Annotated in this window: 112 protein-coding genes, 1 tRNA gene and 2 pseudogenes (2 of these 115 running past the window's edge); 41 read left to right on the forward strand and 74 right to left on the reverse strand. The window is 66.0% G+C overall.

The window, feature by feature from the left end:
• Positions 1-112, reverse strand: partial view of a glucokinase gene (locus tag ACZ5PP_RS02615; protein WP_012585326.1) — the start only. Its footprint begins 908 nt before the window's first position; the window shows 112 of its 1,020 coding nt (coding positions 1-112); the start codon lies at positions 110-112; its stop codon lies off the left edge, out of view.
• A gap of 491 nt (positions 113-603) precedes the next feature.
• Between ACZ5PP_RS02615 and ACZ5PP_RS02620 the strand changes: the two genes are divergently transcribed.
• Entirely contained in the window at positions 604-2,217 is a 1,614-nt protein-coding gene (locus ACZ5PP_RS02620; RefSeq protein WP_004310853.1) for a glycoside hydrolase family 13 protein, read from the forward strand.
• A 127-nt stretch (positions 2,218-2,344) separates the two neighbouring features.
• On the opposite strand, the gene ACZ5PP_RS02625 is transcribed toward ACZ5PP_RS02620, so the two are convergent.
• Positions 2,345-3,175, reverse strand: coding sequence for an SIR2 family NAD-dependent protein deacylase (locus ACZ5PP_RS02625; protein ID WP_464826708.1), 831 nt, complete (start codon positions 3,173-3,175; stop codon positions 2,345-2,347).
• A 28-nt stretch (positions 3,176-3,203) separates the two neighbouring features.
• Complete coding sequence (gene torT / locus ACZ5PP_RS02630) at positions 3,204-4,277, reverse strand: TMAO reductase system periplasmic protein TorT (RefSeq protein ID WP_043743399.1); 1,074 nt, start codon at positions 4,275-4,277, stop codon at positions 3,204-3,206.
• A gap of 105 nt (positions 4,278-4,382) precedes the next feature.
• On the opposite strand from torT, the gene ACZ5PP_RS02635 reads away from it, so the two are divergent.
• Positions 4,383-7,388, forward strand: a complete 3,006-nt coding sequence (locus ACZ5PP_RS02635; protein WP_464826709.1) for an ATP-binding protein — start codon at positions 4,383-4,385, stop codon at positions 7,386-7,388.
• Here ACZ5PP_RS02635 and ACZ5PP_RS02640 read toward each other — a convergent pair.
• A pseudogene (locus tag ACZ5PP_RS02640) lies at positions 7,349-7,870 on the reverse strand (winged helix-turn-helix domain-containing protein); the annotation flags it as partial. The gene ACZ5PP_RS02635 and the pseudogene ACZ5PP_RS02640 overlap by 40 nt on opposite strands.
• A 246-nt stretch (positions 7,871-8,116) precedes the next feature.
• On the opposite strand from ACZ5PP_RS02640, the pseudogene ACZ5PP_RS02645 reads away from it, so the two are divergent.
• Positions 8,117-8,260, forward strand: a pseudogene (locus ACZ5PP_RS02645) (hypothetical protein); the annotation flags it as partial.
• Here ACZ5PP_RS02645 and ACZ5PP_RS02650 read toward each other — a convergent pair.
• The 5 genes from ACZ5PP_RS02650 to merR all read right to left on the reverse strand — a co-directional run bounded on the left by ACZ5PP_RS02650 (position 8,195) and on the right by merR (position 12,482).
• Positions 8,195-8,437, reverse strand: coding sequence for a hypothetical protein (locus ACZ5PP_RS02650; protein ID WP_464826710.1), 243 nt, complete (start codon positions 8,435-8,437; stop codon positions 8,195-8,197). The pseudogene ACZ5PP_RS02645 and the gene ACZ5PP_RS02650 overlap by 66 nt on opposite strands.
• Before the next feature lie 222 nt (positions 8,438-8,659).
• Positions 8,660-10,405: an IS66 family transposase gene (tnpC, locus tag ACZ5PP_RS02655; protein WP_012584783.1), complete on the reverse strand. Its 1,746-nt coding sequence runs from the start codon at positions 10,403-10,405 to the stop codon at positions 8,660-8,662.
• Positions 10,406-10,427: 22 nt separating this feature from the next.
• Complete coding sequence (gene tnpB, locus ACZ5PP_RS02660; protein WP_012584784.1) at positions 10,428-10,787, reverse strand: IS66 family insertion sequence element accessory protein TnpB; 360 nt, start codon at positions 10,785-10,787, stop codon at positions 10,428-10,430.
• The gene (tnpA, locus tag ACZ5PP_RS02665) at positions 10,787-11,104 is read right to left on the reverse strand and encodes an IS66 family insertion sequence element accessory protein TnpA (RefSeq protein WP_012584785.1); all 318 of its coding nucleotides are present in this window, start codon (positions 11,102-11,104) and stop codon (positions 10,787-10,789) included. Before tnpA (ACZ5PP_RS02665) ends, tnpB (ACZ5PP_RS02660) begins: the two co-directional genes overlap by 1 nt.
• Before the next feature lie 928 nt (positions 11,105-12,032).
• On the reverse strand, positions 12,033-12,482 hold the full coding sequence (gene merR / locus ACZ5PP_RS02670; RefSeq protein WP_324541848.1) for an Hg(II)-responsive transcriptional regulator: 450 nt from the start codon (positions 12,480-12,482) through the stop codon (positions 12,033-12,035).
• A gap of 72 nt (positions 12,483-12,554) precedes the next feature.
• Here merR and merT point away from each other — a divergent pair, with 72 nt between their 5' ends.
• From merT to ACZ5PP_RS02740, 14 genes are all read left to right on the forward strand, one after another.
• Positions 12,555-12,905 (forward strand): mercuric ion transporter MerT, encoded by a 351-nt coding sequence (merT, locus tag ACZ5PP_RS02675; protein ID WP_276660329.1) that lies wholly within the window; start codon positions 12,555-12,557, stop codon positions 12,903-12,905.
• 13 nt (positions 12,906-12,918) lie between these two features.
• A complete protein-coding gene (gene merP, locus ACZ5PP_RS02680; RefSeq protein ID WP_153167269.1) occupies positions 12,919-13,194 on the forward strand; it encodes a mercury resistance system periplasmic binding protein MerP in 276 nt (91 codons plus the stop codon).
• A gap of 3 nt (positions 13,195-13,197) precedes the next feature.
• Complete coding sequence (gene merF, locus ACZ5PP_RS02685) at positions 13,198-13,449, forward strand: mercury resistance system transport protein MerF (RefSeq protein ID WP_276660333.1); 252 nt, start codon at positions 13,198-13,200, stop codon at positions 13,447-13,449.
• Position 13,450: 1 nt separating this feature from the next.
• Positions 13,451-15,142, forward strand: coding sequence for a mercury(II) reductase (gene merA, locus ACZ5PP_RS02690; RefSeq protein ID WP_323030436.1), 1,692 nt, complete (start codon positions 13,451-13,453; stop codon positions 15,140-15,142).
• 17 nt (positions 15,143-15,159) lie between these two features.
• Positions 15,160-15,516, forward strand: a complete 357-nt coding sequence (gene merD / locus ACZ5PP_RS02695; protein ID WP_276660339.1) for a mercury resistance co-regulator MerD — start codon at positions 15,160-15,162, stop codon at positions 15,514-15,516.
• A complete protein-coding gene (gene merE, locus ACZ5PP_RS02700; RefSeq protein WP_153167266.1) occupies positions 15,513-15,749 on the forward strand; it encodes a broad-spectrum mercury transporter MerE in 237 nt (78 codons plus the stop codon). The genes merD and merE overlap by 4 nt, the downstream gene beginning before the upstream one ends.
• Positions 15,746-16,735: a DUF3330 domain-containing protein gene (locus ACZ5PP_RS02705; protein WP_346765748.1), complete on the forward strand. Its 990-nt coding sequence runs from the start codon at positions 15,746-15,748 to the stop codon at positions 16,733-16,735. Before merE ends, ACZ5PP_RS02705 begins: the two co-directional genes overlap by 4 nt.
• 130 nt (positions 16,736-16,865) lie before the next feature.
• On the forward strand, positions 16,866-17,426 hold the full coding sequence (locus ACZ5PP_RS02710; protein ID WP_323030435.1) for a recombinase family protein: 561 nt from the start codon (positions 16,866-16,868) through the stop codon (positions 17,424-17,426).
• Between the two features lie 2 nt (positions 17,427-17,428).
• Positions 17,429-20,416, forward strand: a complete 2,988-nt coding sequence (locus tag ACZ5PP_RS02715) for a Tn3 family transposase (RefSeq protein WP_323030434.1) — start codon at positions 17,429-17,431, stop codon at positions 20,414-20,416.
• Between the two features lie 12 nt (positions 20,417-20,428).
• Positions 20,429-20,776 (forward strand): YnfA family protein, encoded by a 348-nt coding sequence (locus tag ACZ5PP_RS02720; RefSeq protein ID WP_410171228.1) that lies wholly within the window; start codon positions 20,429-20,431, stop codon positions 20,774-20,776.
• A 281-nt stretch (positions 20,777-21,057) separates the two neighbouring features.
• Complete coding sequence (locus ACZ5PP_RS02725; RefSeq protein WP_320368114.1) at positions 21,058-21,837, forward strand: SDR family oxidoreductase; 780 nt, start codon at positions 21,058-21,060, stop codon at positions 21,835-21,837.
• Positions 21,838-21,906: 69 nt separating this feature from the next.
• On the forward strand, positions 21,907-22,317 hold the full coding sequence (locus tag ACZ5PP_RS02730) for a VOC family protein (protein ID WP_153169484.1): 411 nt from the start codon (positions 21,907-21,909) through the stop codon (positions 22,315-22,317).
• Positions 22,318-22,541: 224 nt separating this feature from the next.
• Positions 22,542-24,242, forward strand: coding sequence for an IS1634 family transposase (locus ACZ5PP_RS02735; protein WP_464826711.1), 1,701 nt, complete (start codon positions 22,542-22,544; stop codon positions 24,240-24,242).
• An 881-nt stretch (positions 24,243-25,123) separates the two neighbouring features.
• The gene (locus tag ACZ5PP_RS02740) at positions 25,124-25,369 is read left to right on the forward strand and encodes an RtcB family protein (protein WP_464826712.1); all 246 of its coding nucleotides are present in this window, start codon (positions 25,124-25,126) and stop codon (positions 25,367-25,369) included.
• A 132-nt stretch (positions 25,370-25,501) separates the two neighbouring features.
• Here ACZ5PP_RS02740 and tnpC (ACZ5PP_RS02745) read toward each other — a convergent pair whose 3' ends face one another.
• The 5 genes from tnpC (ACZ5PP_RS02745) to istA form a co-directional block, all read right to left on the reverse strand.
• Positions 25,502-27,247, reverse strand: coding sequence for an IS66 family transposase (gene tnpC / locus ACZ5PP_RS02745; RefSeq protein WP_012584783.1), 1,746 nt, complete (start codon positions 27,245-27,247; stop codon positions 25,502-25,504).
• 22 nt (positions 27,248-27,269) lie between these two features.
• Positions 27,270-27,629 (reverse strand): IS66 family insertion sequence element accessory protein TnpB, encoded by a 360-nt coding sequence (gene tnpB / locus ACZ5PP_RS02750; protein WP_012584784.1) that lies wholly within the window; start codon positions 27,627-27,629, stop codon positions 27,270-27,272.
• The gene (gene tnpA / locus ACZ5PP_RS02755) at positions 27,629-27,946 is read right to left on the reverse strand and encodes an IS66 family insertion sequence element accessory protein TnpA (protein ID WP_012584785.1); all 318 of its coding nucleotides are present in this window, start codon (positions 27,944-27,946) and stop codon (positions 27,629-27,631) included. Before tnpA (ACZ5PP_RS02755) ends, tnpB (ACZ5PP_RS02750) begins: the two co-directional genes overlap by 1 nt.
• A 78-nt stretch (positions 27,947-28,024) precedes the next feature.
• A complete protein-coding gene (istB, locus tag ACZ5PP_RS02760; protein WP_464826713.1) occupies positions 28,025-28,804 on the reverse strand; it encodes an IS21-like element helper ATPase IstB in 780 nt (259 codons plus the stop codon).
• A 42-nt stretch (positions 28,805-28,846) separates the two neighbouring features.
• Positions 28,847-30,373: an IS21 family transposase gene (gene istA, locus ACZ5PP_RS02765; protein WP_464827075.1), complete on the reverse strand. Its 1,527-nt coding sequence runs from the start codon at positions 30,371-30,373 to the stop codon at positions 28,847-28,849.
• Between the two features lie 159 nt (positions 30,374-30,532).
• Between istA and ACZ5PP_RS02770 the strand changes: the two genes are divergently transcribed.
• The 3 genes from ACZ5PP_RS02770 to ACZ5PP_RS02780 all read left to right on the forward strand — a co-directional run bounded on the left by ACZ5PP_RS02770 (position 30,533) and on the right by ACZ5PP_RS02780 (position 33,041).
• Positions 30,533-31,588 (forward strand): RtcB family protein, encoded by a 1,056-nt coding sequence (locus tag ACZ5PP_RS02770; RefSeq protein ID WP_464826714.1) that lies wholly within the window; start codon positions 30,533-30,535, stop codon positions 31,586-31,588.
• Positions 31,589-31,672: 84 nt separating this feature from the next.
• Positions 31,673-32,263: an HNH endonuclease gene (locus ACZ5PP_RS02775; RefSeq protein WP_153168980.1), complete on the forward strand. Its 591-nt coding sequence runs from the start codon at positions 31,673-31,675 to the stop codon at positions 32,261-32,263.
• A gap of 55 nt (positions 32,264-32,318) precedes the next feature.
• Positions 32,319-33,041, forward strand: coding sequence for an HD domain-containing protein (locus ACZ5PP_RS02780; protein WP_464826715.1), 723 nt, complete (start codon positions 32,319-32,321; stop codon positions 33,039-33,041).
• Here ACZ5PP_RS02780 and ACZ5PP_RS02785 read toward each other — a convergent pair.
• Positions 33,000-33,350: a DUF2726 domain-containing protein gene (locus ACZ5PP_RS02785; RefSeq protein WP_464826716.1), complete on the reverse strand. Its 351-nt coding sequence runs from the start codon at positions 33,348-33,350 to the stop codon at positions 33,000-33,002. The two genes, ACZ5PP_RS02780 and ACZ5PP_RS02785, sit on opposite strands and share 42 nt — an antisense overlap.
• Positions 33,351-33,442: 92 nt before the next feature.
• Between ACZ5PP_RS02785 and tnpA (ACZ5PP_RS02790) the strand changes: the two genes are divergently transcribed.
• The 3 genes from tnpA (ACZ5PP_RS02790) to tnpC (ACZ5PP_RS02800) are packed head-to-tail and all read left to right on the forward strand — an operon-like array spanning position 33,443 to position 35,887.
• Positions 33,443-33,760, forward strand: a complete 318-nt coding sequence (gene tnpA / locus ACZ5PP_RS02790) for an IS66 family insertion sequence element accessory protein TnpA (protein ID WP_012584785.1) — start codon at positions 33,443-33,445, stop codon at positions 33,758-33,760.
• Complete coding sequence (gene tnpB, locus ACZ5PP_RS02795; protein WP_012584784.1) at positions 33,760-34,119, forward strand: IS66 family insertion sequence element accessory protein TnpB; 360 nt, start codon at positions 33,760-33,762, stop codon at positions 34,117-34,119. The genes tnpA (ACZ5PP_RS02790) and tnpB (ACZ5PP_RS02795) overlap by 1 nt, the downstream gene beginning before the upstream one ends.
• Before the next feature lie 22 nt (positions 34,120-34,141).
• The gene (gene tnpC / locus ACZ5PP_RS02800) at positions 34,142-35,887 is read left to right on the forward strand and encodes an IS66 family transposase (protein ID WP_012584783.1); all 1,746 of its coding nucleotides are present in this window, start codon (positions 34,142-34,144) and stop codon (positions 35,885-35,887) included.
• Here the strand turns inward: tnpC (ACZ5PP_RS02800) and ACZ5PP_RS02805 are convergent.
• Entirely contained in the window at positions 35,877-36,368 is a 492-nt protein-coding gene (locus tag ACZ5PP_RS02805) for a hypothetical protein (protein WP_464826717.1), read from the reverse strand. The two genes, tnpC (ACZ5PP_RS02800) and ACZ5PP_RS02805, sit on opposite strands and share 11 nt — an antisense overlap.
• Positions 36,369-36,628: 260 nt before the next feature.
• Between ACZ5PP_RS02805 and ACZ5PP_RS02810 the strand changes: the two genes are divergently transcribed.
• Positions 36,629-36,886, forward strand: a complete 258-nt coding sequence (locus tag ACZ5PP_RS02810) for a helix-turn-helix domain-containing protein (RefSeq protein WP_096447404.1) — start codon at positions 36,629-36,631, stop codon at positions 36,884-36,886.
• Between the two features lie 28 nt (positions 36,887-36,914).
• Here the strand turns inward: ACZ5PP_RS02810 and ACZ5PP_RS02815 are convergent, their stop codons facing one another.
• A complete protein-coding gene (locus ACZ5PP_RS02815; protein WP_194270425.1) occupies positions 36,915-38,090 on the reverse strand; it encodes a tyrosine-type recombinase/integrase in 1,176 nt (391 codons plus the stop codon).
• A gap of 187 nt (positions 38,091-38,277) precedes the next feature.
• Between ACZ5PP_RS02815 and ACZ5PP_RS02820 the strand changes: the two genes are divergently transcribed.
• The gene (locus tag ACZ5PP_RS02820; RefSeq protein ID WP_157748507.1) at positions 38,278-39,369 is read left to right on the forward strand and encodes a DNA-binding protein; all 1,092 of its coding nucleotides are present in this window, start codon (positions 38,278-38,280) and stop codon (positions 39,367-39,369) included.
• Between the two features lie 74 nt (positions 39,370-39,443).
• Here ACZ5PP_RS02820 and ACZ5PP_RS02825 read toward each other — a convergent pair whose 3' ends face one another.
• A complete protein-coding gene (locus tag ACZ5PP_RS02825) occupies positions 39,444-39,665 on the reverse strand; it encodes a response regulator (RefSeq protein ID WP_464826718.1) in 222 nt (73 codons plus the stop codon).
• 558 nt (positions 39,666-40,223) lie between these two features.
• Between ACZ5PP_RS02825 and ACZ5PP_RS02830 the strand changes: the two genes are divergently transcribed.
• A complete protein-coding gene (locus ACZ5PP_RS02830) occupies positions 40,224-40,853 on the forward strand; it encodes a YbjQ family protein (RefSeq protein ID WP_464826719.1) in 630 nt (209 codons plus the stop codon).
• A gap of 132 nt (positions 40,854-40,985) precedes the next feature.
• Positions 40,986-41,744 carry a hypothetical protein gene (locus tag ACZ5PP_RS02835; RefSeq protein WP_464826720.1) on the forward strand — a complete coding sequence of 253 codons (759 nt, stop codon included), beginning with the start codon at positions 40,986-40,988 and terminating at the stop codon, positions 41,742-41,744.
• Between the two features lie 6 nt (positions 41,745-41,750).
• Here the strand turns inward: ACZ5PP_RS02835 and ACZ5PP_RS02840 are convergent, their stop codons facing one another.
• From ACZ5PP_RS02840 to ACZ5PP_RS02955, 24 genes are all read right to left on the reverse strand, one after another.
• A complete protein-coding gene (locus ACZ5PP_RS02840) occupies positions 41,751-42,095 on the reverse strand; it encodes a phage tail protein (RefSeq protein WP_464826721.1) in 345 nt (114 codons plus the stop codon).
• 3 nt (positions 42,096-42,098) lie between these two features.
• A complete protein-coding gene (locus ACZ5PP_RS02845; protein ID WP_464826722.1) occupies positions 42,099-42,461 on the reverse strand; it encodes a hypothetical protein in 363 nt (120 codons plus the stop codon).
• Positions 42,458-44,515, reverse strand: coding sequence for a phage tail tape measure C-terminal domain-containing protein (locus ACZ5PP_RS02850; protein WP_464826723.1), 2,058 nt, complete (start codon positions 44,513-44,515; stop codon positions 42,458-42,460). The genes ACZ5PP_RS02845 and ACZ5PP_RS02850 overlap by 4 nt, the downstream gene beginning before the upstream one ends.
• A gap of 23 nt (positions 44,516-44,538) precedes the next feature.
• Positions 44,539-44,760, reverse strand: a complete 222-nt coding sequence (locus ACZ5PP_RS02855) for a hypothetical protein (RefSeq protein WP_464826724.1) — start codon at positions 44,758-44,760, stop codon at positions 44,539-44,541.
• A 77-nt stretch (positions 44,761-44,837) separates the two neighbouring features.
• Positions 44,838-45,140 (reverse strand): phage tail assembly chaperone family protein, TAC, encoded by a 303-nt coding sequence (locus ACZ5PP_RS02860; RefSeq protein WP_464826725.1) that lies wholly within the window; start codon positions 45,138-45,140, stop codon positions 44,838-44,840.
• Between the two features lie 2 nt (positions 45,141-45,142).
• Positions 45,143-45,598, reverse strand: a complete 456-nt coding sequence (locus ACZ5PP_RS02865) for a phage tail tube protein (protein ID WP_464826726.1) — start codon at positions 45,596-45,598, stop codon at positions 45,143-45,145.
• 6 nt (positions 45,599-45,604) lie between these two features.
• Positions 45,605-45,964 (reverse strand): DUF3168 domain-containing protein, encoded by a 360-nt coding sequence (locus ACZ5PP_RS02870; RefSeq protein WP_464826727.1) that lies wholly within the window; start codon positions 45,962-45,964, stop codon positions 45,605-45,607.
• The gene (locus ACZ5PP_RS02875) at positions 45,961-46,374 is read right to left on the reverse strand and encodes an HK97-gp10 family putative phage morphogenesis protein (RefSeq protein ID WP_464827076.1); all 414 of its coding nucleotides are present in this window, start codon (positions 46,372-46,374) and stop codon (positions 45,961-45,963) included. The genes ACZ5PP_RS02870 and ACZ5PP_RS02875 overlap by 4 nt, the downstream gene beginning before the upstream one ends.
• A complete protein-coding gene (locus tag ACZ5PP_RS02880; protein WP_464826728.1) occupies positions 46,374-46,709 on the reverse strand; it encodes a phage head closure protein in 336 nt (111 codons plus the stop codon). The genes ACZ5PP_RS02875 and ACZ5PP_RS02880 overlap by 1 nt, the downstream gene beginning before the upstream one ends.
• Complete coding sequence (locus ACZ5PP_RS02885; RefSeq protein ID WP_464826729.1) at positions 46,706-46,972, reverse strand: head-tail connector protein; 267 nt, start codon at positions 46,970-46,972, stop codon at positions 46,706-46,708. Before ACZ5PP_RS02885 ends, ACZ5PP_RS02880 begins: the two co-directional genes overlap by 4 nt.
• Positions 46,969-48,204, reverse strand: coding sequence for a phage portal protein (locus ACZ5PP_RS02890; protein ID WP_464826730.1), 1,236 nt, complete (start codon positions 48,202-48,204; stop codon positions 46,969-46,971). The genes ACZ5PP_RS02885 and ACZ5PP_RS02890 overlap by 4 nt, the downstream gene beginning before the upstream one ends.
• 42 nt (positions 48,205-48,246) lie before the next feature.
• Complete coding sequence (locus tag ACZ5PP_RS02895) at positions 48,247-50,028, reverse strand: phage major capsid protein (protein ID WP_464826731.1); 1,782 nt, start codon at positions 50,026-50,028, stop codon at positions 48,247-48,249.
• 81 nt (positions 50,029-50,109) lie between these two features.
• A complete protein-coding gene (locus tag ACZ5PP_RS02900) occupies positions 50,110-51,414 on the reverse strand; it encodes a terminase TerL endonuclease subunit (RefSeq protein ID WP_464826732.1) in 1,305 nt (434 codons plus the stop codon).
• Positions 51,415-51,688: 274 nt separating this feature from the next.
• On the reverse strand, positions 51,689-53,050 hold the full coding sequence (locus ACZ5PP_RS02905) for an IS1380 family transposase (protein ID WP_004300513.1): 1,362 nt from the start codon (positions 53,048-53,050) through the stop codon (positions 51,689-51,691).
• Positions 53,051-53,318: 268 nt separating this feature from the next.
• Positions 53,319-53,828: a P27 family phage terminase small subunit gene (locus ACZ5PP_RS02910; protein WP_464826733.1), complete on the reverse strand. Its 510-nt coding sequence runs from the start codon at positions 53,826-53,828 to the stop codon at positions 53,319-53,321.
• Between the two features lie 286 nt (positions 53,829-54,114).
• Positions 54,115-54,291 (reverse strand): hypothetical protein, encoded by a 177-nt coding sequence (locus ACZ5PP_RS02915; RefSeq protein WP_464826734.1) that lies wholly within the window; start codon positions 54,289-54,291, stop codon positions 54,115-54,117.
• A complete protein-coding gene (locus ACZ5PP_RS02920; protein WP_464826735.1) occupies positions 54,288-54,761 on the reverse strand; it encodes a hypothetical protein in 474 nt (157 codons plus the stop codon). The genes ACZ5PP_RS02915 and ACZ5PP_RS02920 overlap by 4 nt, the downstream gene beginning before the upstream one ends.
• Positions 54,758-55,048, reverse strand: coding sequence for a phage holin family protein (locus ACZ5PP_RS02925; protein ID WP_464826736.1), 291 nt, complete (start codon positions 55,046-55,048; stop codon positions 54,758-54,760). Before ACZ5PP_RS02925 ends, ACZ5PP_RS02920 begins: the two co-directional genes overlap by 4 nt.
• Positions 55,049-55,261 (reverse strand): hypothetical protein, encoded by a 213-nt coding sequence (locus tag ACZ5PP_RS02930; RefSeq protein ID WP_464826737.1) that lies wholly within the window; start codon positions 55,259-55,261, stop codon positions 55,049-55,051.
• On the reverse strand, positions 55,258-55,668 hold the full coding sequence (locus ACZ5PP_RS02935; RefSeq protein WP_464826738.1) for an HNH endonuclease: 411 nt from the start codon (positions 55,666-55,668) through the stop codon (positions 55,258-55,260). The genes ACZ5PP_RS02930 and ACZ5PP_RS02935 overlap by 4 nt, the downstream gene beginning before the upstream one ends.
• Before the next feature lie 30 nt (positions 55,669-55,698).
• The gene (locus ACZ5PP_RS02940) at positions 55,699-56,064 is read right to left on the reverse strand and encodes a hypothetical protein (protein ID WP_464826739.1); all 366 of its coding nucleotides are present in this window, start codon (positions 56,062-56,064) and stop codon (positions 55,699-55,701) included.
• A complete protein-coding gene (locus ACZ5PP_RS02945; protein ID WP_464826740.1) occupies positions 56,061-56,261 on the reverse strand; it encodes a helix-turn-helix transcriptional regulator in 201 nt (66 codons plus the stop codon). Before ACZ5PP_RS02945 ends, ACZ5PP_RS02940 begins: the two co-directional genes overlap by 4 nt.
• 1,052 nt (positions 56,262-57,313) lie before the next feature.
• Entirely contained in the window at positions 57,314-58,570 is a 1,257-nt protein-coding gene (ltrA, locus tag ACZ5PP_RS02950; RefSeq protein WP_464826108.1) for a group II intron reverse transcriptase/maturase, read from the reverse strand.
• A 611-nt stretch (positions 58,571-59,181) separates the two neighbouring features.
• Positions 59,182-59,970: a hypothetical protein gene (locus ACZ5PP_RS02955; protein WP_464826741.1), complete on the reverse strand. Its 789-nt coding sequence runs from the start codon at positions 59,968-59,970 to the stop codon at positions 59,182-59,184.
• Between the two features lie 188 nt (positions 59,971-60,158).
• Here ACZ5PP_RS02955 and ACZ5PP_RS02960 point away from each other — a divergent pair, with 188 nt between their 5' ends.
• On the forward strand, positions 60,159-60,491 hold the full coding sequence (locus tag ACZ5PP_RS02960; protein ID WP_464826742.1) for a hypothetical protein: 333 nt from the start codon (positions 60,159-60,161) through the stop codon (positions 60,489-60,491).
• 96 nt (positions 60,492-60,587) lie between these two features.
• On the opposite strand, the gene ACZ5PP_RS02965 is transcribed toward ACZ5PP_RS02960, so the two are convergent.
• The 6 genes from ACZ5PP_RS02965 to ACZ5PP_RS02990 form a co-directional block, all read right to left on the reverse strand.
• Positions 60,588-62,057 carry a DUF6538 domain-containing protein gene (locus ACZ5PP_RS02965; protein WP_464826743.1) on the reverse strand — a complete coding sequence of 490 codons (1,470 nt, stop codon included), beginning with the start codon at positions 62,055-62,057 and terminating at the stop codon, positions 60,588-60,590.
• Between the two features lie 94 nt (positions 62,058-62,151).
• Positions 62,152-62,236: transfer RNA gene (locus ACZ5PP_RS02970), tRNA-Leu, on the reverse strand.
• Positions 62,237-62,314: 78 nt separating this feature from the next.
• Positions 62,315-63,763 (reverse strand): mannose-1-phosphate guanylyltransferase/mannose-6-phosphate isomerase, encoded by a 1,449-nt coding sequence (locus ACZ5PP_RS02975; protein ID WP_004310859.1) that lies wholly within the window; start codon positions 63,761-63,763, stop codon positions 62,315-62,317.
• A gap of 41 nt (positions 63,764-63,804) precedes the next feature.
• Positions 63,805-64,695, reverse strand: a complete 891-nt coding sequence (gene rfbD / locus ACZ5PP_RS02980; RefSeq protein WP_004310862.1) for a dTDP-4-dehydrorhamnose reductase — start codon at positions 64,693-64,695, stop codon at positions 63,805-63,807.
• On the reverse strand, positions 64,692-65,762 hold the full coding sequence (gene rfbB, locus ACZ5PP_RS02985; protein WP_004310864.1) for a dTDP-glucose 4,6-dehydratase: 1,071 nt from the start codon (positions 65,760-65,762) through the stop codon (positions 64,692-64,694). The genes rfbD and rfbB overlap by 4 nt, the downstream gene beginning before the upstream one ends.
• Positions 65,763-65,886: 124 nt before the next feature.
• A complete protein-coding gene (locus ACZ5PP_RS02990) occupies positions 65,887-66,615 on the reverse strand; it encodes a hypothetical protein (protein WP_004310865.1) in 729 nt (242 codons plus the stop codon).
• Here ACZ5PP_RS02990 and ACZ5PP_RS02995 point away from each other — a divergent pair.
• Both ACZ5PP_RS02995 and ACZ5PP_RS03000 read left to right on the forward strand, forming a co-directional pair.
• The gene (locus ACZ5PP_RS02995; protein ID WP_004310867.1) at positions 66,607-67,719 is read left to right on the forward strand and encodes a hypothetical protein; all 1,113 of its coding nucleotides are present in this window, start codon (positions 66,607-66,609) and stop codon (positions 67,717-67,719) included. The two genes, ACZ5PP_RS02990 and ACZ5PP_RS02995, sit on opposite strands and share 9 nt — an antisense overlap.
• Before the next feature lie 33 nt (positions 67,720-67,752).
• Positions 67,753-68,337, forward strand: coding sequence for a hypothetical protein (locus tag ACZ5PP_RS03000; RefSeq protein ID WP_004310869.1), 585 nt, complete (start codon positions 67,753-67,755; stop codon positions 68,335-68,337).
• Positions 68,338-68,502: 165 nt separating this feature from the next.
• On the opposite strand, the gene ACZ5PP_RS03005 is transcribed toward ACZ5PP_RS03000, so the two are convergent.
• From ACZ5PP_RS03005 to ACZ5PP_RS03015, 3 genes are all read right to left on the reverse strand, one after another.
• A complete protein-coding gene (locus tag ACZ5PP_RS03005; protein ID WP_041589846.1) occupies positions 68,503-69,594 on the reverse strand; it encodes a carotenoid 1,2-hydratase in 1,092 nt (363 codons plus the stop codon).
• Positions 69,595-69,700: 106 nt separating this feature from the next.
• Positions 69,701-72,253: an ABC transporter permease gene (locus ACZ5PP_RS03010; protein ID WP_464826744.1), complete on the reverse strand. Its 2,553-nt coding sequence runs from the start codon at positions 72,251-72,253 to the stop codon at positions 69,701-69,703.
• Complete coding sequence (locus tag ACZ5PP_RS03015) at positions 72,250-72,927, reverse strand: ABC transporter ATP-binding protein (RefSeq protein WP_012585402.1); 678 nt, start codon at positions 72,925-72,927, stop codon at positions 72,250-72,252. Before ACZ5PP_RS03015 ends, ACZ5PP_RS03010 begins: the two co-directional genes overlap by 4 nt.
• 267 nt (positions 72,928-73,194) lie before the next feature.
• Between ACZ5PP_RS03015 and hpnC the strand changes: the two genes are divergently transcribed.
• From hpnC to hpnE, 3 genes are all read left to right on the forward strand, one after another.
• Positions 73,195-74,043 carry a squalene synthase HpnC gene (gene hpnC, locus ACZ5PP_RS03020; RefSeq protein WP_004301452.1) on the forward strand — a complete coding sequence of 283 codons (849 nt, stop codon included), beginning with the start codon at positions 73,195-73,197 and terminating at the stop codon, positions 74,041-74,043.
• Positions 74,040-74,873 (forward strand): presqualene diphosphate synthase HpnD, encoded by an 834-nt coding sequence (gene hpnD, locus ACZ5PP_RS03025; protein ID WP_043743411.1) that lies wholly within the window; start codon positions 74,040-74,042, stop codon positions 74,871-74,873. The genes hpnC and hpnD overlap by 4 nt, the downstream gene beginning before the upstream one ends.
• A gap of 67 nt (positions 74,874-74,940) precedes the next feature.
• Positions 74,941-76,266, forward strand: a complete 1,326-nt coding sequence (gene hpnE / locus ACZ5PP_RS03030; RefSeq protein ID WP_012585404.1) for a hydroxysqualene dehydroxylase HpnE — start codon at positions 74,941-74,943, stop codon at positions 76,264-76,266.
• Positions 76,267-76,362: 96 nt separating this feature from the next.
• Here the strand turns inward: hpnE and ACZ5PP_RS03035 are convergent, their stop codons facing one another.
• From ACZ5PP_RS03035 to rpsB, 19 genes are all read right to left on the reverse strand, one after another.
• Complete coding sequence (locus tag ACZ5PP_RS03035) at positions 76,363-77,499, reverse strand: M14 family metallopeptidase (RefSeq protein WP_464827077.1); 1,137 nt, start codon at positions 77,497-77,499, stop codon at positions 76,363-76,365.
• A gap of 5 nt (positions 77,500-77,504) precedes the next feature.
• Positions 77,505-78,290 (reverse strand): peroxide stress protein YaaA, encoded by a 786-nt coding sequence (gene yaaA / locus ACZ5PP_RS03040; RefSeq protein ID WP_043743412.1) that lies wholly within the window; start codon positions 78,288-78,290, stop codon positions 77,505-77,507.
• Positions 78,291-78,362: 72 nt separating this feature from the next.
• Positions 78,363-78,878, reverse strand: a complete 516-nt coding sequence (locus ACZ5PP_RS03045) for a hypothetical protein (RefSeq protein ID WP_187283000.1) — start codon at positions 78,876-78,878, stop codon at positions 78,363-78,365.
• Between the two features lie 108 nt (positions 78,879-78,986).
• Complete coding sequence (locus ACZ5PP_RS03050; RefSeq protein ID WP_276661907.1) at positions 78,987-79,820, reverse strand: TrmH family RNA methyltransferase; 834 nt, start codon at positions 79,818-79,820, stop codon at positions 78,987-78,989.
• Positions 79,813-80,424 (reverse strand): ribonuclease HII, encoded by a 612-nt coding sequence (gene rnhB, locus ACZ5PP_RS03055; protein WP_276661910.1) that lies wholly within the window; start codon positions 80,422-80,424, stop codon positions 79,813-79,815. Before rnhB ends, ACZ5PP_RS03050 begins: the two co-directional genes overlap by 8 nt.
• Positions 80,421-81,578, reverse strand: coding sequence for a lipid-A-disaccharide synthase (lpxB, locus tag ACZ5PP_RS03060; RefSeq protein ID WP_464826745.1), 1,158 nt, complete (start codon positions 81,576-81,578; stop codon positions 80,421-80,423). The genes rnhB and lpxB overlap by 4 nt, the downstream gene beginning before the upstream one ends.
• Positions 81,579-81,618: 40 nt before the next feature.
• Positions 81,619-82,389 (reverse strand): acyl-ACP--UDP-N-acetylglucosamine O-acyltransferase, encoded by a 771-nt coding sequence (lpxA, locus tag ACZ5PP_RS03065; protein WP_004301435.1) that lies wholly within the window; start codon positions 82,387-82,389, stop codon positions 81,619-81,621.
• Entirely contained in the window at positions 82,386-82,820 is a 435-nt protein-coding gene (gene fabZ, locus ACZ5PP_RS03070; protein ID WP_004301433.1) for a 3-hydroxyacyl-ACP dehydratase FabZ, read from the reverse strand. The genes lpxA and fabZ overlap by 4 nt, the downstream gene beginning before the upstream one ends.
• Positions 82,821-82,826: 6 nt before the next feature.
• Positions 82,827-83,861, reverse strand: a complete 1,035-nt coding sequence (lpxD, locus tag ACZ5PP_RS03075; RefSeq protein WP_276661914.1) for a UDP-3-O-(3-hydroxymyristoyl)glucosamine N-acyltransferase — start codon at positions 83,859-83,861, stop codon at positions 82,827-82,829.
• Positions 83,862-83,874: 13 nt separating this feature from the next.
• The gene (locus tag ACZ5PP_RS03080) at positions 83,875-84,375 is read right to left on the reverse strand and encodes an OmpH/Skp family outer membrane protein (RefSeq protein WP_004301429.1); all 501 of its coding nucleotides are present in this window, start codon (positions 84,373-84,375) and stop codon (positions 83,875-83,877) included.
• A 34-nt stretch (positions 84,376-84,409) separates the two neighbouring features.
• Positions 84,410-86,764: an outer membrane protein assembly factor BamA gene (bamA, locus tag ACZ5PP_RS03085; protein WP_004301427.1), complete on the reverse strand. Its 2,355-nt coding sequence runs from the start codon at positions 86,762-86,764 to the stop codon at positions 84,410-84,412.
• An 8-nt stretch (positions 86,765-86,772) separates the two neighbouring features.
• Positions 86,773-88,137 (reverse strand): RIP metalloprotease RseP, encoded by a 1,365-nt coding sequence (rseP, locus tag ACZ5PP_RS03090; RefSeq protein WP_004301425.1) that lies wholly within the window; start codon positions 88,135-88,137, stop codon positions 86,773-86,775.
• Positions 88,134-89,336 carry a 1-deoxy-D-xylulose-5-phosphate reductoisomerase gene (ispC, locus tag ACZ5PP_RS03095; protein ID WP_004301423.1) on the reverse strand — a complete coding sequence of 401 codons (1,203 nt, stop codon included), beginning with the start codon at positions 89,334-89,336 and terminating at the stop codon, positions 88,134-88,136. Before ispC ends, rseP begins: the two co-directional genes overlap by 4 nt.
• 45 nt (positions 89,337-89,381) lie before the next feature.
• Positions 89,382-90,203 (reverse strand): phosphatidate cytidylyltransferase, encoded by an 822-nt coding sequence (locus tag ACZ5PP_RS03100; protein ID WP_004301420.1) that lies wholly within the window; start codon positions 90,201-90,203, stop codon positions 89,382-89,384.
• A gap of 7 nt (positions 90,204-90,210) precedes the next feature.
• Positions 90,211-90,978 (reverse strand): polyprenyl diphosphate synthase, encoded by a 768-nt coding sequence (uppS, locus tag ACZ5PP_RS03105; protein ID WP_004301418.1) that lies wholly within the window; start codon positions 90,976-90,978, stop codon positions 90,211-90,213.
• A 52-nt stretch (positions 90,979-91,030) separates the two neighbouring features.
• Positions 91,031-91,588, reverse strand: a complete 558-nt coding sequence (gene frr, locus ACZ5PP_RS03110) for a ribosome recycling factor (protein ID WP_004301417.1) — start codon at positions 91,586-91,588, stop codon at positions 91,031-91,033.
• An 18-nt stretch (positions 91,589-91,606) separates the two neighbouring features.
• Positions 91,607-92,320 (reverse strand): UMP kinase, encoded by a 714-nt coding sequence (gene pyrH, locus ACZ5PP_RS03115; protein ID WP_004301415.1) that lies wholly within the window; start codon positions 92,318-92,320, stop codon positions 91,607-91,609.
• A gap of 10 nt (positions 92,321-92,330) precedes the next feature.
• Complete coding sequence (tsf, locus tag ACZ5PP_RS03120) at positions 92,331-93,227, reverse strand: translation elongation factor Ts (protein WP_012585409.1); 897 nt, start codon at positions 93,225-93,227, stop codon at positions 92,331-92,333.
• A 165-nt stretch (positions 93,228-93,392) separates the two neighbouring features.
• Positions 93,393-94,148, reverse strand: a complete 756-nt coding sequence (gene rpsB / locus ACZ5PP_RS03125; protein WP_004301412.1) for a 30S ribosomal protein S2 — start codon at positions 94,146-94,148, stop codon at positions 93,393-93,395.
• A 394-nt stretch (positions 94,149-94,542) separates the two neighbouring features.
• Here rpsB and map point away from each other — a divergent pair, with 394 nt between their 5' ends.
• Both map and ACZ5PP_RS03135 read left to right on the forward strand, forming a co-directional pair.
• Positions 94,543-95,373, forward strand: coding sequence for a type I methionyl aminopeptidase (gene map, locus ACZ5PP_RS03130; protein WP_004301410.1), 831 nt, complete (start codon positions 94,543-94,545; stop codon positions 95,371-95,373).
• A 22-nt stretch (positions 95,374-95,395) separates the two neighbouring features.
• Complete coding sequence (locus ACZ5PP_RS03135) at positions 95,396-97,972, forward strand: [protein-PII] uridylyltransferase (protein WP_287470952.1); 2,577 nt, start codon at positions 95,396-95,398, stop codon at positions 97,970-97,972.
• A gap of 39 nt (positions 97,973-98,011) precedes the next feature.
• Here the strand turns inward: ACZ5PP_RS03135 and ACZ5PP_RS03140 are convergent, their stop codons facing one another.
• Both ACZ5PP_RS03140 and ACZ5PP_RS03145 read right to left on the reverse strand, forming a co-directional pair.
• Entirely contained in the window at positions 98,012-98,518 is a 507-nt protein-coding gene (locus tag ACZ5PP_RS03140; protein WP_004301404.1) for a TIGR00645 family protein, read from the reverse strand.
• A gap of 25 nt (positions 98,519-98,543) precedes the next feature.
• The gene (locus tag ACZ5PP_RS03145; RefSeq protein ID WP_004301402.1) at positions 98,544-99,281 is read right to left on the reverse strand and encodes an S-methyl-5'-thioinosine phosphorylase; all 738 of its coding nucleotides are present in this window, start codon (positions 99,279-99,281) and stop codon (positions 98,544-98,546) included.
• A 121-nt stretch (positions 99,282-99,402) separates the two neighbouring features.
• On the opposite strand from ACZ5PP_RS03145, the gene typA reads away from it, so the two are divergent.
• The 6 genes from typA to ACZ5PP_RS03175 all read left to right on the forward strand — a co-directional run bounded on the left by typA (position 99,403) and on the right by ACZ5PP_RS03175 (position 110,374).
• Entirely contained in the window at positions 99,403-101,220 is a 1,818-nt protein-coding gene (gene typA, locus ACZ5PP_RS03150) for a translational GTPase TypA (RefSeq protein WP_004301400.1), read from the forward strand.
• Positions 101,221-101,705: 485 nt separating this feature from the next.
• Positions 101,706-104,096, forward strand: a complete 2,391-nt coding sequence (locus ACZ5PP_RS03155; RefSeq protein WP_144312159.1) for a cytochrome c — start codon at positions 101,706-101,708, stop codon at positions 104,094-104,096.
• 17 nt (positions 104,097-104,113) lie between these two features.
• Complete coding sequence (locus tag ACZ5PP_RS03160) at positions 104,114-105,037, forward strand: hypothetical protein (RefSeq protein ID WP_012585412.1); 924 nt, start codon at positions 104,114-104,116, stop codon at positions 105,035-105,037.
• A gap of 71 nt (positions 105,038-105,108) precedes the next feature.
• The gene (locus tag ACZ5PP_RS03165; RefSeq protein WP_273422620.1) at positions 105,109-107,250 is read left to right on the forward strand and encodes a hypothetical protein; all 2,142 of its coding nucleotides are present in this window, start codon (positions 105,109-105,111) and stop codon (positions 107,248-107,250) included.
• A gap of 48 nt (positions 107,251-107,298) precedes the next feature.
• On the forward strand, positions 107,299-108,846 hold the full coding sequence (locus ACZ5PP_RS03170) for a c-type cytochrome (protein ID WP_273422617.1): 1,548 nt from the start codon (positions 107,299-107,301) through the stop codon (positions 108,844-108,846).
• 16 nt (positions 108,847-108,862) lie between these two features.
• Positions 108,863-110,374, forward strand: a complete 1,512-nt coding sequence (locus ACZ5PP_RS03175; protein WP_273422614.1) for a c-type cytochrome — start codon at positions 108,863-108,865, stop codon at positions 110,372-110,374.
• A gap of 56 nt (positions 110,375-110,430) precedes the next feature.
• Here ACZ5PP_RS03175 and galU read toward each other — a convergent pair whose 3' ends face one another.
• Together galU and ligA are read right to left on the reverse strand one after the other, a co-directional pair.
• Positions 110,431-111,336, reverse strand: a complete 906-nt coding sequence (galU, locus tag ACZ5PP_RS03180; RefSeq protein WP_004301387.1) for a UTP--glucose-1-phosphate uridylyltransferase GalU — start codon at positions 111,334-111,336, stop codon at positions 110,431-110,433.
• A 79-nt stretch (positions 111,337-111,415) separates the two neighbouring features.
• A protein-coding gene (gene ligA, locus ACZ5PP_RS03185; RefSeq protein WP_012585415.1) for an NAD-dependent DNA ligase LigA crosses the window boundary here: on the reverse strand, positions 111,416-111,737 show its final stretch. 1,760 nt of this gene lie beyond the right edge of the window; the window shows 322 of its 2,082 coding nt (coding positions 1,761-2,082); the start codon falls outside the window, past its right edge; it ends in the stop codon at positions 111,416-111,418.

Genomic DNA, 111,737 nt, shown 5'->3' on the forward strand with positions numbered 1-111,737 from the left:
GCGCTCGCAGATGCGTCGGTGCCGCTCCGGGCGCCTCGACGAGGGCGAAGCGCGCGTTGGTGCCGCCGATGTCGGCGACCAGGCGGGGATAGGGAGCAGGGGTGGCGTTCATGTCCCCCGATTCTGCCACGTGCAAAGGCGCTTGCCCGGCCCGGGTGTCCGTAGCTGCCACAAGGCACCTGCCTGTAATCGCCGTCCCCCGATTCCGTTCCCCCGCGCCGTGGTGGGGCCGAATCACCCTGATCAGGACCCCCGTCGCGCCCACGGGGGCTACCCGCCGCCAGCCGGCCTTGTCCGCAGGAGCGACGCAAGTCGCGATTCTCCGCCTGCGTCGCCCGGTGCTCCAGCCGGGGGGGCGGGGGCGCAGCAATTCAAGGTTCCGTCGCGCCTGCGATGGCAACAGGCGCAAGGGTTCGTCCGGCCTGCGTTCGTCATCCCGCGGGCGCGGGCCTACAATCGAACGCGGCCTCCCGAACAACCCGCCTGCTCGGTGCAATCATGCCCCCCTCTGCAGCCCCCTCCGTCGGCCCGCAGCCGGTTTCGAGCCCCGCTGCCCCCTGGTGGAAATCCGCCGTCGCCTACCAGCTCTACCCGCGCAGCTTCATGGACAGCGACGGCGACGGCATCGGCGACCTGCGCGGGATCCTCGCGCGGCTCGACTACCTGCAATGGCTGGGCGTCGATGTGATCTGGATTTGCCCGATCTTCGACTCCCCGAACGACGACAACGGCTACGATATCCGCGACTACCGCAAGATCCTGTCGACCTTCGGCACCATGGAGGATTTCGACCGCCTGCTCGCCGAAGTCCACCGCCGCGGCATGAGGCTGATCCTCGACCTGGTGCTCAACCACACCAGCGACGAGCACCCCTGGTTCCTCGAGTCGCGCGCCTCGCCCGACAACCCCAAGCGCGACTGGTACATCTGGCGCGAGGGCCGCGACGGGCATCCGCCCAACAACTGGGAGAGCATCTTCCGCGGCCCCGCGTGGACCCGGGACCCGGCCACCGGGCAGTACTACCTGCACCTGTTCACCCGCCGCCAGCCCGACCTCGACTGGACCAATCCGGAGATGCGCGCGGCCTTCCACGACATCGTGCGCTGGTGGCTGGACAAGGGCATCGACGGCTTCCGCCTCGATGCGGTGAGCCACATCCGCAAGATGCCGGGCCTGCCCGACCTGCCCAATCCGCGCGGCCTGCCCTGGGTGCCGTCCTTCGCCATGCACATGAACGTCGACGGCGTGCTCGACACCATCGGCGAGCTCTGCCGCGAGACCTTCCGCCGCTACGACGTGATGACCGTGGGCGAGGCCAACGGCGTCGGCCCGCGCGAGGCGGTGGAGTGGGTGGGCAGCGACCGTGGCCGGCTCGACATGATCTTCCAGTTCGAGCACCTGGCGCTGTGGTCGCGCGCGCCCGGCGCGCCGCTCGACGTGGTCGCGCTCAAGAAGGTGCTGTCGCGCTGGCAGCATGCGCTGCACGGCAAGGGCTGGAACGCGCTCTTCCTGGAGAACCACGACATCCCGCGCGTCGTCTCCAAGTGGGGCGACACCGGCGCGCTGTGGCGCGAGAGCGCGACCGCGCTGGCGACGATGTACTTCCTGATGGAGGGCACGCCCTTCATCTACCAGGGCCAGGAGATCGGCATGACCAACGGCGTCTTCGAGCGCATCGAGGACTTCGACGACGTGCTGGCGAAGAACGACTACGCGCAGCGCCGCCTGGCCGGCGAGGAGGAGGGCGCGATCGTCGCCGACCTCGTGCTCACCGGCCGCGACCCGGCGCGCACGCCGATGCAGTGGGACGACGGCCCTCAGGCGGGCTTCACGCGCGGACGGCCGTGGCTGGCGGTCAATCCCAACCATCGCCGCATCAACGTCGCCCAGCAGCGCCACGACCCGGCTTCGGTGCTCAACCACTACCGCCGCCTGATCGCGCTGCGCAAGGCCGAGCCGGCGCTGGTGCTCGGCGACTATCGCCTGCTGATGAAGGACGACGCGCAGATCTACGCCTACCAGCGCCGGCTGGACGGCGAGCGCATTGCGGTGATCGTCAACCTGAGCCCTCGCCCGGCGCGCTTCGATCATCCCGGCGTGGTGCTCCGCCACGAACGCCTGCTGCTCGCCAACCGCGCCGTCGAAGCGCACCCTGCCGCCCACGCGCTCGAGCTCGCACCCTACGAGGCCCGCGTATACCGCGTGGGAAAAATGTAGGCGCGCCGCAAGGCGCGAAACGGGCGCTCCGGAGATCGACGCACGTCGACAGCTGATCGCCGGTTACGCCCGCAGCCGTGCCGGTTCATGTAGAAGGAGCGCCGCAAGGCGCGAATCGGGCGTCGGGTCAGCGGTGCCGGACCAGGGCCGCATGGACGGTGGCAATGCCTTCGAGTGCACCGCAGCGCAGGTGGATCGCGCCCGCCGGGAGCATCGGCTCCGCCTGCGGGTTGATGCGCACCAGCCGTCCGCCGATCGACTCGGCGAAGCGGCGCACCGTGGGCACGTTCTCGCCCGCGCCGAGCTCGATCACCACGGGCCTGCGCACGTCCTCCAGCCAGGCGACCAGCCCCGCCTCCTGCGCCTCGGTGCGGCGTGGAATCCAGGCCCAGTCGCCGAACATCAGGATGTTGGGCCGCGCGACGCCGCCGCAATGCGGGCAGCGCGGCGGCTCGCCGAGCAGTCTGCAGGCTTCCTCGTCCACCTGCGGCTCGAAGCCCTCCGCGCACCACACCGCGCCCCGGCAGCCGCGCTGGCACTGCAGGTGATGAATCGAGCCGTGCACCTCCATGATCCGCGCATCGGCAAAGCCGGCCTTCTGAAACTGCCCATCCACATTCGAGGTAAAGACGAAGGCGCCGCCGCGCAATCCCGCGGCGATCTCCTGCAGCAGCGCGAAGCCCCGGTGCGGCACGGTGCGCCGGTAGAGCGCCAGGCGGTGCCCGTAGAACCCCCAGGCGAGCGCCGGATCGCGCTCGAACGCGGCCGGATTGGCGATCTCCTCGAAGCGCACGTGGGCGCGGCCGAGCGCCGGATAGGCCCGCCAGAAGCCCTCGGGGCCGCGGAAATCCGGCAGCCCGGAATCCACCCCCATGCCCGCGCCCGCGGCGACGATCAGCCCGTCGGTCTCGCGCAGCCATCGGGCGATGCGGGCAAGGGGATCGGCAGGTGGATTCATCGGCTTTCGGAGGCGGAGAAGGGATTTCTCAGGGCAGTGCCGGTGCGATCTGATACACCGGTACGAAACCCGCCGGCGGCAACATCCACTGCACCGGGAAACGTCCCAGCGAGCTCTTGTCCACGAGTTCGACCGCCGGGCCGAGGTAGGGCTCGATCGGCCGCCCCTCCAGCGCCCGCAAGGCCTGACGCACCGCCAGCCGCCCCTGCAGCACCGGGAAATCCGTCACCGCCGCGAGGATGCGGCCGCGCAGGATGCCACCATGGACGGCCGGAGTCAGGTAGGACGACACGATCGCCGTCGCCCCCTCGCGTCCGCGCCGGCGCAGCTCGGCGATCGCGGCCTCGGCCATGGGCGCGTTGCCGACCAGGTAATCGAGCTGCGGCTGCTCGTCGAGCACAGCCTCCACCAGCCGGCGCTGGATCGCGCGCCCCGTGTCACCGTGGCGCTCGGCGACGACGTTCACCGCGCTGCCTGCGATGCCCGTGCGGAAACCGCGGTCGATGAAGCCCACCCAGTCCGCGTCCGCCGGTCCGGGAATCCACGCGATCCGCGCGGGGGGACCGCCCGCGGGATGGCGTGCGGCCAGCCAGCGGCCGATCGTCCAGCCGAGCTGGTACCAGGGCACGGCGATGCGCGCGCGCACCACCTGCGGGTCGATGTCGTTCACCACCCCGAGCACGAGCCGATGGTCGAGTTGCGGCGCGAGCAGGTCGTTGAGCCCGCCGCGGCTGACGGTGCCGATCAGCAGCGCATCGACCGCCTCATCCTCCAGGCACTCCGCCACGCGTTCACGCTGGCGGGCGAGCTGCCCGTAGCCGCCGGCCTCGCGTACGCCCAGGCCGAGGCCGAGCGCGCGCGCCTCCTCGGTCATGCCGAAATTCACCGCCAGCCAGTAGCTGTCCTTCAGGTGCGGGTAGATCGCGCACAGGCGCCAGCCACGCGTGGGGGAGGGCGGAACGATGTCCGGCCCGGTCTCGGCCGCGCCGTTTGCCGCGCGATGATCGCCTGCCCAGCGTTGCAGCGGCCACTCGGCTGCCGGCTGCGCACCGGCCAGCGCCGCGGCGCAGCTCGGCAGCGCGCCCAGCGCAAGCCCGAGCAACCCGTGGCGGACGCTGCGCCGGTAAGATGAAACCCATCGACTCGTCGCCTTCGACCACTGCGCAAGCACACCCGCTCCCCACCGACCGTGACCGCCCCATCTTACGTGAAACCCCGCCACGAACGCCGCTTCGGCCTGCGCGAACGCCTGCTACTGGGGCTGCTCGTCGCCGCGCTCGGCACCGTACTGGTGGCGGTGGTGGGCTGGGTCAGCTTCCAGCGCGTGGTGAGCAGCCAGCAGGCGATCGTGCGCGACACCCTGCCGGCCGCCGACGCGCTGCACGAGGCGGTGCGCGCCAACGCCCGCCTCGCGGCGCTTGCGCCGCGGCTGCTGCGGGCGGATTCGGCGGCCGAGCTCGATCAGTTGCGCGCCGCGCTCGGTGTCGACGTGCCGTTGGTGCGCGACCGCCTGGCGGCGCTGCGCTCGCCGCACGTCGAGACGGAGCTGCGCGAGCGCCTGCTGGCGACCGGCGACCGCCTCGCCGCCGGCCTCGAAGGCATGAGCGCGGCGATCGACCAACGCCTGCGCCTGCGTGCAGCCCGCCTCGAGCGCATCGACACGCTGCGCGCGGCGATCGACGGACTCGACGAGCTTGCCCGCATCCACGCGGATAACGCCACCGCTCAGCTCGTGTCCACCCTCACGACCCTGCTGCAGCCCGACCCCGGGCAGGGCGCGCCGAGCTTGGCCGAGCGCGAGGCTGCGCGCGAGCGTGTGCTCGATCTCGACATCGATAGCCTCGAACGCATGCACGAACTCAACCTCACCGTGCATGCGCTCGGCTTTCTCATCGGCCGCCTCGACGAGCTCGACTCGGGCGCACGGCTGCAGGCGGCACGCGTCGAGTTCGCCGCGCACCTCGCACTGCTGGCGCGCCGGCTCGCGGATATCGCCGACCCGGGTGGGCGGGAGCAGGGCGAGCGGGTGCTCCGATTGCTCGCCTCGGCGCTGGACGAGGAGGGTACCTTCGCACTGCGCGCACGCGAGATCGCCCTGCGCGCGCAGGTGGAGACCTTGCAGGGCGTGGTCGGCGAACTCACCACCGAGCTCGACGCCCTCGCCGGCGAGCTGATCCACCGCGGCGGCCGCATCCTCGCCGCCGCCGGATCGGCCGCCGAACGCAGCGCGACCTCGGGTCTGATCGCCTTCGGCGTGATCGCCGCGGCGCTGCTGCTGGTGACCCTGGGCGTCACCGTCCATGCGCTGCGGCGTCACACGCTCGGGCGCCTGCGCGCGCTGGAAGAGGCCACCCTCGCACTCGCGTCCGGCCGACGCGAGGTGGCGATCGACACCGCGGGCGACGACGAGCTGGCCTCGCTCGCGGTCGCGCTCGAACGCTTCCGCGCCAACGCGATCGAGCGCGACCGCTTCGCAGAAGAGCTTCGGCAGCAGCAGCAGGAGCTCGAGAACCAGGTGCTGGCGCGCACCGCGCAGCTGCGCGAGGCCAACGCCGCGCTCGCGCGCGAGACCGCCGACCACGCTCGCGCCCGTCACGCCGCCGAGCAGGCCGACCGCGCCAAGACCGCCTTCCTCGGCACCGTCAGCCACGAGCTGCGCACCCCGCTCGCGGGTATCCTCGGTCTGCTCGAACTCGTCGAGGACGCCAGCTCGACCACCGAGCGCAAGCAGTACCAGGCGCAGATGCGCGCCGCGGCCGTGCTGCTGCTCGAGCTGCTCGAGGACATGCTCGACTTCGCCCGCATCGAAGCGGGCGGCGTGCAGGTCGACAAGGCGAGCTTCAGCCTGCGCGACACGGTGAACGATGTCTTCGCGGTGCAGGGCACGCGCGCCGCGGTACGCGGGCTCGCGCTGATCGCCGAGGTCGATCCCGCGCTGCCCGACGCGGTGCAGGGCGACCGCCGCAAGCTCAGCCAGATCCTGCTCAACCTGGTCGGCAACGCGATCAAATTCAGCGACGCGGGCGCGGTGACGGTGCGCGTGCGCGCCGGTACGCAACCCGACCAGCTACACTTCGCCGTCGAGGACCACGGCATCGGCATCGAGCCCGCGCGCCAGCAGGAGGTCTTCGAGCCCTTCGTGCAGGTGCGCGACAGCGGCCGCCACCACGCCGGCACCGGCCTCGGGCTGGCGGTGTGCCGCCGCCTGGTCGAGGCCATGGGCGGCGCGATCGAGCTGAAGAGCGCGCCGGGGCAGGGCACCACGGTGAGTTTCGAGATCCCCCTCCCGGCGACCGCAGCGGCGGCCGTCGAGGCCTTGCCTGCCGCGACGGAGCCGAAGCGGACCGCGCTGCCCCCCGGCCACCGCGTGCTGGTGGTCGAGGACGACGAGGTCAATCGCATGGTGGTCGAGCGCTTCCTCGACGCCCTCGGTCAGCAGGCGGTGTGTGCGCCCGACATCCAGAACGCACTGCGCCTGCTGCAGGCGCGCCCGATCGACCTCGCCCTGATCGACATGAACCTGCCCGACGGCGACGGCCGCGAGCTGCTCGCCCGCCTGCGCGCGCTGCCGGCGCACGCGCACACTCCAGCCGTGCTGATGTCGGCCCACATCCCGCGCCGAGAGGTCGATGCGCTGCTCGAAGCGGGCTTCGCCGCCTTCCTGTCCAAGCCCTTCGCGCGCGAGCGCCTGCGCGCGCTGCTCGCCGATCTCCTTGCCGAGCCAGCGGCCGCAGTGCCCACGCGAGGCACGGCGGGTGTCGCGGAGGTACTGCAGGCGACAGACTGGATCGACGCCGATTTCCTGCGTGCGGAGCGGGAGGCGCTGGGCGAGGAGACCGTGGCCGACATCGTCGGCGTCTTTCGCACGCAGGGCCAGCCGCTGATCGACGCGCTGCTCGCCGCCGCCCGCGCCGGCGAGCACGAAGCCTGCGCACGCCTCGCGCACAAGCTGCGCGGCGCCGCGGGCAACGTGGGGGCAGGGCGGCTGGCGGAATGCGCGGGCGCGCTGGAGGAGGCGCTGAAACCGGACCCGACGGGGGACGCGCCGCGCGCGGGCGCGATCGGCGACCTGGCCGCGCGCGCGGGCGAGCTGGGCGAGGCCTGGTCGTACACGCTGCAGGCGCTCGACGCCTTGCGTTCTGCGGCGGACGACGCCGAAGCGCAAAGGCCGGATCAGACCCCGCCAGGCTCGACGTCGGCAGCCAGCCGATAGCCCTCGCCGCGGATCGTTGCGATCAGCGAGTCCGTACGTGCCGGATCGTCGAGCTTCGCGCGCAGGCGGCGCACCAGCACATCCACCGAACGGTCCTGCGGCGACCAGTCGTGCCCGCTCACCGCGCGGCTGAGGCGATCGCGGTCGAGGATCTCGCCGGGGTGGCGCACCAGCAGCGCGAGCACTTCGAATTCGCCGCGCGTCAGCGCCACGTCCTGCCCCGCGCGGTCGCGCAGCCTGCGCCGCGAAAGTTCCAGCACCCAGCCCGCGAAGCGCAGGCTGTCCGCCGTCTCCGCCGGACGCGTCGCGCTGCGCCGCAGCAGGCTCTTGACGCGGGCGAGCAGCTCGCGCGGGTTGAAGGGCTTGGTCACGTAGTCGTCGGCGCCCACCTCGAGCCCGACGATCTTGTCGACGTCGTCGTTGCGGCTGGTGACGAGGATGATGCCGATCGAGGCGTCGCGCGCGCGCAGCTCGCGCGCCAACCGTTCATTCCACTAACGCTGTAACTGGACGCATCATTTCTAATCAAGCCCTTAGCGACAGGTGGTCACAGATTTAGTGGAGGCTATTTATCGTAATCATGTAACTCTCGCGACGTTTTACGTAAGAATGTAGATCCGATCCCCAGAACGGCTTTAAGTAGGCGCCGGCCCCGTGCCGTCTTACCTCCAGCTTGGCCGTCGCTGACTATCAGCCCCTCGGAGTGAGCACCCACCTTTGTGCCCACAATGAATTGCACGGGCACAAGAGTGGACCAACGCCCGCGTCGCGGTACCCGTTGGCCGTACCGCCGCCACACCATTGAGCTAAAACGCGCCGTCGTCGAGCAGTCGCGGCAGCCAGGTGCCTCCGTGTCGCGGCTTGCGCACCCCCACGACATCAACGCCAAGCAGATATTCGCGTGGCGCAAGGGCCAGCACGAAGGTCGCTTGGGCGTGGCTGCGTTCGTGCCGATCATCCACACCGACACCGATGCGTTGGACGCGCCCGAGATGCTCGATGCCCCAGCGGCCGCGCTCGGTCGGCTGACGATCGAGGCAAGGGCGCACGGCTCACCGTCGAAGGAGGTCTCGACGGCACGTCCCAGCGCGGCTTCATGCTGTGCTACTGCTGCGACGAGCGTCCCGCATTACGGCAAGCGAATCTGTACCGCGGCCGGCATTATCGACATGCGGCGCGGCTTCGATGGGCTCGCTGCGCTCGCTCAGACACCATTCGAGACCGATCCCTTTAGCGTAAGCGCTCCACGAACCCCATCCTTCCCGGGCTCTTTACGCCGTGATCAACTGCTCAGCCTTGAGATTCCAGGGCAGGAGGGCCTCGAAATGTTCGACGTTGGTCGCGGTGGGCAAGGCGCGCAGCACGTGGCGCAGCCACAGATACGGCTCGAAGCCGTTGGCCTTGGCGGTTTCGACCAGCGAGTAGAGGAGTGCGCTGGCACGCGCACCGGCCTGAGTGTCCGAGAAGAGCCATGCCTTTCTCCCGACCACGAAGGGACGGATGGCGTTTTCGGCGGGGTTGTTGTCGATCGGCAGATCGCCGCGCTCGAGGTAGCGCGTCAGACGCGGCCACTGCCGATGCAGGTAGCCCAGGGCACCCCCGAGCACCGAGGTGGGCGGCACGGTGGGGAGCACTTGGTCGAGCCAACGGCGCAGTTCGTCGATGACGGCGCGGCTTCTGCTCTGGCGTAGCGCCAGGCGCTGGGCGTCGTTCAGTTCGCGCGCGTCCTTCTCGATGGCGTAGAGCTTGCCGATCAGGGCCAGCGCTTCGTGGGCGCGGCCGCGCTTGCCGGCAGGCAGCACCTTGCTGGCATCGACGAAACGACGTCGCGCGTGCACCCAGCAACCGAGCCGGGTCACCCCTTCGGTGAAGGCAATTGCGCCGTAGCTCTCGAGCCCGTCGGCCATCAGATGCCCCTTCCAGCCTTCGAGCAGGCGTAAGGGCACCGCCTGCGCGCGGCTCGGATCGTACTCGAAGAGGACCACCGGCTTGCCCGGCGGTCCGCCGCGCTGCACCCACATCTGGCTCTTGCTCGTGGCTGCCCGGCCAGGCTCCTTGAGCACCTGCACCGGGGTTTCGTCCATGTGGATGACGTCGTGCCCGAGCAGCACGTCGCGCATCAGGTTGGCGAGCGGCTGCAGCGCCTGGGCGGTACCGATCACCCAGCGCGCCAGGGTCTGGCGCGGCACAAGCACGCCTGCGCGAGCGAGCACGTACTCGAAACGCGCCAGCGGCAGCCCATCGACGTACTTGATGACGATCAGCAAGGCCAGCAGGTCGTTGCTGGCGTTGCTCTTGGGCAGCACCTGCGCCGGGGCGCGGGCGGTGACCGGCGCCTGGTCGCCCTCGGGGCAGCCGTAGCGCTTGCGGATATGGCGCAGCACACGCACCTGCATCGGGACGATGTCGAGCTGTTCGCTGACGTCCTGGCCGATCTCGACCATGGGCGTGCCGCAGGCGCAGGTGCGCTCGGCCTCGGGGACGTCATGGACGACGTCGATGCGCGGCAGCTCGATGGGCAAGGGCTTGCGCTTACCACGCGCCTTCTTCTTGCCGGTGTCGGCGGACGCCTCACCCGTCGTCTCGGTGGCCGGCGGCGGCAAGGTTGCGGTGTCGAGCGCCTCGGGTGCGGACTCGGCCAGCGCCTCGGCCTCGTCGAAGAGCCAGGCCTGGCCCGCGTGCGATTCGCTGCTGGGCCCGAACATGCGCCGACGCGCCAGGCGAAGCTGCTCGTAGAGCTCGAGGATGCGTGCCTCGAAGGCCTTTTGCAGTTCAGCCTCCCGCGCATCGAAGGCTCTTTGGCGTTCAGCCTCCCGCGCATCGAAGACTTTCTGGAGTGCGGCCTCACGGGCCTCGAAGGCTGCCTGCCGTTCGGCTTCACGCGTCTCGAAGGCACGCTGCTGTGCCAGCAACAAGGCTTTGAGCGTTGCTGGATCGTCGGGCAACAGCTCGGCCAGGACGGATGCGCACACGCCAACGGAAGGGTTCGAGCGAGGGGCGGCGGTACGTTGCGGCATGCCGGAATTATACCCGATCACGCTACGTAACTGATTGGTATTGCAGCGTTTTATGCGGCCTTGCCGCCCACAGATCGAAGCCCTCAAGCAGCCATTCGAGCTCCTTCATCGTCAGTACGCAGGTGGGCTCGCCCGCCTCGGCCGCCGGCCAGGCGAAGCGCTCGGCTTCGAGCCGCTTGTACCAGAGGCAAAAGCCGTTGCGGTGCCAGTACAGCGCCTTGAGCTTGTCGCGGCGACGGTTGATGAACAGGTACAGTGCGTCGCCGAACGGGTTCAGCCCCAGCTCCTGCTCGACCAGTGCCGACAGTCCGCCGATGGATTTGCGAAAGTCGATCGCCGGCCGGTACAGATACACCGCACCGATCGAATGCCCCGGGTGCATCAGCGCCCCCGCTCGGCAAGGGCCACCGACAGCGCGGCCAGCCAGTCGACGCCGGGCAGCATCGCGCATTCGAGCCGCAACTGCGCGTCGATCACCACCGTGCAGCCCGCGCGGGGCGTCATCGAGGGTTCGATCTGGATCGGGACGAATCCGCCAAGCTTGGCGCGGCTACGACGGCCACCGGCCACCAGGCGCTTGCGCCACTGGTAGAGCGCCTGCGGCGACAGCCCCTCGCGCTCGGCGTACGCCTTCGTGGTGATGCCCTCGGCTTCGATTGCCGACAGGTGCGACAACCAGAACGTACTGCGCTCCGACATGCTCGTGCTCCCCGAAAAACGGAAGCCGAAGCATGAGGGCTCAACGGGGGCTACGTAAGGATGGGGTTCGTGGAGCGCTTACCCTTTAGCGGCCACATCGTCGCGTTCAATCGTGTTTCGGGGCCTAGCGCGGAAACCGGATCAGGGTGTTGCGGTGGAATGGCGACGGATTCACGCGGGATGCGACCGTGCACCGGCGATCTGTAACTTGATCGGCGGGGCCAACCTCAACGAGGCTGACTCCGAGGCCTGCCTCCGGCATGTGATCGGCTGCAAGCCGATCGGGCTCCAGGGCGCAAACCTGATCTTCCAGGTGATATCAGCCGCCGGTATGAGCGCGGACCGATGATCCTGACCACTAACCAGAGCTCCGGTGCCTATAGCGAGGTGTTCGGCTACCGAGTCATCTAGACCGCCATCCTCGACCGGATACTGCATCACGCTGTCACGCTACAGATTCGTGGCAACTCGTACTGACTGGAAGAAAGAAAGCCGGCCTCGCGTGCTCACACGAGACTCAGTCCTGAACCGGGTGGGAAGTTCTCGATTCCCTTGAGCCGGGAAAACTCGCCTATCCAGTTCGATTTGCTGACCGGCATGCACGCCTAGGGAACCCCAGATCAATTGGCCTTTTGGGTGCGCTCACCCAAGCCAGCCGATTGAACCGACTACGATGATCGACTTTTCCGCTTCTACCGCTATTTTTCGAGGCCTTTCCGGCCCCGAGCGCCCTTTCCTGGGCGCAGCGGGCGGATTTCGCCCATCAGTTCATCAAGGCGCGCCTCGCAAGATAGAGATTGGTCAAACCGATCAGCGAGAACACCTGTACGGCGTTCTTGGGGTCAGCTCACGAAACGGGAAAAATCGTACGCTAAGGTCCGAAGGTGCCCTTTAAGGGGTCGTCTCAGAAAACGGAAAAAAACGTACGTTAAAGGGTAGCCGCCTCTCGGCTACCAACATTGCAAGGTTCTTTCTCCCCTTGCAGCGACGCAATCAGCGGGCAAGACACGTTCCCCTTCCGTGCATGGCAGGCACACACAAGCTCGGACAAGACGATTTCCATGCGAGCCAGGTCGGCCAGCTTGGCGCGCACGTCCTGGAGCTTGTGCTCGGCCAGGCGGCTGGCTTCGTCGCAGTGGGTGCCATCCTCCAGCCGCAGCAGCTCGGCGATCTCATCCAGGCTGAACCCCAACCGCTGGGCTGATTTCACGAACTTCACCCGTGCTACATCGGCCCTGCCATAGCGGCGGATGCTGCCATAGGGCCGCGCCGGCTCGGGCAGCAAGCCCTTGTGCTGATAGAACCGGATCGTCTCCACATTGACCCCGGCCGCCTTGCCGAAGGCGCCGATGGTCAGATTCTCCAGATCGTTCTCCATACCGCTTGACTCCGTAGTTGACTACGGCAGTAACGTTACAACATCAAGCAAAGACCCGGAAGGAGAAGCTTTATGTCGGAACCCAAGACCGGTCGTGGCGCGCTGGCCACCAGCGGTGTCGCGGCCATCCTCGCCTCGACCTGCTGCCTCGGCCCCCTCGTGTTGGTCGCGCTCGGCTTTTCCGGCGCCTGGATCGGCAACCTGACTGTGCTGGAGCCGTACCGCCCGATCTTCATCGGCGCGGCGCTGGTGGCGCTGTTCTTTGCTTACCGGCGCATCTTCCGCCCGGTGCAAGCCTGCAAGCGGGGGGAGGTGTGCGCGATTCCACAGGTGCGGGGCAGCTACAAGCTCATGTTCTGGATCGTGGTCGCGCTGGTTCTGGTCGCGCTCGCCTTTCCCTTCGTCGTGCCATTTTTCTACTGATCAGGAGTTCGCCATGAAAAAGCTGTTTGCCTCCCTCGTCCTCGTCGCCGTTGCTGCCCCGGTGTGGGCCGCCACGCAGACTGTCACGCTGTCGGTGCCCGGCATGACTTGCGCCGCCTGCCCGATCACGGTCAAGAAAGCGCTCTCCAAGGTCGAAGGCGTGAGCAAGACCGCGGTGAGCTTCGAGAAGCTCGAGGCCGTCGTCACCTTCGACGATACGAAGACCAACGTCCAAGCTCTCACCAAGGCCACCGCCGACGCCGGCTATCCCTCCGGCCTCAAGAAGTAAGTCATGGATAACCGGACCTTGCTCAAGACCGGTATCGCCGGTTCGGTGATCGCCGCAGTGTGCTGCGCGACGCCCGTTCTCGTGATTTTGCTCGGCGTCCTGGGTCTGTCCGCCTGGGTTGGGTGGCTTGATTACGTGCTGATCCCGGCCCTCGTCATTTTTGTTGGTATCACGATCTACGCCTGGCGTCGCCGGCGGGCGGAAGCGGTCTGCTGCGAAGTTGAAATCGGACTGAACCAGAAGAAGGGGGTATGAAATGAATGGCCGTGTTCTGCACGTCACCGGGATGACTTGCGATTCCTGCGCAAACCACGTCGAGAAGGTGCTTCTCACCGTGCCCGGTGTTCATAAGGCGGAGGTGTCGTACCCTGACGCCTTGGCCCGTGTGAGCGGGGAGCCGGCGCTTGATCCGACGATGCTCGTCTCGGCAGTCGCAGCAGCTGGCTACCGGGCCGCGCTCGCCGATGCGCCGCCCGCCGCGATGGGCAGCGGGTTGCTCGGCAAGATGCGCGAGTGGCTGGGCAGTGGCGACAAGGCGGGGGGCGATGGGGGTGGTTTACATATCGCTGTCATCGGCAGCGGCGGTGCCGCGATGGCGGCGGCGCTGAAGGCCATCGAGCAAGGCGCGCGGGTCACGTTGATCGAGCGCGGCACCATCGGCGGCACCTGCGTCAATGTCGGCTGCGTGCCGTCCAAGATCATGATCCGCGCCGCCCACATCGCCCATTTGCGCCGGGAAAGCCCGTTCGATGGCGGCATCAAAGCCGCCCCGCCGGCGATCCTGCGCGAGCGATTGTTGGCCCAGCAGCAGGCGCGCGTCGATGAACTGCGCCACGCCAAGTACGAGAGCATCCTGGACGGCAATCCGTCCATCACCGTGCTGCGCGGAGAGGCCAGTTTCAAGAACGAACACACCCTGACCGTGCGCCTGGTCGAAGGTGGCGAGCGCGTGGTGGCGTTCGACCGCTGCCTGGTCGCCACCGGCGCCAGTGCGGCCGTGCCGCCGATCCCCGGGCTGAAGGACACGCCGTACTGGACATCAACGGAGGCACTGGTGAGCGACAGCATCCCCGAGCGGCTCGCCGTGATCGGCTCGTCGGTGGTGGCCGTCGAACTGGCACAGGCCTTCGCCCGGCTGGGCAGCCAGGTCACGATCCTGGCGCGCAACACGCTGTTCTTCCGCGAAGACCCGGCCATCGGCGAGGCCGTCACCGCCGCCTTCCGTGCCGAGGGCATCGAGGTGCTGGAGCATACCCAGGCGAGCCACGTCGCTTATGCGGACAGGGAATTCGTACTGACCACCGGGCACGGCATCATTGCCGCCGACAAGCTGCTGGTCGCCACCGGCCGCGCACCGAACACACGCGGCCTGAACCTCGAAGCGGCAGGCGTCACCTTCAATGCGCAGGGCGCCATCGTCATCGACAAGGGCATGCGCACGAGTAACCCGCACATTTACGCCGCCGGCGACTGCACCGACCAGCCGCAGTTCGTCTATGTGGCGGCCGCGGCGGGCACCCGTGCCGCGATCAACATGACTGGCGGTGACGCGGCCCTCGACCTGACCGCGATGCCAGCCGTGGTGTTCACCGACCCGCAAGTGGCGACGGTGGGCTACAGCGAGGCGGAGGCGCACCACGACGGCATCGAGACCGACAGCCGCCTGCTCACCCTCGACAACGTGCCGCGCGCGCTCGCCAACTTCGACACGCGCGGCTTCATCAAGCTGGTCATCGAGGAAGGTAGCGGACGGCTCATCGGTGTACAGGCGGTGGCGCCGGAAGCGGGCGAACTGATCCAGACCGCAGTGCTCGCCATCCGCAATCGCATGACGGTACAGGAACTGGCCGAGCAGTTGTTCCCGTACCTGACGATGGTTGAAGGGTTGAAGCTCGCGGCGCAGACGTTCAACAAGGACGTGAAGCAGCTGTCCTGCTGCGCCGGGTGAGGAACAGGAGGTGTTCGATGAACGCCTACACGGTGTCCCGACTGGCTGATGACGCAGGGGTGAGCGTGCATGTCGTGCGGGATTACATGGTGCGTGGATTGTTGCGGCCGGTGGCGCGCACCGCCGGCGGCTATGGCTTGTTCGATGCGGAGGCCTTGCAGCGGTTGTGCTTCGTGCGGGCCGCCCTGGAGGCAGGCATCGGCCTCGACCTGCTGACGCGGTTGTGCCGGGCGCTGGACGCCGCTGACGGCGATGAGGCGTCGGCGCGTCTGGCCGACCTGTGCCAGCAGGTCGAGCGCCGACGCCAGGCGCTGGCGAAGCTCGACGCGCAGTTGACCGAACTGGCGCACAGCACGTCGGAGATTTCGGCATGAACAGTTCGGAGCGAGTTTCCCTCGAGACACGCAAGCCGCTTACCGGCTACCTGTGGGGTGCGCTTGCCGTGCTCACCTGTCCCTGCCATTTGCCGATTCTCGCCGTTGTGCTCGCCGGCACCACCGCCGGGGCGTTCCTCGGCGAGCATTGGGGCATTGCGGCGCTCGGCTTGACCGGCTTGTTTGTCCTGTCCCTGGCGCGGGCGATGCGGGCGTTCAAGGGAAGATCATGAGCGCTTACGAGCCGGATGGCTGGACGGCGGCGCAACTGGCCCAGGCGGCCGAGCACCGGCAACTTGAGCTGCACTACCAGCCCATCGTCGAACTGCGCCGCGGCCGAATTGCCGGCGCGGAAGCGCTGTTGCGCTGGCGGCACCCGAGCCTTGGCCTGCTGCCGCCGGGCGCGTTCCTGCCACTGGCCGAATCGTCCGGGCTGATGTCCGAAATCGGCGCGTGGGTGCTGGGTGAAGCCTGCCGTCAGATGCAGCGCTGGCTGGCGTTGAATTGGCGGCCGTTCCGATTGGCCGTCAATGTATCCGCAAGCCAGGTCGGGCCGGCATTCGGCGAGCAGGTGAGACAAGCACTGACCGATGCCGGTCTGCCCGCCGAGTACCTGGAAATCGAGTTGACCGAATCGGTCGCGTTCGGCGATCCGGCCACCTTTCCGGTCTTCGACTCGCTGCGCGCCATCGGCGTGCGCTTTGCCGCCGACGATTTCGGCACGGGCTATTCCTGCCTGCGCCACCTGAAATGCTGCCCGATCACCACGCTCAAGATCGACCAATCGTTCGTTGCGGGCCTCGCGGATGACACCCGCGACCGGACCATCGTCGGCAGCGTGATCCAACTCGCGCACGGTCTCGGCATGGACGTCGTGGCCGAGGGGGTGGAAACGCACGCCACTTTCGTGCAGTTACGGAAACTGGGCTGCGACGCGGTACAGGGCTTTCTGTTCGCCAGGCCGATGCCGGCGGATGAGTTCACCTGCTTCGTCAGCCAAAGGAGCAGCGCCATCATGAACGCCAACCAACCGTCCACCGCTACCTGCTGCGTGTGCTGCAAGGAGATTCCGCTCGATGCCGCCTTCACCCCGGAAGGCGCGGAATACGTCGAGCACTTCTGCGGGCTGGATTGCTATGAACGCTTCCGGGCACGCGCCAAGGCCGAGACCGAACCCGACGCTGCTCACGTCGCCGGCGGTCCGCATTTGTCAGATTGAGGCATACCGTAACCTGGCGTCAGACCGTTCGGCGAGAAAGCGTCAGAATAGAGTCGCATTCCGAATTGATTGACACGCACCGTCAAGGGTCATAGATTTCTTCCTGACACATTACCCTCAGGAGGACACCTTGCACGGTCAGCGCATCGGCTACGTCCGCGTCAGCAGCTTCGATCAGAACCCGGAACGCCAGCTTGAGCATGTTTCGGTGGACAGGCTGTTCACCGACAAGGCGTCGGGCAAGGACACCCAGCGCCCCGAGCTGGAACGGCTGCTCGCCTTCGTGCGCGAGGGCGACACGGTGGTGGTGCACAGCATGGACCGTTTGGCGCGCAACCTCGACGACCTGCGCCGCCTGGTGCAGAAGCTCACCCAGCGCGGCGTGCGCATCGAATTCGTCAAGGAAAGCCTGACCTTCACCGGAGAGGACTCGCCGATGGCGAACCTGATGCTGTCGGTGATGGGCGCGTTCGCCGAGTTCGAGCGCGCCCTGATCCGCGAGCGGCAGCGCGAAGGCATCGCGCTCGCCAAGCAGCGCGGGGCCTACCGGGGCCGCAAGAAGGCGCTGTCGCCGGAGCGGGTGGCCGAGCTGCGCCGGCGGGCCGCCGCCGGCGAGCAGAAAGCCAAGCTCGCCCGCGAATTCGGCATCAGCCGCGAAACCCTGTACCAATACCTGAGAACGGATGACTGACCATGCCGCGCCGCAGCTTGCTGACGCCCGCCGAGCGCACCGGCCTGCTTGCCTTTCCGACCACTGACGACGACCTCATCCGGCATTACACCTTCTCCGAACCCGACCTGTCAGTGATCCGCCAACGGCGCGGCAACCACAACCGGCTCGGTTTCGCGGTGCAGTTGTGCTACCTGCGCTATCCCGGCTTTGCCCTGCCGACCGACGCGGAACCGCCCGCATCCCTGCTGAATATCGTCGGCCGCCAGTTGCGCATCGCGCCGGACATCTGGCCGCAGTACGCGCAGCGGCCGGAAACCCGGCGCGAGCACCTGCTGGAATTGCAGGCGTGGCTGAAGCTGACGCCGTTCGCGGCCGCCGACTACCGGCGCTTCGTCCACCAGCTCGCCGAGCTGGCCCAGCAGACCGACCGGGGTATCGTGCTGGCCGAGGCGCTGGTCGAGCTGCTGCGGCAGCAACGTATCATCCTGCCGGCCATCGATGTCATCGAGCGTGTATGTAGCGAGGGGCTCACGCGCGGCACGCGCCAGGTGTACGCGGCGCTGACCGCGCCGCTGGCCGATCACCATCGCCGTGCGCTCGACGGTCTGCTGGCGATCCGCGAGGGCACCAAGGGCAGCGGGCTAATCTGGCTGCGCCAGCCGCCCGGCCCGCCCAAGCCCAAGCATGTGCTGGCCCACCTGGAGCGGCTGAAGACCCTCCGTGACCTGGCGTTGCCGGATGGGCTGGAGCACACCGTCCACCAAAACCGCCTGCTGAAGCTCGCCCGCGAAGGAGGACAGATGACGGCCCAGCACCTGCGCGACCTGGAGCCGAGCCGCCGCTATGCGACACTGTCCGCGGTGATTCTCGATACCCGCGCCACCCTGATCGACGAGATCATCGACCTGCACGACCGTTTTATGGGCGCGCTGTTCAGCAAGGCCAAGCGCAACCACGCCGACCGCTTCCAGCAGTCCGGCAAGGCGATCAACGACAAGGTGCGGCTCTACTCGCGCATCGGCCGCGCCCTGCTGGAAGCCAAGCAGTCGGGCGGCGATCCGTTCGCCGCCATCGAGGCCATCATCCCGTGGGAGGTGTTCACCGAGAGCATCACCGAGGCCGAGCTGCTGGCCCAGCCGGAAGGCTTCGACTTCCTCGCGCTGGTCGGCGACGGCTTCAACCAGCTCCGGCGCTACACGCCGGCCCTGCTGGAAGCGCTGACCATGAAGGCCGCGCCGGCGGCACGCGAGCTGCTCGCGGCCGTCGATGTGCTCAAAGGGATGAACGAGCGCCAGGCGCGCAAGGTGCCGGACGATGCGCCCACGTCGTTCGTGCGCAAGCGCTGGGAAAGCCTGGTGCGCAACGAAGACGGGTTGGATCGGCGCTTCTACGAGCTGTGCGTGCTGTCCGAGCTGAAAAACTCGCTGCGCTCCGGCGACATCTGGGTGCAGGGCTCGCGCCAGTTCAAGGACTTCGAGGACTACCTGCTGCCGCCGCCGCGTTTCGCGGCGCAGCGCGACCAACGGGAATTGGATCTGGCCGTAGAGACCGACTGCGAGCGCTTTCTGGAGGCGCGGCTCGCGGTGCTGCAAGAGCAACTAGCAACCGTCGAGCGGCTAGCCGCCGCCAACGAGCTGCCCGACGCCGCCATCACCAGCACCGGCCGGCTCAAGATTTCGCCGCTGGACAACGGCGTGCCCGACGAGGCCGAGGCGCTGATGCAGCAGGCGTACAGCCTGCTGCCGCACCTGAAGATCACCGAGCTGTTGCTGGAGGTCGATGGCTGGACCGGCTTCAGTCGCCACTTCAAGCACCTCAAGAGCGACGCGGCGGCCGACGATCAACACCTGCTGCTGACGACCATCCTGGCCGACGCCATCAACCTGGGGCTCTCCAAGATGGCCGAATCCTGCCCGGGCGTGACCTATGCCAAGCTGACCTGGTTGCAGGCGTGGCACATCCGCGACGAGACCTATTCGGCCGGGCTGGCCGAGCTGGTCAACGCGCAGTTCCGTCAGCCGTTCGCCGCCTATTGGGGCGATGGCACAACGTCGTCGTCGGACGGCCAGAACTTCAAGGCCGGCGGTCGGGGCCACGCCGCCGGCCAGGTGAACCTGAAGTACGGCCAGGAACCGGGCGTGCAGTTCTACACCCACATTTCGGACCAGTACGCGCCGTTCCACACCAAGGTCATCAACGCCACGGTGCGCGACGCCACCCACGTCCTGGACGGACTGCTGTACCACGAATCCGACCTGCGCATCGAGGAGCATTACACCGACACGGCCGGCTTCACCGATCACCTGTTCGCGCTGATGCACCTGCTGGGCTTCCGCTTTGCGCCGCGCATCCGCGACCTGACCGACAAGCGCCTGTACATCCACGGCGACGCCAAGCAGTACCCGACGCTCGCCGGCCTGATCGGCGGCAGCGTCAACGTGAAGCACATCCGCACCCATTGGGACGAAATCCTGCGGCTTGCGGCCTCGATCAAGCAGGGCACGGTGACGGCCTCGCTGATGCTCCGAAAGCTCGGTAGCTACCCGCGCCAGAACGGCCTCGCGGTGGCCTTGCGTGAGTTGGGGCGCATCGAGCGCACGCTGTTCGCCCTCGACTGGATGCAGAACGTCGAGCTGCGCCGCCGCGTGCAGATCGGCTTGAACAAGGGCGAGGCCAAGAACGCACTGGCCCGCGCCGTGTTCCTGAACCGCCTCGGCGAAATCCGCGACCGCAGCTTCGAGAACCAGCGCTACCGCGCCAGCGGCCTCAACGTGGTGGTGGCCGCCATCATCCTGTGGAACACGGTCTACCTGGAGCGGGCGGTCCAGGCGCTGCGGGACTCGGGCAAGGACATCGACGAGAAACTATTGCCGCACCTCTCGCCGCTCGGCTGGGAGCACATCAACCTGACCGGCGATTACATCTGGCGGCAGAACAAACACGTCGAGCAGGGCAAGTTCCGGCCGCTGCGTTTGCTTGAAGGGGCACCGCTGGCAATGTCTTCGTAAGGTTTATCAACTGTGGAGCTGCTGATCTTGATTCTGAAAACGACCGGACTGTTCATCGCAACAGCGCTTGCCGAGATCGTCGGCTGCTTTCTGCCTTACCTGTGGCTGCGCAAAGGCGGGCCAATGTGGCTGCTGATTCCGGCAGCGATGAGCTTGGCGCTGTTCGTTTGGCTGCTCACGTTACACCCAGCCGCCAGTGGCCGCGTCTACGCCGCCTATGGTGGCGTTTACGTGGCTACCGCGCTGGTTTGGCTTCGGGTCGTCGATGGCGTGAAGCTGTCCACGCTGGATTGGGCTGGGGCTGGAGTCGCGCTACTTGGCATGTCAATCATTGTGCTGGGCTGGCACGACAAGGCTTAGCGTACGATTTTTTCCGTTTCGTGAGCTGACCCCTTGAAGGTCGTCCGTTCGTCTGTGCTTGAAAACTGAACATAAACACAAAAGATGTATAATTTAAGCGGAGTATCCTACCGTTGCTCACGGTGTGATTTGATCTATGTCAACAAAATGGCCGGTGGTGCCCCTCGACTAAACGCGAGATGCGCAGGCTTGTGTGGCTTTGTGGAAGTTGAACACTTTTCCCGTAAAGTGGATCAATGCCGTCCCTGCGAGGCAAGTTCAAGACGTGGCAGGAGAGCTGAATGGATTTCGGAATCAATGGACGTCGGGCGATCGTGTGCGCCTCCTCGCGCGGCCTTGGAAAAGCCTGTGCCTTGGCGTTGGCGCGGGAAGGCTGTGCGGTCATCCTCAATGGACGTGACGAGGAGCGCCTGAGCTTGGCGGCAGACGAGATCGCGCGGGAGACCGGAGTGAGGCCCGCCACCGTCGTTGCCGACCTCGATACCGAGCGAGGGCGGCAGCTTCTGCTTGCCGCGTGCGATGAACCGGACATCCTGGTCACTAATAACGGCGGGCCCGCGCCCGGCAGGATCGAGGATTGGGATCACGCAGCGTGGCTGGGCGCCATCGAAGCCAACATGCTGTCCGGGATACTCCTCATCCAGGCCGTCGTGGGGGGAATGCGGAAGCGCAAGTTCGGGCGCATCGTCAATATCACCTCCGCGATGGTGAAATCGCCGCAGCTCCCGCTCGGGCTTTCGACTGCCGCGCGCACCGGATTGACGGCCTTCTCCAAGGCGCTATCGCGAGCCGTCGCGCGCGACAACGTCACGATCAATAACCTGCTGCCGGAGCGGATCGAAACCGACCGGCTGCGCTACATGATCGAACAGCAGGCGACGAGAGCCGGGTGCAGCTTCGAGGAGGCCCGGCATGACATGCTCAAGCCCGTCGCTGCAGGCAGATTCGGCCGCCCCGAGGAGTTCGCCGCCGCATGTGCGTTTCTGTGTTCAATGCAGGCTTCCTACATATCGGGACAGAACTTGCAGGTGGACGGTGGAAGCTACAGCGGGCTCATGTAAGAGCGCTCACCCGCTGCAAACCACGGCGTCCGGCCGCCTTACAGAATTCAACCTCCGTCGGAGCAATTCATGATCACGCGAATGGACCACTTCACGATCGTTACCGATCGCCTCGATGTGACGCGTCGCTTCTACACGGAACTGCTCGAGATGGAGGAAGGGCCGCGTCCGCCTTTTCCCGTCCCAGGCTGCTGGCTCTACATATCGCAGCAACCCGTGCTGCACGTCATCAGTGTCAAAGAGATGCCCGAGCCGCGTCGGGGCGTTCTCGACCACATGGCATTTCGTGCCGAGGGACTGGTGCGCACGCTGAATCGCCTGGATGCCGCCGGCGTCAGCTACCGCATCATTCGCGCGCCGGGCGAACTGCACACGTGGCAGGTCTTTTTCATGGATCCGAACGGGGTTGAAGTCGAACTCGACTTCGACCCATCCGAAAGCGGTCCCCATGATTGGAAAACGCGGAGGGCGGCGATTTAATTGGGGCGACTGGAACTCAAGCACGAGCGACTAGCCCGAACTTTGCCCCCAACAACTCAGCAACCCGGGGTTCGACACTTAACCCCGATTTTCGCCCCTTTTCGGAAAGTGCCTTCAGCACCGGCGCGGGTTTCAAGGCCATGATCGCAAAAGTGCTGTGGTGGCACGTTTGTAACAGTTACCGTCAAACTTGACGAGGCCTTGTGCCTGGTTAGAGTGGCGGCATGCACGTCAAGCTCACCACCTCCGGAGGCCGCCGCTACGTCCAGCTCGTCGAGTCCTATCGGGACGAAGTGGGACGGGTGAAGAAGCGCACCGTCGCCACGCTCGGCCGTGCCGAGCAGGTCGATGGTTCGCTCGACGCGGTGATCAACGGCCTGCTGAAGATCACCGGTCGCGAACCGATGGGCGCCAAGCCGCCGGCACCCACGGTATCGTTCGAGTCCGCGCGCTCGCTCGGTAACGTGTGGGCGCTGACCGAGCTTTGGAGATCGCTCGGCTTTTCCGGGCTGCGCCGGGTGTTTCGCCGCACGCGCCGCACCACGGACGTGGAAGCGTTGCTCCGGCTGATGGTGCTCAACCGCCTGTGCGACCCCGAATCCAAGCTCGGCGTGCTGCGTTGGGTACAGACGGTGGCGCTGCCCGACTTCGGGCCGAAGGCGGTGACGCACCAGCAGTTGCTGCGCAGCCTCGATGCGCTGATGGATCACCAGGACGAGGTCGATGCCGTGGTCGCCGGGCTGCTGCGCCCGCTGATCGACCAGGATCTGTCGGTGGTGTTCTACGACCTCACCACGATCCGTAGCGAAGGACTCAGCCAGCAGCCCGGCGACGTGCGCCAGTACGGCATGGCCAAGGAGGGGCTGATTGCCCGCCAGTTCATGCTCGGCGTGGTGCAGACCGCCGAGGGGCTGCCGATCTACCACGAGGTGTTCGACGGCAACACGGCCGAGACCCGGACCCTGTTGCCCACGCTCTCCAAGGTGCTCGAGCGCTTCCCGTCGGTGCAGCGCCTGGTGCTGGTCGCCGACCGGGGGCTGCTCAGCCTGGATAATCTGGAAGCCCTGAAGGCCGTGCGCCTCGCCAGCGGCAAGCCGCTCGAATTCATCGTCGCGGTGCCGGGCCGCCGTTACAACGAGTTCGTCGATCTGCTCGAACCCTTCCACGAACAACAGTGCGCAGCCGCCACTCAGGAAGTGATCTCGGAGCACGCCTGGAACGACCTGCGGCTGGTGGTCGCGCACGATCCGGTGACGGCAGCCACGAAGACCGAGCAGCGCAATGCGCGTATCGACGCGCTGATCCGCCAGGCGGACCAATGGACGGGCAAGCTCACCGAGCAGGACGAAGGCGTGAAGCACCGGGGGCGCAAACTCTCGGATAGCGGCGCCAAGGCGCGCTTCTACCATGCGGTCAGCGAAGCGCACCTGTCGCGCATTCTCAAGGTGGATCTGGGTGAGGAGCTCTTCAGCTACCACATCGACGACAAGGCGAAGCGTCTTGCCGAAATGATGGACGGCAAGCTGCTGCTGGTCACAAACGCCGAGGGCCTCGCCGCGCAGAGCGTGATTCAGCGCTACAAGTCTCTCGCCGACATCGAGCGCGGCTTCAAGGTGCTCAAGTCCGAGATCGAGATCGGCCCGGTGTATCACCGCCTGCCCGAGCGGATTCGCGCGCATGCGTCGATCTGCTTCATGGCGCGGATCCTGCACCGGGTGATGCGCAGCCGACTCAAGGCGGCCGACGCGGGTTACACGCCCGAGCGGGCGCTTGAGCAACTGCAGCGCATCCAGCATCACCGGGTGCGTCTGAACGGCGGCGAGCCGGTGGCGGGAGTGTCGACGCTCAGCACGGAACAGAACGAGGTGCTTCATGCATTGGGGGTAGAAAAACCAGCGGCGCCGGAGCAGTTGGCGCTGTTGTAGTGGCATTTTTTAAAGTGCACTCTAGCAAAAACAATTACTTACGAGCGTAACTGTCGAACTCGGGAGCAACCTCTTGTGGAGACCGGGAGCGCGAGTGCCGGGTACCCCCGGGCATACGCGCTTCGAAACGGTTTTTAAGAAGCGTGAGTTACGGGACGTTCTTGACGCCATGACAAATGTTTTTCATGCCCTTCTCGCTAAGGGCGCTGAGTCTTACGGTCGCCGTTGGTTGGCTTTCGTAACTCGCGTACTTTACGAAGGTAGAACATCCAGTCAGTCGATGAGGACGGCGTGGTTCATCACGACGTAGATCAGGAGTTGGAGTGCCCCGCTCTATGCTCGCGGTCCTACAAGGGACGCGGTTTGGCGGAGTATGGGCATGTTTTGAAAATGCCTACCGTCACCTTGATTGTGACCCTGCGGATCAAGCCCTAGAACACGGAAGACTGTGAACGCGCACGGGGTGAGGCTGCAGAATACGGCGAGTTTGTATCGGGCTGATCGCCGCTGATTTCTTGGGGCGGAATTCGGAAGGGGGATAATGTCAAGTTCGAACCATAGTTCGAGTGTTGTTCCATCGCGATCTCCTTTCACCGAGAGACTGGATGTCCCCGGAAGAATTCTGCTTGCGCGGACGTCGCATTACCCACGCCGATGAAAACATCCCACCGCCCGTCCCGCCAGCACTCCGACCCCCAGCGGTACGCTGGGCAACAGCATGGGATGCAGCGTCATCGGCAGCACGAAACCGATGACCGTCGCGCAAAGCAACAGGATGCCCAGGCACCCGACTGCGTCTTTGCGCTCCAGGACGGGGCGTCGGCGCTCGAACAGTCGGGTGTCGGCATTGGATAGAGGCAGGGAAACGTAAGGGAGCAGTCATGCCCGTGAAGACCGTCCTCGACGGCAGCGCCGTACCGGTCAGGATCTGGACCGACGACATCGATGAAGGCTCGAAGGCGCAGCTCGCCAACATCGCGAGCCTGCCGTTCATCCACTACCACGTGGCCGCCATGCCCGACGTGCATCTGGGCATCGGCGCGACCATCGGCTCGGTGATCGCCACCCACCAGGCGATCATCCCGGCGGCGGTGGGGGTCGATATCGGCTGCGGCATGTGTCACTGACCGCCACAATAGAGCCACCGATGATCGGCATATAGAAGCCACTCGAACCGGGCTCTGACGGACGTCGTTGGGGGGTCAAGAATCGATGTTTTTCGGGTAAGCGCTCCACGAACCCCATCCTTCCCGGGCTCTTTACGCCGTGATCAACTGCTCAGCCTTGAGATTCCAGGGCAGGAGGGCCTCGAAATGTTCGACGTTGGTCGCGGTGGGCAAGGCGCGCAGCACGTGGCGCAGCCACAGATACGGCTCGAAGCCGTTGGCCTTGGCGGTTTCGACCAGCGAGTAGAGGAGTGCGCTGGCACGCGCACCGGCCTGAGTGTCCGAGAAGAGCCATGCCTTTCTCCCGACCACGAAGGGACGGATGGCGTTTTCGGCGGGGTTGTTGTCGATCGGCAGATCGCCGCGCTCGAGGTAGCGCGTCAGACGCGGCCACTGCCGATGCAGGTAGCCCAGGGCACCCCCGAGCACCGAGGTGGGCGGCACGGTGGGGAGCACTTGGTCGAGCCAACGGCGCAGTTCGTCGATGACGGCGCGGCTTCTGCTCTGGCGTAGCGCCAGGCGCTGGGCGTCGTTCAGTTCGCGCGCGTCCTTCTCGATGGCGTAGAGCTTGCCGATCAGGGCCAGCGCTTCGTGGGCGCGGCCGCGCTTGCCGGCAGGCAGCACCTTGCTGGCATCGACGAAACGACGTCGCGCGTGCACCCAGCAACCGAGCCGGGTCACCCCTTCGGTGAAGGCAATTGCGCCGTAGCTCTCGAGCCCGTCGGCCATCAGATGCCCCTTCCAGCCTTCGAGCAGGCGTAAGGGCACCGCCTGCGCGCGGCTCGGATCGTACTCGAAGAGGACCACCGGCTTGCCCGGCGGTCCGCCGCGCTGCACCCACATCTGGCTCTTGCTCGTGGCTGCCCGGCCAGGCTCCTTGAGCACCTGCACCGGGGTTTCGTCCATGTGGATGACGTCGTGCCCGAGCAGCACGTCGCGCATCAGGTTGGCGAGCGGCTGCAGCGCCTGGGCGGTACCGATCACCCAGCGCGCCAGGGTCTGGCGCGGCACAAGCACGCCTGCGCGAGCGAGCACGTACTCGAAACGCGCCAGCGGCAGCCCATCGACGTACTTGATGACGATCAGCAAGGCCAGCAGGTCGTTGCTGGCGTTGCTCTTGGGCAGCACCTGCGCCGGGGCGCGGGCGGTGACCGGCGCCTGGTCGCCCTCGGGGCAGCCGTAGCGCTTGCGGATATGGCGCAGCACACGCACCTGCATCGGGACGATGTCGAGCTGTTCGCTGACGTCCTGGCCGATCTCGACCATGGGCGTGCCGCAGGCGCAGGTGCGCTCGGCCTCGGGGACGTCATGGACGACGTCGATGCGCGGCAGCTCGATGGGCAAGGGCTTGCGCTTACCACGCGCCTTCTTCTTGCCGGTGTCGGCGGACGCCTCACCCGTCGTCTCGGTGGCCGGCGGCGGCAAGGTTGCGGTGTCGAGCGCCTCGGGTGCGGACTCGGCCAGCGCCTCGGCCTCGTCGAAGAGCCAGGCCTGGCCCGCGTGCGATTCGCTGCTGGGCCCGAACATGCGCCGACGCGCCAGGCGAAGCTGCTCGTAGAGCTCGAGGATGCGTGCCTCGAAGGCCTTTTGCAGTTCAGCCTCCCGCGCATCGAAGGCTCTTTGGCGTTCAGCCTCCCGCGCATCGAAGACTTTCTGGAGTGCGGCCTCACGGGCCTCGAAGGCTGCCTGCCGTTCGGCTTCACGCGTCTCGAAGGCACGCTGCTGTGCCAGCAACAAGGCTTTGAGCGTTGCTGGATCGTCGGGCAACAGCTCGGCCAGGACGGATGCGCACACGCCAACGGAAGGGTTCGAGCGAGGGGCGGCGGTACGTTGCGGCATGCCGGAATTATACCCGATCACGCTACGTAACTGATTGGTATTGCAGCGTTTTATGCGGCCTTGCCGCCCACAGATCGAAGCCCTCAAGCAGCCATTCGAGCTCCTTCATCGTCAGTACGCAGGTGGGCTCGCCCGCCTCGGCCGCCGGCCAGGCGAAGCGCTCGGCTTCGAGCCGCTTGTACCAGAGGCAAAAGCCGTTGCGGTGCCAGTACAGCGCCTTGAGCTTGTCGCGGCGACGGTTGATGAACAGGTACAGTGCGTCGCCGAACGGGTTCAGCCCCAGCTCCTGCTCGACCAGTGCCGACAGTCCGCCGATGGATTTGCGAAAGTCGATCGCCGGCCGGTACAGATACACCGCACCGATCGAATGCCCCGGGTGCATCAGCGCCCCCGCTCGGCAAGGGCCACCGACAGCGCGGCCAGCCAGTCGACGCCGGGCAGCATCGCGCATTCGAGCCGCAACTGCGCGTCGATCACCACCGTGCAGCCCGCGCGGGGCGTCATCGAGGGTTCGATCTGGATCGGGACGAATCCGCCAAGCTTGGCGCGGCTACGACGGCCACCGGCCACCAGGCGCTTGCGCCACTGGTAGAGCGCCTGCGGCGACAGCCCCTCGCGCTCGGCGTACGCCTTCGTGGTGATGCCCTCGGCTTCGATTGCCGACAGGTGCGACAACCAGAACGTACTGCGCTCCGACATGCTCGTGCTCCCCGAAAAACGGAAGCCGAAGCATGAGGGCTCAACGGGGGCTACGTAAGGATGGGGTTCGTGGAGCGCTTACTTTTTCGGGGTGCTGGCAAGGGCGCTTTTCGCCCGATTCGGACCCTGTCGAGGCGCACGGTAAGAGGCCCCGTCGAGGGTGAGGCAGTAGGCGTTGTGGCGCAGCCGGTCGACGGTGGCCGAGGCCAGGAGCCGGTTGCCGGGGAAGGCCTGGTCCCACTCGGTGAAGTCGAGGTTGCTGGTGACGATGGTGGCAGCACGCTCGTAGCGTTCGGCGATGAGGTCGTGCAGATCCTCGTCGGCGGGCGCGCGAAGCGGCTTTAGGCCGAAGTCGTCGATGATGAGTACCGGCACGCGCGCCAGTTGCTGCAGCTTTCGCTCGTAGGTGCCGACCGCGCGCGCTGCGTTCAGGCTGGCGAGCAGTTGCGCGCACGAGGCGAAGATGACGTCGTGCCCCTGACGCACGGCGCAGTGCCCGAGCGCCTGCGCCAGATGGCTTTTCCCGGTGCCGCAAGGGCCGACGATCAGTACCGGGGCGCGCTCGTCGATGTAGCGCCCGGTCGCGAGGTCATGGACCAGGGCGCGGTTGGTCGAGGGCAGGCGGTCGAACTCGAAGCCTTCGAGCGTCTTGGTGGCGCGGAAGGCCGCGCGGCGCAGCCGGGTGCCAAACTTCTTCTGCTCGCGCCGCGCAATCTCGTCCTGGATCAGCAGGGCGAGGAATTCCGTGTAGGCGAGCTTGGCATCGATGGCCTGGCGGTTGCGGGCGTCGAGCGAGTCGAGGATGCCGGAGAGGCGCAACTGCTTGAGCTGCGGCGCCAGTTCGGTGGCAGGGTTCATGGTGAGGCTCCTTGGGTGAAGTGGGCGCGCGCGGCGCCCGGGTCAGTGAAACGTGGGGCCGTCGTCTTCGAACAGCGACGCGGTGGCGCGCGCGAAGCGGGCTCGGCCGGCATAAGGCTCGGGGGTGATCGTGCGCACCGGGGCGAGGTCGTGACCGCCGGCGAGGATGGTCTTGACGGTGCGGTAGTGCGGGCTGTCGTGGGCGATGGCCCGCTCGCATGCGGCCTCGAGGCGCGCGGCGCCGTACTGGCCCTTGAGCGCGAGAACGCCCTGGGCGGCCCGCAGGCGCTCGCTGATGCGATCTGAGAGCAGTTGCCCGATCAGCTGCGCGCAGGCGTCTCCGATCTCACGGGCCTGCTGCAGACACCAGCTGCGGTCGTGCGCGAAGAAGCGCTGGGCGGCCGGCGGCAGATGATCGGAGACGGTGCGCCGCTCGCCGGGGCGCCGCGCGCGGGCATGCGTGGCGACGGGCTTGAAGTCGTGATAGACGGTGACCACGGCGTCGGTGGCCCGCAGCCACAACGCCTTGCCCACCAGCGCGAATGGCACCGAGTAGAGCGCACGCTCGAAGCTGACGTGGCAGTCGCGATGCACCGTCACCGCGTGCCAGGTACCCAGATCCGGCGGCACCTCGGGGAGCGGCAGCAAGGTGCTGCGCTCGAGGGCGAAGGTGTCGAGCGGGCGCACGCGGGTGGTGCCGTGAATGCGCAGCCCGGCTTCCTTCAGCACCCACTCGCGCACCTGCGCGTTCAGATCGGCCAGATCGCGGAAACTACGCGTGGGCAGGAAGTTGCCCTTCACGTATTTGACGCCGGCCTCGACGATGCCCTTCTTCTGCGGGTCGTGCGGCGGGCAGGCGTCGATCCGAAAGCCGTAGCCCTCGGCACACTCGGCGTAGGCGCGCTGCACCTGCGGATCGTGCACGCACGCGCGGGTGATCGCGCACTTGGCGTTGTCGATGATGAGTCGCGCGGGCACGGCGCCGAACCACTCGAAGGCGCGACGGTGGCAACCGAGCCAGCTGCGCACGCTCTGGTCCCAGACGAACTCCACGTACTGGTGCCGCGAGAAACACAGCGTCATCACGAACGCCCACGTGCGGCGCAGCTCCCCCGTGGCCGGGTCGACCAGCTGGGGACCGGCGCCGAAGTCCACCTGCGCGGCCTCGCCCGGCGCGAAGGTGAGCCGCACCGTCGTCTCGGGCGGCTGCTCGCGGCCGATCTGCGCGATCAGCCGGCGCACGCTCGAGTAGTGCCCGCTGAACCCATGCTCACGCTTGAGCGTGGTGTGGATCACCACGCCGGAGACGCCCTGCCCGAGCCACTGCTCGACCAACGGCCGGTACGCGGCAATCGAGGACTGGGCCGTCGCCGGCAGCTTCGGCTGCCCGAGCGCAGCGGCGATCTCGGCGTCCTCGGGCAAGGGACGCTCGGGATCGAGCCAACCCTGGGCGCGAGCCAGCTCGCGGAACCGGGCCGCCTTGCTGCGCCCCATCAGTTTCGAGCGCGCGATCTCGCGCTCGGAGTCGCCCTGGCGCATGCGCATCAGGGCCTGGCGGTACTCGTACATCTCGATGCTCCTGCGGGCCACCGCCTACCTCCTGCCGAACAAAAAGGCAGCAGGGTAGCGAGGGACCGGTCAAGGTCGAGACGTCTGTCAGAGGGGAAGTGGCTCCATTACGCCGATCCGGCGCTGGCCTCTATGTGCCGATCCGCGACTGGCTCCTATATGCCGATCACGGACTGGCCTCAATGTGCCGATCACGCGGTGGCTCCATTGTGCCGATCATCAACTGGCTCCAATGTGCCGGTCGGTGACAGCATGGTCGCCGCGCGCCTGTCGCTCACCGCGAACGACATCGACGAGAAGCGGCTGAAGAAGGTGTTCGACCAGATTAGCCGCGATGTGCCGGTCGGCCGCGACCAGCATGCGGACGGCCAGGTGCTGGTCGACGCGGTGCGCCCCTTCGAGCCCGGCCTCAAGGCCCTGACCGAGCGTCACCCGCAATTGCTCAAGGCGTTCGGCAAGTTCTCGAAGTGGGCGAACCAGATGGGCACGCTCGGGGGCGGCAACCACTTCATCGAGGTCTGCCTGGACGAATCACAGCAGGTCTGGGTGATGCTGCACTCGGGCAGCCGTGGCATCGGCAACGCCATCGCGACGTACTTCATCGAGCTGGCGAGAAAGGACATGGCGCGCCACATGATCCACCTGCCTGATCGCGATCTGGCCTACTTTGCCGAGGGCAGCGAGCACTTCGCCGATTACGTCGAGGCGGTGCATTGGGCGCAAGAATACGCGATGGCCAACCGCCAGGCGATGCTCGATCTCGTGCTCGCGGGGCTGGCGCGCCACCTGCCGCCGTTTGCGGTCACGACCGAAGCCGTGAACTGCCACCACAACTACGTCGCCCGCGAGCACCACTACGGCGCCGATGTCTGGGTGACGCGCAAGGGCGCGATCCGGGCGGGGCAAGGCGAGCTCGGCATCGTCCCCGGCAGCATGGGCGCGCGCAGCTACATCGTGCGCGGCAAGGGCAACGCGGAGAGTTTCTGCTCCAGCGCGCACGGCGCCGGCCGGCGCATGAGCCGCACGGCGGCGACCAAGCGCTTCACCGAGGCCGATCTCGCACGCCAGACCGAAGGGGTGATCTGCCGCAAGGACAAGGGCGTGGTTGATGAGATCCCCGGCGCGTACAAGGACATCGACGAAGTGATGGCCAACCAGCGCGACCTGACCGAGATCCTGCATACCTTGAAGCAGGTGGTTTGCGTGAAGGGGTAGGGGTGACGCGTCGTCAGGCAATCTCTCACATCGCATGCCGGTCTTGCATTGATGCCGGATGCAAGCCGCCCATAGAATCCGCGCATGAGCACTCCACATCTCGATCGGCTTCTCTTTATGCAGGGCGGCCAGTGTTTCTTCTGCCGACAGCCCTTGCCTCGTGGTGAGGCCTCCATCGAGCATCTGGTGGCCAGCGCCAACGGGGGCACGAACAGCGAGGAGAACTGTGTCGCCTGCTGCCGTACCCTCAACAGCCTGCTCGGATCGAAGTCGATCAAGGAGAAGCTGCAGATCGTGCTGAATCAGCGCGGCGACTTCCGCTGCCCCCGGCCGCGAGAGTCCGCTGCCCCGCCAGGTGCGCTGCCCCTGCCTGAAGGCGATAACCTGACCCCACCGGTCGTGAAGTCGCCCGCTGTTGCCCCCAGTGCGCCTGCAGCGGCCGCGCCGGCTCGGGACACGCATCAGGAGCGACTTGCGCTCGTCCTCGAGGACCTTCGCAAGCGCGGCAACTCGCGACCGCGCAAGGAGGCGACCCTGATGACGACGATCCAGGCTCTGATCAAGCAGCGTACGAACCAGCCGATTTCCGACGCCAACCTGAAGAAGCTGCTCGCCGAACTTCAGCAGCGCGGGCAGGTGACGATCACGGAGGGCAAGGTTGCCTACAAGCTCTGATCCCAACGCTGGCGTCGCTGCGGGCCATGGGATTCCGCCGGACGCCGACAACCTGGTGCAGCGTGTCGCCGCCCGCATCCGGTCCCGGTTCGCCGAGGAGGCCTCGGGCCATGACTGGCATCACATCCACCGCGTCTGGCGCCTGGCTCGGAAGATCGCCGTGGCCGAGGGGGCGAGGCTCGACGTGGTCGAGTTGGCGGCGCTCGTCCATGACATTGCCGACTGGAAGTTCCACAGGGGTGACGACGCCATCGGGCCACGCGAGGCCGAGCGGCTGTTGCGCGAGGAAGGTGCTGGCGACGACCTCGTTGAGCCGGTCGTCGAGATCGTGGCGACGATCTCGTTCAAAGGCGCAGGGGTCCGGCAGCCCATGCGGACGCTCGAGGGGCTGTGCGTCCAGGATGCCGACCGGCTCGATGCGATCGGAGCGATCGGTATCGCCCGCTGTTTCGCGTACGGCGGTCATGCGGGACGCCTGATGTACGACCCCGAGGTGCCGCCCGTCCTGCACGCGACCGCTGATGCCTACAAGGCCGCGAAGGGGACCAGCGTCAATCACTTCTACGAGAAGCTCTTCTTGCTGAAGGACCGCATGAACACCGCGACGGGACGCCTGCTTGCGCAGGAGCGACACCGGTTCATGGCGTCCTTTATCGAGCGTTTCCTCGAGGAGTGGAACGTGGGCGAGGGCTCAGCCCATGGTCCAGCAGTGCTTGTGGAGGCCAGCAGCGACGCATCAGGCGGGAATGAACTTCGTTCCAGTGGATCGCGTTCGTAACCGCTTACCGACGTCAATGTTTGGAGCGACTTCTTCCGTCAGGAATGCATACCAGTCGTCTGTCGTCATCGTCTCCGGAGATTCGGCGCGCAGACGATAAAAGGGAAGTCCAACGAGACCGAAAATCGCGTTCTTCATCTCATCGCGGGTCTTGATTTCGGGCCGATCATGATATGAGCTATCGAGCTCGAACGCGGCAACGGGATCCCCTTCATCCGGCACGATCAACACCGCATCGACCCGGGAGTTCTTTGCGTAGGCCCACGTCGACTTACCGACGAGCTCACGCAGGCGACTGAACTCGATCATCTGGTCAAGTGTAAGCGCTCCACGAACCCCATCCTTACGTAGCCCCCGTTGAGCCCTCATGCTTCGGCTTCCGTTTTTCGGGGAGCACGAGCATGTCGGAGCGCAGTACGTTCTGGTTGTCGCACCTGTCGGCAATCGAAGCCGAGGGCATCACCACGAAGGCGTACGCCGAGCGCGAGGGGCTGTCGCCGCAGGCGCTCTACCAGTGGCGCAAGCGCCTGGTGGCCGGTGGCCGTCGTAGCCGCGCCAAGCTTGGCGGATTCGTCCCGATCCAGATCGAACCCTCGATGACGCCCCGCGCGGGCTGCACGGTGGTGATCGACGCGCAGTTGCGGCTCGAATGCGCGATGCTGCCCGGCGTCGACTGGCTGGCCGCGCTGTCGGTGGCCCTTGCCGAGCGGGGGCGCTGATGCACCCGGGGCATTCGATCGGTGCGGTGTATCTGTACCGGCCGGCGATCGACTTTCGCAAATCCATCGGCGGACTGTCGGCACTGGTCGAGCAGGAGCTGGGGCTGAACCCGTTCGGCGACGCACTGTACCTGTTCATCAACCGTCGCCGCGACAAGCTCAAGGCGCTGTACTGGCACCGCAACGGCTTTTGCCTCTGGTACAAGCGGCTCGAAGCCGAGCGCTTCGCCTGGCCGGCGGCCGAGGCGGGCGAGCCCACCTGCGTACTGACGATGAAGGAGCTCGAATGGCTGCTTGAGGGCTTCGATCTGTGGGCGGCAAGGCCGCATAAAACGCTGCAATACCAATCAGTTACGTAGCGTGATCGGGTATAATTCCGGCATGCCGCAACGTACCGCCGCCCCTCGCTCGAACCCTTCCGTTGGCGTGTGCGCATCCGTCCTGGCCGAGCTGTTGCCCGACGATCCAGCAACGCTCAAAGCCTTGTTGCTGGCACAGCAGCGTGCCTTCGAGACGCGTGAAGCCGAACGGCAGGCAGCCTTCGAGGCCCGTGAGGCCGCACTCCAGAAAGTCTTCGATGCGCGGGAGGCTGAACGCCAAAGAGCCTTCGATGCGCGGGAGGCTGAACTGCAAAAGGCCTTCGAGGCACGCATCCTCGAGCTCTACGAGCAGCTTCGCCTGGCGCGTCGGCGCATGTTCGGGCCCAGCAGCGAATCGCACGCGGGCCAGGCCTGGCTCTTCGACGAGGCCGAGGCGCTGGCCGAGTCCGCACCCGAGGCGCTCGACACCGCAACCTTGCCGCCGCCGGCCACCGAGACGACGGGTGAGGCGTCCGCCGACACCGGCAAGAAGAAGGCGCGTGGTAAGCGCAAGCCCTTGCCCATCGAGCTGCCGCGCATCGACGTCGTCCATGACGTCCCCGAGGCCGAGCGCACCTGCGCCTGCGGCACGCCCATGGTCGAGATCGGCCAGGACGTCAGCGAACAGCTCGACATCGTCCCGATGCAGGTGCGTGTGCTGCGCCATATCCGCAAGCGCTACGGCTGCCCCGAGGGCGACCAGGCGCCGGTCACCGCCCGCGCCCCGGCGCAGGTGCTGCCCAAGAGCAACGCCAGCAACGACCTGCTGGCCTTGCTGATCGTCATCAAGTACGTCGATGGGCTGCCGCTGGCGCGTTTCGAGTACGTGCTCGCTCGCGCAGGCGTGCTTGTGCCGCGCCAGACCCTGGCGCGCTGGGTGATCGGTACCGCCCAGGCGCTGCAGCCGCTCGCCAACCTGATGCGCGACGTGCTGCTCGGGCACGACGTCATCCACATGGACGAAACCCCGGTGCAGGTGCTCAAGGAGCCTGGCCGGGCAGCCACGAGCAAGAGCCAGATGTGGGTGCAGCGCGGCGGACCGCCGGGCAAGCCGGTGGTCCTCTTCGAGTACGATCCGAGCCGCGCGCAGGCGGTGCCCTTACGCCTGCTCGAAGGCTGGAAGGGGCATCTGATGGCCGACGGGCTCGAGAGCTACGGCGCAATTGCCTTCACCGAAGGGGTGACCCGGCTCGGTTGCTGGGTGCACGCGCGACGTCGTTTCGTCGATGCCAGCAAGGTGCTGCCTGCCGGCAAGCGCGGCCGCGCCCACGAAGCGCTGGCCCTGATCGGCAAGCTCTACGCCATCGAGAAGGACGCGCGCGAACTGAACGACGCCCAGCGCCTGGCGCTACGCCAGAGCAGAAGCCGCGCCGTCATCGACGAACTGCGCCGTTGGCTCGACCAAGTGCTCCCCACCGTGCCGCCCACCTCGGTGCTCGGGGGTGCCCTGGGCTACCTGCATCGGCAGTGGCCGCGTCTGACGCGCTACCTCGAGCGCGGCGATCTGCCGATCGACAACAACCCCGCCGAAAACGCCATCCGTCCCTTCGTGGTCGGGAGAAAGGCATGGCTCTTCTCGGACACTCAGGCCGGTGCGCGTGCCAGCGCACTCCTCTACTCGCTGGTCGAAACCGCCAAGGCCAACGGCTTCGAGCCGTATCTGTGGCTGCGCCACGTGCTGCGCGCCTTGCCCACCGCGACCAACGTCGAACATTTCGAGGCCCTCCTGCCCTGGAATCTCAAGGCTGAGCAGTTGATCACGGCGTAAAGAGCCCGGGAAGGATGGGGTTCGTGGAGCGCTTACGGTCAAGTGGATAATTCGGCAGCGCAAGTAGCGCAGGAAATCTCAGCGACAAGGCCTTGAGAAACGCTCTCTCCTGGCTACTCCTGAAAACCGAACGCCGGATTCCCATTGCGTCGGACGCGTTTGGATCGCCGAAGCGCATAAGTGTGCTGCTGACAACGCGCCGCACCTCAATGACGGGCTCGGAAAGAGCCTTGGCTGCTTCCAACTGCTTTCGATTGGTATTTTGGCGTCGTTCGGACCAACGTCGATGCTCGTCGCGAAGTGTCCTCGCGATAGCGTGCAACGCGCTTGAATCCAAGCGCTCGGCGAGGCCGAGGACGGTTGAGTAAGGAGCTGATATCTCACCAGCGAGAAGGAGCTGCTCATACTCAGTCAGTAGGTCCTCTGCTGCTTGCGGTGCTTCCAGGAGGAGACATAAGGCCTCGCCGGCGAGGGCCTTCAAGTAGTCGTCGTTCCTCCGGAAAACCCGAACCTCACCGTCGAGAAATAAAGTGACAAAGGCGGCATGCTCCCGCCGATGCAGATGCCCACGCAACGTCCGAATGACGCTTGCTTTATCCCTTGTCTGCACGAAGTCTCGTCGTCTAAGTCGTCAGAATCGAGTGGGAATGGTACGTGTCGGCGCGCCCATTGTCACTCATAGAGCGTCGCCTCATAGAGGCCACACTCCTAGCATCAGTCGAAAATCCATTTCCGACTGCTGTGACTTCTTCCTCCGACCCCAGGGTCCTCTTCGGTAAGCACCTTGCCGAGCTTCGCCGAAGCCGCGGATGGTCCCAGGAATACCTCGCGCTTGAGAGTGGTCTCGCGCGGAGTTACTTAGGCGGCGTTGAGCGTGGGCAGCGGAACATCGCGCTTCTGAACATCATTCGCTTGGCAAACGCGCTGGAGCTCCCGCCCTCTAAGCTTCTTGAGTACGAGGATCGCAACGGCGGCCGTGTTGCATCGGGCCTGAGTTAGAGGTCAATCGAGGGCCCGCACGCCAGCATCAGGACCAGGCGATGCGGTGACCGCGCTCTGTAGCCTTGTGGCGTTCATCATCGTCGCCATGGAGGTATAGGCTCGTGGTTGTGATTGACTCGTGGCCTAAGTTATCGCGGACGAACCGCAAGTCGACCTCGGCGCCTGCCATGTTCGAACCGGCCGTGTGACGTAGCCAGTGCGCCGAAGCCGCACGCAGTGCATTTGCCCGCGACACAAACTCATCGCCACGCTCCTCAACTCGCTTCGCTGCACGCTCAAAGACTTCTTTCACGACTAGATGCACGGCCCCGCGCGTCAGAGTCCGACGCTGTCCGCCGATTGGGAGGAGGAGGGGGGTCGGCTCGCCTGGAACTGGATAGGGCGCCAACGCGTACTCCCGGCGGTAGCGCACCAACTCCATCATCAGTTCGTTCGTGGCAGGGACGATCCTCGTCTTCTCACCTTTGCCCGTTACTTCAAGCCACCAAAGGTCGTCCCCGTTTCGGTCACGCCGGGAAAAGAAGCACCCCATGGTATTGGTAGTGACCTCCGTGATCCGAAGGCCGCACAGGTACAGCAAACTGAAGAGCCAGCGCACGCGGAAGTAATGCTCGCGCTCGCGATCCGTCTCGTTTGGCATCGATTCGATCGATGCCTTGACTTCCACCCAGGTAGGCTCATCGAGGAATCGGGTGATTCGGGGCTTCGACCGCCGCTGGCGCTGTCGAGAGAGGGATAGCGGATTGCCAGCAAGGTACCCAGCATTCACAAGCCAGGCGAACATCGTGTTCAGGATGACAATCGCTTGTCGCTGACTGCTGGCAGACAGCGGCCCAGAGAACGGTCTCCAGCCAGGATCATTTCGCGGCCATTTGCGGCCTTTGGCCATGACCCAGCGTGCAACGGGCTGTGGGTCTGAGAGAAACCGCCTGTACAACAACAGATCCTCGTGACTGAGGCTGGAAAGGGGCTTACCCAACTCCGTGACCGTCCAGAGGAGGAGGCGCTCAGCCTCCTTGCGGTAGCTGTCGAACGTCGTTCGGGTGTCGACAAAGCGGGCGAGCCACGCTCTGACGGCATCGACGTCGTTCTGCGCTGAAATCTGCGGCCGACCGCCAACGGCGCGGTTATTACCGACACTTCCGTTGAGTTCGCTTGGCAAGTTGACCAGTTCCAACGGGCCGAACGCGTTTCGGGGCATCAAATTCACGAGGGTCACATCCAGAACGGCGGATTCCGCACGTTACTACACATTATAAGAATAATGTCTAAAGTTAATGATAATACGGGCAGAACTGACCGGTTTCCGGACTGGTCCGTCTGTTTTAGTTGATTCCACCGCCAAGGCAGCTACCATCCTGACATTGGTCAAAGATCCGAGCCAAAAAATGAGCCGTAGCTCCGTTGTTACATACGAGCATGTCCGTCAGGCCTGCTACGAGATCCTCGCCAAAGGGGAACGACCAACCCGTCCAGCCGTCCAGGAGCTGCTTTCCACTGACCGGTATGTTAGCCAGAAAGGCAGCAACGCCGTCGTCCAGAACCACATTCAAGAGTTCTGGAGTGCCATGGCAAACACGCTGCAGGTGCCCGTGCGGGCGGTGGACGGGATCCCCGAGGCCTTCGTAACGATCATCGATCGCGCACTTGGCGATATGGTGCAGGTTGCTAAGAGACTTGCTGAGGAGGGCCTCAGGGAGCGAGAGGCCCATCTGGACAAGCGATCCAGAGAAATGGAGGCAACCGTTCAGGAGGCGAACGAGCGTGCCCTCGAATCCGATCAGCTCCGCCTACGCATGGAGAGTGAGGTCGCGGCCTTGAAAATGAGGATCGGAGACCTGGAGGCCAACCTTGCGGAGTGTCAGAGGAAGCTGGCGGAAGAGTCGCATAGGGTCCTTGAGCACCAGCGCACGATCGACGAAAAGGATGCCGAGCTCGTGCGCCAGTTCTCCTCGCTGGACGCGGCGAGACTTGCCATCGAGCAAACTAATGAACATCACCGCCTGGAGACCCATCGGCTGTTGCAGCAACTGGACAACGAACGTCAAGCTGCCAGCAAGGAACGGAGGCAACAGAACGAAGAGGTAGAGCGCGCACGCAAGGACGCTGCCACGGCGCGAGAGGAGTTCATAGCGCTGCGTGAGGACTGCGCTCGACTCAAGGGAGAGAGCGTCAAGGCATGTGAGAGGCTGACAGAGGCAACAGCCTCAATGGAGACCCTGCGAAGCAGCCTCGAGAAAGCTGAGGCCCAACTCTCCATATCGGAGCGTGACCTTGCTGCGGTGAGAGTGCGGCACGAGATGGCTGATCAACTCCGGCAAGAGGCAACGGTCAGGCTTAACGTCCAGGCTGAGGAAATCGGACAACTGCGGCAAGAAATTGCAAATCTTAGGAGGAGACGCGTCAAGAGCCGTGCATCAGAAGAGAGCTCTCTTAGGAGTAAGGAAGAGACAGATGCGAAACGGGCAAATAGTGACTAGCCATTCGCGTCAGCCCCTTGTAGCTCTCCACGACGGTGGTTACAAAATTACAAAAATACTGGTAACAACTTTAGTTAAATGAACGCCAACGACAAGCCGTCCTGACCGGGCAGGTTGATGTCGAGGAGCACGAGGTCGACCTCTCCCTGGGCGAGCTGTCGCCAGAAGGACTCGCCGTCGCCGGCCAGCAGCACGCGGTAGCCTTCCTTTGAAAAGTAGGCATTCATGCGCGCCTGCGCGACGAGATCGTCGTCGACGACCAAGAGGGTGACGTGGGATTCGAGGGGCGCTTGCATGGGATCGCGAGGGACGCGAGGGGTGGGAGGCAGGAAGGAGCGAGGAGGACAGGCGGGATTCTAAGGCTGGAAGGCGAATTCTTCGCACCGAGATGCCATGTCGGATATTTGTTTACATAACACATATTCTCGCTGTTTTAGTTGCACCTACTGCAGGGGGACTTCCTGGCCGCGAGCGCGCTTGCGGGAACGCTGCAGCACGCGCGTGCAATGCCAGATTGAAAACCCTGGTGCGGGGAAAGAGACTCGAACTCTACCTAAAAAACATCTAAGTTATTGTTTTGCAGAGTTTTTCTGCTTGCGAAAACTGCGGAACCGAGGGCGTTGTGTAGCAAAATCCTCGACAGAATCTTGTAGCAGCCGGAGCGTGGCGTCAACGAGACCCAGCACCTCGTGATCAGGGATGTCTAGGCTCCCCTAACGTGCAAGGGGTCCTGGGGGGCTTCCCTGCGCCCGACGTTCCCGCGTACAGCGCCAAGCTGCTCGAACCATAGATCGTTGCAACAGCCAGACCCTGTTGGCATACTGACAGCCCCGCCACTCAATGAGCGTCTAACCATGCCATCAGAATTTCGCCTTAAGGTGACAAGCGTCGATCCCGCCGGAAGTGGTGAAGCAGCCGGACTTCGCGCTGGTGACATCCTCGAGGAGTTCAATGGGGTCAAGCTGGTCTCGAGTGAAGCGCTGAATATGGCGATCGCGAAGAACACCGGCGGCGCAGTCCTGACGCTGCATCGCAATAGTGAGCGCGTAGAGTTGGCAATGCCGGCCGGACGAATGGGCATCATAGTTTCGCGAGTTGAGTTCGATCCTGAAGTGTATTTCGCCCAGGAGGAAGTGAACCAGCGAATACGGGACATGATCGTCTGCACGACACCCTCGATCGAGGGCTATCGAATCACCCGGACAATCGATGTCGTGACGGCCGAATGCGTCTTCGGCCTGAACATCTTCAAAGACTTCTTCATGGGACTGACCGATTTCTTTGGCGGTCGCAGCGAGACGGCTCAATCTGCGTTGCGGGATGCTCGGCGCAGCTGCCTCAATGAACTGAAGCGGGAGGCGGCATCACTCGGCGGGAACGCGGTCGTCGGGGTTGATTTGGACTACAGCGAATTCTCCGGCAAGGGCTCGTCGATGCTCTTCCTCGTGGCGTCAGGAACAGCGGTCACAATCGAGAAGGTCTAGTCCACGCAAGGCGCCGTTCGGCAACCTGCTCAGCTTGCTTAAACTGGGTCGTGAGTGAAGGCATTCCCATTAGCCGGCACCTTCCATCGCACTCCTGTACTATCAGCACATCATCAACACAGGAGCATACCGATGAGCTGGGACGATGGCGATGGCAAGGTTTGCGCGATGATCCGTGACCGCAGGACGGCGGCGCAGGCAGAGGGAAGTGACTTCGAGTCGTTCCAACGGTTCGTTGCTTCGCTCCGGGACTTTGAGCGAGTGGGACTTCTGGAAGGGTTGACTGTGCATTCAGAGAACCACACAGGGCACCGTTACGCTGCTGCGGCAAGGTGGAAGATCCATCCGTCGGCACTGGCCGATTCCATATCGACATCCCAGCGGCGCTGGTTGCTGTTACGGTTCTTCGAGGCACGGTTCAATGAGAATGACTGCCAACTCTACTTTCCACTGCCAGATGAGTTTGCTGGAGTAGCGGGAGCCGCGGGTCGGCTCGCCCAAGCATGCGAATGGCTTCAAAGGCAAGGCTTCATCCGCTGGCAAGTGATGGCTGGCCCGGAGCGAGGCTGCGGTCAAATTCTCGATAAAGGGCATGAAGCCCTTGATCATGGACTCGAGATGCTCACGGAGAGAACGCCAATGCAGAACATCGACCAGAGCATCAACGTCGGCACTCTGAACGCTGGATCGGGCGACCTTGCCATCGGCCCCGGCGCGGTGATCAACAAGCAGGTGCTGGCCGAGGAACTCGGAAAGCTGATCCGCGCGGTTGAGGATGGTCCGGGCGAGGAAAGTGAAAAGAAGAGCGCGACTTCAATGCTGAAGAGTGCCCTTGCGCACCCCCTGATCGTCTCGATCGTGGGAGCGCTCACTGGTGCCGCCATATCCTAACGCGGGTTAGACTTCGAAGACTTCCTCGAAGGACGTGCTCACGCTGCGGGTGGTAGGGCTGGTAGGGGTGCTGCTCCATTCGCGGCACACCCACCTGCCCCCTTCCCCATGCGGCGGCACCCAGTCGAACGCTTCCAGCCCCTCACGCGCAGCCAGGAACGCTTCGATAGCATCAGCCGTCGCACTCGGCCTGTTCTCAAAGGTCAGCGACCACACCCGTCGCACGTGCTGCGTGCCGATCTGAATCCGTCGCTCAGCATCGCTGCCGAACTGATCAGGCGGGATGACAAGCACTTCCGGCTTGATCGCCAGAGCGCTGCCATACGTCGGAATCCAAGCAAAAACGGCCATCGCTTACTCCATCACTTCCAGGGTCGCGGTCACGCGCCAAACGTGCTCGTTGGCAACCGTCGCGGCCTCATAGGGTTGTTTGAACCGGGATTTGCGCAGCGCTTCGCCATCGCCCATCACGACGGGCATCAGGAACCACCCTGCCCCGTCATAGATCGCTTCCCGGTAGAACGTCTGGAATGCTTCAAGCTCGGCACGCGTGAGGGTCCAGACGACCGACACATCAGTCGGAACGGAGATGTAGCGGCGTCGCGTTCTGGCGGGGCCGGACTCCATTTCAGTTCGCAGGACGTTGTTCACGGGCGTCAGGCTGTACTGGCGCATTGAAGGCTTCGGCAGCCCGACAGGAAACACAGGCGTGGTCATCGGAAGGCCCCCGCAGCACGGTTCAGGCCATACACGTTTTCCATCGTCGTGCCGATCTGGCTGCGACCCCGCGCGAGGTTGGAAGCCATCTTGCCCTCGATCTGCTCGACCACGATGTCCAGCGTCAAGTTGCCCTGTGCGTCCGTGCCTTGTTGCACACGCGCTTGGGTGCCGGGTGCCTCATGGACATTGACGACGACATTGCTGCCGCCGCTGCCGTTCATCGTAACGCCCAGCTTTCCGTCGCTGCCACGTTTTAGGGGCAGGATCGCTTCCGGCCCAGCCTCGCCCATCAATCCGTTCTTGAAGCCACCACCAGATGCGAACTTGAAGAAGGTCGGCGAATTGACGACGCCACCGGATGCGAAGGGCTGCAATCCACCATCGAACACGCCACCCTTGGCGAAGCCGAAAAGCCCCATCGTCGCCTGCACTGCCTGAAGCATCTGCGCCTGCACGATCATGCGCAGGATGTCGGCAATGAACGCCTCGGCCATCTTGCCGGCGTCAGTCTCGACGCCCATAGCGAAGTCGGTGAAGGCATCAGCCATGTTGCGGGCTGCATCGTTCATCACCGTCTCGAGGCTGAGAACGCTTTCTTGCATCTTCTCCAACGGGGCGGTGTTACCCAGGGCTGCAGTCACGGCTTCGTTGTACTGCTCGACGCTGATCTTGCCCTTCTCGAACGCTTCGGCCAGGAACTGCATCGTGGCTCGTTGCGCCTCAAGTTGGGCAGTAGGCGTCGCAGCCAGGAGCGCATTCAGCTTTTCCTGCTCAGCTGCTGCCTTCTCGGCTTCGCTGGCAAGTCGAGATTGCGCGACGATCCCCTCTTGCATGGCGGGCGACATCTTTGCCCATTCTGGGGAGGCTATGACCGACAGCAGTTCCGACTGCGCAGCGGTGAGCTCGAAGGCCCCGGTGATCGCCTTGCCCTGAATCTCGAATAGTGTCGCGATCGTCTTCAGGTACGCACCTTCCGGGTCAAGCTGCGCGACGGGCTTGCTCTTGGGCGTCTTGGGGGGAGTCGGCAGCAGCGGGGCAGTCACTGTCACAGCAGGCAGCGGGGTCGCGTTCGCGCTCTGCTGCATCAGCCGCCAGTATTCGAGTTCTTTTCGCTTCTGCGCGATCAGCTTTTCCGGGACGAGGTTGCCGAACAGGGACTTCTCGTGCCACTTACCTTTCTCCAGCGTTTCGAGTTCGGCGTTCAGGCGCGCGATCTGCTCGGCCGGTGACTTCGTCGGGTTCGACAGCCCGATGCCAACCAGGGCCTCAAGGAAGGAGAGCCCTGCGCGGCGGGCGTTCAGAAACTCCGTCGCCAGAGCGTTGATGGTCGGGATCACAACGTTGCCCACGCTGGCCGCCAGTCCCTGCGCCAGCGTCTGCATTCGCGTGAGGTTGTCGTTCAGCTCGACGGACGCCTTGGCGAGATCCTCGCCCATGATGCCGCCAAGGGCTTCCGCCTCTTTGCGCATCGCTTCCAGGCCGGCACGCCCATTGTTCAGCGTGGGGATCAGGCGGATGCCGGATTCTTCCATCAGCTTGTTGGCGATGGCCGACTTCCCTGCCCCATCTTCCATCTTGCTGAAGGCGTCGGCGATGTCGAGCAGGACGGTGTCTACACTGCGCAGCTTGCCGGTGCTGTCGGTGACACGGATGCCCAGCGCGTCGAACGCCTCGGCAGCCTCCCCGCCCTTGCTGGCAGCTTCGAACATCTTGTTCGACAGCCCCTTGAGGGCCTCACCCATGTCGTCGAACGTCGCGTCGTTCAGCCCTGCCGCATAGTTCAGCGCAGATAGACTCTCGATCGCCACGCCGGTACGTTGCGAGAGCTTCGAGAGTTGGTCGGCAAGGTCGGCCGCCTGCTTGACGCTGCCAATGACGTTGAGCGCACCCCAAGCAGCGGTGATGCCGGCAGCCATGCGCGTGAAGGCAAGTTCGATCGCCCTCGCCCGTTCGCGGGCTTGACGCTCCATCTCGCGGGTTTTCTTGTCGGCCGTGCGGGCGGCCTTGTCCATGCCGGACTCGAAGCCGCCCGTCTTGGCGATCAGGTCCAACGTAAGGACGCCGAGGCTTCGACTCATTGCCCGACACCCGCAAGAATGTTCATCACACTGCCCATATCGGCCACCATTTCGTCGTGTTGCGCTCGCATTCCCGGCAGGAAGTCGCCCACTTCAGCTTCCCCACCGGACAGCCGGTTGATCTGCGTGGCGATCGTGGCCAGAAGCCTGTCCTGGTGCCGCAAGCCGCCGCATCGCTTGGCGTAGGCGAACCACTGCTGTGCCTCGTGGTAGCTCATGTTCGCCTTCGCCTCTGCAATCGTTTTCCCGCCGACACCGCACAGCACGAGTTCATGCCATACGATGTCGGCGTCAATCAGTTTCCCGGCTGGACGCCGTTGACCGAGTTGAAGGCTTCGATCAGCTTCGACGCCAGCGACACATCGAGGCGATATGCGTCGTCGTAACTGATCGGCTCTTTATCCTCGCCCAGCAGGACCGCAGCGGCGATCATCCGCGCCGAGCGCGAACGATCATCGGCGGCAAAGAGCCCTTCCACGTCGCCGAAGGACAGCCGCTTGACCCACACATCGAACTTGTAGTCCTTCCACTCGACCGGCACCTTCACCGGCTCAGCGGGGATGAAGGCACCGACGTTCTTCAGTTCAGCCAGGTTCATGATCAAGCCTTCGCCGAGATTGCCGGCATGCCCGAGACCTGCACCGAGACCTGCGAGGTCACGACGCTGTTCAGGCTGAAATCGAAGGTCACGTCGGAGACGTAGCCCTCGAACGACAGGAACGACCGGGTGGTCGGCAGGGTGAAGGCGCCACCGGCAGCAGTCGGGGCAGCGGTGCCATCCGACCAGCCCAGCGCCCACTTGAGTTGGGTGCCGGCGACGTAGGCCGCGTGCAGATCCTTGTGGGCGGTGTTCGACGGGTCGAACTGGATGGTGAATTGGGCGCTGCCCGGCGACATCAGGCCGGGGGCGAAGGTCTTGGCGTTGTCGGACAGCGTGGTCGTTTCGATGCTGTCGCGCTGCGCGGAGATACCGCTGATGCTGACGGCGTCCACAGCCACGACGGTCGTGGCGTCCTTGATCCAGTACAGCTTGGTGCCTTGGGTGAGTTTGGCCATGCTCGATTACCTCAGATGGATAGATTGAAAACGTGCGGTGTAGCGGAACAGGCCGGACTCTTCGTCCTTGCCCGTGTTGAAGAAAACGATGTAGCCGCTGCCCTCGATCGCCTCGCGGATGGCATCCGCCAGGGTCTTGATCTCGGCGGCGCTCTTGGCCCATGCGTCGATCTGGTAGGTGATCTGGTCCGCCGCAGCAGGACCGGACAGCTTGTTGAAGGGCGTCCCGTTGATGACCTGGAACGTGGCATACGGGGCGGTCTGGAGCTGCGGCGCGCTGCCGAACTCGAAGAACCGCACCGGGTTGGTGCCCAGCACCGCAGTGCAGGCGGGGCTTTGCTTGATTAGTTGGAAGAGCGTGCTCATGCCTTGTCCAGCTCCCTGCGCAGTTCCTCGGCGATGCGATCGATGACCGCCTCAGCGTTGTTCTCGAGCGCTGGCTGCATGAAGGGCTTGGCGGCGATGTGCTGCGTGCCGAACTCGACCATCCGCCAGTAGTACGGGGTGTCAGGGTTCTTCTTCGCACCGCCGCGCACGCCGACACGAACGGCAAGCACGCCACGGCGGAAGCTCGTTTGCAGAGCGATGTGGGTCTTCGTCTTGATGTTGTCGGCGTCGGTACTGGTGTCTTCCGGCGCGTTCGCCTTCACCTCGTCGCGGACGATCGTCATGCCCTTGCGGGCAGCGGTGCGCAGTGCCTTCTTGGCGATCTTGGCTTCGATGTCGCGCAGGCGGTCGGTCAGTGCCGCAAACTCTTGGACGTTCAGCTTCAGCATCACGCCACCACGCTGCAGGGGATGGTCAGCCAATCCCGCCCCGTCGTCGGGTCAGGGAGGAAGCCATGCGGGTTGTAGGTGGTGCCCGTCGCGGTATCGACGAGGCGCATGTCGGGCGTCAGCCCCGAGCGGAAGCGGATGACGATGCGGGCGCTGATCTGGCTCTGCGTGCTCTGCGCTGCGATGAACTCGCGCGCGCTCAGTGGCTCGATCGAGGCGAACACAGTGCCGATGACTTGCACCGCCTCAGTGAGTGCGCCCGTCTCCGGGTCTTGCGTAACGATCGGCTTCTCGATCCGGATGCGATGACGCAGGCGACCAGCGTTCAGCTTCATGCGAACGCCTGCATTCGTTGGCGTTCAAGCAGGCTGCGCACAGCCGGACTCAGCAAATCGGCGCTGCTCGACTCACGATTGAGCCAGAGTTCGCCCAGGACAAGCATCGTGGCGGCCTCTTCAACGTCGCCGTTCGATTGGCTGTTGTTGCCGATGTAGTCGGAGACGATGGCGCGGGCGAGCATGAGCTTCTGCTCGATCTCGGGGTCGTGCTCGGTGCCGTCGATGCGCAGGTGATAGCGGGCTTGGTCGAGCGTCGTCATGCCATCACCTCTTCCGCGCTGTCAGGGGTCTCGGACAGCGGACGGTCCTGCATCTGCCGATAGACCTCGTCACCGCCCTTCACCGGGGCCAAGCCCTCGCGTGCTCGGACCTCGTTGATCGTGATCCAGCCCGCGTTGATCGCGCTGCTGTGCGCGGCGTAGCGGCTGGCGGTGTCCATGCGCAGCAAGGCGGACTCGTCGAACTCGGTGCGCATCGTCGCCGGCAGGTCGAGGCCGTCGTCCAGGCACAGCTCGATCGCTTCAACGAGGTGTTGAACCGCGTCCGAGTAGTAGGACAGGCTCATCTGCTCGTTGCTGGTGTAGGGAGCAGCAGGGCCGGCGCCGATCTTCCATGCCGGGACGTTGAAGGCGCGGCACACATCCTGCGCGGTGAACTGCAGTTGCTCGATCAGTTGGGCATCGACCGCACTGACGCTCATCGCCTCGTAGTGCAGGCCGTCGCCAAGGACTGCGGTCTTGCCGAAGTTCGAGCCGCTGAACTTGGACTCCCAGTCCGCTTTCAGGCGCTCGGCAGTCTCTTTGCTGATCGCACCAGGCGCAGTCAACACGCCACCCGGCTGCGAGCCGTTCTCGAAGAACCGCGAGCTGTTGCGCTGGATACTGACGCCCTGTAGTGCAGCGAGGCCAGCCGCGGTCAGCGGCGACACCCCGACCAGCGGGTGATACGGCGTGATGCCTCGATCGTGGATGATCTCGCGGGACGGTGCAGTCGCGCCCTCTTCGGCGATCCCGGCGAGCGTGCTTTGGCGGAGCTGGTAGAACACGCTGCCGTCGTCAGCCACGAGGACCGTGACAGCACGCGGATCGAGGATATGCAGTGCCACCACCTTGCCGGCGGCGTCACGCTCCTTGAGGGCGTAGGCGTTGCCATGCAGCAGCTTCGACAGCGCCCAGGCAGCGAAGAACTGCGCCCGGTTCTGGTAGCGGTTGGGCTTGCGGAACAGCTTGGCAAGCTCGTGGTTGATCTCGCTCCAGACGCCCTTCTTCTTGGCGCTGATTCGGATCGGCAGCTTGCCGATGTCGTTGCTGATGAGGGATGCACAGGCGAAGACGGCGCTGTGTGCGAGAGCCGTTTCGACCTCGATCTTCTCGTCGCGCTGCCACGCACCCGGCGAGGATTCGCGGACGATCGGAAACCAGCCGCCCGAGTTCGTCGGAACCGGGGTCGCCGACTTGTTGCGCTTGAGGAAATCGAAGAATCGCATGTGCATCCCTTGGGTCATTGCCCCACCCTTTCGGCCGGGGCTTGGTCATCACGCGTACTTGGCAGCCGACACGCGATACACAGCAGTCGGACGGCGACGGTTCCAGGTGATGCCGCGAATGGCCTTGATTGCCATCGCGCCGGTCTGCCACAAGCTGACAAGCTGTGCCGGAGTCGGGGTCTTGCTGTCATGGACCGGGGCGGTATCCATCTCGAGCGAGGCTTCACGCGACGCATCGATGGCAAGGCCACCTTCAGCAAGCAGGATTTCGTTCTGCACGGCCAGGATCAGGTCGTAGCCAGCCACCGGGGTGCCAGGCACGTTGGTGCTCAGCACGACGGGTAGGCCCTCGAAGGTGCCGCCAGTCACGAAATCGACGCCAGGGAATTCGCGCAGGCCGGTGGTTGCATTCACCATCATGGACAGCGACAGCGCGGTGCTCGGGTGCATGATCCACACGCCAGAGGCGATCGGCTGGTTCGCAGCGACGAACGCACCGTAAGCGGCTTTCACATCAGCGCGCACGTGGGCAGCAGTCACGCCCGAAGCAGCGGCAGTCGTCGCAGCGTTGGCGATCGAGGCGGGCTTGACGCCAGCAATACCGGCGTTGGATTGATCGATGAAGGCGACATCAACGGCTTGCACGACAGCGTTCAGCAGATCGTCACGGACGAGGATCTCGGCGGCCGGCTCGGAGCGGCGCAGCAGCTCTTCGGTGAACACGGCGATGGCGCCCAGCTTGTGCGAGCCGACTTCCAGGTCGCCGAATGCGGCGTTGGTGATCGGGGCAGCCTTGCCCTCGCCGATCCAGCTCGCAGAGGTGCCGCTGGTTGCACGCGGGATGCGGATGTTCTGCGGGACATTGCGCACGCCCGACAGCTTGCCGACGATGGTCGCCGGACGGAGCATGTCGACGAACTCGCCCGTCATCAGTTGGTTCTCGACCAGCACGGCGAGGCCGGCGTCGGTGGTCGAGCCGGCAGCGACCGCAGCCTTCAGGACGGTCTCGACGCGGTTGCCGTAGCCGGCAGCCTTGGCGATCTCGACGGCCTGCATGGGGTTGCCCTTCGCGAGCGCGAGCGACTTGGTGTAGCGGACGAAGTCCGTGCCCTTCGGCGCGTTGTCTTCGACGCTGATGTTCGAGCCTTGAACGGGCTTCGCAGCCTTGGCTTGGCGGGCTTCGGCAGCCTTCAGGCGATCGAGGTGCTGATCGATCGCAGCGATCTCGGCCTCAGCGGCCTGGTACTTGGCGTCTTCGTCTTGCGACAGGGTGGCGCCTTTGGTGATCAGCGCGTCCATACCGGCCAGGACTTCGGCTCGCTTGGCTTGGAACTGCTGGATTTGCTCGGAGATGGTCATTGCGGGTGATACCTCATTGGTGATTGATTTGACGACTTGGATGGCGGCTTCGGTATTCGCCGGGATGGTCACGGCTGAAAGCTCCAGCCACTGCCACTTGTTGAACTTGAAGCCGGTCTCGATGGGTTCGGCTTCAAGTGCGCGGAATCCGACCGAGAAGCCACTAACCAGGCCGGACTTGATGAGTTGCCACACTTCGCTAATGCGGGCGGTCGCGTCTTTAGCGACTTTGGCCACGATCTCGACGCCTGCTTTCGTTGCAGTCGCTTCGATGACGTGGCCAATCGGTTGATTCGGGTCGTGGTTGAAAAGCAGAGGCAGCGGCAGCTCGAAAACTGCGCCTTCAGGGATCACGATGTCGCCATCACGATCCGTCTTGGGGGTCGTAGCGATACCGCGAATGATTCCCTGCTCAGGGTCGAAAGACTTGACCGTGATGGTCGAAGAGGCTTTGAGAATGCTTTTGTCCATAGGCGCTATTCTCGCGCCTATTGAATTGGCATTCCATAACCGAATTGTCCTGTATTGTCCTGTTTTGTCCGATTGAAGAATCTACAGGATCATCAGTTGGTATTCGGGTTCGCGCTCTTCCTCGATCATGAAATTGGCGGCACCAAAGGCCATTGCGAGGGCGACTATGCCGTCAATCCGGGAGGTCGCTTTGGACTTGTCGAGCTTGCGATTACCGGCGGGGTCTTTGGTGACGACTGCGCCGGCTGCGCACATTGTCAAGACCGGGTGCATGCCATGTGCGACCCGCTGATTCAGGAACTCGGCTTCGACGGTGTCCAGTGCAGGCGACATATCTTTGAAGCCCTGCCCGTGCGGGATCAGGGGCAGATTCAAGCTCAGCGCCTCAAGCTCTTTCTTGAAGATGTCGATGCGCCAGCGGTCGAAGGCAATCGCCTTGACGTTCAATCCGTCTGTCAATTCAGCGATGTCGCGGGCGACCTGTTCGTAATCGACTGTTGCGCCCGGAGTCGTGCGCAGAAAGCCCTGATCCCGCCACACGTCATAGGGTTGGCGATCGCGTCGGGCGCGGTCCATCAGCCCCTGCGCTGGCGTCCAGAAGTACGAGGCGACATGCCAGATACCGGACGCGTCCTTGGCGATCAGAATAAGGCTCGTCAAGTCGGTACGTGCGGACAGGTCGAGTCCGCCAAAGACTTCAAGCCCGTCGAGATAGCCGGATGGAGCGCCACAGCTCTTCCATGTGTTCAGCGACATGAACGGGCTAACGACGCTCACGCGCTGATTCAGCGTCAGGTTCCGGAACGTGGATTCAACAGACGGCATCCGCATCGCCTCGGCGGCTTGCTGCTCGACATCCTTCAGCGAGCGGAAAGCGCCTAGACCGGGATTAGCGGCCTTCCATGCCTTGCGGTCATCTAGTTCGCAATCGGCAGGCGCTGCATAGACGTGGCTGATAACGTGCGGGTCGCCGGACTTCTCTGCATCGTCCAGCCAGATCGAGAACAGGTCGGTATCGTTGGCGGCTTGCGTGCTGATGGCGATCAATAGCGGCTCTTGGTGCGCGCCCTGTGCCGTCGTGATCGCATTGACGAATTCAGACGTGGGGCCGCGCACCTGCCCTACTTCATCCAGGATCGCCAGAACAGGGGAGAGGCCGTGTGCCGTCTTGCCCTCGGCGGCGAGTGCGCGATAAACCACATTGCGCTTGAGGCCGTGCAGTTCCTTCCGGGAGTCAATGATGCGGACCTTACTTTCGAGCAGCGGATTCAGGCGGATCATCTTGGCGCACAAGCTGAACACAATCGCCGCCTGCTCGCGTGACATTGCGCCACTGACAATCTGGCTGTTCTGCTTCGCCTCGGGGCCGATCAGGTGCGCAATCACCAGACACGCAATCAAGGCAGTTTTGCCGTTCTCCTGAATCCGTGTTCTCTACAGCGCATACCCGCTCCGCGAGCCCCAGCGCATGATTCTTCTGCTGCCTGACTCCCAATCTCAGCTCACCGCAGCCCCGAGCGCCGTCCTTTCATGGCCCGGAGCGCCGGCGAGCCGGGCTTCCGGCGGGTGCGCTATGTCATTTCCCTTCTCCCGCGCGGCCGTCGCCCTTCCGCCGCAGCGAAATGGCCTCGATTCGGAGAATTCGGCCGCCGGATTTGCATCACGGCGAAGCCACCGCGCACAGTCGCGCCTGCACCGTGGTGAACACCTTCACATGCGCGGCCACGCCGCGCCCGAAGTCCAGCACCAGGCGCCGGGCGTGTTCGACGAACTTCGCCGCGCGGTACATCACCTCCTGCAGCACCGTCTTGATGCGCCGGCGCTTGGCCGGGTGGCGGATCGGCGAGAGCTCGCCGGCCAGCCCGAGCTGGCCGATCAGGCGCAGGCAGTTGTAGGCGAATGCGGCCAGATGCACGACCGCGTCGTTGGTGTCGAACTTACCCGAGGGCAGGCGCTCGAGGTCCAGGTCGGTCTTGATCTCGGAGTGGAACTGCTCGTGCGTGCCGTGGTGCTTGTAGAGCTCGATCACCTCGGCCATCGCCCCATCGAGGCTGGTCCACCAGCCTTCGATCTCGATCTCGGGCGCCAGCAGGTGCTGGCCCTTCTTGTCGATGGTGCGCTCGGTCACCCGCACCACCAGGCGCAGCGTGCGCTTGGCCTTCTTCCAGGCACGATCGATCTTCAGGTCCAGCAGCCCCACCCGCTTGCCCACGCGCGCTTCTTCGAACGCACCGGCGGCCTCGGCCCGATCCACCCAGGCGGTCTTGTCCTGGCGGCGCGGGTTCCACTTGGTGAGGTAATCGAACGAACGCCCGAGTTCGGCCCAGCGATCGCGCTCGTCGGCCAGCGCGAACAGCAGCCGCGCGCTATCGAAGCCGCTATCGGCGCGCCACAGCAGCTTCGCATCGGCGGCGCACACCCGGCGCAGGCGCGGGAGCGCGCGCTCGAAGAAATACTCCGTCTCCAGCGCCGAGTGGTGCGAACCCGCGCGCAGTTCCAGGCCGAGGTTCCAGCCCTCGTTGCCCAGGTACAGCGCGATCGGCGTGTAGCCGTCGACACCCTGGTAGGTGCGGCTGACCGCTTCCTTCTTGGTGTCGGAGTTGTCCATCACGAAGGTGTCCAGGTCGGCGCAGACGTAGCCCTTGTGCGCCGTGATCGGCGCCTCGGTGCGCTCGAGCAGGCGCAGGCTCAGCTCGTCGGTCAGCTCGCGCAGCTCGGCCGCGCGGGCATCGAGCCGTTGGCGCATCCACACGCTGCCGGGCACCTTGGCGAGCCCGAGCGCTTCCTTGAAGAAGCGGTCGCCGCGAAACGGCTCGATCGCCTCGAAGTCGCTCTTGCCCAGGCTCAGCAGCCCGACCACCGACTTGACCAGATCCGAGCTCAGCATGCCCTGCGACACTGGCAGCCTCGGGTCGATCACCGCCTGAACCTGTGCCGCCTGGCAGCACTGCCCGATCAGCGCCAGGCCCGAGTACGAGGTCAGGTTGAGCTTGGCGGATTGCTTGACTTCGAAGCGCGGCATGGTCGGTTGGGTGAATGAGTCGGATGCGTAATTGTACAATTACATCAATGCGTTAGGCTGGATTTCCGGCTAAACGAACACGGATTCAGGGTTCTTTCTGGCGATGCTGAGATACGCTTTCCGGGTGCCCTTGCGATTGCCATAGACAGCACGGATGAACTTACGCTGAAACGGGGCCAGCTTGATACGTTGGCCTACGCGGGCGCCTTCTGGCACCAGACAATATTTCTCGATGAACTCAACGACACGCGCCGCACGCGTCGGACCACTACGCGAACAAGTCGTCTTCATCGTCCAGGCTGAAGGCGATCATGCGGGCCTGCTCGTTCTTGCCGGCAAGGTGATGACTCGGCCCATTGACTGCTGCGCTGTTAATCTGCAAGTGTCGCTTCGTCGCCTGAATGTCGCGCTCAAGCTCACGGACTTGTGAGAGTGCCGGGTGATCAACAAGGCGCCCTTTCGAGTCTCTGATGATCGATGATTGATCCTTGAGGATCGCCCACAGCACATCGACCTTGGCGAGCATTTCGCAAAGACGGCCAGCAGTGTCCAGATCGGTAGGCGTCCAGAGTTCGCGACGCTTGGCGCCGATAATCCGGGGCCAATGTTTTTCTGCGCCAGCGCTGAGCGAGTACAGCGGCATCAGGGGCGGAAGCGTTGCGGCCTCGGCTACGGATTTAGCGAACTCGACACTATCAGCGCGTGGCCCTCTTCGTTTGACGGATGGTTTAGTCATTATGGATTTTGGCTTTTTTTTACGAAACGGAAAAATGAACACTTCGAGGGCGTTCGTTTCCGGCTGCTCGTTGGCAACATTTGCCTACCCCGCCCCTACTCGCCTTAACTCTCGGCTCGTTCATCGTCATGTTTGACGTAGGGCCGGAATGCGTGGAGCGGGCACAGGACGACCGTGCATGCTTTGATCTCTTCACGCACGAATCCAGTGCAGGACAGGCAGAAGGCTTTGATCACACGACGCGGGCTCGCTTTGCCTTCAAAGGCATCACGGACGGCGCCTTGATACAGCGGCGGTGCGGATTGAATGAACTGCTCTTGGCGTTCGGTTAGCCGTTCCATTGCGCTGCCTGTGCTTCGATGAATGCAACGTGTGCTGCTTCGGGTGTCTCGTGCTCTTCCGGCAGAATGTGGGTGCCGTTCCGAGTTTTGATCTTGACTCTGTATCGCCAGCCCCAAGCAATGACACCTTCAGGGAGTTGTTCAGGTTCGCGATTAGAGTTCATGGCGTTGATTCCGATAACGCGAGTTTGCTGCTGCGCTCTCGCTCAAGGTTTCGCTTTGCGCGGTGTTCGGCGACCTCAACTTGATAGCGGCGTTCTCGCTCAGCGTTCAACCTTGAGCGCATGACGTTGATGGCCTCGACAGCTTTCTCGACGGTCGGAAATGTGCCGACTCGTCGGCTTCCGCCGCCTGGATTGATCAGAAATGCCTTGAAACTCACGATCTCGGCACTGTGGTAACCCTTCCAGACCGGGCTAATGCCCAGAGGCAGATTCAGTGCGTTGGTTATGCGCTCGCGCTCGGCCTTAAGTTCCTGCTTGCGTGCTTCAGCCGCGAGAGCTGCGGCGGCCGCTCGCTCACGGCCGTGATGCCCTTCGAGGTATCTATTCCAAGCCGCATTGGGTTCAGTCTCGATCCGCTTACGATCACGGATAAGGGCGGTAAGCTGATCGATGATCGGGATCGGAATCATTGTTTCTTGGTAAATCGCAGCTCAAGCAAACGGACAAGCTCAGCGCCCATGTGACCAGCAATGCCGGAGATCACGCCTGCCAGATAGACGGGTACATCGGCATGAAGACAGGCGAGCGCTGCTAGTAGGCCGGCAAAACCTGCTGTGAGGATGTGCGCACCAGCAGCGAAGGTTGAATAGCGCTCGCCGGAGAGGATGCGGCGGGAGTAGGAAACGACGCCACCCCAGATTGCGGCGATCATTGCGAGGGCTGCGACGTAATGATCCGTGATCAGACGTTCAGGCATTTAATCGTCAAGTTCCGGTTCTTCGGCTACGGCAGGACGCTGATTCACGAACAGCATGGACATCCGGAGCATGTGCCGCCCTGCATGACGAAGAACTGCGAGGCGGACGTTATCGCTAAAGCCCTCTTCGATCAGCTCGGCGTTCAGCAATTCGAGCTCATGCGCGAGGATTGCATGACGAGGGTTCGGGACGTACTCGGTTTCGATAGTCATTTGGCCTGATTCCAGTGATGATTCTTTGCGAAGGGAATGCCGAAGGCGTCGCCACCCACTTCGATGCCGGATTTCTCGATACGCTGCTTGGTGCCGTCATGGCATGTTTTGCAAACGCTTTGAAGGTTTTCTGGGTCGAAAAACAGCGATTCATCACCGCGATGAGGCTGAATGTGATCGCAGACGGTGGCAGGAACTTGACGACCGGAGCGGGCGCAAAAGACGCAAAAGGGCTCACGCCTCAACTGCTCAAGGCGAAGTCTTTTCCAGGCTGCATGGTCGTAAAACTTAATCCGGTGTTCCATGACGTAATGATACCGCCCGTAATGTCGATTGGATTCAATGCCGGACAATTCAGGACAATTCAGGACAATACGGGCAAAAAAATAGGCGCCCGAAGGCGCCATTCTGATTTTCAACAAAGGAACAGGTTGATTCTAAACCAGATCGCCGATCAACTTCAATTCACTGACCTGCCTGTCAATGTCGCGAATTGCCTGATCGTGGCGTTCGATCTCGATTTGACGACGGGCAGCGAGGATGCGCTGGCTTAGCTCGATTGTTGCCTTGATCGAATCACGTCGGACGGTGGCATCGCGGGTGTCTCGAAGGAGCTGGTAAAGCGACATCAGGTTGCCGATCAGGTGCTCGACGTACTCGGGGGACGGAGCGGCTTCAGACTTGGGCTCGCGTGCCTTTAGGATTTCATCGATGCCGGGCTGGCCGGGTTTGCGGATCGCGTCGAGGTCGAGGTGATCGCCGTCCTTGCCGCCCCAGCCACATACGATGCTCGGGCGCTTCATGCCGGCACCGCCTTGTTCTGGGCGTCGAGCCATTCGCGAACGACGATCCAGGGCCAAGCGTTGCGACCACCGAGCTTGATCGGCTTCGGAAATTTTCCGGCACAAATCCATTCATACAAGGCCGAGCGCGAGACGCCGAGAGCGGCGCAGACTTGCTTGCCTCGTGCGAGCGCAGGGATTTGGGAAACGTCAGACATTTGAAAACCTCAGTCAGTAGTGATTTATCAATGCCTGAAGTTTACGCGACTGAATACCACGTTTCAATATACATTCGAACCAATGCGAACGAATGTTCAAATATATTTTTGGAATCTTTTTTTCAATGCGGGGGATGTTAATTATTCAATCGAAGATGCTGAATTGACAGGTGCTGCATTCGCGACTGTCCCTTGTCCTGGCACCGGGGGCTTTCGCTTATCCGACCGAGAAGACGCGTTTAAACGCTCTCAGAGCGGTTTAAATCGCTCGGGGTATATCGGATATGTCCGAGAGCATTGTGGGGCGCTTGTAGAGCTTCTAGTGAAGTCGGAGAGCTATCCGGAGCGTAACGAGAAGCAGCGGAAACGGACAGCGGAACGCGGAACGCGCAGCGGGGAAACCGGTAACCCTACCCTGTTGCGCCAGAGCTTCGTCGGCCTATCACGCGGCACAGCTCTCATCCCTGAGCGAGCGCGTCAGCGCGAGGCGAGGACAAGCCTGTTCCGGGTTGGAAGTCAAAACCCCCTAGCCGGAGATAGCTAGGTTTTCGAACCTCCGGAAAGAGAAGTGCGGCCGAAGGCCGCAGCAAGGCGCGAAGCGCCGCGCAGGCGCGCGAAGCGCGCAAACCCTAGCCGGAGCAGATGAGGGGAAAACCATAGCTGTCATCATTAAATAACCCCCTTTTTTTCAAACCTTAAATAAACCTTCGTACGCTTGCGCGCGAGGCGCCGCAGGCGCTGAGCCGGAGCACTCCAGGCTGGTGATGTTGTTGTTCTCCGGAACAGGGGTTTTGGCTTGCGAGAACGTCAGCGAGGCGCGTAGCGCTGAGCCGGGGTTCTCGTTGTTTTTTATCAGGACTACCAGGACTAGGAGGACTCGCGTAACGATTTTTCGCACTTGCCCAGTAACAGCGCGGGCTCTAGCTCGATCAGCTGCACACGCAGCTGCACACCGAGCTGCACACCGAGCTGCACACAGGCATCGAGTAGGGGACGGGGTCACCCCCGTCGCCCTCTCACACCACCGTACGTGCGGTTCCGCATACGGCGGTTCATGAAAGACACTGGAGTCGTCGCGTCGTATCGAGCAGCGACACCAGCCCCAAACGATCAAAGAAGACTTTCGGGAAGGCCGCGTTCATGTGGCTAGCGCCACTGTTCCACCACGGCCCGCGTTGGTTGAACGCGGAGCGAAACGCCCGCTCCTCCTTCAGCCCCGCCTTCATCAGGTTTCTGGCGCGAGTATAAGGGCGCTTCCACTGCCGCCACAGGATGCAGCGCAGCTTGCGCCGGAGCCAACCGTCGATCTCTTCCAGCGCCCGCTTGGTCTCGGTCAGCTTGAAGTACGCTGCCCAACCCCGTAGCACCGGATTCAGTTCTTCGATCGTGCGCCGCACACTACGCCCCCTCGCACCTTTGAGCACCTCGCGAATCTTGTCCTCCAGCCGTTTCAGGCTAGTCGGCGCAATCCGCAGCTTCGGGGCCTTGTGCCAAGTCAGGCTGTAGCCCAGAAACTTCCGCTCCCACGGTCGTGCGACCGCGCTCTTGGCCTCGTTGACCGTGAGCTTGAGCCGCTCGGACAGAAACTGGGTAATACCGCCCAGGACACGCTCGCCTGCCGCCTGACTTCTGACGTAGATGTTGCAGTCGTCCGCATAGCGACAGAACGCGTGGCCCCGGCGCTCCAGCTCCCGATCCAATTCTGTCAGCAGAATGTTCGACAGCAGCGGACTCAAGGGGCCGCCTTGCGGCGTACCCTGCGTCCGCGGGCTGACGACGCCCTCTGCCATCATCCCCGCTTCCAGATACCGTCGGATCAGCTTCAGTACCCGCCCGTCCCCGATCTTCTTCGCCAACTTCGCCATCAGAATGTCGTGATTGACCCGGTCGAAGAACTTCTCCAGATCCATATCCACCACGACGCGACGACCTTGAGCCACATACCGCTGCGCCGCCTTGACCGCCTGATGGGCAGATCGCCCCGGTCGGAAGCCGTAGCTCGACTCGGAGAACGCCACCTCGAAGATCGGTGAGAGCACCTGATGCAACGCTTGCTGGATCAGTCGATCCGTCAGCGTCGGTATGCCGAGCGTCCTCATCCCGCCTTGGGGCTTCGGAATATCCACCCGGCGCACCGCTTGCGGGATGTACGTCCCCGCCAGCAGCTTGGCCTTGATCGTCGGCCAGTGTTGCTGCAGATGAGCCTTGAACTCGGATACCCCGATGCCATCGACACCGGCTGCACCCTTGTTGCGGATCACCCGCTCGTACGCAAGCCACAGGTTGCCGCGCTCACACACGGCTTCCATCAGCCCGCTTGCCCGCTCCAACTCCGCTTTCGTCCGCTCAACGTCCGCCGACTCCACCTCGACACGCAGCCCAGCCCCCTCCGGATACCGTCCGGAATCCGCTGCCTGCGCCCCATCTGGCCGATGGGCTTCTGTCTTCCTCGGCTTCATCGAGAAACGTTCGCCTACTCGCGTTCTTCCATGTTCAGCCCTTCGCCCCATCCCGGCGGCTACTATGGCCTCTGCTGACTTCCTCACGCGCATCCCAACGCCTCACGACGTCAGTAGCACAACGGCACCCGTGAGGATCTCCCCGGGTATGACGCACCCACCTTCACGCTTATACCTGTCGGATATACGTCACAGCGTTCCGTGCAAGTTTCGGGCTTTGACAATATTGGCCGCCTCACCCCGCTGCAGCGCCTCCTATCCGCTTCCTGTTCGTCAGGCCAGCGCTTTGCCTTCGGCTTCCTCCAGATTCGCAGTTACCCGCGACACCCTTGCCGTTCAGCTAACTCTTCCCCTTGCCGGGCGAGTAGAGGACTTTCACCTCCAAGTGAGTGCGCCCTGCCGGGCGCACCAAGAAAAAGCCCTCTCGCGAGGGCTCGTGCCGCACTCCGGGATGGGCGTGATCAGAGACGGGCGTCGATAGCCCTCAGCTTCTTGGCAACATCGGAACGCGCCATCGGCGTGCCGGTCATCGCGCCCAGCAGCAGGCCAACTTCCTGGGGGCTGCGACGACCACATGCGAACCTGATCAGTTCATCGCACACCCACAGTTGCGCCCACAGGCCGGCATGCTTCAGATTCTTGGCATCGCCGGACTTGCGCATCGAGTTCTCCAGCTTTGCGCGGATGGCCGGCGCCTCGTTGATCACGCGTGCACGCTTGCGCTTAATCGCCTCGGTAGCGAGCTGGCAAAGACGAACTTGCAGGTTCGCCGGAATGAACAGCACCTTTTCGGCGAGATGTTCATCTGACCACCGGCTCGTTTTCGAGCTAACGATCGTGGCGAATTCGCGAACGAGGGCAATATCAAGCGTGTCGCCGGTCATCAGTTCGCGGAATCGACCATCGATCAGCGAAGTGTCGAGCGTCGGCCGGAATCCAATCCGGTGCAGGTAAATGAGGTCGATCGCGCGCCTTTCGGCGAGGACATTGCGATGCTCGTCGCGGGTGATCAGCTGCGGCATCCGCGCAATGTCGCCACGAAATGCGGGCGCAACATCCGGCATGAGACAGTCAGCGCTGATTGAAACTTTCGGCGTTTCGATTTCAACTGCGACAGGCGCTGTCACCTCGGCTACACGCGCTTGAATTCGCGCAAGCTCGGCGAAGAAGGCATCGTCGAAAAGCTCGTCAGCCAAATCTTTCGCGTGAGGGGTTTCAACTTCGGGGGCGAGGCTGGTATAATTAGACATGAATTGAGTTCCTTGTGACGGGAGTTCGATTTATTCTCACTGCAAGGTGAGTTGAAGCCATTTCGAGCCCGCCCTTACCCGGCGGGCTTCTTTTCGCCCGTCTCTTTCGCTCGGACAGGTCGGATTGGATCATAGCAGCTGGCTATGACTTAGTACATATAAGGTAATGATTATTTATAGGGGGCGCAGTGGTCACTGAAGCGCAACGGCAATACCTCAATGCCAGCGACGTCCTCGCCAAAGCCGGTGGCTTCTTGGATGCCTTTTCCCAAGGCTACGCCGAGGGTCTAGAAGCGCTTGAGCAGGGAAAAGTATTCCTCGATGAAGCTGCTCAGGCGCTTGGAATCTATATCGAGTTCCTTCGGAACGCAGAGACGGAGAAACAGAGAATAGCAACCTACGCCTTCGAGCTTCTCCAGGCAGCAGGCTATACCCCTGCTCAGATCGCAGCGGCGAAAGATGCCCTCACCCAAGACCCAACTCGTAAGCCCGAGAAGACGAAAGCCAGCCGGGCTCGCTGACCGCCCAAGGAAAACGCCCCACAGCGCTTCGTGGGGCGTTTCACTTGTTCCGCTACGTCCGAGCGGTCTGGTCAGCTTGTGGAGCTTCCTATCGCGTCACAGGGGCATTCTGGGGACAGGAATCGACAGCCCGTAATCAAGCTGATCAATCAGCGCCTTCTCACGCGCCAGCGACATCGTCAGCGACGAGTCGATGTACCCGGCGACGACGCTGGACTGGTGCGCCGGCAGCTTGTGGGTCAGACGCTCCAGGTCGAGCCCCTGCGCATGCCCGTAGGTCAGGAATGTGTGTCTGAACGCGTGCGCGCCACGCAGCGCCCTGCCCGACTCGTTCTCAGCACCGTGTAGGCCCATATCGGTGAGGAAGCGACGCCTGAACCAGTCGCCGGGTTGGCGCAGCTTTCCATGCCGATCCAGTTTCGACCAAGCAGGGAACAGCAGCTTTGAGCTGGTCGCCTTCACGCGCTCCAAGTAGGACAGAAAGCTCAGTTCGATGAGCTTGGCGTGGATCGGCACACGGCGGGTAACGCCGGTCTTGATGGACTTCGCCAAGCCCTCCGCCCCCTCGGATTCCTCGCTCAGCTCGAAGTACCAGACACCCGCACTGTCCTGCTTGATGTCCGTTTGCGGGTTCAACTGCGCGACCTCGTTGATGCGTGACCCGGTGTAGAGACACAGCAGCGGCAACCAGAACTTGTGATGCTCGGCAGGATCGCCCGCAAGCGCCTCCATTTCCGGCCCCTCAAACATGCGCTTGAGTTCGTCCGGCTTCAGTGCGCGCTGCTTGTTCTCGCCCATCTTCCGATCGCCGGAATATTGCGCCTCATCGAGCGTCAGGCCGGCAGGAAAACCATCGTCGTGGTAGTTGGCTTTCGCCCACCGCAAGAAGCGGGAGATGGACGGGCGCCACGTCGCCTTGAAGCTCTTCGGCCCCAAGAGTTCGATACCGGGCCAGTCGCGCTCGATGATCTGGCGAATGCTCAGTTTCTCGCGCCTGCGGATCAGGTGCCACGTCTTCGGCAGCTTGCTGACATCCTCGAAGAAGCTGTTCAGTTGCCGCTGCTTGAGTTCGTGCAGGCGGACATCGCCCACAAGCTCGACAAAGACCGGCAGGCAGCCCCGGTGCTTCTTGAGCATTGCGTTCTTGTCCGACTTCGCCTCGCGTTCAAGGAACGCCGCCACCGCTTCAGACAGCAGCGGCGTCTTCGGTGAGGGCGTCGGGGTGGGTGCTGCGGTGCTCTCGGGGGCGAACTCACGCGCCAAGGTCTTGACGGTCTCGATGTCGTGCGGCTGCACATCGTCGAAGACAACGGCACGGCTACCATCGGGGCGGTAGTCGAAAGTCACGAGAAGCTCGACGCGGTGATTCTTGGACATGCGGAGACTGTGAAACTGGGCAAGGTGCTGCGCTGCAAGCACGAGCGCCTGGGGCGCTGCAACGCGCCTGTCGGTCGTGTGTAGGGAGCGGACGATCTCGCGAGCGGGGAAGTGCTCGCGAAGGTCGGCGGGGATGCGGACGCGAAAGTAGAACGTATCGCCTCGCCTGACAAGATAGCGACTGCGCATGGCTGCTGTTCCTGCTTGTTGCTACACAAATGTGTAGCAAGGTGGCAAAAACCGCAGTATTTCGCGAACTTTTACTTCAAAAACAATAACTTAATGGTGCGGGGAAAGAGACTCGAACTCTCACGCCTTGCGGCGCTGGAACCTAAATCCAGTGCGTCTACCAATTCCGCCATCCCCGCACACTTCAGCACAAGTGAAGCGGCGCGCATTATACACGCGCCGCTTCGCGTACCGGGCGGCAGCGGCTGGTCCGACGCTCAAGCCGTGCTGCGGCCGTAGGTGTCCTCGAAGCGGACGATGTCGTCCTCGCCGAGGTAGCTGCCCGACTGCACCTCGATGATCTCGAGCGGGACCTTGCCCGGGTTCGACAGGCGGTGGGTGTGGCCGAGCGGGATGTAGGTCGATTCGTTCTCGGCGAGCAGGAAGCTGCGCTCGCCGTTGGTGACCTCCGCCGTACCCTTCACCACGATCCAGTGCTCGGCGCGGTGGTGGTGCATCTGCAGGCTGAGCTTGGCGCCCGGATTGACCACGATGCGCTTGACCTGGAAGCGCTCGCCGGCGTCGATCGAGTCGTACCAGCCCCAGGGACGATAGACCTTGCGATGGCTCTGGGTGAGCGTGCGGCCCTCGGCCTTCAGGCGCGCGACCACCTTCTTGACGTCCTGCGTGCGATCCTTGTGCGCGACCATCACCGCGTCGGGGGTCTCGACCACCACCATGTCCTCGCAGCCCACCGCGGCGACCAGGCGGCTGCCGGCGTGCACCAGCGTGTTGCGGCAGGCCTCGAAGAGGACCTCGCCGCGCGCGGCGTTACCCTCCCCGTCCTTGGCCGACACCGCCCACAGCGCGTCCCAGGCGCCCACGTCGGACCATCCGGCCGACAGCGGCACGACCACGCCCTGCCCGAGCTCCGGCGCTTCGGCGAGCTTCTCCATGACTGCGTAGTCGATCGAGTCGCTCGGGCTGCGCTCGAAGGCGGCGGTGTCGAGACGGATGAAGTCCGCGTCGTGGGTGCAGCCGGTGACCGCCGTCGTGCAGGCCGCGGCCATCTCGGGCGCGAAGCGACGGATCGCCGCCAACCACACCGAGGCCTTCATCATGAAGATGCCGCTGTTCCAGTAGTAGGCGCCGCTCGCCACGTAGGCCTCGGCGGTGGCGCGGTCGGGTTTCTCGACGAACTCGAGCAGTGCGCGCGCGCCCTCGCCCTCCGCCAGCGCCTCGCCGCTGCGGAGGTAGCCGTAGCCGGTCTCGGGACGGTCGGGCACGATGCCGAAGGTCACCAGTGCACCCTTGGCTGCCGCCTTGGCGCCGATCGCGATCGCATGCTGGAAAGCGACCTGTTCGGTGATGACGTGGTCGGCAGGCATCACCAGCAGGATCGGATCGCCCTCCTCCACCGCAACCAGCGCGGCCAAAGTGAGCGCCGGCGCGGTGTTGCGTCCCACCGGCTCGAGTACGATCTGTGGCGAACGTACGCCGATCTGGCGGAGTTGTTCGGCGATGATGAAGCGATACTCCTCGTTGGTGACGACCAGCGGACGCGGGTCGACCTCGCCGCCGGGGAAGTCCTTCAGGCGCAGCGCGGTCTCCTGCAGCAGCGAGCGCTCGCCGGTAAGGGGGAGGAGTTGCTTGGGATAGCTCTCGCGCGACGCCGGCCACAGTCGGGTGCCGGAGCCGCCGGAGAGGATCACGCTCTTGATGGTCATGAATCGGGTCCTTGCGTTGTTCTGTCGTTCGGCCGGGTGCTTCAGTCCAGGATCTCGCGCAGCATGCGGGCGACGCCGTCGCGCCAGTCGGGCAGCGCGAGACCGAAGCGTTCGCGCAGCCGCGAGGTGTCGAGCCGTGAATTGAGCGGCCGCGCCGCGGCGGTCGGATAGTCGCGGGTGCCGATCGGCGCGATCTCGCCTGCCTTGAGCGTCGCCCCGAGCTTGCGCGCTTGCTCGATCACGAAGCTTGCGTAGCCATGCCAGCTCGTCTCGCCGCCCGCGGCGAGGTGATAGGTGCCGCCCAGGCTGCGGTCCGCGTGTTCGGCACGGAGGGCATGCGCGCTGACATCGGCGATCAGCTCCGCGCCGGTGGGTGCGCCGAGCTGGTCGGCGATGACGGTCAGGCGTTCGCGCTCGGCCGCGAGGCGCAGCATCGTGCGGGCGAAGTTGCCGCCGCGCGCCGCATACACCCAGGACGTGCGCAGGATCAGGTGACGGCAGCCCGCGGCGCGGATCGCCTCCTCTCCGGCGAGCTTGCTGCGGCCGTACACGGAAAGCGGTGCGGTCGGGGCATTCTCGCGCCAGGGGGTGTCACCGCTGCCGTCGAAGACGTAGTCGGTCGAGTAATGCACCAGCAGCGCGCCCACGGTCGCCGCGGCCCGGGCCAGCACGCCCGGCGCCTCCGCGTTGATGCGCTGCGCGCGCTCGACATCGGTCTCGGCCTTGTCGACAGCGGTGTAGGCGGCGGCGTTGACGATCACGTCGGGGGCCAGGCTGCGCACGGTGCGGTCGATGCCATCGAGGTCCTCGAGGTCGCCATGCAGGCCGTCGGCGCCGCCACGGTCGAGCGCGACGACGGTGCCGACCGGCGCGAGCGCGCGCTGCAGCTCCCAGCCGACCTGGCCGTTCTTGCCGAGCAGCAGGATCTTCATGCGCGGGCCTCGCGTCCGGCGTAGTTGCGCGCCACCCAGTCGCGATAGGCGCCGCTCTGCACGTTGGCGATCCAGGCCGGGTTGTCCAGGTACCACCGCACGGTCTTGCGGATGCCGCTCTGGAAGGTCTCCGCCGGCCGCCAGCCGAGCTCGCGTTCGATCTTGCGCGCGTCGATCGCGTAGCGGCGGTCGTGGCCGGGGCGATCCTTGACATAGGTGATCAGGCGGGCGTGGCTGCCGGCTGCACTCGGGCGCAGCTCGTCGAGCAGCGCGCACAGGGTGTGCACGATCTCGAGGTTGGCCATCTCGTTCCATCCGCCGACGTTGTAGGTCTCGCCGAGGCGGCCGCGCGCCAGCACTTCGCGGATCGCGCTGCAGTGATCGCCCACGTAGAGCCAGTCGCGCACGTTCTGGCCGTCGCCGTAGATCGGCAGCGGCTTGCCGGCGAGCGCGTTCACGATCATCAGCGGGATCAGCTTCTCGGGGAACTGGTAGGGGCCGTAGTTGTTCGAGCAGTTGGTGGTGAGCACCGGCAGGCCGTAGGTGTGATGCCAGGCGCGCACCAGGTGGTCGCTCGCCGCCTTGCTCGCCGAGTAGGGGCTGTTGGGCTCGTAGGCCTTGGTCTCGGTGAAGGCGGGATCGTTCGGGCCGAGCGAGCCGTAGACCTCGTCGGTGCTCACGTGCAGGAAGCGGAAGGCCTCGCGCTCGCCGGCGGGAAGCGCGCTCCAGTGCGCGCGCGCCGCTTCGAGCAGGGTGAAGGTGCCGTCTACGTTGGTGCGCACGAAGGCGCCGGGACCGTGGATGGAGCGGTCGACGTGGCTCTCCGCGGCGAAGTGCACCACCGCGCGCGGCTTGTATTCGGCGAACAGGCGCTCGACCAGGGCGCGGTCGCAGATGTCGCCATGCACGAAGAGGTGCCGCGCGTCGCCTTCCAGGCGCGCGAGCGTCTCGCGGTTGCCGGCATAGGTCAGCGCGTCGAGGTTGATCACCGGCTCTTCCGAACCCTGGAGCCAGTCGAGCACGAAGTTCGCGCCGATGAAGCCGGCGCCGCCTGTCACGAGAATCACGTGGGGAATCCTGTTCGAGTCTGGAAAGCTGCCATTATCGCATTCAGGGCAATGGCCGACGAGGAAGGACGCCACTCCGGATCACAGGTTTTGAGTCTCGCTGCACCGCTGCGTCCTTGGGCAATCACTGCGGCGATCGAGCGATGCCCGCCGCGACAAGGGCCGAGAGATCCGGCTCGCAGAAGTTCTCAGGCGTGGCATCGAGTTCGGAAAGGCTGCGGGGAAAGGCGAAAAGGCAGGCATCGCTCGACGCGTATCCCATGAGTCGGGCGGTGTTCTTGGCGATCAGCTTGAATGCGCGTTGCGCGGTGCGGTCGGGGTCGCGATCCACGCGCCCACGGTCGGTGAGTTGCTGCAGCCTTGCAAGCGAAACGATCGAAAGGTGAAACGGCGTACTCGTGTCTCCCGCACTGGCGGCAAAGTTGAAACGCGCCGGTTTCAATTGCATGTCGTCGGCGATCACGACGACGCGAACGACCGTTCCATCCCCTCGCCAGTCGATGCTGCCGATCAATGCATCGAGGAGCGGACGCGCATCCATGAGCCCGAGCGTTGGCCGAAAAGGCGCGAGATCCATCTTGGTCGGGATCGTCACGATCGGTGGTGCAAGGCTGCCTTGCAGGCGCGCGACCAGTTTCGGAACAAAGCGTTGGTCGGCGATCTCCTCGTGGATGTGAAGGGCTACCGCCGTCGGACGCAAGGTCCGGCCGGCAGCATGGTCGTTGGCCTGGCTGTGGCCGGTAGCCAGAAACGACAGCAACATGCCCATCACAAGTCGGTTGTACCTTGTGGGCTTGAAGTTCTTCGGCATAATCCAGGGCAGCTCCTGATCGGCGGGAAACGCATGCAGCATAGCTACAGTTTCGACCTCGTGCTCGGCCACCTCCGCCTTCTGCAGCAGGGCTCGGACCTGACGAGCGATGCGCGTTGGGCGGCCGACGAGAGCCCTGAAGCATGCGCGACCCTGTCCACGCGTGCGCGTGAAACCGTCGAACGATTGAAGAAGGCGTTTCCCGATCTGCAGCCATTGCCGGTGGAGGCAGAAGAAGTACCGGATCTGCTCGGCCGCGTTCAGGACCCGGAGGTTTCCATCCGGCGCCTGCATCGCTTCGCACGCCTGGTCGGCACCTGGGAGTGCGGGAGCGTCCTGATCGGCACCTACGACAACTCGATCGAGGTGAGCCTCGCCGTCGACGCCGAGCGCTTGAACAGCGGCAACCTGAATGAATCCCTTGCACGCTTGCTGACCTGCCTTGAATCCGCGACGCACTTCAACTTCCTGGACCAGGAGGGGCGTCGAACGCTCGAGCCGGTGTCCGCCGCTGCCTTGCTGCTCGAGCGGCACCACAAGGGCCTCTTGGCGCTGCAACGCGCAACGCGCCGATCGCGGCGGCTGCAAGCCCTCGCAGCACCTAGCGCCATCCTGATGACGATAGTGGTCGCGACCCTCGCGTTCCTGATCGTTCGAGGCGCCGTCGAGCACGGCAGCCTCGTGCTGCGCACCGATTGGGCCAGAGACGCGGTCTTCGTCACGACCGCCCTGACACCGCCCGCATCGGGCTTCAGCCTGTCACCCGGCTACACGCTCGAGGGCCACATCCTGGAGACGGGCGAGCGCGCTCGTCTTGCGGTGTCGCGGGATGTGTATATCCGTGCGGCGCCCGGTGCCCGCCACACTGTCCTGCGCACCAACGATCCCGCCACGCCCTGGGTGTTGAGGGCGACGTTCAACCCCGGCGAGGCTGTCTTACGGGTCGGAGATGGCGGCGTCGCCTGGTTCGCGCTCGTCGCGCTGCTGCCCGTCGCCCTGTGGGGCGTGCTCGTGTTCTATCCGTGGGTGCGGGTCCGGGGTGAAGGTCGAGCGCTGATGAAGGAGCAGATGAGCAGGAACCTGCTGTCGATTACCAAACTGACACTGCTGCTGGGCGTCGTGGCGCTGATCAAGCGGCTTGCCTGACGGCGCAAGACAACCCATGAACCGGAGGACTCCGTGGAAATCAACCAGAAGAAGCGTTCCAACCGATTGAAGTTCACGTTCAACGACGACAGCTTCAACTATGCGTACAAGGACCGCAGCGGCTCCGGCGACATCGACGTGCAGTACGCCGGCTTCCCGACGAAGGCCTCGGTCTCGATCGAGCGGAACGAATGGCTGCGCAATGCCGGACTGATCTGGTGCGTCATCGGTGTGCTGCAATTGGGGCACGCGATGGTCACCGGCGACTCGCTTCAGGGGCGAGGCTTCTGGCTTCTCATCGGGGTGATCTGCCTTGTCTGGTACCGCTGGGCAACCGTCAAGTATTCGGTTTTCCGCTCGCAAGCGGGTAACGTCCTCGTGATTCAGGACCGCGAGCATGATCGGATCGTCGATGAAATCAACCGCCGGCGAAAGGACCAGCTCCTTGCTCTCTATGGCGAACTGGACATGCGCAACACGCTCGAGGACGAGATCGCAAAGTTCTCTTGGCTGCATGAGCAGGACGTCTTGTCCAAGGACGAACTGGAAGGACGCCTTGCACAGGCGCGCGCGGCCTTTCAGGCGCCAGGGCCGGCAGCATCCAGCCAGCTTCATTGACGGCTGCGCTGGCGAAACGGGCGCGATGAGGTGTTGCCGGCACCGGGCTCGCGTGGCTGGTCCGGCGGGCGTTGGCGTTCTACGCGTCAGACGGAATTTCGCTCTGCCGCGAGCTCCCGTGCAACGGGGTCAGGTGGAGAGGGAACGGATGGCCCTTCATGGTTTCTACATGCGCAAGCGCTCGGCGTAGCCGGTCATCTCCAGGTAGCCGCGCCCGAGCTCGGGGCCCTCCCCGGCACCCCCCCCCGCCTCGTGCAGGCGCACCGCGCCCTCCCAATAGATCGCCCCGGTGGAGGCGCGGCTGTCGAGCTCTTGGTCGTCCATCAGCGGCCGCAGCCGGTAGCGCCGTTCGCCCACCGTGACCGCCCACTCCACCGGGTACTCGATTCCGGTGCGCGGCGAGCGCCAGCGGCGCAGCGGTTCGAAGCGCACCTCCGTGGGCGGGTGGATGCGGACGCTGCCATCGCGCGTGCTCGTGGTCGCGGCCGCCCAGAGCGCGCGGCCCTCGTGGTCGCGCATGCGGAAGGCCATCAGGCCGCCGCCGTCGCCGAGGTTGATGCCGATCCAGTCCCAGCCGCGCGCGCCCTCGGGCAGGATCTCGCTCGACCACTCGTGATCCAGCCAGGCATGGCCGCTCACCGCCACCGGCTCGCCATCCAGGCGCAGCGAGCCGCTCACCGCGAGCTGCGGGCGGCTGTAGTAGTAGCTGGCATTGAGCGGATCGGGCGCCTTCTGGCTGTAGCCATCGCGCCCGTTCGGCACTGGCGCGCGGTCCGGGGTGAATTCGAGCTCGAAACCGAAGTCCTCCGCCTCGATGCGGCTGCGGTAGCCGGCCGCCGGGCTCTCTCCTCCTTCGAGGAACCAGTCATCCACCCGTACCGCGGTACGCCCTTCCAGCGCCTCGACCAGTCCGGGATAGGCGCGTCCCGAGCGCTCGGCGTGGCGCAGCCTGCCGGTCGCCGGGTCGGCCACCGCGGCATGCGCGAGCACCAACTGGCGTGGCGCGAAGCGGCTCGGGTTGTCCTCGCCGATGCGCGTGCGCACGCGGAAGAAGGTGAGCTGGAACCCGCGCTCCACCCCCGCCGCATCGCGCAACCAGCCGGTGATGTACCACCACTCGGTGCGATAGGCCGGATGCGCGCCGAAATCCTGCGGAAACACCAGCGCCTTGCCCGGCACGACCGGCGGGTAGGGCGGTCCGGAATCCTGCGCCTGCGCTGCCCCACCGCACACCAGCATCAGCGCTCCCAGGAGCAGCACGCGCAGCCGGACAAGCCGCCTCTCCAGCGCCACAAGCGCAACGCCCGCCGCGAGCCTGCCCGCCCCCACCGCTCCTGACTCCTGACTCCTCACGCCTCACCCCCTACCAATCCGCCTTCACCGCCAGCACCGCCGACCGCCGCATCGCGTGCCTTCCGGCGAGCCGGGCCACCAGTGCCGCCAGCAGCACCAGGCAGACGGCGAAGATCGCCAGCCCGCTCCACGGCACGGCCAGCTCCATGCTCCAGTGGAAGCTCTGCCGGTTGATGATCTCGATCAGCACCCAGGCGATCGCCGCGCCGCCGGCGAGTCCGGCGATCACGCCCAGCCCTGCGGTCAGCGCGCCCTCGGTGGCGATCAGGCGACCGATCTCGGCGCGCGTGAAACCGAGATGGCGCAGCATGCCGAACTCGCCCTGGCGGGTGGCGGCGAGCGCGGCGAAGGTGGTGGCGATGCCGAACAGGCCGATCACCACCGCGACCGCCTCCATCAGGTAGGTGATCAGGAAGGTACGATCGAATATCTGCAGGCTGAGCGCGCGGATCTCGCCCGGCAGCGCGATGGTGATGTGCTCGGCGCCGAAGCGCTCGCGCAGCGCCTGCGCCACCGCTGACGGAGTGGCACCCGGCTCGAGCAGTAGCGCGGCGTCGTTTACCCGGTCGTCGCCGGTGAGGGCGACGTAGTCGCGGCGCTCGATCAGCGCGGCGCCGTGCTGGCGGGCGTAGTCGCGCCACACCCCAGCGACGCGGAAGGCCTGCATCCGGCCTCCCAGCGGCAGCTCGAAGCGGCTGCCGCGCGCCAGATCGTGGCGGTCGGCAGCCGCCTCCGACACCCAGGCCGGAGGCAGGCCTTCCGCGTCCCCGGCCACCGGCTCCATCGATCCGCTCACCAGCGGCAGCCCCCGGTTGCCCTGCGTCGCGCGCGCCAGCACGCTGAACAGCGGCTCGGTGTCCGAAACGCGCAGGTTCACGAGCCGCGTCGTCTCTACTCGCGCCACGCCGGGCGTGGCCGCGATCGCCACGAGCGCAGGCGGATCGAGGTAGCCGCTGCCACTCGCCGCCGAGGCACGCACGTACAGGTCTGCCGGCAAGACCTGGGCGAGCCACTCATCCACCGAGACGCGGAAGGAATTCACCATGATCGCCATCGACACCGCGAGCGCGACGCTGGCGATCACCCCTGCCCCCGCCACCACCGCCTGCCCCGGCGCCGCCGCCAGGCGCGCGTGCGCCAGCCGCCAGATCGCGCTGCGCCCGCGCGCGAGCAAGGGCAGCACGAGGCGCGCGAGCACCGGCAGCGCCAGGATGGCCGCCGCGAGCACGAACACCACCGCCGCATAGCCGCCTAGCGGGATGCCGCCGAACGGCGGCAGCAGGCAGGCCAGCGCAGCGAGCACCAGCATCGCCGCCCCCAGTCGCCCGCGACCGTCGCCTCGCGGTAGGCCGGCGCGCTCGCCCTCCCCCGCGCGCAAGGCACGCGCTGGCGCCACCGCGGCTGCGGCACGCGCCGGCAGCCAGGTGCCGGCGACACCGGCGGCCACGCCCAGCAGCAGGTAAGCCAGGCCCGCCGCGGGGTCGAACGCCAGCTGTGGCGCCACGCCGCGGAAGAAGCCCGCGCCGAGGTCGCCCCCCACCAGGCGGAAGGCGCCCGCCGCGAGGGCGTGGCCGAGCACGACCCCGAGCAGCCCGCCGACCACGCCCACCGTTGCGCCCTCGGCAAGCAGACCGCGCATCAGCTCGGCGCGCACCAGACCGAGCGCGCGCAGCAGCGCGAACTCGCGCCGCCGCCGCGCCACCGACAGCAGCTGCGTGGAGAACACGAGGAAGCCGCCGGTCAGCAGCGCGATCGCCGCCAGCATGGTCAGGTTCACCCGGTACGCGCGCGACAGCGAGCCGAGCTCGCCCGCTGCCGCCTCGGGTGTGCGCAAGGCGATCCCCGGTGGCAGCAGGGCGGACAAGGCCGCCTGCGCCGCCGCCGGGGAAACGCTCTCGGCCAGGCGCAGGTCGATCCGGCTCAACACGCCGATGCGTGCGAAGGCCTGCTGCGCTGCGCCGAGGTCCATGACGCCGAGCACGCCGCCTGCGCCAGGCACCCGCCCACCCGCCTCGAGCACCAGGCTGCGCACGCCCGACTGCACCGCGATGCGGGCGTCGACGAGCGCCGGCGGCAGCACCTCGCCTTCCATGGAGCGCCCCGGCGCGGAAAGGCGCTGCCGGGCGTCGTCGCTGAGGAACACCACGCCGGGACGCAGTGCCGCGAAGCGCAGGTCCCCGCCGCCCTCTGCCAGCGGCATCAGCCCGGGCTGCACGCGCAGCACCCGGAAGAGGTCCACGCCGAGAATGCGCAGGCTCTCCTCGCGCCCGGGCAGGCGCGCCTCGATCTCCAGCACCGGACTCGCCGCCGCCACTTCGGGCCGGCGCGCCAGGGTGGCGAACAAGGCCTCGTCGAACCCGTCGCGCGGCCCCACCACCTGCAGGTCGGCCTTGCCCGCCACCGCGCGCATGCCGCGGCCGAACTCGTCGAGCGCGGCACCGTGGATCAGATGCACCGCCAGCCCCAGCGCCACGCCGAGCGCGATCGCCAGCAGCGACAGGGCGCTCGCCAGGCGGCGGCGCAGCAGGCTGGCCAGGAAGATGCGTCGAAGAGGCACGCTCACGGATGCCCCGTGACGTCATGCAGCCCGTCGGCTCGAAGTTCCAGCACGCGGTCGGCGCGCGCCGCCGCGCTGCGCGAGTGCGTGACCATGACGCCGGCGGCGCGGCTGTCGCGGATCTGGCCGAGCAGCAGGTCGAGTACCTCGCTCGCTCGCCCCGGGTCGAGGTTGCCGGTGGGCTCGTCCGCCAGCACCAGGTGAGGCCGATGTACCAGCGCGCGCGCGATCGCCACGCGCTGCAGCTCACCCCCGGACAGTTGCTGCGGCGGATCCGGCGCGCGCGCGCCCAGCCCGACGCGGCCGAGCATCTCTTGTGCGCGGCGCGCGGCCTCGGCCTCCGCGATGCCGAGCAGCCACAAGGGGAGCGCCACGTTCTGCAGCAGGTTCAGGTGGGGCAGGATGTGGAAAGCCTGGAACACGAAACCGAAGTGACTACGGCGCAGGCGCGCCATGGCGTCGTCGTCGAGGCGCTCGATGGGTGTTTCGCCGACCCGGATCGTGCCGCCGTCGATCGGTTCCAGGCCGGCGATGCAGTTGAGCAGGGTCGACTTGCCCGAGCCCGACTCGCCGACGATCGCCACGCACTCCCCTGCCTTGACCCGCAGCGCAAGGCGCTCGAACAGCACGCGCGCGGGGGCGCCGGGCAGGATGCGGGTGACGTCGTCGAGCTGCAGCATCGGAAGGCCTCGTGGCACGGGGCTGGAGAGCGGAAAGATGGACGACATTGTGTCATTGCCCTGCGCAAAAGGTTCGCGGCTTGCGCCGCTACTGCATGCGCTTCCCGGTGCGATGCCTCCGGTAGGAGCGCCGCAAGGCGCGAATGCGGCGGTGGAGATTGCGAAGCCCCCATTGGCGAACCGCCCTGTTCGCGGCTTGCGCCGCTTCTCCACGGGGCGTGCGGATATACTGCGGCACCCTGCGGATCCCGCCGCTCCTTTGCCCCGATGCCGGTCGAGCACTACGAGAACTTCCCTGTCGCCTCACTGCTGTTGCCGGCCCGCCTGCGCGAGCCGGTGGAGGCGATCTACGCCTTCGCGCGCGGGGCCGACGACGTCGCCGACGAGGGCGACGCGCCCGCGGTGGCGCGGTTGGCGCGCCTGCACGACTACCAGCTCGGGCTCGAGGCCTGCGCGCAGGGCCGGCCGGTGGCCGACGCGACGCTGGCGCCGATGTTCGCCCGCCTCGGCCGTGCGATACATACCCATGCGCTGCCGCTGCAGCCTTTCCGCGACCTGCTCGACGCCTTCATGCAGGACGTCGGCAAGACGCGCTACGCCGACTTCGCAGAGCTGCGCGACTACTGCCGGCGCTCGGCCGACCCGGTGGGGCGCCTGATGCTGCATCTGTATGGCGCGGCGGACGCGGAGAACCTGCGCCGCTCGGACGCGATCTGCACCGCCCTGCAGCTGATCAACTTCTGGCAGGACGTCGCGGTCGACTGGGAAAAGCGGCGCATCTACCTGCCGCTCGACGATCTCGCCCGCTTTGGCCTCGACGAGCCCGCGCTCGACGCGCTCGCCCGCGGCGAACGCAGCCCGGGCGAGGACTGGCGCGCGCTGATGGCCTTCGAGGTGCGGCGTGCTCGCACGATGATGCTCGACGGCGCCCCGCTCGCCCGTACCCTGCGCGGGCGCGTCGGCTGGGAGTTGCGACTGGTCGTGCTGGGCGGGCTGCGCATTCTCGAAGGGATCGAGGCGGTCGGCTACGATGTCTTCCACCACCGCCCCGCGCTTGGTCGCGGCGACTGGGCGCGCCTGGGCTGGCGCGCGCTGAATTACGGAAAACTCGGATGAATCCACACGACTACTGCCAGGACAAGGCCGCCAAGAGCGGCTCGAGCTTCTACTACAGCTTCATGTTCCTGCCCGCCGAGCGCCGCCAGGCGATCACCGCCCTGTACGCTTTCTGCCGCGAGGTGGACGACGTGGTCGACGAATGCCACGACCTCTCGCTCGCGCAGACCAAGCTCGAGTGGTGGCGCCAGGAGGTCGGGCGCATCTACGGCGGCCTGCCCACCCACCCTGTCGGACATGCGCTCAAGGACGTGCTGAAGGGCTTCCGCCTGCCGCAGGAGCAGCTGCTCGAGATCATCGACGGCATGGCGATGGACCTGTCGCAGACGCGCTACCTCGACTTCAAGGGCCTGCAGCTCTACTGCTACCGCGTCGCCAGCGTCGTCGGCCTGCTCGCTGCCGAGATCTTCGGCTACCAGGACCGCCAGACGCTCAAGTATGCGCACGACCTCGGGCTGGCCTTCCAGCTCACCAACATCATCCGCGACGTCGGCGAGGACGCCCGCCGCGGGCGTATCTACCTGCCGATCGAGGACCTGCAGCGCTTCAAGGTGCCCGCCAAGGACCTCCTCGAGGCGCGCTACTCCGACGCCTTCCGCGAGCTCATGGCCTTCCAGGCCGAGCGCGCGGAGAAGTTCTACGACCAGGCCTTCGCCCAGTTGCCCGCGATCGACCGCAAGGCGCAGCGCCCCGGCCTGGTGATGGCGGCGATCTACCGCACCCTGCTGCGCGAAATCGCGCGCGACGGTTTCCTGGTGCTCGACCGCCGCACCTCCCTGACCCCGCTGCGCAAGGTGTGGCTCGCGGGCACGACCTGGTTCCGCGCATGAGCACGCCCGCAGGGAAGCGCACCCAGCGCGCGGGACCGAGCTGGCACGGCAGCCGGAACCTCCGGCCATGAGCGTGCCGGTCGTCGCCATCATCGGCGCGGGCTACGCCGGGCTCGCCTGCGGGGTCGAGCTGGCCCGCGCCGGGGTGCATGTCACCGTGTTCGAACGCTCGCACACCATGGGCGGACGCGCCCGCGTGGTGCACAAGGACCACCACTGGCGGGTGGACAACGGCCAGCACATCCTGATCGGCGCCTACAGCGAGCTTACCCGCCTGCTGCGCCTCACCGGCGTGTCGCCCAAGCAGCTCGCCCACCTGCCGCTGACCCTGCACGTCCCCGGCCGCCTGCACCTGAAGGCCGCGTCCCTGCCGGCGCCTTTCCACCTCGCCGTGGGGTTGCTGCGTGCGCAGGGGCTGCACTGGGCCGACCGCCTGGCGATGCTGCGCCTCATGCGCTGGTTGAAGCGACGCGGCTTCCGCCTGGCCGATCCGGGGATGACGGTCGACGCCCTGCTCGCCGAGACCCGCCAGACTCCGACCCTGTGCCAGCTGATCTGGGAGCCGCTGTGCGTGGCGGCGCTCAACACCCCGGCCGCCGCGGCCTCGGCCCAGGTCTTCGCGAACGTGCTGCGCGACAGCCTCGGTGCGGGTGCCGCCGCCAGCGAGCTGCTGCTGCCGCGCACCGACCTGTCCGAGCTCTTCCCGGTGCCGGCGGCGCGCTACATCGGTGTGCGCCGCGGCAGGCTGCGCACCGGCAACGCGATCGAGGCCGTCGAACGGGTGGCCGGCGGCTACCGCCTCGACGGCGACCCCGGCAGCCACCCCTGGCCTCACGTGGTGGTGGCCACCGCGCCCTACCATGCCGGAGCGCTGCTCGCCTCCGTCGGCGGTTGCGAGCGCCTGGTGGCGCAGATCGACGCGCTCGAGCACGAGCCGATCGTGTCCGTCTATCTCGCCCTCGGACGCGGCCAGCAGCTCCCCGAGCCGATGATCGGCCTGGCCTCGGGCAGCACCGCCGGGCCGGCGCAGTGGGTCTTCGACCGCGGCCAGCTCGGCGGGCCGGAGGGCCTCTTCTCGTGCGTGATCAGCGCCCACGGCCCGCACGAGGCGCTCGCGCGCGACGAGCTCGTCCTCGCGGTGCACGCCCAGCTCGAACGCCAGCTCGGTCGCCGTCTGCCAGCCCCGGAGTGGTCGCAGGTCATCGTCGAAAAGCGCGCCACTTTCGCGTGTCGGCCAGGCGTCTTCCGCCCCGGCATCCGCACCCCGCTGCCCGGACTGTGGCTGGCCGGCGATTACCTGGATTCGGACTACCCCGCGACGCTGGAATCCGCGGTGCGCTCGGGTGTGGCCTGCGCGACCGCGATCCTCGCCGAGATCGGGCACAAGGCCTGATCCGCTCGGTGAATCCGGCCGCGGCCTCGCGGCCGTGAAGCGGGGACGCAGCTGCACGTCGCCGCCACGTCCACTCGCCACCGCCTCCCCTCCCGATCAGCCTTCGCCGCCCTCACGCAGGTGGCGCAGGATCGGATCGAGCATGGCCGCGCCCAGGCGCTTGCTGCGCGCACCGTTCCAACCGACGTGGCCGTCGGGCAGGATGATGTTGTCCTTGAACGGCATCTCCAGGGTCAGCGACACGCAGCCGAACTGGTTGGCGACCCACTTGCTCGCCAGCGTCAGCAGTTCCTCGCCGAAGCGGCCGGGCTTGTAGCCCTCCTGCGTCTGGAAGTCGGGGCTGACCATGAGGAGGGTCTCGACGAAGCGCGCCTGCGCGGCCGCCGCCGCGGCGGTGAAGCCAGGCACCTCCTCGGCGGTGGAGAAGAACACGTAGGGCAGCGACTCGTCGCCGTGGATGTCGAGGAAGAGCGCGCAGCCGGTGCGCTCCATTTCCGCGCGCACCAGGAAGACCTCGGGGCTGGCGAAGGGGTCGGGCGCGCGCCATTCGCGGTTGAGGTTGCGCCCGGCGGCGTTGGTGCGCAGGTTGCCGCGCACCGCGCCGTCCGGGTTCATGTTCGGCACGATGTGCAGCACGGCGTGCTCGCGCACCTTGCGCGCGACCGGGTCGGCATTGTCGAGCAGGCGCTCGAGGAGGCCCTCGACGAACCATTCCGCCATGGTCTCGCCGGGATGCTGGCGCGCGATGATCCACACCGGCACCCGTCCCGGCGCGTCGCGCCCGACCGTCACCACGTCGAGGTCCCGCCCATCCACCGTACTGCCGAGGTTGCGCACGCGGGCGTAGGGCGAGAGCTCGACGCGCGCGAGCAGGTCGAGGTGACGCTCGTGCGAATAGGGCTCGAAGTAGGCGTAGTAGAGGCTGTCGCGCTCGGGCGTGTGCTCGACGATCAGCTGCCCGTCCTCGTAGCGCGTGCCGGCGATGCGGAACCAGTTCTGGCGGTCGTAGGAGGCGACGCAGCGGTAGTCCCGCCATCCGTCCGGATAGGCCGCGCCCGCGGCGTTCTCGAACACCATGCGCACCGGCTTGCCGGCCGCGCCCATCAGGCGGAAGTGGAACCACTGGTGGAAGTCGGCAGCGTTGTCCTTGCGCAGGCGCAGGCGGATGTCGGCCGGATCGTCGAGGCGCACGACCTCGATCGCGCCGGAGTCGAAGCTGGAGCTGATCTTCAGCACGTTCACTCCTCGCGACGGCGGAAGACCAGGGTATCGGCATCGGACGCGTCGGCGGCGAAGGCGTAGCCCTCGGCGTCGAAGCCCTGCAGCGCCTCGACCTCGTCGATGCGATTCGTGATGACGTAACGGCTCATCAGCCCGCGCGCGCGCTTGGCGTAGAAGCTGATGATCTTGTAGCGCCCGCCCTTCCAGTCCTCGAACACCGGGGTGACGATGCGCCCCTTCAGCTTCTTGGGCTTGACCGACTTGAAGTACTCGTCGGAGGCGAGGTTCAGCAGCACACGCTCGCGCCCGGCGTCTTCCTCGCGCGCGAGCAGGCCGTTGAGCGCGTCGGTGATGCGCTCGCCCCAGAACTCGTAGAGGTTCTTGCCGCGCGGGTTGGCCAGCCGGGTGCCCATCTCCAGGCGGTAGGCCTGCATCAGGTCGAGCGGGCGCAGCACGCCGTAGAGGCCGGAGAGGATGCGCAGGTGGTCCTGTGCCCAGGCCAACTCGTCCGCGGTCAGGCTCCTCGCATCGAGTCCCTCGTAGACGTCGCCGTTGAAGGCCAGCAGAGCCTGCCGTGCATTGTCGGGGCTGAATGGGCGCGACCAGCTCGCGTAGCGCGCCACGTTGAGCGTGGAGAGTGGATCCGAGAGCGACATCAGCTCGGCGATCTCGGCGGGCGATTTCTCGCGCAGTACCTCGATCAGCGCTGCGGAATCGTCGAGGAAGTCGGGCCGGGTGTAGGTGGAGACGGTGATCGGCGTCTCGTAGTCGAGCGCCTTGGCAGGGGAGATGACGAGGATCATGCCTTCTGTTCGCTGTGTCGGCGCGGAGCCGGATGGCCGGATGTTAACGCGAATCGCCCCGCAACACCGCCTTCAGCCCGGCAGCACCTCCTCCAGCAGCGCGAGCAGCTCGTCCGCCCGCTTGCGGCCGAGGCGTGACTCGTCGATCGACTCCTTCCATTCGGCGATCAGCGCGCGCAGTTCGCTGCTGCTCCGGGTGGCATGGACACGCTTGACCAGGCCGAGCTTGCCGTAGGGGCCGTGGAAGGTGCGCAGGGTGTTGATCATGAAGTCGCGCGCGAGCGGCAGGCTGGCCGTGTGGCCGGTGTGCGCCCGCGCGACCGGCGCCGCGCCTGCCGCCGGCTGTCCTTCGCGTATGCTGGCTTCGGGCGGGTCGGCCATCCCGGCGCTGGACGCGATGAACCCTGCCTCGGCGAGTTCTCCGAGCGCAGCCGCAATCTTCGCGTCGCCGGTAAGGGCACACAGATCCTCGACGCTGCGCTGTCCATCGACCAGGATCAGCAGGCGGCGGGCGCGCAGCCCGAGGCCGTGCGTGCGATGCGCGATCTCGTCCTGTCCCTTGAGTGTCTTGGCGTACTTTTCCATCATCCTCCTCGCGGGGCGCTACCACCCCTGGTCTCGTCCTCGGGGTCTGTCGCGGCGTCCGCCGTGCCCCGCTTGGAATGCGGAAAGCATGGAAGCAAGCCTGCGCCCGAGTCAAGAAGGAAAATTCACGCCTCGGATCGTCCCCGTGGCGCGGAGCTGACGCGCCTGCTCGAACAGACAGACCGCCGCGGCCGCGGCGACGTTGAGGGATTCGATGCCGGCCGCCATCGGGATGATCACGCAGCCGTCGGCGCGCGCCAGCAGGGCCGGGGAAAGTCCCTGCCCTTCCGCCCCGAAAAGCCAGGCCACCGGGCCGCGCAGGTCGAGCTCGTAGAGCGGGTGGGCGTCCTCGCGCAGGGCAGTTGCCAGGCACAGACCCGGGTAGCTCTCCAGTCGGGCGAGCAGTTCGCAGCCCTCCTCAATCCGGACAACGAACTGCGCGCCCATGCCGGCACGCAGCGCGCGCGGCGACCAGGCCTGCGCGCAGCCCTCACCGAGCAGCGCGTGGCGGATGCCGGCCGCGGCCGCGGTGCGCAGCAGGCTGCCGAGGTTGCCGGGGTCCTGCACGCCGTCGACCACGATCAGGCTGGCGTCGCCCGGGGCGCTCGGCGTGCTCGCCGGCATGGCGATGGTGGCCAGCAAGCCGGCGGGGCTGTCGACCGGGCTGACATGCGCGAACAAGGCATCGCCCAGGCGGTAGCGCGGCACCTCTGCCGGCGCCGCCGCGAGCAGGCGACGATGCTCCTCGCGCAGCAGGCCGGACTCCGACACCACCAGCGCGCGCAAGGCCACGCCCGCCGCGAGCGCGGATTCGACCAGGTGGGCACCGTCGAGCACGGTCTCGTCGAGCTTGCGGCGGTCGCGTGCCGAGTGCGCGAGCGCATGCAGGCGCTTGACGAAGGCGTTGTCACGCGAGGCCAGCGCCTTGAGCTGCGGCTCACTCATCCCGGCGCTCGAGCAGCTTCTTCACCGGCGCGAAGCTGCGCCGGTGGAAGGCCTGCACGCCGTGCGCCGCGAGCGCCGCAAGGTGGGCGGCGGTCGGGTAGCCCTTGTGAGCGGCCAGCCCGTACTGCGGCCACTGCGCGTCGAGCTCGCGCATGGCCGCATCGCGTGCGGTCTTGGCGAGGATGGAGGCCGCCGAGATCGATGGCTCGGTGGCGTCGCCCTTGACGATCGCCCGCGCCGGATAGGACAGCTTGGGGCAGCGGTTGCCGTCGATGCGCACCTCGGCCGGCGCGATCCCGAGCGCCATCACCGCGCGCTGCATGGCCAGCATGGTGGCGTGCAGGATGTTGAGGCGGTCGATCTCCTCGACGCTCGCCTCGGCCACCGCCCAGGCCAGCGCGCGCGCGCGGATCAGCGGTGCGAGGCGCTCGCGCGCGGCTTCGCTCAGCTTCTTGGAATCGGCGAGGCCTTCGATCGGGCGCGCGGGATCGAGGATGACCGCAGCGGCGACCACTGGCCCGCACAGCGGCCCGCGGCCAGCCTCGTCGACCCCGCAGATCAGGCCGGAGGACGGCAGTCCGGGATCGAACAGCTCGGCGTTCATGCCCTTGGTCCCGCCTTGTCGAGGTAGGGCAGGATCGCCTCCGCGGCGCGCCGCGCGGTGTCCTGCCGGAGGGTGCGATGCAGGTCGGAGAAGCGCGCCGCGACCGCAGCGCGCCGCGCATCGTCGGCGAACCAGTCGTCGATCGCGGCGGCAAGGTGTTCGGGGTCGGCCTCGTCCTGGAGAAGCTCCGGCACCACGGTCTCGCCGCACAGAATGTTGGGCAGGCCCACCCAGGGCAGGTAGGCCATCCGCTTCATGAGGCGGTACTGCCACTTGCCGATGCGGTAGGTGATCACCATCGGGCGCTTGAGCAGCGCCGCCTCCAGGCTTGCCGTTCCACTCGCCACCAGCACCACGTCGGCTGCGGTCATCGCCTCGACGGCGTGACCGAACAGCATGCGGATCGGCAGCCCGCCCGCATCGTTGCGGTGCAGCGCCTCCTCGAAGATCTGGCGCGTCTCGCGGGTGGCCAGCGGGACCAGGAAGAGGCGCTCCGGATCGCGTTCGTGCAAAGTCTTCGCGGTGCCGATGAAGATGTCGGCCAGGTTGCGCACTTCGGACTGCCGGCTCCCCGGCAGCATCGCCACCACGCCGCGCTCGAGAGGAATGCCGAGGCGTTCGCGCGCAGCGGCGCGGTCGGGCTCGAGCGGAAATTCGTCGGCGAGCGGGTGGCCGACATAGCTCACCGGCACGCCGGCACGCTCGTAGAGCTCGGGCTCGAAGGGGAAGAGGCACAGCATGTGCGACACCGAGCGCGCGATGCGCTTGATCCGCCCGCCCCGCCAGGCCCAGATCGACGGGCCGACGAAATGGATCGCCGGGATGCCGGCGTCGCGCACCTTGCCTTCGAGCCACAGGTTGAAATCGGGCGCATCCACGCCGATGAAGGCATCGGGGCGCTCGGCGCGGATCTGCGCGAGCAGCGCGCGGCGGATGCCGGAGAGCTCGCGGTAGCGCTTGAGCGCGTCGACGTAGCCATGCACCGCGAGCAGCTCGCAGGGCCAGCGCACGTCGAAGCCTTCGGCCTGCATCTTCGGCCCGCCGATGCCGAAGAACTCCGCGTCGGGCAGATGGCGGCGGAGCGCTCGGATCAGGTGGCTCGCGAGCAGGTCGCCGGAGGTCTCCCCGGCGACCATGGCGATGCGGATCTTCATGCCGTTCGAGACGCGGCCCGCGCCGTGCAGCGGATCATGCTCAGCGCACGATGCCGCGACCGGAGTCCGCGATGAAGGCGGCGAAGGGCGCGGCCTCGGCCTGCCCGGCGGCGATCTCGGCGACGCGCTGGCGCGCCTCGTCGAGCGTGAGGCCGCTGCGGTAGAGCGCGCGGTAGGCGCGTTTGATCGCGGCGATGCCCTCGGCACTGTAGCCGCGGCGCTTGAGGCCTTCGCTGTTGATGCCGTGCGGTTTGGCCGGGTTGCCCGCCACGGTCACGAAGGGCGGCAGGTCCTGCAGCAGCACGGTACCGACACCGCAGAAGCTGTGCGCGCCGACGCGGCAGAACTGATGCACCCCGGTGAAGCCGCCGAGGATCGCCCAGTCGCCCACATGGACATGGCCGGCGAGCGTGGCGTTGTTGGCGAAGATGGTGTGGTCGCCGACCTGGCAGTCGTGCGCGATGTGCACGTAGGCCATGATCCAGTTGTCGTTGCCGACGCGGGTGACGTGCGCGTCCTGGCTGGTGCCGACGTTGAACGAGCAAAATTCGCGGATCGTGTTGCGGTCGCCGATCTCGAGCCGGGTGGGCTCGGCGTCGTACTTCTTGTCTTGCGGGCTGGCGCCGATCGAGCAGAACTGGAAGATCTCGTTGTCGCGGCCGATGCGGGTGTGGCCCTCGACCACGACGTGCGGGCCGATGCGCGTGCCGTCGCCGATCTCGACGTTCTCGCCGATCAGCGAATAGGCCCCGACGCTGACGTTGGCGCCTAGCTTCGCACCCGGATGGACGATGGCGGTCGGGTGAATCATAGCGTCTTGATCGCGCACATCAGCTCGGCTTCGGCGGCGAGCTCGCCGTCGACGCTGGCGCGTGCCTTGTACTTGTAGATGTTGCGCTTGGCGTGGGTGATCTCGACGTCGAAGATCAGTTGGTCGCCCGGCACCACCGGACGCTTGAAGCGCGCGTTGTCGATGCCCGCGAAGTACACCACCGAGTTGTCGTCGGGCTTCACGCCGGTGCTCTTGAACGACAGCAGCGCCGCAGCCTGGGCCATGGCCTCGATGATCAGCACGCCCGGCATCACGGGGTGGTGCGGGAAGTGCCCCGGAAAGAAGGGCTCGTTCATGGTCACGTTCTTCAGCCCGCGCGCACGCACGCCCGGTTCGATCTCCAGCATGCGATCGACGAGCAGGAAGGGATAGCGGTGCGGCAGGTACTGCAGGATTTCCTTGATGTCCATGATGGCTCAGCCCTGCGAGCGGTCGTCGGGACCGTCGCTGTTTTGTTCGAGTTGGCGGACGCGCCTGGCGAGCGCGTCGAGGTGGCGCAGGTGGGAGAAGTTCTTCACCCAGTCGCCATGCGTCTGCAGCGGCAGGTTGCCGGTGTAGACGCCCGGTTTGGCGATCGACTTTGCGACCAGGGTCCACGCCGACACCACGACGTCATCGGCGATGCTCAGGTGTCCGGAGATGCCGGCCTGGCCGCCGATCATGCAGCGCGCGCCGATCCGGGCGCTGCCCGCGACCCCGGCGCAGCCGGCCATGATCGTGTGCTCGCCCACGCGCACGTTGTGCGCGATCTGGATGAGGTTGTCGAGCTTGACGCCATCGCCGATCACGGTGTCGTCGAGCGCACCGCGGTCCACCGTCGTGTTGGCGCCGATCTCGACGTCGTTGCCGAGGACCACACGGCCGGTCTGCGGGATCTTGACCCAGGCGCCGGACTTCTCGCGCGCGAAGCCGAAGCCGTCGGCGCCGATGACCACGCCCGAGTGCAGGATGCAGTCCTCGCCGATCACGCAGTCGTGGTAGATGCTGACGTTGGCATAGAGCCGGGTGCCGCGCCCGATGCGAGTGCCGCGCCCCACGTGGCAGTTGGGCCCGATCACCACGTCCTCGCCGAGCACCACGTCTTCCTCGATCGAGGCGCCGGGTCCCACCTGCACGCTGGCCGGCAGGGTGCTGGCGACCGCGGCGAGCGCATGGATACCGGGACGCACCGCGGGGGGCGGATTGAACAGCTGCGCGACGCGTGCGAAGTACAGGTAGGGGTCGGCGGTCAGGATCAGGTTGCGCCCGGCCAGCGCCTCGCGCAGGTCGGGCGTGACGATCAGCGCACTTGCCGCACACTCGCCGACCTGCGACAGGTACTTGCGGTTGGCAAGGAAGGCGAGATCGCCCTCCCCCGCCTTGTCCAGCGTGCCGACGCGCGAAACCGCGACATCGCCGTCTCCCGCGATCTCGCCGCCCAGGCGATCGACCAGCTCGTGCAGTCGGAACATCGGGCGACCAGTCTTACTTGGCGTCGGACAGGGTCTTGATGACCTTGTCGGTGATGTCGATGCGCGGGTTCGCGTACACCGCTTCCTGGAAGATGATGTCGTAGTTTTCCTGCTCGGCGATCTGCTTGACCGAGCGGTTGGCCTTGTCGAGCACCGAGGCGAGTTCCTCGTTACGGCGTTGGTTCAGGTCTTCGCGGAACTCGCGCTGCTTGCGCTGGAAGTCGCGGTTGAGCTCGTTGAACGCACGTTCCTTGTTGCGACGGTCGCTGTCGCCCATGGTCGGGCCGTTGCGCTCGAGGTCTTCCTGCATCGACTTGAGGTCGCGCGCGATGCGCTGCAGCTCCTGGTCGCGCTTTTCGAACTCCTTCTCCAGCCGCTGCTGCGCCCGCACGGCGGGCGCTGCTTCGCGCATGACGCGATCGGAATTGACGAAGCCGATCTTGGTTTCGGCGAACGCGGTCTGGGAAAGGCCGAGCACAGCGAGTGCGACCAGGGAGAGGGTACTGACTTTCAATTATGCCTCCGGATGAAACTGTTTCGCCCGCAGCTCAGAACACGCTGCCGAGCTGGAACTGGAACCGCTGGATCTCGTCGTTCTCTTCCTTCTTGAGCGGATGGCCGAAGCTGAACTTCAGCGGGCCGATCGGCGAGCTCCACGAGAATGCCAAGCCGGTACTGTAGCGCAGATCGCTGAAACGGATGTTCTGATCCACGAAAGTGCCGCCGCCGAGCGGTTCTTCGTCCCTGCCCCAGACGTAGCCGGCATCGAGGAAGGCCGAGATGCGGAAGGAACGGTCCTTGCCCGCGCCCGGCATCGGGAAGAAGAACTCGGCGTTGGCGACGGCCTTGCGGGTGCCGCCGGTCGAGCTGATGTCGCCGTCGGTATCCTTGTACTTGGGGCCGACCGAGCCTTGGTCGAAGCCGCGTACCGAGCCGATGCCGCCGACGTAGTAGTTCTTGTAGAAGGGTACGTCCTTGCCGCCGAAGCCCTTGGCGTAGCCGACGTCCGCGTTGAGCATCAGGGCGTAGTCGGTTCCGATCGGGAACCAGTGCTGGTACTGGTAGCCGAGTTTGCCGTAACGCAGATCGCCAACCGGGACGGTGACCTCGCCATAGACACGCTGATACACGCCGCTGCGGGGATAGGTGAAGCTGTCGCGACCGTCGCGCGACCAGCCGACGGTCAACAGCAGGCTGTCAACCGTGCAGTCGCCGACGCCGCTGGGGTTGTCGAGGCCGTTTTCCTTGCAGAAATCCTTGTAGAGCAGCGGACTCGCGTTGTAGGTGGTGATCTCGGTGCGGTCGGCGGTGAGCCCGAAGTTAACGTGGTCGTCTTCCGCGATCGGCCAGCCGAGCCGAATACCGGCGCCGGTCGAGACGGTCTTGTACGGCGACACCGAGTCGAGTTCGTCGGCGTCGTAGGTGCGGTGGTACAGGTCCCAACCCAGGCTGATGCCGTCCACCGTGTAGTAGGGGTTGGTGAAGGACAGCGCGAGCGTGCGGCTGGACTGACTGGTGTTGAGGCCGAGCGTCAGGGCGTTGCCGCTGCCGAACAGGTTCTGCTGCGAGATCGACGCCGACAGCACGATGTTCTCGGAGCTGGAGAAACCGGCGCCGAGCATCAGGTTTCCGGTCGGGCGTTCCTTGACGGTGAAGTTCACGTCGACCTGGTCGGTCGTGCCTGGTATCGCCGGCGTCTCGACGGTCACCTCGTCGAAGAAGCCGAGGCGGTCGATGCGCGTACGCGAGCGGTTGATCGCCGCCGCGTCGTACCAGCCCCCTTCCATCTGGCGCATCTCGCGGCGCACCACCTCATCGCGCGTCTTGGTGTTGCCGCCGACGTTGATGCGGCGCACATAAACCCGCCGACCCGGATCGACGAATACGGTGAAGGCCACCTCGCGCTTGACCTTGTCGACTTCCGGCGCGGCATTGACGTTGGCGAAGGCATAACCCTCGTTGCCAAGGCGGTCGGTGATCGCCTTGGTGGTCTCCGTCAGGCGTTCGCGCGAGAAGGTCTCGCCCGGTCGGATCTTCGTCAGCGCCTGGTATTCGGCCTCGGGAAGGATCAGGTCGCCGGTGAAGCGCACGCCGGTGACGGTGTACTTCTCGCCCTCGGTGATGTTCACCGTGATGTAGATGTCCTGCTTGTCCGGTGTGATCGAGACCTGGGTGGAGTCGATGTTGAAGTCGAGGTAGCCCTGGTTCAGGTACCAGGAGCGCAAGGTCTCCAGGTCGGCCGAGAGCTTCTGGCGGGAGTACTGGTCGTTCTTGGTGTACCAGGTCAACCAGCCGGGCGTGGTGAGCTGCATCTCGTCGAGGAGATCTTCTTCTTCGAAAGCCCTCGCGCCGACGATGCGGATCTGGCGGATCTTGGCCACGCCCCCCTCGTCCACCTTGAAGTTAATGCCGACACGGTTGCGTTCGAGCGGCGTGACGGTCGTCGTGACCGTGGCCGCGTACTTGCCGCGCGAGAGGTACTGGCGCTTGAGTTCCTGCTCCGCGCGCTCGAGCAACGAGCGATCGAAGATGCGCGATTCGGCGAGGCCGACCTCGCGCAAGCCCTTCTTGAGCGCGTCCTTGTCGAACTCCTTGACCCCGTCGAAGGTGATGTCGGCGATCGCTGCGCGCTCGTCCACCACCACCACGATGACGTTGCCTTCGGTCTCGATGCGAACGTCGCTGAAGAAACCCGTGGCGAACAGCGCGCGGATCGCATCGGCGGCCTGCGCCTCGGTGAAGGTCTCGCCGACGCGGACCGGCAGGTAGTTGAACACGGTGCCCGCCTCGGTGCGCTGGATGCCCTCGACGCGGATGTCCTTGACCACGAAGGGATCGAAGGCGAGGGCCGGCGCTGCGGCAAAAAGGGCCACCAGGAGCCCGGGCAGGAGCTTGCGATTCATGCGGGAGTTCAGCCGGAAATAAGACGATTGAGATCGTTGTAGAAGGCGAATGCCATCAACATCACCAGGAGGGCGAGGCCGATCTGCTGACCGACCTCCATGATGCGCTCCGGGATCGGACCGCCCTTGATGATTTCGACCGTATAGTACAACAAGTGCCCCCCATCCAGAACCGGGATGGGCAGCAGGTTCAGGACCCCCAGGCTGATGCTGATCAAGGCCACGAACTTGAGGTAGTGCGCCAAACCCAGCTGGGCGGTCTGACCTGCATAGTCGGCGATCGTGACCGGTCCGGAGAGGTTCTTCCAGGACACTTCGCCGGTGAGCATGCGGCCGATCATCTTGAGGCTCAGCACGCTGGTCTCCCAGGTCTGCCGAACCGCGCGCGCGAGGCCTTCGAGCACACCGTAGCGGATCTCGCCGAACATCTCGATGCCGCCCGTTGCGGCTTCGCCCACCCCCACGCCGATGCGGCCGATCCGCGCCCCGCCCTCCTCGGCCGCGTCCGGGGTCACCACAAGCCCTACCACCCCGCCCGCACGGTCGATCTCGAAGTCGAGCGCGCGTCCGGGCGCCTCGCGCACCAGGCGCACGAGGTCGGCCCAGGCCGCGACCGCCGTGCCCGAGATCGCCAGCACGCGATCCCCGACCTGCAGTCCCGCACGTTCGGCAGCGCTGCCATCCGCGATCCTGCCGATCACCGCCGGAAGCGCCGGACGCCAGGGGCGCAGGCCGAGGCGCGCGATCAGGTCGGTGTTGCCCTCGTCGATCGCCACGCCCGAGAGATCCATGCGGCGGAAGGCATCGACGTCCTCCAGGGTGCGTACGCGCAGCACCACCTCGCGGTTGTCGAGCGCGTGGCGCAGCAGCACCCAGCGCAGGTCCTGCCAGCTGCGCACGGGCTCCTCGTCCACCGCGATCACGAGGTCGCCCTCGCGCACCCCCGCCGCCTGCGCGATCGCCGGCGTGTCGGACAACGCCACGCGAGGCTTGAGTTCCTCGGTGCCGCCGACAAAGAGGCCCCAGTAGAGGGCGATCGCGAGCAGGAAGTTGGCGAGCGGCCCGGCGGCGACGATCGCGAAACGCCGATACACGCTCTGGCGGTTGAAGGCGCGGTGCAGCTCGGGTGCCGCTACGGGCGCCTCGCGCTCGTCGAGCATCTTGACGTAGCCGCCGAGCGGGAACGCGGCGAGCACCCATTCGGTGCCGTCGCTGCCGGCGGTATGGCGCAGCAGCGGCTTGCCGAAGCCGATCGAGAAGCGCAGCACCTTGACCCCGCACCAACGTGCCACGAGGTAGTGGCCGAGTTCGTGGACGAGGATGAGCAGGCCGAGGGCAAGCGCGAAGGGAACCAGGTAATCGAAGAGAGTCATCGGTCGCGGCGAAGTCGGGAGATCTCGTCCCGCGCGAGTTCGCGGGCGTGCGCGTCGGCGGCCAAAACCGCCTCCAGCGAATCGACCGCGCCCGGCCGGCTGCGTTCCAGGCTCGCTGCGATCACGGCGGCGATGTCGAGGAAGCCGATGCGATGGTCGAGGAAGGCGGCGACCGCCTCCTCGTTGGCGGCGTTGAGCACGGCGGGCGCCGTGCCGCCGGCGCGCAGCGCGTCGAAGGCCAGCTTCAGGCAGGGGAAGCGGGCGAAGTCCGGACGTTCGAAATCGAGGCGGGCGATCTCGAACAGGTCGAGCGGGCGCACACCCGCGTCGATGCGCTCGGGCCAGGCCATGGCGTTGGCGATCGGGGTGCGCATGTCGGGGTTGCCGAGCTGTGCGATCACCGAGCCGTCGGCGTAGTCGACCATCGAGTGGATCACGCTCTGCGGATGCACGACCACCTCGATCATGTCCGCCGGGGCGCCGAACAGCCAATGCGCCTCGATGACCTCCAGGCCCTTGTTCATCATGGTCGCGGAGTCGACCGAGATCTTGCGTCCCATGACCCAGTTGGGATGGGCGCAGGCCTGCTCGGGGGTGACATTCGCGAGCGAATCGATCGGCGCCGTGCGGAAGGGGCCGCCGGAGGCCGTCAGCAACACCCTGCGCACGCCGGCGCGCGCGGGTTCGCGCGCGTAGCCGGCGGGCAGGGCCTGGAAGATCGCGTTGTGCTCGCTGTCGATCGGCAGCAGGACCGCCCCGCTTGCGGCCACTGCATCGATCAGCAAGCGGCCCGACAGCACCAGGGCCTCCTTGTTGGCCAGCAGCACCTTCTTGCCCGCGCGCGCGGCGGCCAGGGTCGGGCGCAGGCCGGCCGCGCCTACGATCGCGGCCATCACCATGGCCACCTCGTCGGCGGCGGCGACACGCTCGAGCGCCTCTTCACCGCATAGCACCTCGGTGTCGCGACCCGCTGCGCGCAATCCCGCGCGCAGGCGTTCGGCAGCGGTCGCATCGCCCATCACCGCGAAGCGCGGCGAAAAACGCAGGCACTGCTCGAGCAGCTTGTCATCCTGGCGCTGCGCACTGAGCGCGAAGACCTCGAAACGGTCGGGGTGACGGGCGACGACATCGAGCGTGCTTTGGCCGATCGAGCCGGTTGCGCCCAGGACGGTCAGGCGCTGCGGTGCGGGGTCAGGCATGGGGAGAATCCGTTGCGGAAGGAGCACGGCGGAAGCCGTGGAGGATCAGCGCGCGAGCCACACCGCGCCGAGCGCCACGAGCGGGAGCGTCGACGTCAGGCTGTCGATGCGGTCGAGGATGCCGCCGTGGCCGGGCAGGATGTTGCCACTGTCCTTGAGGCCGGCCTGACGCTTGAGCAGCGACTCGAAGAGGTCGCCGACGATGCTCACCGCGGTCCACGCCAGCAGGACGCCGGCGATCACCGGCGCGCCGCCCTCGAATTCCGCGCCGCGCATCGCGAGCACGCCGAAGCCGAAGGCCAGCACCGCCAGCACGCCACCTGCGGCGCCCTCCCAAGTCTTGCCCGGGCTGATCGCCGGGGCCAGCTTGTGACGGCCGAAGGCGCGGCCGCTGAAATAGGCGGCGATGTCGGCCACCCAGACGACGGCCATGGTTCCGAGCAGCACCCCGGGGCCCATCGTGCGCAGCTGCATCATTGCCAGCGCGGTCGGCACGAGCACGACGAAGCCGACCAGCGAAGCCAGCATCGGGTTGGACAAGGCCCACTTGCCGCGCAGCCACATCGGCACGACGAAGATCCAGAATAACGCGCTGAAGACATAGAGCGGCACCACGGCCGCAGCACCGCCGAGCTCGCCGCTGCCCAGCCCCGCGCTCCAACCCAGGAACGCGGATGCGGCGGCAAAGGCGACCGCCGTGGACACGCGCAACCCGCGCTCGAAGCGGGCGAGCGCGCCCCACTCCCACGCCGCCGCACCGCACAAGACTGCGCAGAGCACGAGCCAGACCGATGCCGGCAGCAGGAACACCGCCGCCAGCAGGCCGACCAGCAAGGCGATTGCGGTGAGGACGCGATCCTTGAGCATGGAGGCCCTATTCCCCGGCGTCGGCCTTGAGCTGCTCGCTGGTGCGGCCGAAGCGCCGCTCCCGCCCCTGATAGGAGCCGATGGCCTGCCCGAGCGCACCGTCGTCGAAGTCGGGCCAGAGCACGTCGGTGAAGTAGAGCTCGGTATAGGCGAGCTGCCAGAGCAGGAAGTTGCTGATGCGCTTCTCGCCACCCGTGCGGATGAAGAGATCGGGCTCCGGCGCGAAGCTCATCGACAGCTCGGAGGCGATCTCATCTTCGGTGAAGCGTTCCAGGCGCCCCGGTTCGCGCGCCATCAGGCGCGACATCGCATCGAGAATGTCCCAGCGACCGCCGTAGTTGGCCGCGACGGTGAAGTTGAGTCCGCCATTGCCGGCGGTGAGCGTCTCGGCCTCGCGGATCATGTCCACCAGCCGCGGATCGAACTTCGAGAGGTCCCCGATCACGCGGAAGCGCATGTCGTTGTCGTGCATGCGGCGGATCTCCTTCTGCAGCGACTTCAGAAAGAGCTGCATCAGGAAAGAAACCTCGTCCTGCGGGCGGCGCCAGTTCTCGGAGCTGAACGCGAACACGGTGAGGTACTCCACCCCGCGATCGACGCAGCCGCGCACGGTGGCGCGCAGCGCCTCGACACCGCGCGCATGCCCCGCGACGCGAGGCAGCATGCGCTTGCGCGCCCAGCGCCCATTGCCGTCCATGATGACGGCAATGTGCTTCGGCACCTGCGAGACGTCGGGAATGTCGCGGGTGGAACTCCTGAACAGCCCTCCGATCATGCTCCGCCTCCTGTCGTGCCCGTTGACGATACAGCCGATCCGCGCACGCGGATCAGATCTGCATGAGTTCCTGCTCTTTCTGGGCGAGCAGCTTGTCGATCTCGGCTACATAGCGGTCGGTGAGCTTCTGGATCTCGTCCTCGCCGCGACGCTCGTCGTCCTCGGAGATCGCCTTGTCCTTGACCGCATCCTTGAGCTGCTGGTTGCCGTCGCGGCGCAGGTTGCGGATCGCCACCTTGGCGGTCTCGCCCTCGTGGCGCACCACCTTGGTGAGGTCGCGACGGCGCTCCTCGGTGAGCGCAGGCATCGGCACGCGCAGCAGTTCGCCCATGTTCGCGGGGTTGAGGCCGAGGTCGCTGTCGCGGATCGCGCGCTCGACCTTGCCGAGCATCGGCTTTTCCCAGGTCTGCACGCCGATCGTGCGGGCGTCGATCAGGGTGATGTTGGCGACCTGGTTCACCGGCACCATAGAACCGTAGTACTCGACCATCACGTGATCGAGCAGGCCGGTGTGGGCGCGGCCGGTGCGCACCTTGGCGAGGTCGGTCTTGAGCGCCTCGACCGACTTCAGCATCTTCTGCTCGATGTTCTTCTTGAGTTCGGAAATCATGCAAGCCCTCTCCGGAGGTCAGGAATGGACCAGCGTGCCTTCGTCCTCGCCCATCACCACACGCTTGAGCGCGCCGGGCTTGAAGATCGAGAACACGTTGATCGGAAGCTTCTGGTCGCGGCACAACGCGAACGCGGTCGAGTCGAGCACCTGCAGGTTGCGCCCGATCGCCTCGTCGAAGCTGATGCGATGGTAGCGCTGCGCCTGCGGGTCCTTCTTCGGATCCGCAGTATAGACGCCGTCCACCTTGGTCGCCTTGAGAACGATCTGCGCACCGATCTCGGCGCCGCGCAGCGCCGCGGCGGTGTCGGTGGTGAAGAAGGGGTTGCCGGTACCGGCCGCGAAGATGACCACGCGGCCTTCCTCGAGATGACGGATCGCGCGCCCGCGGATGTACGGCTCGACCACCTGGTCGATGCGCAGCGCGGACTGCACGCGCGCTTCGAGCCCCATGCGTCGCATCGCGTCGGCGAGCGCCATCGCGTTCATCACCGTGGCCAGCATGCCCATGTAGTCGGCGGTGGCGCGGTCCATGCCGGAGGCCGCGCCCTTCATGCCGCGGAAGATGTTGCCGCCGCCGATCACCACACCGACCTGGACACCGAGACGGCTGATCTCGGCGACCTCGGACACGATGCGGCTGACGACCTCCTCGTTGATGCCGTAGGCGTCGTCGCCCATCAGGGCTTCGCCGGAGAGCTTGAGCAGGATGCGCTTGTAGGCGGCGGACACGTTCTTCTCCTTACTTCTTGGCGGCAGCGGCGGCCTGTTCGGCCACTTCGGCGGCGAAGTCGGTGACCTTCTTCTCGATGCCTTCGCCGACGATGAACAGCGTGAAGCCGGCGACCGAGGCGCCCTTGGCCTTGAGCAGCTGCTCGATGGTCTGCTTGCCGTCCTCGGCCTTCACGAAGACCTGGGCCAGCAGGGTCACTTCCTTGAGGAACTTCTGCACGGTGCCGTCGGCGATCTTTTCCAGCATCGCTTCGGGCTTGTTGTCGGCGCGGGCCTTCTCGATCGCGATGCGACGCTCGGCATCGATCAGGTCCTGCGACACGCCCGAGGCGTCGAGCGCCTTCGGCTTGGACGCGGCGATGTGCATCGCGATGTCCTTGCCGAGCTGCTCGTCGCCGCCGACCACGTCCAGCAGCACGCCGATCTTGGCGCCGCCGTGGATGTAGGAGAACAGCTTGCCCTTGGCCTCGATGCGGGCGAAACGGCGGATCGACATGTTCTCGCCGATCTTGCCGACCAGCGCGGTGCGGGTCGACTCGACGGTGCCCTCGCCCAGCGGCAGCGCCGACAGGGCAGCGACGTCGGCCGGGCTCTTGGCGGCGACGAGGCCGGCGCAGTTCTGCACCAAGGCCAGGAAGTCGTCGTTCTTGGCGACGAAGTCGGTCTCGCAGTTGACCTCGATGATCGAGCCGAGCTTGCCGTCGGCCGAGATGTCGATGCCGACCACGCCTTCGGCGGCGATGCGGGCGGCGGCCTTGGAGGCCTTGTTGCCGAGCTTGACGCGCAGGATCTCTTCGGCCTTGCCCATGTCGCCGGCGGCTTCGGCCAGCGCCTTCTTGCATTCCATCATCGGCGCGTCGGTCTTCTCGCGCAGTTCCTTGACCATGCTTGCGGTGATTTCCGCCATGCTAGCTCCTGAATAGGTTCGGTTTGACATTCGAAACGCGGATGCCGCGCAGCGCACCGGAGGGCCATCGGCGCGACATCGGGAATTGTGCGGGGCGCACGTTGCGGGATTCGCAAGCGCCACCCGGATTGCAAAAGGGGCCCCGCGGGCCCCCTTCGCTGAGGATCAGGCCTGTTCCTGCGAGCCTTCTTCCTCGACCTCGACGAACTCGTCGCCGCCGGCATCGACGATTTCCTGCAGCACCTGGCTGCGGCCTTGCAGCACGGCATCGGCCACGCCACGGGCGTAGAGGCGGATGGCGCGCGAGGAGTCGTCGTTACCCGGGATCAGGTAGTCCACGCCTTCGGGCGAGTGGTTGGTGTCGACCACGGCCACGACCGGGATGCCGAGCTTCTGGGCTTCGGTGATGGCGATCTTGTGGTAGCCGACGTCGATGACGAACAGCGCGTCGGGCAGGCCGCCCATGTCCTTGATGCCGCCGATCGACTTCTGCAGCTTCTCGAGTTCGCGGCGCACGGTCAGCGCCTCGCGCTTGGACAGGCGCTCGATCGAGCCGTCTTCCATCATCGCCTCGACTTCCTTGAGGCGCTTGATCGACTGCTTGACGGTCTTGAAGTTGGTCAGCATGCCGCCGAGCCAGCGCTCGTCGACGTAGGGCATGCCGGCGCGCTGGGCTTCCTCGGCGATGATCTCGCGCGCCTGGCGCTTGGTGCTGACGAACATGATGTTGCCGCGGTTCGCGGCGAGCTTGCGCACGAACTCCATGGCTTCGTTGTACTTCGCCATCGTCTTTTCGAGGTTGACGATGTGGATCTTGTTGCGCTGGCCGAAGATGTAGGGGGCCATGCGCGGGTTCCAGAAGCGGGTCTGGTGACCGAAGTGGACGCCGGCTTCCAGCATCTGACGCATCGTGACGGACATGTGTTGCTCCAAACTGTACAAGGGTTGAACCTCCGCCTCGCGGATGGGCGACCGGGAAACCGGTTCACCACGCTGCCCCCCGGGATTTGCGCGTCCCCGTCCCGGCCGGAGCCGGAACGCAGGATGTCGAGCAGGCCCCGGAAGGACCCTGTGCCGCAAGGCGTGCGGATTTTGCCTGCACATGCAGACAAGCCCACGATGTTATCACGCCGGCCGCATCGTGCTCAAGGCTGAAGCGGATTGAAACCCAGGCCGACACAAGCCTCGCGGGTACCCGCCGCGGAAATGGCGAAGGCATCGGTTGGCATGCGGTTTGCGCGGATACCGGGTTTGCTGCGGCGCGGCGCTTGCGATAGCCTTCCCGCTTTCCCGCCCCGACACAGAACACACAACAATGAGCATTGTCATCAAGACCCCCGAAGAGATCGAGAAGATGCGCGTGGCCTGCCGGCTCGCCGCCGAGGTGCTCGACTACATCGAGCCGTTCGTTGTCCCCGGCGTGACCACCGGGGAGCTCGACCGCCTCTGCCACGACTACATGGTGAACGTGCAGGGCACCATCCCGGCCCCGCTCGACTACGCACCGCCCGGCTACAAGCCCTACCCCAAGTCGATCTGCACTTCGGTCAATCACCAGGTCTGCCATGGCGTACCGGGCGAGAAGGCGCTCAAGAAGGGCGACATCGTCAACCTCGACATTACGGTGATCAAGGAGGGCTTCCACGGCGACACCAGCCGCATGTTCCTGCTCGGCGGGGACTCGGCGTGCAGCATCGTCGCCCGCCGCCTGACGCGGATCACCTACGAGTGCATGTGGCTGGGCATCGCCACCGTCAAGCCCGGCGGCCGCCTCGGCGACATCGGCGCCGCGATCCAGAAGCACGCCGAAGGCAACGGCTTCTCGGTGGTGCGCGAGTTCTGCGGCCACGGCATCGGGCGCAAGTTCCACGAGGAACCGCAGGTGCTGCACTACGGCAAGGCCGGCACCGGCCCCACGCTCGAGCCCGGCATGATCTTCACCATCGAGCCGATGATCAACGCCGGCAAGGCGGCGATCTCCGAGCTGCCCGACGGGTGGACCATCGTCACCAAGGACCGCAGCCTGTCGGCGCAGTGGGAGCACACGGTGGTGGTCACCGAGACCGGTGTCGAGGTGCTCACCCTTTCCGCCGGGTGCCCGCCCCCGCCCGAGCTCGTCGCTGCCCGTTTCGCAACGGCTGGCTGAAGAATCCGTCGCAGGCCCGCACATGAACGACGCCCTCACCGACGAGCTGCACACCCTTGCCACCACGGCACGCCAACGTCTCGTCGAGGGCACGGCGCAGCTGCGCGACGCCTATCAGGGGCGGCCGCAGACCTCCATCCTGCTCAAGGGCCGCGCTCGACTGGTGGATCACGAGCTCGTCCGCCTGTGGACGGCGTGCGCGATGCCCGCCTCCGCCGCGCTCGTGGCGGTGGGCGGCTATGGGCGCGGCGAGCTTTTCCCCGCCTCGGACGTCGACCTGCTCGTGCTGCTATCCACACCGCCCGACGAGGCGCTGAAGGCGCGCCTGTCGGCGCTGGTCGGCGCGTTGTGGGACTGCGGGCTCGAGGTCGGTCATGCGGTGCGCACGGTCGACGAATGCATGATCGCCGCCGCCGACGACATCACCGTGCAGACCAACCTGCTCGAGGCGCGTCTGCTCGCCGGCGACCCGGCGCTGTTTGCCGAGCTGAGCGCGCGCTACCGCGAAGCGCTCGACGTGCGCGCCTTCTACAAGGCCAAGCTGCTCGAGCAGGAACAACGCTACGCCCGCTTCAACGACACGCCCTACGCCCTCGAGCCCAACTGCAAGGAGAGCCCCGGCGGGCTGCGCGACCTGCAGATGCTGGGCTGGATCGCACGCGCGGCCGGGCTTGGCCACAGCTGGCGCGACCTCGCCCGCCACCGCCTCATCACCGGCAGCGAAGCCGGCGAACTGCGCGCGATCGAGCGCTTCCTGCAGCACATCCGCATCCGCCTGCATCATCTCACCGGGCGCGCGGAGGACCGCCTGCTCTTCGACCACCAGGAAAAGCTCGCCCGCATCCTCGGCATCGAGGCCACGCCCACCCGGCGCGCCTCCGAGGTGCTGATGCAGCGCTACTACGTCACCGCCAAGATGGTGATGCAGCTCAACACCGTGCTGCTGCAGAACTACGGCAGCGTGATCTTCCCCGACCGCGGCGCCGCGATCGTGGTCAACGCGCGCTTCCAGGTCGTGCGCGAGCTGCTCGACATCCGCGACGAGGACGTCTTCGAGCGCCACCCTTCCGCGCTGCTCGAATGCTTCCTGCTGCTGCAGCAGCGCTCCGAGCTCAAGGGCATGACGGCGCGCACCCTGCGCGCGCTGTGGATCCACCGCAATCAGGTCAATGCCGCGTTTCGCGCCGACCCCGCGCACCGTGTCCTCTTCCTGCAGATCCTGCAGCAGCGCCGCGGTATCGTGCGGGTGTTCCGCAAGATGAACGAGTACGGCATCCTGTCGCGCTACATCCCGGCGTGGCGGCGCATCGTCGGCCAGATGCAGCACGACCTCTTCCACGTCTATACGGTCGACCAGCACATCCTGATGGTGCTGCGCAACGTGCGCCGGTTCACGATGGGAGAGCACGCGCACGAATACCCGCTGATGACGCGGCTGATCATGGCCTTCGAGCGCCACTGGCTGCTCTACGTCGCCGCGCTCTTCCACGACATCGCCAAGGGCCGCGGCGGCGACCACTCCACGCTCGGCATGGCCGACGCGCGCGAATTCTGCACCCAGCACGGCATGGACGCGAACGACACCGCACTGGTCGTGTGGCTGGTCGAGCAACACCTCACGATGTCGCGGGTCGCACAGAAGGAAGACACCTCCGACCCCGAGGTCATCCAGCGCTTCGCCGACGTCGTGCGCGACGAGCGTCGCCTGGTCGCGCTCTACCTGCTCACCCACGCCGACATCCGCGGCACCAGCCCCAAGGTGTGGAACGGCTGGAAGGGCAAGCTGCTCGAGGATCTGTTCTTCGCCACCCAGCGCCTGCTGCGCGGTGCCACCGCCAAGGAGGCGCTCGGCCTCGACGGCCGCCTCGAGGACGCCCGCCGCCAGTTGCGCTTCCACGGCCTGCGCCCCGGCGTCGAGGACGCGCTGTGGGCCCGGCTCGACCCGGTGTACTTCATGCGCCACTCCGCCGAGGAGATCGCCTGGCACACCCGCTTGTTGTACTACCGCACCGAATCCGACGAGCCGGTGGTGAAGGCGCGCGTGGCCGAGGACGAGGACGGCGTGCAGGTCATGGTGTTCACCCGCGACCAGAAGGACCTCTTCGTGCGCCTGACCGGCTTCTTCGGGCGCATGGGCTTCACCATCGTCGACGCCAAGGTGCACACCACCCGCCACGGCTACGCGCTCGACAGCTTCATGCTGCAGGACCCGGGCGAACAGGCCGCCTACCGCGACATCGTGATCCTGATCGAGCACGAGCTCACCGCCCGCCTGCAGAAACCGGGGCTGCCCGAGCGCCCGAGTCGCGGGAGAATGTCGAGGCAGGTCAAGCACTTCCCGATCAGCCCGGAGGTCAGCATCCGTCCCGACGAGGCCGGCCGCCATCACGTGCTCTCGCTCACCGCCGCCGATCGCCCCGGCCTGCTCTACGACGTCGCCGCGGTGCTCGCCGAGCACGGCATCCGCCTGCACACCGCCAAGATCGCCACCCTGGGCGAGCGCGTCGAGGACACCTTCCTGCTCACCGGCAACGTGCTCAACCAGGACGCGCAGGTGCTGAGGATCGAGCGCGAGCTGCTGGAGCGGCTGCAGGTCTAGCCGCGCTCGTGGCGCGCTCCGGATGCGCTCGCGGCGCGCTCAGTGCCCCTTCCCCGCCAGGCGGTCCATGGCGGCGTAGAGCAGGCCCGAGAACAGGAAGGTCACGTGGATGCCCACCATCCAGCCGAGCTGGCGGTCGGTGAGGTTGTGGGCGTTCATGAAGGCCTTGAGCAGTTCGATCCCGGAGATCGCCACGATCGAGCCGATCAGCTTGAGCTTGAGGTCGGAGAAGCCGATGTGTCCCATCCACTCCGGGCGGTCGCGGTGGGTGTGCAGGTCCTCCATCTTGGACACGAAGTTCTCGTAGCCGCTGAACATGATGATGATCAGCAGGTTCATGATCAGCGCCACGTCCACCAGCGACAGCACGCCGATGATCAGCTCGCTGCCCGAGGCGCTCCAGATCTGCGCGAACAGCCCGAACAGCTCCTTGGAGAACTTCACCAGCAGCAATACCATCGCCAGCACGAGGCCGAAATACACCGGCGCCATCAGCCAGCGGCTGGTGAACAGCACGTGCTCGAACCCGCTCTCGATCCGCTTCATCGCATCGCGCTCCTCGACCGGTCGATCAGACATGGCACAGCCCCTCCAGCACGGCGCGCACGCGCACCATGGACTCCTGCAACACCAGCTCGATGTCGTCGAAGTGGATGCCGTGCGCGCTCGACGAGCGCCCCGCGGCGTAGTTCACCACCACCCCGATCGCCGCGTAGGGCAGCTCGAGCTCGCGCGCCAGCGCCGCCTCGGGCATGCCGGTCATGCCGACGATGTCGCAGCCGTCGCGCTCGAGGCGGTCGATCTCCGCCGCGGTCTCGAGGCGCGGGCCCTGCGTGCTCGCGTACACCCCGCCATCCATCGCGCTGTCGCCGGCCGCGGCGATCGCCGCGAGCAGACGGTGGCGCAGGGTCTCGTCGTAGGGCTCGGTGAAGTCGATGTGGCGCACCGGCGTGTCGCCGCCCTCGAAGAAGGTGCTCTTGCGCCCCCAGGTGTAGTCGATGATCTGGTTCGGGACGATCAGCGTGCCCGGCGCCAGGTCGGCGCGGATGCCGCCCACCGAGGCCACCGAGACGATGCCGGTGGCCTTGGCCTGCTTGAGCGCCCAGATGTTGGCGCGGTAATTGACCAGGTGCGGCGGGATGGTGTGGCCGTAGCCGTGGCGCGCGAGGAAGACGACCGGCTCGTCGCAGACGCGCCCGAAGGCGAGTGCGCCGGAGGGCTCGCCGTAGGGCGTGCGCACGACCTCGCGGCGCTCGATCTCCATGTTCGACAGTTGGGTGAGTCCGCTGCCGCCGATGATCGCGAGCATGGTGAAGAGACCTCCTTTGGCTGAGGCGCGCGATTCTAGCACGCCCCTCAGAAATCCATGCTGCGCTGCCACAGCACGTGCTAGAATCCTCGCCCTTTCAAAGACTTCGCCGCCCTCCTCCATGTCCCGCGCCATTCGCAACATCGCCATCATCGCCCACGTCGACCACGGCAAGACCACCCTCGTCGATCAACTGCTGCGCCAGTCCGGCACTTTCCGCGAAAACCAGCAGGTCGCCGAACGCGTCATGGACTCGGGAGACATCGAGAAGGAACGCGGCATCACGATCCTGTCGAAGAACTGCGCCATCCAGTATGGCGATACCCACATCAACATCGTCGACACCCCGGGCCACGCCGACTTCGGCGGCGAGGTCGAGCGTGTCCTGTCGATGGTCGACAGCGTGCTGCTGCTGGTCGACGCCGTCGAGGGTCCGATGCCGCAGACCCGCTTCGTGACCCGCAAGGCGCTCGCGCTGGGACTCAAGCCGATCGTCGTCATCAACAAGATCGACCGCCCGGGCGCACGCCCGGACTGGGTCATCAACCACACCTTCGACCTCTTCGACAAGCTCGGCGCCACCGAGGAACAGCTCGACTTCCCGGTGATCTATGCCTCCGGCCTCAACGGCTTCGCAGTCATCAACGAGGGCGACGAGCGCAAGGACATGCGCCCGCTGTTCGAAGCCATCCTCGAGCACGTGCCCGCGCCGGAAGTCGATGCCAACGGCCCGCTGCAGATCCAGGTCTGCTCGCTCGACTACTCGACCTACATGGGCCAGCTCGGCATCGGTCGCATCAAGCGCGGCAGCGTGCGCCCGAACCAGGAAGTCGTCGTCATGTACGGCGAAGAGAACCGCGGCAAGGGCAAGGTCAGCCAGATCCTCACCTTCGAGGGCCTCGAGCGCAAACCCTCCGAGCTGGCCGAGGCCGGCGACATCGTGCTGATCGCGGGCATCCAGCAGGTCAACATCGGCGTCACCCTGTGCGACCCGGAGTGTCTGGAAGGCATGAAGCCGATCGCGGTGGACGAGCCCACGCTGACCATGAACTTCATGGTGAACACCTCGCCGCTGGCCGGTCGCGAGGGCAAGTACGTCACCAGCCGCCAGATCCGCGAGCGCCTGGAAAAGGAACTGCTCAAGAACGTCGCCCTGCGCGTCAATTACACCGGCGACTCGGACGTGTTCGAGGTCTCCGGTCGTGGCGAACTCCACCTCACCATCCTGCTCGAGAACATGCGCCGCGAGGGCTACGAGCTGGCGGTGGGACGCCCGCGCGTGGTGTACAAGGAAATCGACGGCGTGAAGTGCGAGCCGTACGAGATGCTCACCGTCGACGTCGAGGAAGACCACCAGGGCAGCGTCATGGAAGAGCTCGGCCGTCGCCGTGGCGAACTCCAGGACATGCAGCCGGACGGCAGGGGCCGCGTGCGCCTCGAATACCGCATCCCGGCTCGCGGCCTGATCGGCTTCCAGGGCGAGTTCCTCACCATGACGCGCGGCACCGGCCTCGCCAGCCACGTCTTCGACGACTACGGCCCGATGGCCGGCGCCATGGCCGAGCGCCGCAACGGCGTGCTGATCTCGCAGAACGACGGCGACGCGGTGGCCTACGCGCTGTGGAACCTGCAGGACCGTGGCCGCATGTTCGTCAGCCCGGGCGAGGCGCTGTACGAAGGCATGATCATCGGCATCCACACCCGCGACAACGACCTCGTGGTCAACCCGATCAAGGGCAAGCAGCTCACCAACGTGCGCGCCTCGGGTACCGACGAAGCCGTGCGCCTGATCACGCCGATCCAGCTCACCCTGGAATCTGCGATCGAGTTCATCGCCGACGACGAGCTGGTCGAAATCACGCCCAAGAACATCCGTCTGCGCAAGCGTCACCTGAAGGAAACCGACCGCAAGCGCGCTGCCAAGGCCGACGCGTCCTGATCTCAGGCCGCTCGAACGAAAGACGCCCCGCCGGTTCTGCCCGCGGGGCGTCTTGCCATCCGGGCGCTTGCCACAAACGCAGCGCACGGTTTGCAAATGCCCGCTTTCCTGCTATCACGGAAGTACCACAAATGAATGGAGCGCGCGCCGCGGACACGCGGTAATGCGCGCCCAGAACCGACAGAGAGCTTCGCTGCGCAAAGCGCAGAGCGCGGGTGCAGTTGTGCCCGACGATCTGCACAGCGCGTCCCTGCGGGTGTCCGCTTCGGATGCCTTCGTCCCTGCCGATCCGACAGAGCAGGAGAACGAACATGATGCGTCCATCATCGCAGGTGGTGTTGGCGGCCGTTGTCTTCATTGCCGCCATGCTCGCCCCGCCCCTTCCCCTGGCAATCGCTGATGCGCCCGCCGCCTCGCCCGCGTCGACGCCGGCAAGAATTCATGCCCAGGACCTCCCATATTACGAGGCTTGCGCGCGGGAAGGCTTGAACGAGTCCGAATGCGCCGGACGGCTGATCTGGTTCAAGGCCACTGCCGGCAACGAGCGCTTCCACACCTACGTGTTCCAGCAGCGGGTGGGCGTGCTGATCGACTGGTTCCGCGTGCTGCGCAGCGACGAGCGCGGCGACCGCTTCCGCGCCTGGGGCATCATCAACGATCCGGCCTGCTGCGTGCCCGGCAGCCCCGACTGCCCGGCGAAGAGCCTGGACGAGACCTACGGTCTCGACTGGTGTCCGGGCGACGAGGAACTCCTCCCCCATGTCGGGCGCAGCGGCTACCGCGATCCGGCCTGCGACTTCCGCGATGCAGCGCTGAAGCCCGGCGATGTGCATGGCCCAGCCGACCAGCGCCACGACGCCTGCGACCTGCGTTTCGGCACCTCGACCGGCGCACTGGGCATCCGCAAGTTTCCGAACCCGCGCTTCGACCGCGCAGCTTGGTTGAAGCTCAACGGCAGCCCGGGCACCTGGGAAGGCTATAACCGGCCGATCGCCGCCGCCGGCGGCCGGGGCGAGGCGGCCCGCTCCCACCTCCAGGACGGTGCCATCGAGCCCCCCTTCCTGATCGGCACCTCCTGCGGTTCCTGCCACATCGCCTTCGATCCGCTCAACCCCCCGGCTGACCCGGCGCGCCCGGCATGGGAGAACATCAAGGGGCTGATCGGCAACCAATACACGCGCGTCTCCGAGATCATGGTCTCGGGCATGGCATCGAACACCCTCGAATGGCAGATGTTCGCCCATGCCAGGCCGGGAACCAGCGACACCTCGGCGATCCCGACCGACCAGGTCAACAATCCCGGCACGATCAACGCACTGATCAATCTCGCCAAGCGTCCGACCTTCGCCAACGAGTCCGTGATCAAGTGGCGCAAGACCGCCTCCTGCGCCAAGGGCGTCGACGAGACCCGGTGCTGGTGCGAGCCGGGCCGCAACGGCAAATGCTGGGAGAAGTCCCTGCACAAGGAAGCCGTACACCACATCCTCAAGGGCGGTGAGGACTCGATCGGCGCGCTCGAAGCCATCCAGCGCGTGTACTTCAACATCGGCTCGTGCTCGGAGCAGTGCTGGGTCAATCACCTTGCAGACCTGCGCCAGCTCGATCCGCAACAACGCGGCTTTGGCCAGACGCCCTTCGACATCGGCCAGTGTAGGCGGGACTGCCCGAACTTCCGCGCCGTCGAGGACCGCTTGGGAAACATTCTCGACTTCTTCATGTCGGCCGAAGGCCATGCCACCGACCTGCGCGAGGCACGCGAGAACACGCTGCGGGTTGCCAACCCCGGCGCGCGTTACACCGATCAGGACCTGATCGCCGATCTCGAACGCACGTTCGGAGCGGGTGCGGTCGCGCGTGGCCGTGAAGTGTTCGCCAATGGCTGCGCACGCTGCCACTCGAGTCAGCCCGCGGCCGCGACTGGCCAGCTTGCCGGCCTCGATTTCCACAAGCTCGACCTCAAGACGGGGCTGCGCGAGGACTGGCTGGGCAACGATGGCCCCACCGCAGTGTCCGAGGTCGGCACCTTCCGCTGCCGCGCCCTGCACTCGAACCACATGGCCGGCCACGTCTGGCAGGAATACGGCTCCGAAACCCTGCGCGCACAGCCGCCCGACCCCAACGTCAAGGAACCCGGCGACGGTGGCCGCGGCCACTACCGCAACATCTCGCTGCTCAACCTGTGGGCGCACGCCCCCTTCCTGCACAACAACGCGCTCGGCCCCGAGCTTTGCGGCAAACCGCACAACGCCGCCAACGACTTCTATGCCCAGCGTCCGCGCTACGTCGATGCGAGCAATGTCAAGCTGTTGCCCGCCGAGCGCCAGCCCGCCTGCTTCGAGTACGACCCGAGCGTCGAAGGCCGATTCAAGCTGTACACCCTGTCGATGCAGGCGCTGCTCAATCCCGCCCAGCGCATCCCCAAGGTGACGCTGCTGAACGAGGACGTGACCCTGCGCCTCGGCCCGCGGCTATGGGACGGCACCGACAAGGAACGCCTGCTCGGTTTTGAACTGACGATCCCGAGCGAGATCGACGGCCGCGGCGTGACCGCCGGCACGCTGGGCAACTTCCAGCACAAGGCCTTCATCGTCGATCTCGTGCGCGCGAAGACCGCGCCCGACGAGCTCGAGCGCAGCCTCGCCAAGCGCCTGGGCAAGGAGAGCGCGAGGAAGGTGCTTGCCGACCTCCAGGCCGTCGCGCGGGAAGTGACCGGTAAGCCGAACGGCGTGGTCGAGGCGCTGCGCGCGCGCCCCTACCTGATCAAGCAGGTGTACAGCAGTTGCACCGCCGAGGTCGAGAACGCGGGCCACCGCTTTGGCGAGGACTTGTCCGAGGCCGACAAGAACGCCCTGATCGCCTTCCTCGCAACGCTTTGAGCATGGGGGACTTCATCATGACAAGGATCTCGCACTGGCCGTTTGGGGCGCTCGCCGTCTGCATGCTGGCCGCCATGGCGGTTACGGGATGCGGCCTGTTCGACGACGACGGGGAGCGGGCGCCGGAGATCGCCTTCGCCCCGCATGCCGAAGGCTATGCCGGCAAGCCCGATTTCGCCTGGCTGGAACATCGCCATCCGCTGTCGACGGCCGACCTGTACAAGATCACGCCGCAGAACATCGCGCAGCTCGACCAGGAGCAGGTCGACCAGATCTATGCGCGCCTGAGCGCCGGGCCGATCCCCGACGGCGCGTTCGACGGCGACCTGTTCTTCCCGCGCGGTGGCAGCGGCAAGCTGCGCCTGTCCGAGATCGCCGGCGGCGGCCTGAAGGGCTTGCTGGTCAATGTGGCGGGCGGCAAGCTCGACCTCGTTGGCGAGATGTTGTGGAAGGGCAAGGTGTTCTACCGCGACGAGCGCCTGCTGCGTAACCGCATCGAGGATCTCACCACCTTGCGCAAGCTCGGCCTCGTCGAGGAAAGCGCGGACACCCCGCTGCAGAAGCTCAATGTCGGCGGCAAGGACCAGTGGCTGCTGTTCCCGGCGAAGCTCTACTGCGGCCAGAGCCTGCTCGACGGCCGGCGCGAATCCATCATCATCGACTACGCCTTCACCGATGAACTGCCGGGCTACCGGCGCATGCCCGACCTGCTCGCGGGCCGCAACGGCTTCGCGATCCGCGACGAGATCCGCATGGTCTACCCGGGCTTCTACCTTGGTCGGGCCTACATGGACCGCGCCTTCGTGGTGAACTTCGTCCTCCACAACGCGCAGATGATCGCGGCGAGTCGCGAAGCGTTCCTGAAGACCGGCCAGGTCGATCAGGATTGCTGGAGCGGCACCCAGCAGCGCTTGATCGCCGCCGCGGCAGGGGGTGGCTGAGAACGGTCCGCGCGTGGTTTTGCGGGCGGCGGCTGCGTCCGCGGCCCGCAAGATCGCGCAGGGGAACGAGCATGAGACTGTCTCGTCCTGTCTCCCGCCATGTGCTCCCGGTGCTGCTGGGCGCGCTGTTCGGCAGCGTGTTCATGGCTCCGGCCAATGCCGCCGAGGTCGACCGCGCACCGTCGCCGCACGGGCGGTCGCTGTTCGATCGCCTGCTCGAGCGCGGGGCGAACGGCGCGCAGCAGGTGCCCTTCCCGTTCCCCGCACTGCTCCAACGCGTGCGTGCGCAGCTCGATGGCGAGGACCCGAACGGCGGACTGGCGATCGTGCTGATCCCGCTCGGGCGCTCGCTGCAGCGCCACGCCGCAGGAGACGTCGATGCCTTCCGTTTTCCGCGTGTGGTGGCCGCGGTCACCGGTGAGCCGGCAAGCGACGCACCCGCGGGACACCTCTACCTGAAGGACCGCTTGTACGTCGCGCACCACGAACGTGCCGAGGCGCTCGAGGTGATCAGCTACAACGAGGATGCGGGTCGCTTCGAGTTCCAGCTCGTGCTCGACTACCGCGCCGGGGCAACGCCGCGGGTGGTCGCCGCGAACCGTACGCTCTGCCTCGCTTGCCACCAGAACGAGGCGCCGATCTTCTCGCGCCCGTCGTGGGACGAGACCAGCGCCAGCCCGCCGGTCGCCGCACGCCTGGCTGCGACCGGCCTCGACTATCAGGGTCTGCCCTGGCGTCACGGCGTCGATGTGCCTGAAGCGATCGACGCCGCGACCGCACGCGCGAATCGCCTCGGCGTGGCCCAGCGCCTGTGGCGGGACGGCTGCGCCCTCGCCACCCCGCAGGCCGGCATCGACTGCCGTGCCCAGGCGCTGCTGCACGCGCTGCGCCAGCGGCTGATCGGCACCGGGGCGCCGGTCGCGCGCGCGGATGCCACGAACCGCCTGGTGGATCCGCTGCTCGCCAACTGGCAGGCGCGTTGGCCGGACGGCCTCGTCATTCCCGATCCGCAAATCCCCAACCGCCAGCCCTTCGCCGGCATCGAGGGCGGGATTGCGCCCCCGAGCGATGCCGAGCTCGTGCGCTATGCGGACATTCCGGCGGTCTTCGATCCGCTCGCGCTGCGGGCGCCGATCGAGCACTGGCGCGGACGCGACCCGGGCGACGTGATGCGCTTCATCCACCTGCTCGGGACGCTGTTCTCGCGCGCCGACCTTGCGCGCATCGAGCGCGCCCTCGCGCGCATGCCACAGCCTGCAGCGCGGGAGATCGACCTGAGCTGCACCCTGCGCCGGGCCACCGACGCAACGCGGCTCGACCTCGACTGCGCGCGCGGATCCGAGGTCCGGCTGCAGGCGCGCATCAGGCTCGACGGCGGGCGCAGCGCCGACGGCATCCTCGACCGTCTCGAGTTGTCCGGGTCGAGCGCGCACACCGGTGTGACGCTGGCCATCGCGAAGGACCACGACCCGGCATCCGGCTGGCCGATCCGCTTCGCGCTCACTGCCAGGGCGGGTGGTCCGATCCGCGCCAGCACCGGGGAAGCCATCACCACCTTGCGGCTCGGTGGCGACGACGGCAGCGCCCACCTGCCGGGGTCGCCGAGCGCGGCCGAGGCGATCGTGGCAGCCCTCGAACTCGTCGATGACCTCGAGCCGCTCGGGCACGCCGTCGAGGCCCTCGCGCAGGCAAATGTCGCCGGTCAGGACGATGCGCTGACGGGCGGCCCGGCACGCCGGATGGCCCTGCTCGCGCCGCTGCTACGCGGGCTCGGCGAGGACGTTCCTGCCCCGCCCGCCGCCGCAGCGCCTCCAGCCGCGTTGATGGCCGATGTCACCCGGTCCCGCACGACGCACTGGCCCGCCGACCTGCAGCCCTTCCTGCGCCAGTGCAGCCAGTGTCATGCCGAGAACACCGCCTTCCCGCCCGGCTTCCTGCACGGCGACGAAGCACAGGTACGCGCCAATCTCGCGACCTGTGCGCAACGCATGCTCCATCGGCTGGACATGAACCGGCTGCCGCCCGCAGCCCGCTCGAAAACCCCGATGCCGCCGCCCGCTGCCGCGCATGCCGGCGCCTTCCTGCAGTCGCCCGACCTGGCGGCGATGCGCGATCTGCTCGAGCACGTGCTGCAGGCAAGTGGCGTACGCAGCGCCGACGTGCTTGCCCATCCGTACGCCACCCTCGCGCCCTGCCGAGTCCCGACAGGGTGATCGGCGCTCCGACATCGCACCGCACCGTCCTGCAGATCCGAGGTCACCGTGAACACGCCCGAGTCCGTCCCCACAACGCATCGCCTGCGCCTCGCGCGCACGCTGCTCCGCATCCTCGTGCTGCTGCCCTGGCTGCTGCTCCTGCTCGCGGGCGGCTATGCCCTCGTGCGGTTCGTGCCGGACGAGCCGGTCGTCCATGCAGACCCGGTGGAGCACTTCAAGTACGGCTCGACCGGCGGCGAGCGCGCATCGGGCTTCCCGTACTGGATCTGGCAGGCCTTGCCGACCGTGTGCGCAGAACATCTGCCCGGTCCCGGCTACGCGTCGCTCGGCCTGATTTTCGAGGAAGGCCGCGACCTGCCGGTGGGCGTGTCGAAGCGGCGCCACCTCGGCATCGATCGCGTCTTCCTCAACTGCGCCGCTTGCCACGCCGGCCTCGTTCGCGACACGCCCGCTGCGCCCGCACGCCTGGTCGTCGGCATGCCCGCCCATCGCTTCGACATTCTCGCCTTCCAGCGCTTCTTCTTCGAATGCGCCGCTGGCCCGACCTTCTCGCGTGAGTTCATCGTGCCGGAGATCGAGCGCCTGAGCGGCGGACTCGGGCTCGTCGATCGCTACCTCGTCTATCCGGTGGCGATCGCGTTGATGCGCGAGCGCCTGCTGATGCTGCGCGCGCGCTTTGGCTTCGTGTCCGCGCAAGCGCCCTGGGGGCCGGGTCGGGTCGACACCTTCAACGCCGCAAAGGTCCTGTTCAATTTTCCGGTGCAACGACTTCCTGCCCGCGAGCGCCTCGGCGCCGCCGATTTTCCGTCGATCTGGAACCAGCGCAAGCGCATGCAACGTGACGATGGCGAGCGCATGGAACTGCACTGGGACGGGAACAACACCCACACCGAGGAGCGCAACAAGAGTGCAGCCTTCGGTACCGGCACCACGCCCCCCACCATCGACCTGGCGGCAATCTCCCGGGTCGAGGCCTGGCTGCTCGACCTCGGCCCGCCGGCGTGGCCGCTGCCGGTGGATAAGACACTCGCCGCGCGCGGCGCGGCGCTGTATGCGCGCTATTGCGCCGATTGCCACGGCGCGAGCGGCAGCGACTTCGCAGGGCCGAAGGTCGGCCATGTCACCCCGATCGCGGACATCGCCACCGACCCCGCCCGGCTCGATTCCTACACCCGGGATCTGGCGGTCAATCAGGCGACCCTCTATGCGGGCTATCCGCATCGTTTCCGCCATTTCCGCAAGACCTGGGGCTACGCCAACATGCCGCTCGACGGCATCTGGCTGCGCGCGCCCTACCTGCACAACGGCTCCGTGCCCACCCTGCGCGATCTGCTCGAGCCCGCCTTCGCTCGGCCGACGTGCTTTGTGCGCGGCGGCACGCTGATCGATGCGGTGCGGGTCGGCTTCGCCAGCGCTGCCGATCCTGCGCAATGCGCCGCGCCGACGGGCAGGGCCCAGACCGCAACCGATCACTTCCTGTTCGACACCACGCTGCCGGGCAACGGCAACAGCGGTCACGAAGGCCCGGCCTATGGCACCGATCTGCCCGCCGCGGACAAGGATGCGCTGGTCGAGTACCTGAAGACCTTCTGATGCGAGGAGTGCCGCCATGAAATTCGCCCCCTGCACGAATCCGGGGCCGCGCCCCACCCGGCTCCTCGGCCGGCGCCGCAACACCGGCCGCAGCCTGCTCGTTGCGCTGCTCGTGCTGCTCGCGCTCGGCGCCGCCGGCGGCGCCTTCGCCTGGTACAAGTTCTTTCGCGAGGAAGCGCAGCCGGAATGGATCACCAGCGATCCCGACATGCGCTTCAAGTACGGCTCGATCGGTGCCGAACGCGATGCCGGCATCCCCTACTGGATCTTCTACGTGCTGCCGCGGATGTTTCCCGACAAGCTGCCGGGCCCGGGCGGCTACGCCGCCTTCGGCGTGGTGTGGGAAGAAGGCCAGGAGCTGCCGGTCGGCTTCTCGAAGAAGGTGGTGGGCTTTCCGCGCGTGGCCAACAACTGCGCGTCCTGCCACACCACGAGCTACCGCACCCAGGCCGATGCGGCGCCGACTTTCGTGCCGACCGGCCCCAATCACACGCTGAACCTGTGGGCCTTCTTCCGCTTTCTGGTCGACTGCGCGAAAGACCCACGCTTCAACGCCGACAACCTGATGGCCGAGATCAATCTGGTCACCGACCTGTCCTTCATCGACCGCCTGCTCTATCGCTTCGTGATCATCCCGATCACGCGCAAGCGCCTGCTCGAGCGCGAACAGCAGTTCGCCTGGCTGTACCGCGACGATTTCCCGCCCTGGGGCCGCGGCCGCGACGATGCGATGAACCTGACCAAGTACTTCATGATCCGCTGGCCGATGGACGACAGTTTCGGCCCGACCGACATGCCTTCGCTGTGGAACCTCGGCAAGTACCGCGCCGATCAGGGTATGCGCATGAACTTCGCCGGCGACAGCCACGACGCGTATTCGGTGGTGATCGACTCCGCGCTCGGCCTGCTCGGCGCGCCACCCAAGGACAACGCCGAGTTTCTCGGCGAGGTGCGCTGGCTCATCGAATACGTTTCGGCGAAACGTGCGCCGCCGTATCCGTTCGCAGTCGATACCGCCGCTGTAGCGCGCGGCAAGCAGGTGTTCGACACGACCTGCGCCGGCTGCCACGCATCGGCGCGCACCGGAACGGTGATCCCGCTTGCCGAGGTCGGCACCAGCGCGGAGCGCATCGCGACATGGAACGAACGCGCGGCGCGCGAAGCGAATCAGGTGGTGGCCGGGATGGGCATCGAGCGTCCGGGCCTGGTCGAAGCCCCGCTGACCGGCTACGTCGCCGCCTTCCTCGACGGCATCTGGCTGCGCGCGCCATACCTGCATAACGGCTCGGTGCCCTCGCTGCGCGACCTGCTCGAACCGCCCGCGCAGCGCCCGACCCGCTTCTGGCGCGGTTACGACGTCTATGATCCGGACCGGGTCGGCTTCGTCACCCACGGCCCCGAGGCCGAACGCATCGGCACCGTGCACGACGTCGGGGCCCGTGGTGGCAGCAACCGTGGTCACGCGTTCGGAACCACTCTCCCCGCCGCGGACAAGGCGGACCTGCTCGAATACCTCAAGACGATGTGAAACGGGCGACCCGCGGGCCGCCCGTTTCCGACCCGCCTCGACGCGCGAGACGGGACTTACTTGGCTGCCTTCGCCGCCTTGCCTTCGGCGCCGAAGCGCCCGCTCAGGTAGGCCGCGAAGTCGCCACCAGTTTCCGGATGGCGCAACCCGAACTCGATCGTCGCCTTCAGGTAGCCGAGCTTCGAACCGCAGTCGTAGCGCACGCCGTCGAACTGGAAGGCCAGCACGGCCTCCTCCTTGAGCAGCGATGCGATCGCGTCGGTGAGCTGGTACTCGCCACCGGCGCCGGGCTTCAACGCACGGATGTGATCGAAGATGCGCGGGGTCAGGATGTAGCGACCGACCACGGCCTGGGTCGTCGGTGCTTCCTCGGGCTTGGGCTTCTCGACGATGCCGGTCATGCGCTGCACCTGGCCCTTGTCGGATTCGGTGCTGACGATGCCGTAGCTGCGGGTTTCCTCGCGCGGCACATTCATCGTGCCGAGCACCGAGCAGCGGTGATAGTTGTACACATCCACCATCTGCTTCAACACCGGCGTGCCATCCTTGTTGTCGAGCAGGTCGTCGGCGAGGATCACCGCGAAGGCCTCGTCGCTCACCACGTGGCTGGCGCAACGCACGGCATGGCCGAGGCCGAGCGCCTCGGACTGGCGGATGTAGATACAGTTGACGCCCTTCGGCACCGTCTGGCGCACGATCTCGAGCAGCTGCTTCTTGCCGCGCGCCTCGAGCTCGGTCTCGAGCTCGTAGGCCTTGTCGAAGTGGTCCTCGATCGAGCGCTTGGTACGACCGGTGATGAAGATCATGTCGGTGATGCCGGCGGCGACCGCCTCTTCAACGGCGTACTGGATCAAGGGCTTGTCGACGATCGGCAGCATCTCCTTCGGGCTCGCCTTGGTGGCGGGCAGGAAGCGCGTGCCCATGCCGGCCACAGGAAAAATCGCCTTGGTGACTTTCTTCATTTTTCTTGCTCTCCCATGAATAGAGGGGGTTGCGACGCAGCAGCGGGCGCGATCATGCGCCAAGCAGACCTGGCCTGCATCAAGCGTTTGTATCCGTTTCGTTCAGCAGCACGCGCAGCCCGTCCTCGTCGAGGATGGCGAGCCCGAGCGCCTGCGCCTTGTCGAGCTTGGAGCCCGCCTCGGCGCCGGCGACCACGTAGTGCGTCTTCTTCGACACCGAGCCGGCGACCTTGCCGCCGCGGGCCTCGATCCGCGCCTTGGCCTCGTCGCGGCTCAGGGTCGGCAGCGTGCCGGTGAGCACGAAGGTCTTGCCCGCGAGTGCGCCGGCCACCGAGCCCTGCGGCTCGCCCTCGGCCCAATGCACGCCGGCGGCACGCAACTGCTCGATCACCTCGCGATTG

It is taken from the genome of Thauera sp. DNT-1, from assembly GCF_055393985.1.

Coding starts and splice junctions, on each gene's coding strand:
- ACZ5PP_RS02620 (WP_004310853.1), top strand. CDS start 604: ATGGACAGCGACGGCGACGGCATCGGCGACCTGCGCGGGATCCTCGCG.
- ACZ5PP_RS02625 (WP_464826708.1), bottom strand. CDS start 3,175: ATGAATCCACCTGCCGATCCCCTTGCCCGCATCGCCCGATGGCTGCGC.
- tnpC (WP_012584783.1), bottom strand. CDS start 10,405: ATGCCGCAACGTACCGCCGCCCCTCGCTCGAACCCTTCCGTTGGCGTG.
- tnpB (WP_012584784.1), bottom strand. CDS start 10,787: ATGCACCCGGGGCATTCGATCGGTGCGGTGTATCTGTACCGGCCGGCG.
- tnpA (WP_012584785.1), bottom strand. CDS start 11,104: ATGTCGGAGCGCAGTACGTTCTGGTTGTCGCACCTGTCGGCAATCGAA.
- merR (WP_324541848.1), bottom strand. CDS start 12,482: ATGGAGAACGATCTGGAGAATCTGACCATCGGCGCCTTCGGCAAGGCG.
- merT (WP_276660329.1), top strand. CDS start 12,555: ATGTCGGAACCCAAGACCGGTCGTGGCGCGCTGGCCACCAGCGGTGTC.
- merP (WP_153167269.1), top strand. CDS start 12,919: ATGAAAAAGCTGTTTGCCTCCCTCGTCCTCGTCGCCGTTGCTGCCCCG.
- merF (WP_276660333.1), top strand. CDS start 13,198: ATGGATAACCGGACCTTGCTCAAGACCGGTATCGCCGGTTCGGTGATC.
- merA (WP_323030436.1), top strand. CDS start 13,451: ATGAATGGCCGTGTTCTGCACGTCACCGGGATGACTTGCGATTCCTGC.
- merD (WP_276660339.1), top strand. CDS start 15,160: ATGAACGCCTACACGGTGTCCCGACTGGCTGATGACGCAGGGGTGAGC.
- merE (WP_153167266.1), top strand. CDS start 15,513: ATGAACAGTTCGGAGCGAGTTTCCCTCGAGACACGCAAGCCGCTTACC.
- ACZ5PP_RS02705 (WP_346765748.1), top strand. CDS start 15,746: ATGAGCGCTTACGAGCCGGATGGCTGGACGGCGGCGCAACTGGCCCAG.
- ACZ5PP_RS02715 (WP_323030434.1), top strand. CDS start 17,429: ATGCCGCGCCGCAGCTTGCTGACGCCCGCCGAGCGCACCGGCCTGCTT.
- ACZ5PP_RS02725 (WP_320368114.1), top strand. CDS start 21,058: ATGGATTTCGGAATCAATGGACGTCGGGCGATCGTGTGCGCCTCCTCG.
- ACZ5PP_RS02730 (WP_153169484.1), top strand. CDS start 21,907: ATGATCACGCGAATGGACCACTTCACGATCGTTACCGATCGCCTCGAT.
- ACZ5PP_RS02735 (WP_464826711.1), top strand. CDS start 22,542: ATGCACGTCAAGCTCACCACCTCCGGAGGCCGCCGCTACGTCCAGCTC.
- ACZ5PP_RS02740 (WP_464826712.1), top strand. CDS start 25,124: ATGCCCGTGAAGACCGTCCTCGACGGCAGCGCCGTACCGGTCAGGATC.
- tnpC (WP_012584783.1), bottom strand. CDS start 27,247: ATGCCGCAACGTACCGCCGCCCCTCGCTCGAACCCTTCCGTTGGCGTG.
- tnpB (WP_012584784.1), bottom strand. CDS start 27,629: ATGCACCCGGGGCATTCGATCGGTGCGGTGTATCTGTACCGGCCGGCG.
- tnpA (WP_012584785.1), bottom strand. CDS start 27,946: ATGTCGGAGCGCAGTACGTTCTGGTTGTCGCACCTGTCGGCAATCGAA.
- istB (WP_464826713.1), bottom strand. CDS start 28,804: ATGAACCCTGCCACCGAACTGGCGCCGCAGCTCAAGCAGTTGCGCCTC.
- istA (WP_464827075.1), bottom strand. CDS start 30,373: ATGTACGAGTACCGCCAGGCCCTGATGCGCATGCGCCAGGGCGACTCC.
- ACZ5PP_RS02770 (WP_464826714.1), top strand. CDS start 30,533: ATGCCGATCACGGACTGGCCTCAATGTGCCGATCACGCGGTGGCTCCA.
- ACZ5PP_RS02775 (WP_153168980.1), top strand. CDS start 31,673: ATGAGCACTCCACATCTCGATCGGCTTCTCTTTATGCAGGGCGGCCAG.
- ACZ5PP_RS02785 (WP_464826716.1), bottom strand. CDS start 33,350: ATGATCGAGTTCAGTCGCCTGCGTGAGCTCGTCGGTAAGTCGACGTGG.
- tnpA (WP_012584785.1), top strand. CDS start 33,443: ATGTCGGAGCGCAGTACGTTCTGGTTGTCGCACCTGTCGGCAATCGAA.
- tnpB (WP_012584784.1), top strand. CDS start 33,760: ATGCACCCGGGGCATTCGATCGGTGCGGTGTATCTGTACCGGCCGGCG.
- tnpC (WP_012584783.1), top strand. CDS start 34,142: ATGCCGCAACGTACCGCCGCCCCTCGCTCGAACCCTTCCGTTGGCGTG.
- ACZ5PP_RS02815 (WP_194270425.1), bottom strand. CDS start 38,090: ATGCCCCGAAACGCGTTCGGCCCGTTGGAACTGGTCAACTTGCCAAGC.
- ACZ5PP_RS02820 (WP_157748507.1), top strand. CDS start 38,278: ATGAGCCGTAGCTCCGTTGTTACATACGAGCATGTCCGTCAGGCCTGC.
- ACZ5PP_RS02825 (WP_464826718.1), bottom strand. CDS start 39,665: ATGCAAGCGCCCCTCGAATCCCACGTCACCCTCTTGGTCGTCGACGAC.
- ACZ5PP_RS02830 (WP_464826719.1), top strand. CDS start 40,224: ATGCCATCAGAATTTCGCCTTAAGGTGACAAGCGTCGATCCCGCCGGA.
- ACZ5PP_RS02835 (WP_464826720.1), top strand. CDS start 40,986: ATGAGCTGGGACGATGGCGATGGCAAGGTTTGCGCGATGATCCGTGAC.
- ACZ5PP_RS02840 (WP_464826721.1), bottom strand. CDS start 42,095: ATGGCCGTTTTTGCTTGGATTCCGACGTATGGCAGCGCTCTGGCGATC.
- ACZ5PP_RS02845 (WP_464826722.1), bottom strand. CDS start 42,461: ATGACCACGCCTGTGTTTCCTGTCGGGCTGCCGAAGCCTTCAATGCGC.
- ACZ5PP_RS02855 (WP_464826724.1), bottom strand. CDS start 44,760: ATGAGCTACCACGAGGCACAGCAGTGGTTCGCCTACGCCAAGCGATGC.
- ACZ5PP_RS02860 (WP_464826725.1), bottom strand. CDS start 45,140: ATGAACCTGGCTGAACTGAAGAACGTCGGTGCCTTCATCCCCGCTGAG.
- ACZ5PP_RS02865 (WP_464826726.1), bottom strand. CDS start 45,598: ATGGCCAAACTCACCCAAGGCACCAAGCTGTACTGGATCAAGGACGCC.
- ACZ5PP_RS02870 (WP_464826727.1), bottom strand. CDS start 45,964: ATGAGCACGCTCTTCCAACTAATCAAGCAAAGCCCCGCCTGCACTGCG.
- ACZ5PP_RS02875 (WP_464827076.1), bottom strand. CDS start 46,374: ATGCTGAAGCTGAACGTCCAAGAGTTTGCGGCACTGACCGACCGCCTG.
- ACZ5PP_RS02880 (WP_464826728.1), bottom strand. CDS start 46,709: ATGAAGCTGAACGCTGGTCGCCTGCGTCATCGCATCCGGATCGAGAAG.
- ACZ5PP_RS02885 (WP_464826729.1), bottom strand. CDS start 46,972: ATGACGACGCTCGACCAAGCCCGCTATCACCTGCGCATCGACGGCACC.
- ACZ5PP_RS02890 (WP_464826730.1), bottom strand. CDS start 48,204: ATGCACATGCGATTCTTCGATTTCCTCAAGCGCAACAAGTCGGCGACC.
- ACZ5PP_RS02895 (WP_464826731.1), bottom strand. CDS start 50,028: ATGGACAAAAGCATTCTCAAAGCCTCTTCGACCATCACGGTCAAGTCT.
- ACZ5PP_RS02905 (WP_004300513.1), bottom strand. CDS start 53,050: ATGCCGCGCTTCGAAGTCAAGCAATCCGCCAAGCTCAACCTGACCTCG.
- ACZ5PP_RS02915 (WP_464826734.1), bottom strand. CDS start 54,291: ATGAACTCTAATCGCGAACCTGAACAACTCCCTGAAGGTGTCATTGCT.
- ACZ5PP_RS02920 (WP_464826735.1), bottom strand. CDS start 54,761: ATGATTCCGATCCCGATCATCGATCAGCTTACCGCCCTTATCCGTGAT.
- ACZ5PP_RS02925 (WP_464826736.1), bottom strand. CDS start 55,048: ATGCCTGAACGTCTGATCACGGATCATTACGTCGCAGCCCTCGCAATG.
- ACZ5PP_RS02930 (WP_464826737.1), bottom strand. CDS start 55,261: ATGACTATCGAAACCGAGTACGTCCCGAACCCTCGTCATGCAATCCTC.
- ACZ5PP_RS02935 (WP_464826738.1), bottom strand. CDS start 55,668: ATGGCGCCTTCGGGCGCCTATTTTTTTGCCCGTATTGTCCTGAATTGT.
- ACZ5PP_RS02940 (WP_464826739.1), bottom strand. CDS start 56,064: ATGAAGCGCCCGAGCATCGTATGTGGCTGGGGCGGCAAGGACGGCGAT.
- ACZ5PP_RS02945 (WP_464826740.1), bottom strand. CDS start 56,261: ATGTCTGACGTTTCCCAAATCCCTGCGCTCGCACGAGGCAAGCAAGTC.
- ltrA (WP_464826108.1), bottom strand. CDS start 58,570: ATGGAAGCCGTGTGTGAGCGCGGCAACCTGTGGCTTGCGTACGAGCGG.
- ACZ5PP_RS02955 (WP_464826741.1), bottom strand. CDS start 59,970: ATGTCTAATTATACCAGCCTCGCCCCCGAAGTTGAAACCCCTCACGCG.
- ACZ5PP_RS02965 (WP_464826743.1), bottom strand. CDS start 62,057: ATGCGCAGTCGCTATCTTGTCAGGCGAGGCGATACGTTCTACTTTCGC.
- ACZ5PP_RS02975 (WP_004310859.1), bottom strand. CDS start 63,763: ATGACCATCAAGAGCGTGATCCTCTCCGGCGGCTCCGGCACCCGACTG.
- rfbD (WP_004310862.1), bottom strand. CDS start 64,695: ATGAAGATCCTGCTGCTCGGCAAGAACGGCCAGGTCGGCTGGGAGCTG.
- ACZ5PP_RS02995 (WP_004310867.1), top strand. CDS start 66,607: ATGCAGCATAGCTACAGTTTCGACCTCGTGCTCGGCCACCTCCGCCTT.
- ACZ5PP_RS02990 (WP_004310865.1), bottom strand. CDS start 66,615: ATGCTGCATGCGTTTCCCGCCGATCAGGAGCTGCCCTGGATTATGCCG.
- ACZ5PP_RS03015 (WP_012585402.1), bottom strand. CDS start 72,927: ATGCTGCAGCTCGACGACGTCACCCGCATCCTGCCCGGCGCCCCCGCG.
- hpnC (WP_004301452.1), top strand. CDS start 73,195: ATGCCGGTCGAGCACTACGAGAACTTCCCTGTCGCCTCACTGCTGTTG.
- hpnD (WP_043743411.1), top strand. CDS start 74,040: ATGAATCCACACGACTACTGCCAGGACAAGGCCGCCAAGAGCGGCTCG.
- hpnE (WP_012585404.1), top strand. CDS start 74,941: ATGAGCGTGCCGGTCGTCGCCATCATCGGCGCGGGCTACGCCGGGCTC.
- yaaA (WP_043743412.1), bottom strand. CDS start 78,290: ATGATCCTCGTCATCTCCCCTGCCAAGGCGCTCGACTACGAGACGCCG.
- ACZ5PP_RS03045 (WP_187283000.1), bottom strand. CDS start 78,878: ATGATGGAAAAGTACGCCAAGACACTCAAGGGACAGGACGAGATCGCG.
- ACZ5PP_RS03050 (WP_276661907.1), bottom strand. CDS start 79,820: ATGAGTGAGCCGCAGCTCAAGGCGCTGGCCTCGCGTGACAACGCCTTC.
- rnhB (WP_276661910.1), bottom strand. CDS start 80,424: ATGAACGCCGAGCTGTTCGATCCCGGACTGCCGTCCTCCGGCCTGATC.
- lpxB (WP_464826745.1), bottom strand. CDS start 81,578: ATGAAGATCCGCATCGCCATGGTCGCCGGGGAGACCTCCGGCGACCTG.
- lpxA (WP_004301435.1), bottom strand. CDS start 82,389: ATGATTCACCCGACCGCCATCGTCCATCCGGGTGCGAAGCTAGGCGCC.
- fabZ (WP_004301433.1), bottom strand. CDS start 82,820: ATGGACATCAAGGAAATCCTGCAGTACCTGCCGCACCGCTATCCCTTC.
- lpxD (WP_276661914.1), bottom strand. CDS start 83,861: ATGTTCCGACTGCACGAGCTGGTCGATCGCCTGGGCGGCGAGATCGCG.
- bamA (WP_004301427.1), bottom strand. CDS start 86,764: ATGAATCGCAAGCTCCTGCCCGGGCTCCTGGTGGCCCTTTTTGCCGCA.
- rseP (WP_004301425.1), bottom strand. CDS start 88,137: ATGACTCTCTTCGATTACCTGGTTCCCTTCGCGCTTGCCCTCGGCCTG.
- ispC (WP_004301423.1), bottom strand. CDS start 89,336: ATGCCTGACCCCGCACCGCAGCGCCTGACCGTCCTGGGCGCAACCGGC.
- ACZ5PP_RS03100 (WP_004301420.1), bottom strand. CDS start 90,203: ATGCTCAAGGATCGCGTCCTCACCGCAATCGCCTTGCTGGTCGGCCTG.
- uppS (WP_004301418.1), bottom strand. CDS start 90,978: ATGATCGGAGGGCTGTTCAGGAGTTCCACCCGCGACATTCCCGACGTC.
- frr (WP_004301417.1), bottom strand. CDS start 91,588: ATGATTTCCGAACTCAAGAAGAACATCGAGCAGAAGATGCTGAAGTCG.
- tsf (WP_012585409.1), bottom strand. CDS start 93,227: ATGGCGGAAATCACCGCAAGCATGGTCAAGGAACTGCGCGAGAAGACC.
- rpsB (WP_004301412.1), bottom strand. CDS start 94,148: ATGTCCGTCACGATGCGTCAGATGCTGGAAGCCGGCGTCCACTTCGGT.
- map (WP_004301410.1), top strand. CDS start 94,543: ATGAGCATTGTCATCAAGACCCCCGAAGAGATCGAGAAGATGCGCGTG.
- ACZ5PP_RS03135 (WP_287470952.1), top strand. CDS start 95,396: ATGAACGACGCCCTCACCGACGAGCTGCACACCCTTGCCACCACGGCA.
- ACZ5PP_RS03140 (WP_004301404.1), bottom strand. CDS start 98,518: ATGAAGCGGATCGAGAGCGGGTTCGAGCACGTGCTGTTCACCAGCCGC.
- ACZ5PP_RS03145 (WP_004301402.1), bottom strand. CDS start 99,281: ATGCTCGCGATCATCGGCGGCAGCGGACTCACCCAACTGTCGAACATG.
- typA (WP_004301400.1), top strand. CDS start 99,403: ATGTCCCGCGCCATTCGCAACATCGCCATCATCGCCCACGTCGACCAC.
- ACZ5PP_RS03160 (WP_012585412.1), top strand. CDS start 104,114: ATGACAAGGATCTCGCACTGGCCGTTTGGGGCGCTCGCCGTCTGCATG.
- ACZ5PP_RS03165 (WP_273422620.1), top strand. CDS start 105,109: ATGAGACTGTCTCGTCCTGTCTCCCGCCATGTGCTCCCGGTGCTGCTG.
- ACZ5PP_RS03175 (WP_273422614.1), top strand. CDS start 108,863: ATGAAATTCGCCCCCTGCACGAATCCGGGGCCGCGCCCCACCCGGCTC.
- galU (WP_004301387.1), bottom strand. CDS start 111,336: ATGAAGAAAGTCACCAAGGCGATTTTTCCTGTGGCCGGCATGGGCACG.